The sequence below is a fragment of the Pedobacter nyackensis genome (assembly GCF_900176505.1).
GTDB classification, from domain to species: Bacteria; Bacteroidota; Bacteroidia; order Sphingobacteriales; family Sphingobacteriaceae; genus Pedobacter; species Pedobacter nyackensis.
Map to the genome: position 1 here is coordinate 288,358 of NZ_FWYB01000003.1, position 115,343 is coordinate 403,700.

General features: G+C 39.9%; 93 protein-coding genes and 2 tRNA genes (1 of these 95 running past the window's edge). 34 read left to right on the plus strand and 61 right to left on the minus strand.

Annotated elements, in window-relative coordinates:
* The 5 genes from B9A18_RS09225 to B9A18_RS09245 all read left to right on the plus strand — a co-directional run.
* Nucleotides 1-35, plus strand: partial view of a 3-hydroxyacyl-CoA dehydrogenase/enoyl-CoA hydratase family protein gene (locus B9A18_RS09225; RefSeq protein ID WP_200816340.1) — the end only. 2,326 nt of this gene lie to the left of the window's left edge; 35 of the gene's 2,361 nt are visible here — the last part of the coding sequence; its start codon lies off the left edge, out of view; the stop codon is at nt 33-35.
* Nucleotides 36-58: 23 nt separating this feature from the next.
* On the plus strand, nt 59-1,237 hold the full coding sequence (locus tag B9A18_RS09230; protein ID WP_084288984.1) for an acetyl-CoA C-acyltransferase: 1,179 nt from the start codon (nt 59-61) through the stop codon (nt 1,235-1,237).
* 13 nt (nt 1,238-1,250) lie between these two features.
* Complete coding sequence (locus B9A18_RS09235) at nt 1,251-3,041, plus strand: acyl-CoA dehydrogenase family protein (RefSeq protein WP_084288985.1); 1,791 nt, start codon at nt 1,251-1,253, stop codon at nt 3,039-3,041.
* A 125-nt stretch (nt 3,042-3,166) separates the two neighbouring features.
* On the plus strand, nt 3,167-3,658 hold the full coding sequence (locus B9A18_RS09240; RefSeq protein WP_084288986.1) for an FKBP-type peptidyl-prolyl cis-trans isomerase: 492 nt from the start codon (nt 3,167-3,169) through the stop codon (nt 3,656-3,658).
* A complete protein-coding gene (locus tag B9A18_RS09245) occupies nt 3,655-4,560 on the plus strand; it encodes an FKBP-type peptidyl-prolyl cis-trans isomerase (RefSeq protein WP_084288987.1) in 906 nt (301 codons plus the stop codon). Before B9A18_RS09240 ends, B9A18_RS09245 begins: the two co-directional genes overlap by 4 nt.
* 3 nt (nt 4,561-4,563) lie before the next feature.
* On the opposite strand, the gene B9A18_RS25610 is transcribed toward B9A18_RS09245, so the two are convergent.
* Genes B9A18_RS25610 through B9A18_RS09255 form a run of 3 tightly spaced genes read right to left on the minus strand, consistent with a single transcriptional unit; the run spans nt 4,564 to nt 6,785 of the window.
* Nucleotides 4,564-5,073, minus strand: coding sequence for an FAD-binding domain-containing protein (locus B9A18_RS25610; RefSeq protein ID WP_317048228.1), 510 nt, complete (start codon nt 5,071-5,073; stop codon nt 4,564-4,566).
* A 12-nt stretch (nt 5,074-5,085) separates the two neighbouring features.
* Nucleotides 5,086-5,868, minus strand: coding sequence for a deoxyribodipyrimidine photo-lyase (locus B9A18_RS25615; RefSeq protein WP_317048229.1), 783 nt, complete (start codon nt 5,866-5,868; stop codon nt 5,086-5,088).
* Between the two features lie 11 nt (nt 5,869-5,879).
* Entirely contained in the window at nt 5,880-6,785 is a 906-nt protein-coding gene (locus B9A18_RS09255; RefSeq protein ID WP_084288988.1) for a TIGR01777 family oxidoreductase, read from the minus strand.
* Between the two features lie 248 nt (nt 6,786-7,033).
* Between B9A18_RS09255 and B9A18_RS09260 the strand changes: the two genes are divergently transcribed.
* The 4 genes from B9A18_RS09260 (at nt 7,034) to odhB (ending at nt 13,347) form a co-directional block, all read left to right on the plus strand.
* Entirely contained in the window at nt 7,034-8,326 is a 1,293-nt protein-coding gene (locus tag B9A18_RS09260; protein ID WP_084288989.1) for a DASH family cryptochrome, read from the plus strand.
* Between the two features lie 34 nt (nt 8,327-8,360).
* Nucleotides 8,361-9,239, plus strand: coding sequence for a MerR family transcriptional regulator (locus tag B9A18_RS09265; protein WP_235005278.1), 879 nt, complete (start codon nt 8,361-8,363; stop codon nt 9,237-9,239).
* Between the two features lie 65 nt (nt 9,240-9,304).
* Entirely contained in the window at nt 9,305-12,100 is a 2,796-nt protein-coding gene (locus tag B9A18_RS09270; RefSeq protein ID WP_084288990.1) for a 2-oxoglutarate dehydrogenase E1 component, read from the plus strand.
* A gap of 20 nt (nt 12,101-12,120) precedes the next feature.
* On the plus strand, nt 12,121-13,347 hold the full coding sequence (odhB, locus tag B9A18_RS09275) for a 2-oxoglutarate dehydrogenase complex dihydrolipoyllysine-residue succinyltransferase (RefSeq protein ID WP_084288991.1): 1,227 nt from the start codon (nt 12,121-12,123) through the stop codon (nt 13,345-13,347).
* A gap of 139 nt (nt 13,348-13,486) precedes the next feature.
* On the opposite strand, the gene B9A18_RS09280 is transcribed toward odhB, so the two are convergent.
* On the minus strand, nt 13,487-15,145 hold the full coding sequence (locus B9A18_RS09280; RefSeq protein ID WP_084288992.1) for a M1 family metallopeptidase: 1,659 nt from the start codon (nt 15,143-15,145) through the stop codon (nt 13,487-13,489).
* Between the two features lie 2 nt (nt 15,146-15,147).
* Nucleotides 15,148-17,025 carry a CocE/NonD family hydrolase gene (locus B9A18_RS09285; RefSeq protein ID WP_084288993.1) on the minus strand — a complete coding sequence of 626 codons (1,878 nt, stop codon included), beginning with the start codon at nt 17,023-17,025 and terminating at the stop codon, nt 15,148-15,150.
* A 142-nt stretch (nt 17,026-17,167) separates the two neighbouring features.
* Between B9A18_RS09285 and lpdA the strand changes: the two genes are divergently transcribed.
* Nucleotides 17,168-18,571: a dihydrolipoyl dehydrogenase gene (gene lpdA / locus B9A18_RS09290; RefSeq protein ID WP_084288994.1), complete on the plus strand. Its 1,404-nt coding sequence runs from the start codon at nt 17,168-17,170 to the stop codon at nt 18,569-18,571.
* Nucleotides 18,572-18,691: 120 nt separating this feature from the next.
* Here the strand turns inward: lpdA and B9A18_RS09295 are convergent, their stop codons facing one another.
* The 5 genes from B9A18_RS09295 to B9A18_RS09315 form a co-directional block, all read right to left on the minus strand.
* Nucleotides 18,692-21,892 carry an efflux RND transporter permease subunit gene (locus B9A18_RS09295; RefSeq protein ID WP_084288995.1) on the minus strand — a complete coding sequence of 1,067 codons (3,201 nt, stop codon included), beginning with the start codon at nt 21,890-21,892 and terminating at the stop codon, nt 18,692-18,694.
* Nucleotides 21,893-21,952: 60 nt separating this feature from the next.
* Nucleotides 21,953-23,020, minus strand: coding sequence for an efflux RND transporter periplasmic adaptor subunit (locus tag B9A18_RS09300; protein WP_084288996.1), 1,068 nt, complete (start codon nt 23,018-23,020; stop codon nt 21,953-21,955).
* The gene (locus B9A18_RS09305; protein ID WP_084288997.1) at nt 23,020-24,360 is read right to left on the minus strand and encodes a TolC family protein; all 1,341 of its coding nucleotides are present in this window, start codon (nt 24,358-24,360) and stop codon (nt 23,020-23,022) included. The genes B9A18_RS09300 and B9A18_RS09305 overlap by 1 nt, the downstream gene beginning before the upstream one ends.
* Before the next feature lie 14 nt (nt 24,361-24,374).
* Nucleotides 24,375-24,980 (minus strand): TetR/AcrR family transcriptional regulator, encoded by a 606-nt coding sequence (locus tag B9A18_RS09310; protein ID WP_084288998.1) that lies wholly within the window; start codon nt 24,978-24,980, stop codon nt 24,375-24,377.
* Between the two features lie 111 nt (nt 24,981-25,091).
* On the minus strand, nt 25,092-25,706 hold the full coding sequence (locus B9A18_RS09315; RefSeq protein ID WP_084288999.1) for a TetR/AcrR family transcriptional regulator: 615 nt from the start codon (nt 25,704-25,706) through the stop codon (nt 25,092-25,094).
* Nucleotides 25,707-25,853: 147 nt separating this feature from the next.
* On the opposite strand from B9A18_RS09315, the gene murB reads away from it, so the two are divergent.
* The 4 genes from murB (at nt 25,854) to B9A18_RS09335 (ending at nt 30,430) form a co-directional block, all read left to right on the plus strand.
* Nucleotides 25,854-26,870: a UDP-N-acetylmuramate dehydrogenase gene (gene murB / locus B9A18_RS09320; protein ID WP_084289000.1), complete on the plus strand. Its 1,017-nt coding sequence runs from the start codon at nt 25,854-25,856 to the stop codon at nt 26,868-26,870.
* Nucleotides 26,871-27,036: 166 nt separating this feature from the next.
* Complete coding sequence (locus tag B9A18_RS09325) at nt 27,037-27,567, plus strand: RNA polymerase sigma factor (RefSeq protein ID WP_084289001.1); 531 nt, start codon at nt 27,037-27,039, stop codon at nt 27,565-27,567.
* 143 nt (nt 27,568-27,710) lie between these two features.
* Complete coding sequence (locus tag B9A18_RS09330) at nt 27,711-28,487, plus strand: phosphatase PAP2 family protein (RefSeq protein ID WP_084289002.1); 777 nt, start codon at nt 27,711-27,713, stop codon at nt 28,485-28,487.
* 11 nt (nt 28,488-28,498) lie between these two features.
* A complete protein-coding gene (locus tag B9A18_RS09335; protein ID WP_084289003.1) occupies nt 28,499-30,430 on the plus strand; it encodes an LTA synthase family protein in 1,932 nt (643 codons plus the stop codon).
* An 80-nt stretch (nt 30,431-30,510) separates the two neighbouring features.
* Here B9A18_RS09335 and B9A18_RS09340 read toward each other — a convergent pair whose 3' ends face one another.
* On the minus strand, nt 30,511-31,455 hold the full coding sequence (locus B9A18_RS09340; RefSeq protein WP_084289004.1) for an erythromycin esterase family protein: 945 nt from the start codon (nt 31,453-31,455) through the stop codon (nt 30,511-30,513).
* Between the two features lie 130 nt (nt 31,456-31,585).
* On the opposite strand from B9A18_RS09340, the gene msrA reads away from it, so the two are divergent.
* The gene (gene msrA, locus B9A18_RS09345) at nt 31,586-32,077 is read left to right on the plus strand and encodes a peptide-methionine (S)-S-oxide reductase MsrA (RefSeq protein WP_084289005.1); all 492 of its coding nucleotides are present in this window, start codon (nt 31,586-31,588) and stop codon (nt 32,075-32,077) included.
* A 7-nt stretch (nt 32,078-32,084) separates the two neighbouring features.
* On the opposite strand, the gene B9A18_RS09350 is transcribed toward msrA, so the two are convergent.
* Genes B9A18_RS09350 through B9A18_RS09360 form a run of 3 tightly spaced genes read right to left on the minus strand, consistent with a single transcriptional unit; the run spans nt 32,085 to nt 35,962 of the window.
* Entirely contained in the window at nt 32,085-33,419 is a 1,335-nt protein-coding gene (locus B9A18_RS09350; protein ID WP_084289006.1) for a hypothetical protein, read from the minus strand.
* Entirely contained in the window at nt 33,400-35,262 is a 1,863-nt protein-coding gene (locus B9A18_RS09355) for a hypothetical protein (RefSeq protein WP_144009442.1), read from the minus strand. The genes B9A18_RS09350 and B9A18_RS09355 overlap by 20 nt, the downstream gene beginning before the upstream one ends.
* A gap of 25 nt (nt 35,263-35,287) precedes the next feature.
* Complete coding sequence (locus B9A18_RS09360) at nt 35,288-35,962, minus strand: hypothetical protein (protein WP_084289008.1); 675 nt, start codon at nt 35,960-35,962, stop codon at nt 35,288-35,290.
* A gap of 270 nt (nt 35,963-36,232) precedes the next feature.
* Between B9A18_RS09360 and B9A18_RS09365 the strand changes: the two genes are divergently transcribed.
* The 4 genes from B9A18_RS09365 (at nt 36,233) to B9A18_RS09380 (ending at nt 43,314) form a co-directional block, all read left to right on the plus strand.
* A complete protein-coding gene (locus B9A18_RS09365) occupies nt 36,233-36,835 on the plus strand; it encodes an RNA polymerase sigma factor (RefSeq protein ID WP_159452620.1) in 603 nt (200 codons plus the stop codon).
* A 94-nt stretch (nt 36,836-36,929) separates the two neighbouring features.
* The gene (locus B9A18_RS09370; protein WP_159452621.1) at nt 36,930-38,114 is read left to right on the plus strand and encodes a FecR family protein; all 1,185 of its coding nucleotides are present in this window, start codon (nt 36,930-36,932) and stop codon (nt 38,112-38,114) included.
* Nucleotides 38,115-38,214: 100 nt separating this feature from the next.
* Nucleotides 38,215-41,577, plus strand: a complete 3,363-nt coding sequence (locus tag B9A18_RS09375) for a TonB-dependent receptor (RefSeq protein ID WP_144009443.1) — start codon at nt 38,215-38,217, stop codon at nt 41,575-41,577.
* Between the two features lie 12 nt (nt 41,578-41,589).
* The gene (locus B9A18_RS09380) at nt 41,590-43,314 is read left to right on the plus strand and encodes a RagB/SusD family nutrient uptake outer membrane protein (RefSeq protein ID WP_084289011.1); all 1,725 of its coding nucleotides are present in this window, start codon (nt 41,590-41,592) and stop codon (nt 43,312-43,314) included.
* An 84-nt stretch (nt 43,315-43,398) separates the two neighbouring features.
* Here B9A18_RS09380 and B9A18_RS09385 read toward each other — a convergent pair whose 3' ends face one another.
* The 3 genes from B9A18_RS09385 to B9A18_RS09395 all read right to left on the minus strand — a co-directional run bounded on the left by B9A18_RS09385 (nt 43,399) and on the right by B9A18_RS09395 (nt 45,435).
* Complete coding sequence (locus B9A18_RS09385) at nt 43,399-44,343, minus strand: nitrilase family protein (protein WP_084289012.1); 945 nt, start codon at nt 44,341-44,343, stop codon at nt 43,399-43,401.
* 230 nt (nt 44,344-44,573) lie between these two features.
* Nucleotides 44,574-44,647: transfer RNA gene (locus B9A18_RS09390), tRNA-Asn, on the minus strand.
* A 263-nt stretch (nt 44,648-44,910) separates the two neighbouring features.
* Nucleotides 44,911-45,435: a CHRD domain-containing protein gene (locus B9A18_RS09395; protein WP_159452622.1), complete on the minus strand. Its 525-nt coding sequence runs from the start codon at nt 45,433-45,435 to the stop codon at nt 44,911-44,913.
* Between the two features lie 138 nt (nt 45,436-45,573).
* Between B9A18_RS09395 and B9A18_RS09400 the strand changes: the two genes are divergently transcribed.
* On the plus strand, nt 45,574-46,224 hold the full coding sequence (locus tag B9A18_RS09400; RefSeq protein ID WP_084289014.1) for a sigma-70 family RNA polymerase sigma factor: 651 nt from the start codon (nt 45,574-45,576) through the stop codon (nt 46,222-46,224).
* A 44-nt stretch (nt 46,225-46,268) separates the two neighbouring features.
* Here the strand turns inward: B9A18_RS09400 and B9A18_RS09405 are convergent.
* Nucleotides 46,269-46,345, minus strand: a tRNA-Asn gene (locus B9A18_RS09405).
* Between the two features lie 141 nt (nt 46,346-46,486).
* On the opposite strand from B9A18_RS09405, the gene B9A18_RS09410 reads away from it, so the two are divergent.
* On the plus strand, nt 46,487-47,407 hold the full coding sequence (locus B9A18_RS09410) for a PfkB family carbohydrate kinase (protein ID WP_084289015.1): 921 nt from the start codon (nt 46,487-46,489) through the stop codon (nt 47,405-47,407).
* A 55-nt stretch (nt 47,408-47,462) separates the two neighbouring features.
* Here the strand turns inward: B9A18_RS09410 and B9A18_RS09415 are convergent, their stop codons facing one another.
* Together B9A18_RS09415 and B9A18_RS09420 are read right to left on the minus strand one after the other, a co-directional pair.
* Nucleotides 47,463-47,702, minus strand: a complete 240-nt coding sequence (locus B9A18_RS09415; protein WP_084289016.1) for a cytochrome b5 domain-containing protein — start codon at nt 47,700-47,702, stop codon at nt 47,463-47,465.
* Nucleotides 47,695-48,375, minus strand: coding sequence for a lycopene cyclase domain-containing protein (locus B9A18_RS09420; protein ID WP_084289017.1), 681 nt, complete (start codon nt 48,373-48,375; stop codon nt 47,695-47,697). The genes B9A18_RS09415 and B9A18_RS09420 overlap by 8 nt, the downstream gene beginning before the upstream one ends.
* A gap of 69 nt (nt 48,376-48,444) precedes the next feature.
* On the opposite strand from B9A18_RS09420, the gene B9A18_RS09425 reads away from it, so the two are divergent.
* Together B9A18_RS09425 and B9A18_RS09430 are read left to right on the plus strand one after the other, a co-directional pair.
* Complete coding sequence (locus B9A18_RS09425) at nt 48,445-49,347, plus strand: pirin family protein (protein ID WP_084289018.1); 903 nt, start codon at nt 48,445-48,447, stop codon at nt 49,345-49,347.
* A gap of 128 nt (nt 49,348-49,475) precedes the next feature.
* Nucleotides 49,476-50,489 carry a zinc-binding dehydrogenase gene (locus tag B9A18_RS09430; protein ID WP_084289019.1) on the plus strand — a complete coding sequence of 338 codons (1,014 nt, stop codon included), beginning with the start codon at nt 49,476-49,478 and terminating at the stop codon, nt 50,487-50,489.
* On the opposite strand, the gene B9A18_RS09435 is transcribed toward B9A18_RS09430, so the two are convergent.
* The 6 genes from B9A18_RS09435 to B9A18_RS09460 all read right to left on the minus strand — a co-directional run bounded on the left by B9A18_RS09435 (nt 50,486) and on the right by B9A18_RS09460 (nt 57,933).
* Nucleotides 50,486-51,376 carry a sterol desaturase family protein gene (locus B9A18_RS09435; RefSeq protein ID WP_084289020.1) on the minus strand — a complete coding sequence of 297 codons (891 nt, stop codon included), beginning with the start codon at nt 51,374-51,376 and terminating at the stop codon, nt 50,486-50,488. The genes B9A18_RS09430 and B9A18_RS09435 overlap by 4 nt on opposite strands.
* Before the next feature lie 9 nt (nt 51,377-51,385).
* Nucleotides 51,386-52,183 (minus strand): DUF4249 domain-containing protein, encoded by a 798-nt coding sequence (locus B9A18_RS09440; RefSeq protein ID WP_159452623.1) that lies wholly within the window; start codon nt 52,181-52,183, stop codon nt 51,386-51,388.
* Nucleotides 52,184-52,249: 66 nt separating this feature from the next.
* Nucleotides 52,250-54,895, minus strand: a complete 2,646-nt coding sequence (locus B9A18_RS09445; RefSeq protein ID WP_084289022.1) for a TonB-dependent receptor — start codon at nt 54,893-54,895, stop codon at nt 52,250-52,252.
* A 183-nt stretch (nt 54,896-55,078) separates the two neighbouring features.
* Nucleotides 55,079-56,068, minus strand: a complete 990-nt coding sequence (locus B9A18_RS09450; RefSeq protein WP_084289023.1) for a FecR family protein — start codon at nt 56,066-56,068, stop codon at nt 55,079-55,081.
* Between the two features lie 69 nt (nt 56,069-56,137).
* Nucleotides 56,138-56,746, minus strand: a complete 609-nt coding sequence (locus B9A18_RS09455) for an RNA polymerase sigma factor (RefSeq protein WP_084289024.1) — start codon at nt 56,744-56,746, stop codon at nt 56,138-56,140.
* A 71-nt stretch (nt 56,747-56,817) separates the two neighbouring features.
* Nucleotides 56,818-57,933 (minus strand): metallophosphoesterase family protein, encoded by a 1,116-nt coding sequence (locus B9A18_RS09460; RefSeq protein ID WP_235005279.1) that lies wholly within the window; start codon nt 57,931-57,933, stop codon nt 56,818-56,820.
* Nucleotides 57,934-58,092: 159 nt separating this feature from the next.
* On the opposite strand from B9A18_RS09460, the gene B9A18_RS09465 reads away from it, so the two are divergent.
* Nucleotides 58,093-58,560 (plus strand): GyrI-like domain-containing protein, encoded by a 468-nt coding sequence (locus tag B9A18_RS09465; RefSeq protein WP_084289026.1) that lies wholly within the window; start codon nt 58,093-58,095, stop codon nt 58,558-58,560.
* 44 nt (nt 58,561-58,604) lie between these two features.
* A complete protein-coding gene (locus B9A18_RS09470) occupies nt 58,605-60,650 on the plus strand; it encodes a M13 family metallopeptidase (protein ID WP_084289027.1) in 2,046 nt (681 codons plus the stop codon).
* 77 nt (nt 60,651-60,727) lie between these two features.
* Here B9A18_RS09470 and B9A18_RS09475 read toward each other — a convergent pair whose 3' ends face one another.
* From B9A18_RS09475 to recJ, 4 genes are all read right to left on the minus strand, one after another.
* Complete coding sequence (locus B9A18_RS09475) at nt 60,728-61,156, minus strand: CBS domain-containing protein (protein ID WP_084289028.1); 429 nt, start codon at nt 61,154-61,156, stop codon at nt 60,728-60,730.
* 112 nt (nt 61,157-61,268) lie between these two features.
* Entirely contained in the window at nt 61,269-62,777 is a 1,509-nt protein-coding gene (locus B9A18_RS09480) for a GH3 auxin-responsive promoter family protein (RefSeq protein WP_084289029.1), read from the minus strand.
* 21 nt (nt 62,778-62,798) lie between these two features.
* The gene (gene lptB / locus B9A18_RS09485; protein ID WP_084289030.1) at nt 62,799-63,533 is read right to left on the minus strand and encodes an LPS export ABC transporter ATP-binding protein; all 735 of its coding nucleotides are present in this window, start codon (nt 63,531-63,533) and stop codon (nt 62,799-62,801) included.
* 49 nt (nt 63,534-63,582) lie between these two features.
* On the minus strand, nt 63,583-65,286 hold the full coding sequence (recJ, locus tag B9A18_RS09490) for a single-stranded-DNA-specific exonuclease RecJ (RefSeq protein WP_084289031.1): 1,704 nt from the start codon (nt 65,284-65,286) through the stop codon (nt 63,583-63,585).
* A 144-nt stretch (nt 65,287-65,430) separates the two neighbouring features.
* On the opposite strand from recJ, the gene B9A18_RS09495 reads away from it, so the two are divergent.
* Nucleotides 65,431-66,195 carry an MBL fold metallo-hydrolase gene (locus tag B9A18_RS09495; RefSeq protein ID WP_084289032.1) on the plus strand — a complete coding sequence of 255 codons (765 nt, stop codon included), beginning with the start codon at nt 65,431-65,433 and terminating at the stop codon, nt 66,193-66,195.
* Here the strand turns inward: B9A18_RS09495 and B9A18_RS09500 are convergent.
* The 5 genes from B9A18_RS09500 to B9A18_RS09520 all read right to left on the minus strand — a co-directional run bounded on the left by B9A18_RS09500 (nt 66,192) and on the right by B9A18_RS09520 (nt 71,710).
* Entirely contained in the window at nt 66,192-66,596 is a 405-nt protein-coding gene (locus B9A18_RS09500) for a response regulator (RefSeq protein WP_084289033.1), read from the minus strand. The two genes, B9A18_RS09495 and B9A18_RS09500, sit on opposite strands and share 4 nt — an antisense overlap.
* A 157-nt stretch (nt 66,597-66,753) precedes the next feature.
* Complete coding sequence (locus tag B9A18_RS09505; RefSeq protein ID WP_084289034.1) at nt 66,754-67,347, minus strand: YceI family protein; 594 nt, start codon at nt 67,345-67,347, stop codon at nt 66,754-66,756.
* A 92-nt stretch (nt 67,348-67,439) separates the two neighbouring features.
* Nucleotides 67,440-70,316 (minus strand): aminomethyl-transferring glycine dehydrogenase, encoded by a 2,877-nt coding sequence (gene gcvP / locus B9A18_RS09510; RefSeq protein ID WP_084289035.1) that lies wholly within the window; start codon nt 70,314-70,316, stop codon nt 67,440-67,442.
* Between the two features lie 91 nt (nt 70,317-70,407).
* Complete coding sequence (locus B9A18_RS09515) at nt 70,408-70,971, minus strand: hypothetical protein (protein ID WP_084289036.1); 564 nt, start codon at nt 70,969-70,971, stop codon at nt 70,408-70,410.
* 19 nt (nt 70,972-70,990) lie between these two features.
* Complete coding sequence (locus B9A18_RS09520) at nt 70,991-71,710, minus strand: pyridoxine 5'-phosphate synthase (RefSeq protein WP_084289037.1); 720 nt, start codon at nt 71,708-71,710, stop codon at nt 70,991-70,993.
* A 24-nt stretch (nt 71,711-71,734) separates the two neighbouring features.
* Here B9A18_RS09520 and B9A18_RS09525 point away from each other — a divergent pair, with 24 nt between their 5' ends.
* The gene (locus B9A18_RS09525) at nt 71,735-73,330 is read left to right on the plus strand and encodes a mechanosensitive ion channel family protein (protein WP_084289038.1); all 1,596 of its coding nucleotides are present in this window, start codon (nt 71,735-71,737) and stop codon (nt 73,328-73,330) included.
* Between the two features lie 71 nt (nt 73,331-73,401).
* On the opposite strand, the gene ahcY is transcribed toward B9A18_RS09525, so the two are convergent.
* Nucleotides 73,402-74,718 carry an adenosylhomocysteinase gene (ahcY, locus tag B9A18_RS09530; protein WP_084289039.1) on the minus strand — a complete coding sequence of 439 codons (1,317 nt, stop codon included), beginning with the start codon at nt 74,716-74,718 and terminating at the stop codon, nt 73,402-73,404.
* A 231-nt stretch (nt 74,719-74,949) separates the two neighbouring features.
* Between ahcY and B9A18_RS09535 the strand changes: the two genes are divergently transcribed.
* Entirely contained in the window at nt 74,950-75,360 is a 411-nt protein-coding gene (locus B9A18_RS09535; protein WP_084289040.1) for a BrxA/BrxB family bacilliredoxin, read from the plus strand.
* A gap of 249 nt (nt 75,361-75,609) precedes the next feature.
* On the opposite strand, the gene B9A18_RS09540 is transcribed toward B9A18_RS09535, so the two are convergent.
* From B9A18_RS09540 to folP, 3 genes are all read right to left on the minus strand, one after another.
* Nucleotides 75,610-77,973, minus strand: coding sequence for an ATP-binding protein (locus B9A18_RS09540; protein ID WP_084289041.1), 2,364 nt, complete (start codon nt 77,971-77,973; stop codon nt 75,610-75,612).
* Between the two features lie 102 nt (nt 77,974-78,075).
* Entirely contained in the window at nt 78,076-78,867 is a 792-nt protein-coding gene (gene cdaA / locus B9A18_RS09545) for a diadenylate cyclase CdaA (protein WP_084289042.1), read from the minus strand.
* 71 nt (nt 78,868-78,938) lie between these two features.
* Nucleotides 78,939-79,796, minus strand: coding sequence for a dihydropteroate synthase (gene folP, locus B9A18_RS09550; RefSeq protein WP_084289043.1), 858 nt, complete (start codon nt 79,794-79,796; stop codon nt 78,939-78,941).
* A 70-nt stretch (nt 79,797-79,866) separates the two neighbouring features.
* Here folP and B9A18_RS09555 point away from each other — a divergent pair, with 70 nt between their 5' ends.
* Genes B9A18_RS09555 through B9A18_RS09570 form a run of 4 tightly spaced genes read left to right on the plus strand, consistent with a single transcriptional unit; the run spans nt 79,867 to nt 83,132 of the window.
* The gene (locus tag B9A18_RS09555; RefSeq protein ID WP_084289044.1) at nt 79,867-80,409 is read left to right on the plus strand and encodes a DUF1599 domain-containing protein; all 543 of its coding nucleotides are present in this window, start codon (nt 79,867-79,869) and stop codon (nt 80,407-80,409) included.
* Nucleotides 80,409-81,560: a BT_3928 family protein gene (locus B9A18_RS09560; protein WP_084289045.1), complete on the plus strand. Its 1,152-nt coding sequence runs from the start codon at nt 80,409-80,411 to the stop codon at nt 81,558-81,560. Before B9A18_RS09555 ends, B9A18_RS09560 begins: the two co-directional genes overlap by 1 nt.
* Nucleotides 81,561-81,566: 6 nt before the next feature.
* The gene (locus tag B9A18_RS09565) at nt 81,567-82,622 is read left to right on the plus strand and encodes an ABC transporter permease (RefSeq protein ID WP_084289046.1); all 1,056 of its coding nucleotides are present in this window, start codon (nt 81,567-81,569) and stop codon (nt 82,620-82,622) included.
* A 3-nt stretch (nt 82,623-82,625) separates the two neighbouring features.
* Nucleotides 82,626-83,132, plus strand: coding sequence for a shikimate kinase (locus B9A18_RS09570; protein ID WP_200816337.1), 507 nt, complete (start codon nt 82,626-82,628; stop codon nt 83,130-83,132).
* 21 nt (nt 83,133-83,153) lie between these two features.
* Here the strand turns inward: B9A18_RS09570 and B9A18_RS09575 are convergent, their stop codons facing one another.
* From B9A18_RS09575 to B9A18_RS09645, 15 genes are all read right to left on the minus strand, one after another.
* On the minus strand, nt 83,154-83,612 hold the full coding sequence (locus tag B9A18_RS09575; RefSeq protein ID WP_084289048.1) for a DoxX family protein: 459 nt from the start codon (nt 83,610-83,612) through the stop codon (nt 83,154-83,156).
* Between the two features lie 89 nt (nt 83,613-83,701).
* Complete coding sequence (gene truA, locus B9A18_RS09580) at nt 83,702-84,511, minus strand: tRNA pseudouridine(38-40) synthase TruA (protein ID WP_084289049.1); 810 nt, start codon at nt 84,509-84,511, stop codon at nt 83,702-83,704.
* 16 nt (nt 84,512-84,527) lie between these two features.
* The gene (locus B9A18_RS09585; protein WP_084289050.1) at nt 84,528-86,486 is read right to left on the minus strand and encodes a beta-N-acetylhexosaminidase; all 1,959 of its coding nucleotides are present in this window, start codon (nt 86,484-86,486) and stop codon (nt 84,528-84,530) included.
* 53 nt (nt 86,487-86,539) lie between these two features.
* A complete protein-coding gene (gene dacB, locus B9A18_RS09590; RefSeq protein WP_084289051.1) occupies nt 86,540-87,952 on the minus strand; it encodes a D-alanyl-D-alanine carboxypeptidase/D-alanyl-D-alanine endopeptidase in 1,413 nt (470 codons plus the stop codon).
* Nucleotides 87,953-88,033: 81 nt separating this feature from the next.
* Nucleotides 88,034-89,026, minus strand: a complete 993-nt coding sequence (locus B9A18_RS09595) for an aspartate-semialdehyde dehydrogenase (protein WP_084289052.1) — start codon at nt 89,024-89,026, stop codon at nt 88,034-88,036.
* A 153-nt stretch (nt 89,027-89,179) separates the two neighbouring features.
* Complete coding sequence (locus B9A18_RS09600) at nt 89,180-90,058, minus strand: sugar phosphate isomerase/epimerase family protein (protein WP_084289122.1); 879 nt, start codon at nt 90,056-90,058, stop codon at nt 89,180-89,182.
* Nucleotides 90,059-90,068: 10 nt separating this feature from the next.
* The gene (locus B9A18_RS09605; RefSeq protein ID WP_317048230.1) at nt 90,069-90,953 is read right to left on the minus strand and encodes a hydroxypyruvate isomerase family protein; all 885 of its coding nucleotides are present in this window, start codon (nt 90,951-90,953) and stop codon (nt 90,069-90,071) included.
* Between the two features lie 3 nt (nt 90,954-90,956).
* On the minus strand, nt 90,957-92,171 hold the full coding sequence (locus B9A18_RS09610; protein ID WP_084289054.1) for a nucleoside permease: 1,215 nt from the start codon (nt 92,169-92,171) through the stop codon (nt 90,957-90,959).
* Nucleotides 92,172-92,205: 34 nt separating this feature from the next.
* Nucleotides 92,206-92,898, minus strand: a complete 693-nt coding sequence (locus B9A18_RS09615; RefSeq protein WP_084289055.1) for a 3-keto-disaccharide hydrolase — start codon at nt 92,896-92,898, stop codon at nt 92,206-92,208.
* Between the two features lie 127 nt (nt 92,899-93,025).
* Nucleotides 93,026-94,483: a Gfo/Idh/MocA family protein gene (locus B9A18_RS09620; RefSeq protein WP_084289056.1), complete on the minus strand. Its 1,458-nt coding sequence runs from the start codon at nt 94,481-94,483 to the stop codon at nt 93,026-93,028.
* A gap of 28 nt (nt 94,484-94,511) precedes the next feature.
* Complete coding sequence (locus tag B9A18_RS09625; RefSeq protein WP_084289057.1) at nt 94,512-94,919, minus strand: c-type cytochrome; 408 nt, start codon at nt 94,917-94,919, stop codon at nt 94,512-94,514.
* A gap of 8 nt (nt 94,920-94,927) precedes the next feature.
* Nucleotides 94,928-95,986, minus strand: a complete 1,059-nt coding sequence (locus tag B9A18_RS09630) for a sugar phosphate isomerase/epimerase family protein (RefSeq protein WP_084289058.1) — start codon at nt 95,984-95,986, stop codon at nt 94,928-94,930.
* A 6-nt stretch (nt 95,987-95,992) separates the two neighbouring features.
* A complete protein-coding gene (locus B9A18_RS09635) occupies nt 95,993-97,153 on the minus strand; it encodes a Gfo/Idh/MocA family protein (protein ID WP_084289059.1) in 1,161 nt (386 codons plus the stop codon).
* Nucleotides 97,153-98,856: a GMC oxidoreductase gene (locus B9A18_RS09640; protein WP_084289060.1), complete on the minus strand. Its 1,704-nt coding sequence runs from the start codon at nt 98,854-98,856 to the stop codon at nt 97,153-97,155. The genes B9A18_RS09635 and B9A18_RS09640 overlap by 1 nt, the downstream gene beginning before the upstream one ends.
* Nucleotides 98,857-98,878: 22 nt before the next feature.
* Nucleotides 98,879-99,550: a gluconate 2-dehydrogenase subunit 3 family protein gene (locus B9A18_RS09645; protein WP_084289061.1), complete on the minus strand. Its 672-nt coding sequence runs from the start codon at nt 99,548-99,550 to the stop codon at nt 98,879-98,881.
* A 270-nt stretch (nt 99,551-99,820) separates the two neighbouring features.
* On the opposite strand from B9A18_RS09645, the gene B9A18_RS09650 reads away from it, so the two are divergent.
* Both B9A18_RS09650 and B9A18_RS09655 read left to right on the plus strand, forming a co-directional pair.
* On the plus strand, nt 99,821-100,765 hold the full coding sequence (locus B9A18_RS09650; RefSeq protein ID WP_084289062.1) for an NAD-dependent epimerase/dehydratase family protein: 945 nt from the start codon (nt 99,821-99,823) through the stop codon (nt 100,763-100,765).
* A gap of 38 nt (nt 100,766-100,803) precedes the next feature.
* A complete protein-coding gene (locus B9A18_RS09655) occupies nt 100,804-101,529 on the plus strand; it encodes a YebC/PmpR family DNA-binding transcriptional regulator (protein WP_084289063.1) in 726 nt (241 codons plus the stop codon).
* A 123-nt stretch (nt 101,530-101,652) separates the two neighbouring features.
* Here the strand turns inward: B9A18_RS09655 and B9A18_RS09660 are convergent, their stop codons facing one another.
* The 7 genes from B9A18_RS09660 to trhO form a co-directional block, all read right to left on the minus strand.
* Nucleotides 101,653-102,438, minus strand: coding sequence for a carboxylesterase family protein (locus B9A18_RS09660; protein WP_084289064.1), 786 nt, complete (start codon nt 102,436-102,438; stop codon nt 101,653-101,655).
* 305 nt (nt 102,439-102,743) lie between these two features.
* On the minus strand, nt 102,744-105,044 hold the full coding sequence (gene bglX, locus B9A18_RS09665; protein WP_084289065.1) for a beta-glucosidase BglX: 2,301 nt from the start codon (nt 105,042-105,044) through the stop codon (nt 102,744-102,746).
* A 32-nt stretch (nt 105,045-105,076) separates the two neighbouring features.
* Nucleotides 105,077-106,444 (minus strand): glucoamylase family protein, encoded by a 1,368-nt coding sequence (locus B9A18_RS09670; protein ID WP_235005280.1) that lies wholly within the window; start codon nt 106,442-106,444, stop codon nt 105,077-105,079.
* Between the two features lie 60 nt (nt 106,445-106,504).
* Nucleotides 106,505-107,992 (minus strand): RagB/SusD family nutrient uptake outer membrane protein, encoded by a 1,488-nt coding sequence (locus tag B9A18_RS09675; protein WP_084289066.1) that lies wholly within the window; start codon nt 107,990-107,992, stop codon nt 106,505-106,507.
* Nucleotides 107,993-108,003: 11 nt separating this feature from the next.
* The gene (locus B9A18_RS09680) at nt 108,004-111,069 is read right to left on the minus strand and encodes a SusC/RagA family TonB-linked outer membrane protein (RefSeq protein ID WP_084289067.1); all 3,066 of its coding nucleotides are present in this window, start codon (nt 111,067-111,069) and stop codon (nt 108,004-108,006) included.
* Nucleotides 111,070-111,325: 256 nt separating this feature from the next.
* Entirely contained in the window at nt 111,326-114,217 is a 2,892-nt protein-coding gene (locus B9A18_RS09685; protein WP_084289068.1) for a ligand-binding sensor domain-containing protein, read from the minus strand.
* Between the two features lie 15 nt (nt 114,218-114,232).
* Nucleotides 114,233-115,171, minus strand: coding sequence for an oxygen-dependent tRNA uridine(34) hydroxylase TrhO (gene trhO, locus B9A18_RS09690; protein WP_084289069.1), 939 nt, complete (start codon nt 115,169-115,171; stop codon nt 114,233-114,235).
* Between the last annotated feature and the right edge of the window lie 172 nt (nt 115,172-115,343).

Here is a 115,343-nt window from a genome sequence, read left to right on the forward strand (position 1 = left end):
GTATTGTAACCAAGGGTAAACCATTAAGAAACTAATTAGCTTAATAAAAAGATAAGACATGCAAGAAGCATATATTATAGCAGGATATCGTACCGCAGTGGGCAAGGCCCCTCGTGGTGTATTTCGTTTTACAAGAGCTGATGATTTGGCTGCAGAAGTAATCAGAGCACTGGTAGCTTCGGTACCTAACCTGGATAAAGAACAGATTGATGATGTAATTGTTGGGAATGCAACGCCTGAGGCTGAGCAGGGACTAAATATAGCCCGTATGATCTCGTTAATGGGATTGGATACGGATAAAGTACCGGGTGTTACTGTAAACAGGTATTGTGCATCGGGCCTGGAAACTATTGCTACTGCCGTTGCTAAGATTAAGAGCGGAATGGCAGATTGTATTATCGCCGGTGGTGTGGAAGTGATGTCGGGCATGCCTTTTGGTGGTTGGAAGATCGTTCCGAATGCAGATGTGGCCAGGACTAATCCGGATTGGTATTGGGGAATGGGCTTGACTGCTGAAGCTGTAGCAAAGGAATACAATGTGAACAGGGAAGACCAGGATTTATTTTCTTTTCAATCGCATCAGAAAGCAGTAGAAGCCATTAAAAATGGTCATTTGAAAGATGGGGTATTGCCGATTACAGTGAATGAAAATTACCTGGATGCGGATATGAAAAAGAAAACCCGCAGTTATGTAGTGGATACTGATGAGGGACCACGTGCTGATACTTCGGTTGAGAAGCTGGCTAAATTAAAGCCTGTTTTTGCTGCGGATGGTTGTGTTACGGCGGGTAATTCTTCGCAGACCTCAGATGGTGCCGCTTTTGTACTGGTGGTGTCTGAAAAGAAAATGAAAGAACTGGGTGTTGATCCTATTGCGCGTTTAGTGAGTTATGGAATTGCAGGTGTGCCACCACGTATTATGGGGATCGGACCGATCTATGCGATTCCTAAAGCATTAAAACAGGCAGGGATGACGCTTGATCAGATGGATTTGATTGAGCTTAATGAGGCTTTTGCTTCTCAATCACTGGCTATTGTAAGGGATTTGCACATCAATCCAGATATTTTAAATGTGAATGGTGGTGCGATTGCCTTAGGACATCCATTGGGATGTACCGGAGCAAAGTTATCAGTGCAAATATTTAATGAATTAAAAAGAAGGAAACAGAAATACGGGATGGTGACGATGTGCGTAGGTACAGGACAGGGCGCAGCCGGTATTTTTGAAATGCTTTAATATTATAGAAAACATGGAAGCTACAGACAAAAAAACAATTAAGGGTGGCGAGTTTTTGATCACAGAAACCACTTATCAGGATGTATTTATTCCTGAAGAATTTGATGAAGAGCAAAAGATGATTGCACAGACCTGTCGGGATTTTCTGGCAGCTGAAGTGTTCCCAAATCTTGACCGTATTGATGCGCAGGAAGAAGGATTGATGGTTTCATTGATGGATAAAGCGGGGGAGCTGGGTATTTTAGGGGTTTCTATCCCTGAAGTGTATGGTGGTTTCGGGAAGGATTTTAATACTTCTATGCTGGTTGCAGATGTAATTGGTGCCGGGCATTCATTTGCTGTAGCTTTGTCGGCGCATACAGGTATTGGTACTTTGCCTATTCTGTATTATGGATCAGAAGAACAGAAAAATAAATATATCCCTAAGCTGGGAACAGGTGAGTGGAAAGCTGCCTATTGCTTAACAGAACCTAATTCAGGGTCGGATGCCAATTCGGGTAAAACGAAGGCGAAGTTATCTGATGATGGTAAGCACTATGTGATTAATGGTCAGAAAATGTGGATCACCAATGGTGGTTTCGCAGATGTTTTTATCGTGTTTGCAAAAATTGATGATGATGCTAACTTGACTGCTTTCATCGTAGAGCGTGCTTTCGGCGGCATTACCATGAACCCGGAAGAGCATAAAATGGGTATTAAAGGATCTTCAACAAGACAGGTATTCTTTAACGACTGCCATGTGCCGGTTGAGAACATGCTTTCAGAGCGTCAGAACGGATTTAAGATTGCAGTTAACATTTTAAATATAGGTCGGATTAAACTGGCTGCAGCGGCAATTGGTGCCTCAAAGGCCGTAATTGATACAGCTGTAAATTATTCAAATGAAAGGGTACAGTTTGATCGCCAGATCTCTAAATACGGAGCAATCAGATACAAACTGGCAGAAATGGCCACTAAAGTATATGCTGTAGAATCGGCCAATTATCGTGCAGGTCAGAATATTGATGATGCTTATGCCTCATTGGTTGCAGGAGGGATGGATGCGAGTAAAGCAAAACTTAAATCTACAGAGCAATTTGCTGTGGAGTGCGCCATCTTGAAAGTATGGGGCTCGGAAGTGTTGGATTATGTGGTTGATGAGGGGGTACAGGTTTATGGCGGTATGGGCTTCTCAGCTGATGCACCAATGGACAGGGCTTATCGTGATGCACGCATAAACAGGATTTTTGAAGGTACCAATGAGATCAACAGATTGCTTACCGTTGATATGATGCTGAAACGCGCCATGAAAGGTGAACTGGATCTGATGACACCTGCTACTGCTGTTGCGGCCGAACTAATGTCTATCCCTGATTTCGGTGAAGAAGATAATACGTTGTTTGCGGCTGAAAAGAAGATCCTTAAGAATTTGAAAAAAGCAACACTGATGGTGGCTGGTGCTGCGGTTCAGAAGTTGATGATGAGCCTTTCAAAGGAGCAGGAAATATTGATGAACATTGCAGATATGGCCAGCTATGTGTATGTGGCTGAATCGGCGATGTTGAGAACCGAGAAACTGGTAAGTATGCGTGGTGAGGAAGCTTGCGAAGGCCAGTTGAATATGATGCGTATTTACTTCGTTGAAGCTGTTGATGCGGTTCAGAAAGCAGGTAAGGAAGCGTTATGGGCTTTTGCTGAAGGTGATGAGTTGCGCATGATGATGGTTGGTCTGAAAAGATTTACCAAAATGGAAGCCTTTAATGTGAAAGACGTTAGACAAAAGGTGGCGCAGCAATTGATTGCTGCTAATAAATATTGTTATTAAAGAAACGATTCATAATTAAAACTGGAAGGCCCGTAATCTGATTGCGGGCTTTTTTGTGGCATGGAAAATTGTTAAAATTGGTTAAAAATTGTGCCTTCAGCAATAAAAGACTATTTTTGTGAATTATGTTAAAAGCCAGTGTTTTGTTGGGCCTTGTTTTGATTGCAGTAGGATTTTTTGCCTGCGAGAAAGACGTGCCTTATGATGGACCAAAACAAATGGAAATTGACGCCGCAATAATTGATAAATATTTAGTGGATAGCAACGTTAGGGCAGATAAGCATAGCACCGGGTTGTATTACAATATCATCCGAGAGGGTTCAGGAAACCCTGTTGCTCTTGATGACACTGTTTATGGCAATTATACATTGAAAATTTTAAAAGACTCCGTTTTGTTAGCCAAAACCGTCGACAGCACTTTCATGTTTATCCCACGTGGTTATATGAAAGGATGGAATACGGGGGTAAGCTTAATAAAACCAGGTGGAGCAATCAGGATGATTATTCCGTCCCCCCTGGCCTATGAACAAAGGGTAGTTGAGTCACCAAAAATACCAGCAAATTCAATATTAGATATTACTTTAGAAATAGTTTCTGTAAATAAAAAACCCAAATGATTAAAAAGTTATCATTATATACCCTTGCCTTGTTAGGCGGTTTAGTTCTGTTCAATTCATGTAAAAAGGAGTATGAGACTATTGAAACACTTGACGATCGCACAATAGCGGAATACATTAAAAATAACAACCTTACGAATGTAAAGGATACACTGGGTTATCATTATCAGATTATTACCCCTGGTGCGGGAGCTCAGTTGCTCAATTCGGACTCGGTATATTATACTTACGATTTTAAACACACCGATGGTCGTTCGATCATTAAGAATGGTGATTATCAGATTCCTGGGACATTTTTAGGATATACTGATAGATTTGGGTTTTTAACTATACCGAGTGTTAGATTCACGCTTAGTAAACTGAAAAGAGGTGGTACAGCAAGAGTTATTGTTCCATCAAGATTGGCATTTGGAAAAAATGGCAATACTACTTTAGGCGTTGGATCCAATGAGGTTATTGTAATTGAATTGGCTTTATTGGCTGAAAGTAAGCAACATCAGATAGATAATCTTTTGATCAATAAATTCGTTGCTGCTAATAAATTGCAAACGACAGTAGATCCTGGTAAGCGGGTTCAGTATATTGTTTCAAATGTTGGAACGGGTAAAGAAGACTTAAAGACGACTTCAACTGTAAAAGTTAAATATACTGGAAGATTACTTAACGGAACCGTTTTTGATTCTTCTACTGATGGTGTTGAATTTAAACTGGATGAAGTAATTCGAGGTTGGACAGAGACATTACCTGGAAAAGTAGGTGTAGGAGGTAAGATCAGGTTGTTGATTCCTTCTGATCTGGCTTATGGTAGTAAGGCACAAACAGACATTAGCGGGAATGTTTCTATCCCTGCGAACTCATCTCTTGATTTCGATATTGAGATTGTAAGTATTACAAATAAATAGTCATTATTGAGCTAATGCGGTCTTAAATACTTTTAATACCCTTTCTCTTGCAAAAGCATGTTCAACTATAGGTTTAACATGCTTTTGTTGTTTTAACTCAGGTACCCAATAATGAATGTATTTATTTTTGGGGTCGAACTTTTTAGCTTGTAGCTCCGGGTTGAATACTCTGAAATAAGGAGCCGCATCATTGCCACATCCGCAAGCCCATTGCCAACCGCCAATATTACTGGCTTGTTCATAATCCAGCAATTTCTCTGCAAAATAGGCTTCGCCCCAGCGCCAGTCGATCAATAAGTGCTTGGTTAGAAAGCTGGCGACTACCATTCTTACGCGGTTGTGCATATATCCTGTTTCATTGAGCTGACGCATTCCGGCATCAACCAAGGGGTATCCGGTATTTCCTTTACACCATTTTTCAAAATCAGCCTCATTGTTAATCCATTGAATATTATCATATGCCGGTTTGAAGGAGCGGTTAACCGTATGAGGGAAATGCCATAAAATCATCATGTAGAAATCTCTTCAGGCAAGCTCAGATAACCATTTTTCTGCTTTTTGTACTATTGCCTGCCTGACTGCTTCGCGGATGCTGATGGTTCCGAATCGAAGGTGCAAGCCAATATGTGTAGTGGCGTCTTCTGCCGGAAAATCTCTCTTTTCTTCATAGACCTGGAGCTTTGTTTCAAAGTCCATATCAGGGAATTTTTGTTCAGCATGTTCAAAACCCATAGATTCAAGTGTAAGCGAGTCGTTTATTTGGATCGGAAGCAGATGTTCCAGGTATAGCGTTGAGGGGTAGGCCTTGGCATAAAAGGGGGTTAGTTTATGCAACCACTGGCGAAAATATGGGGTGAATACCGTATAAGGTTTGCCATTTGCTTTTATGACCTCATCCTTTTCAAAAATAACCTGGTCTTTATAGGTGTTGAAGCTAATGTTTTTGGAAGCTAAGTGTGTTGCCAACGCATGATCTCTTTCCTGTGCATAAGGTTCGTAATCGTGATTGGTATAAACTTCTTTGACGGTATAGGTCGCTAATGTTTCCGCCCAAACTTCTTCCGGCTTTCCGTATTTTATCAGTATGGATGAACCAAATTGATTTACTTTATCATTAAGGCGCGCCATGGTGTCGAATATAAAAGTAACCCGCGCATCTTTAGGGTCCGCTAATTTCGACAGGATATTTTGATCAAAGATGAACAGCAGTAAGACGGGATAATTAGATTTAAGCGCATGGTACAGTGCTGCATTGTCTTCTAATCTTAAATCTCTACGTAGCCAGCAGATGCTTATTTTTTGCTTCATGGGAAGAGTTCTCAGCCGTAAATATCGGATAAAGCATCTTCAAGTTGAGTATATTTAAAGCGGAAGTCGGTAGATAATAGTTTCTGTGCTGAAGTATTTGTACTCATGGTGACTACCTTACTCATTTCGCCAAGTATCATATTAAGTGCGATTTCTGGTACATTAAATGGCCACACCGGACGGTGTAGTTTTTTGGCTATATTTTTAGTTAGGGTAGCATTGGTGACAGGAAATGGTGCGCAGAGATTGTATGCGTCCGAGATGAAGTCATTTTCTACGGCCATAGTATAGGTCGCTACAACATCATCAATATGAATCCATGGAACCCATTGTTTTCCGGAACCCAAAGGAGCACCTGCAAAGAGTTTAATAGGTTTTTCCATGGACGCCAATGCGCCTTCTTCTTTGGCCAGTATAACGCCGGTTCTCAGTTTTACAACCCTTATTCCTAGTTGTAAACCCTGGTCTGCAGCAGCTTCCCACCGTTTGCAGCAATCGGCCATAAATCCGGCACCTGAAGGATCCTCTTCGGTAAGAATCTGATCACCGCAATCGCCATAGTAGCCAACTGCAGAAGCAGAGATGAATGTGCTGATGCTTGCGTTGGTTTCCTTTATCGTTTTGTAAAGTAAGTTAGCAGAAAGGACTCTGCTGTCTATAATCTGTTTTTTGCGTTCGTTTGTCCATGTATGTTCAGCAATGTTTTCTCCGGCAAGATGAATGATGGTGTCTATCCCTTTCATACATTCAGGGTCTATCTGATGATGATATACATCCCATAAATATGATTTGACAAGCGGTATATCTTTTTGCTTTCTGGAAAGTATGGCGACCGTATGACCTGATTTTTGTAAAGCAGGGATTAGTTTTTTGCCGATCATGCCAGTTGCTCCGGTAATTAAAATGTGCTTGTTCATTTTTTAGGTGTTTTGTATTTGAGATGAAGAGCAAAAAGATATTGAAACAATTGCTGCGTTATATTGGTAGTGTTATTTAACGCGAGAAGATAATGATATAACTCTTGATTACTGATTTGGTTTTTGTTAAATTATCTTTTTGTAGTAAATTTTTTGTTCTGCTTATGTAAAGATTGTCACAATATTAGCTTTAAGATAAAAAATGGCATATTTTTGAAATTTACCGTAAAAGTTTAGCTCAGGGATTAATGAAGAACAGGAAAATATTGGTTTGGTTTAGAAATGACCTTCGACTGCATGACAATGAAATGTTGGTTGAAGCTATCGCTAAATCGGATACTATTTTACCGGTTTACTTTTTTGACCCGAGGTATTTCGAATCTACCAGATTTAATACCGTTAAAACAGGCGCTTTAACCGCGCAGTTTCTTATAGAAAGTGTGTTGGCTTTAAGGGCTACTTTTCAAAAGATGGGCGGTGATATTTTACTGATCCACGGTAGGCCTGAAGATCACATTAAGGAATTGGTTGAGCAATTTGATATTGCCGAGGTGTATCATCACCGCGAAGTTGGACCTGAAGAGACTGTGATTTCTGGTCATGTTGAAGATCTGTTATGGACGCTTAAGATTAATCTAAGACATTTTATTGGGCATACCCTATACAATAAGGAAGACCTTCCTTTTCCAATTAAAGATATACCTGATGTTTTTGTTCAGTTTAAAAAGAAAACTGAAAGAGACGCGATTGTAAAATCATGTTTTCTATCTCCGGAGTATATATCGTTTGTAGAGAATGAGGATTGGGGGACTGCACCTTCATTAAATGAATTGGGTTTTTCAGTAGATGAGACTCGGGTTTCGGGCAAGTATGCTGTTGGTGGTGAAGACGCAGGTTTGAAGCACCTGGAATTGTTGCTGGCTTCGGGTTCTGATATTTACCAGAAAGCAAATACTAAAACTACTGTTGATAAACCTGGTTTCTCGTCGCGACTTTCTGCGTGGTTAACCTTTGGGTGTTTATCACCACGAAAAGTATACTGGGAAGTTAAGAAGGCTGAAAGCGAATTTGGGGGTAATCCTAATTTTAACCAGATTCTACTGGGTTTGTTGTGGCGTGATTATTTTAGATTTATGTTTAAAAAACATGGCATTGCTTTTTTCCAGGAAGATGATCTGGAAAGTGCTATTGCGGAGGCCACTGCAGTGCTTAATCCTGCGCTTGAAAAGTGGAAAGTCGGGCTTACAGGAAATTCGATAGTTGATAAGTATATGCACGATTTGAACGCGACAGGCTTTATCCCACATGCGGGTAGGCTATTGGTGGCTACCTATCTTGTGCATGTGTTAAAGGTTCACTGGGTATGTGGTGCAGCCTATTTTGAAGAAAAAATGATCGATTATGCTGCGGCAAGCAACTGGGGTAACTGGGCTAGTGTTGCCGGGGTTGGTAAAGACTCCAAATCAAAGAATGGATTCGATTTGAATAAACAGATTAAAATTCTTGACGATGCTATTCCCGATAGCACATCTTTAGTTTAAACAAAGTCGCCACTGGTTTGTTGTTTTCTTCAGCGTGAAGAAATATTCAATCAGTGATATAGAAAGCCTTATCGGTATTAAAGCCCACACCATTAGGGCCTGGGAAATAAGGTACAACCTGGTGCCGCCAAAAAGAACACCCACCAATATCAGGTATTACGATGACGAGGACCTAAAATCTCTGCTAAATATCGTTGCACTCAATGGAAATGGATATAAGATCAGCAGGATTGCAAAGTTGCATAAACAGCAGGTGGTGGATTTAGTTCATCAGCTTAACACGGATTGGGATAATGAATCAGTTCAGTTGTTGAGCCTTTCGGGAGCGGCAATGAAATACGATGAGACTGCATTTTCAAAGATTTTATTGGGTTGCATTGAAGAAATGGGTTTGATTAAAACCATGGATACGGTATTGTTTCCTTTCATGAAGCATGTGGGGATGTTATGGCAAACCGGAACAATTGATCCCTCACAGGAGCATTTTGCTTCTAATCTAATTAGAGATCGCCTTATTGTTGAAATAGATAAAGTAGTGAAGCCGGAGATTGAAAAGTGCATGCGTTTTCTGCTTTTTTTGCCTGAAGGGGAGATGCATGAAACGGGTTTACTTTTTGCCAGATATTTATTAAAAAAATGTGGTCATGAAACACTTTATCTGGGCTCTGAAATTCCTTATGCAGATATCGAAAAAGTAATTAGTGCTTATCAGCCTGATTACGCTTTTATTGTGTTGACGTCTTTAAACCTTGGAAAAGATGTCAACAGAATTATCACAAAGGTGATGCAGCATGTGGATGTTCCCTTGCTTGTTGCAGGCAGTTTAATCGCGGAATTCGACATTCTTGTAAAGGATAGATTGATACCTTTAAAGGATGTTTGCGGGATGGTTGGATTTCTTGAAGAATTATAAAGAAAGTTGACTGTTTTGTGCGGTAAAATCCTAATTTTGCAACACTTATAGCATATTTAAACATAATGGATAATTTATCTTATCTCAGCGGCGATAACGCCGATTACGTAGACTCCTTATACCAATCTTATAAAGAAGATGCAAATTCTGTAGAATTTGGATGGCAGAAGTTTTTTGAAGGTTTTGATTTTGGAAGAGATTCTTCAGGTACTACCGTTAGTGCTGAAGCTCCAGAACACTTTTTGAAGGAAATTAATGTCTTGAACATGATCAATGGTTACCGCCAGCGTGGTCATTTGTTTACGCATACCAATCCAGTAAGAGAGAGACGTCAGCATTTGCCGACGTTGGATCTGGAAAATTTTGGTCTTGCTGAATCTGATTTGAATACCGTTTTTAATGCAAGTGTTGAACTGGGTATCGGTGCGGCTAAATTAAGCGACATTGTTGCTTTTTTAAAGCAAACTTACTGCCGTTCGATAGGTGCTGAGTATAAATATGTACGTACGCCGGAAGTGCTTTCATGGATTGAGCAAAAAATGGAAAGCGTGCGCAATACACCAAACTTTTCTATCAATGAAAAGAAGCGGATATTGACAAAACTAAATGAGGCGGTAAGCTTTGAGAATTTCTTAGGTACTAAGTTCCTTGGTCAGAAAAGATTTTCATTAGAGGGTGCTGAAGCTTTGATCCCTGCGCTTGATTCAGTAATTGAAAAAGGTGCTGATCTGGGTATCGAAGAATTTGTGATAGGTATGGCGCACAGGGGACGTTTGAACGTTCTGGCTAATATCATGCAAAAATCCTATAAAGATATTTTTGCAGAGTTTGAAGGTAAAGGTTACAGCGCTGAGTCGCCGTTTGGAGGTGATGTGAAGTACCACCTTGGTTACTCTACAGATGTGACTACAAATGATGGTAAAAATGTTCACCTGAGCCTTTGCCCGAACCCTTCTCACCTGGAAACAGTAAACGGAGTGGTTGAAGGAATGACCAGGTCGAAGATTGACTTTAAATATGATGGCGACAATGCTCGCATTGCACCAATCCTGATCCATGGTGATGCCTCAGTTGCCGGACAAGGCATCGTTTATGAGGTAATCCAGATGGCTGGCTTGGATGGTTACAAAACAGGTGGTACCATTCACCTGATCATTAACAATCAGGTTGGTTTTACTACCAACTTTAAAGATGCACGGACCAGTACTTATTGTACTGATATTGCTAAAGTAACCTTGTCGCCGGTATTCCATGTAAATGGGGATGACGTGGAAGCTTTGGTATATGCCATTAACCTGGCTATGGAATATCGTCAGAAATATAAAAATGACGTATTCATTGATATCTTATGTTACCGCAGGTTTGGGCACAACGAATCTGATGAGCCTAAATTCACGCAACCATTACTTTATAAGGCGATAGAGAAGCATGCGAATTCAAGAGATATTTATATCGATCAGCTTGTAAAAGAGGGTTCACTTGAAGCGAGTACTGCAAAAGAAATGGAAAAAGGATTCCGTGCCCTTTTACAGGAACGTTTAAATGAAGCGAAAACGATAACTTCTACTTACCAGGATGTGAAGTTTGGTGGTGCATGGTCTGATATGCGTATTGCTACACCTAAGGATTTTGAAAATTCTCCTGCAACAGCGGTTAAGAAATCTACTTTACTTGAGATTGCAAAGAGAATAAGTTCATTGCCGGCAAATAAAAAGTTCTTTAAGAAAATTGAGAAACTTTTTGATGAGCGTAGCAAAATGGCCAATACCACACATGTGTTTGACTGGGCTATGGGCGAGCAATTGGCTTATGGTACTTTGCTTGCAGAAGGTAAAAGAGTACGTTTAAGCGGACAGGATGTTGAACGTGGTACTTTCTCACACCGTCATGCGGTGATTACATTAGAAGATTCGGAAGAAGAATATATCCCATTGGCAAATATTTCTGAACAACAGGCGCCATTTGATATTTACAACTCGCATTTATCTGAGTATGGTGTTTTAGGTTTTGAATATGGTTATGCGATGGCTAACCCTAACGCTTTAACGATCTGGGAAGCGCAGTTTGGTGATTTCTTTAATGGAGCACAAATTGTTGTGGATCAGTATATCGCAAGTGCGGAAACTAAATGGCAACGTGAAAATGGTTTGGTAATGTTATTGCCTCACGGTTATGAAGGACAAGGTCCGGAGCACTCATCTGCAAGGATTGAGCGTTTTATGGAGCTTTGTGCGGATTACAATATGCAGGTAACCAACTGTACCACTCCTGCTAACTTCTTCCATGCTTTACGCAGACAGTTTAAGCGTGACTTTAGAAAGCCTTTGGTTGTATTTACACCTAAGAGCTTGTTGCGCCATCCTCAGTGTGTTTCACCATTGGTAGATTTCACAGAGGGTAAATTCCAGGAAGTAATTGATGATGCTAATGTAAAAGCAGCTGATGTTAAAAGAGTGTTGTTCTGTAGCGGTAAGATTTATTATGAACTGTTAGAGAAACAGCAAAAAGATAAAACTAAAGATGTAGCGATTGTTCGTGTTGAGCAATTGTATCCTACACCATTAGAGCAAATGGAGGCTGTATATAGCAAATATAAAAATGCTAAAGAAGCCGTTTGGGTTCAGGAAGAGCCTGAGAACATGGGTGCATGGCCATATTTGTTGCGCAGATTAAGGAAAACTGTTTTCAATGATATCGAAGTGATTTCAAGAAAAGAGAGCAGCAGTACAGCAACAGGATTTGCAAAACAACACGCAGATCAGCAAGCATACATTCTGGCTAAATCTTTTGAAATGACGGTTAGTGAGCATGATGAAAAGATAGCTAAGAAATCTGTGAGTAAAGAGTTTAATGTAGATTAGAAAAAAATAATACAACTGTTATGAGTATAGAAATAAAAGTTCCGCCAGTAGGCGAGTCGATAACCGAAGTTGTTTTATCCCGTTGGGTGAAAAATGATGGTGATGTAGTAGAAATGGATGAGGTGATAGCAGAATTAGAGTCTGATAAAGCAACATTTGAATTAACTGCAGAACAAGCTGGAACTTTAAAAACAGTAGCTGCTGAAGGTGATACTTTAGCGATAGGTGCTGTAGTTTGTAAAATTGAAGATGGTGGTGCTGCACCAAAAGCTAAAGAAGAAGCTGCTCCGGCAGAAAAGCCAGCTGCAACTGCTGATAAAGCTGCTGCTCCCGTAGCTGAGAAATCAGGCGAGAGTTATGCTACCGGTACTCCATCGCCTTCGGCCGGTAAAATATTGGCTGAAAAAGGCGTTGATGCTGCGGCTGTTAAAGGAACCGGTGTTGATGGAAGAATCACTAAAGAGGATGCCATGAACGCCCAGAAAGCTGCTCCTGCTGCTAAGGCAGCGGCGCCTCAGGCTGCTGTTGCTGCTCCTGTTGCAGGTTCAAGAAACGAACGCAAAGAAAAAATGTCGCCATTGCGCAAAACAGTAGCAAAACGTTTGGTTGCTGTGAAAAGTGAAACGGCTATGTTAACTACCTTCAACGAGGTAAACATGAAGCCGATCATGGATCTGCGTGGAAAATATAAAGATCAGTTTAAAGAGAAATATGGTGTAGGTTTGGGTTTCATGAGTTTCTTTACCAAAGCGGTATGTGAGGCATTGAAAGATTTCCCTGCTGTAAATGCTCGTATTGATGGTGATTCAGTAGTATATAACGACTTTGCTGATATCTCAATCGCTGTTTCTGCTCCTAAAGGATTGGTTGTTCCAATCATTAGAAATGCAGAAAGCATGAGCCTTGCGCAGATTGAAAAAACTGTAATCGAACTGGCTACAAAAGCGCGTGATAGCAAATTGACGATTGAGGAAATGACGGGCGGTACGTTTACTATCACTAATGGTGGTGTATTCGGATCAATGATGTCTACTCCAATCATCAATGCGCCTCAGTCGGCTATTTTAGGCATGCACAACATCATTGAACGTCCGATTGCGGAAAAAGGTGAGGTTGTTGTTCGTCCAATGATGTATCTGGCTTTATCTTATGATCATAGAATCATTGATGGCAGAGAGTCTGTAGGCTTCCTGGTAAGAGTTAAGCAATTGCTTGAAGATCCGGCCAGATTGCTATTAGGCATATAAGCTTTAATCTATAAAAAGACCCGCAAATCATGCGGGTCTCTTAATTTCCAATAAAAAAGGAGGATTTCTTAATAGAAATCCTCCTTTTTTATTGGAAGCCATTAATGCTTCTCGTCATTCTAAATTTATTCCTGCTTGATTATTTCACACTTTTTAAATTGATGTAAAAGTTTGGATCTGCTTTAAAAGTTTTATCGGTAATACCTTTATCGATTTCAATAGTTTTCCAATCAGTTGAAGGTTGAATGAAAGTGAAACTACCCGGCTTTAAGCTTACTTTTACGGGCATATCAAAGTCTTTAACGCCAGCAACCCATCTGTATTTTAGCTTTCTATTGTCGATTTGGTATTCAAGCGTTGGAATATTAACCTTACGTAAGTACTGATCAAAAACCTTATCCAGTTTTAGTCCGCTTTGTTTGGCTATATAATCTTCTACCTGCTGTGTGGTGACTGTTTTGTGGTAAAAGGTTTTATTTAATCCGCGCAGTATACCTCTGAATTTTTCATCATTACCGATGAGTTGTCTGATCAGGTGTACAAGGTTAGCGCCTTTGTAATACATATCACCGGAACCTTCATGGTTTACATCATATACACCAATAACCGGCTTGTCGTTTTTGATGTTATTCCTTATCCCGATTACATAAGCTGAGCCAGCTTCTTTCCCATATCTGGATTCGGTAAATAAGGATTCCGAATAATTGGTGAAGGCTTCGTGCACCCACATATCGGCAATGTCTTTTGTGGTGATGTTGTTGCCAAACCACTCATGTCCGCTTTCATGAATGGTAATGAAGTCGAACTTTAATCCCCATCCTGAACCTGACAGATCGGAGCCTTTATAGCCCATTTTAAAGTCGTTTCCGTAAGCTACCGCACTTTGGTGCTCCATACCCAGGTGAGGGGCTTGTACCAATTTATATCCATCTTCATAAAATGGATAGGGACCAAACCAATGTTCAAATGATTTAAGCATCGGTTTAACATCTGCGTCCCAGTGTGGACGGGCAAGAGTACTGTCTTCTTTTAAGGCCCAGTAATCTAAAGTCAGCTTACCTTTTTCACCTGCAAACTTATCTGTCCAGTGCGCATATTTACCTATATATAGGGTTACATTGTAATTGTTAATGGGGTTGTCTACAAACCAGTTGTATTGGGCATAACCGTTAGGCTTTTGCACGATGCTACGCAACCTGCCGTTAGAAACGTCTTGCAGGTCTTTAGGGACACTAATGCTGATCATCATGCTGTCTACCTCATCACTTTGGTGATCTTTGTTTGGCCACCAGCTGCTGGCGCCAAAACCCTGACAGGCGACAGACACCCACGGGTTGCCGGATTTGTCTTTGTTAAACATGAAGCCACCGTCCCAGGGTGGGTTTCTGGCAATGACAGGGTTTCCTGAATAGAACACGGTAAAGCTTTCTTTTGTCCCCTTTTTAATGGCTTTTGGGAAGCTTACAAACACTGCATTAAATTCACGTTTAAATGGAAGCTCAGATCCATTGTATACTACTTTGTCGACTTTTAGATTGCTGAATAAGTCGAACTGCAGTTTGTTGAAGTCTTGCATTGCAGTGAACTTAAATTCATTGGTACCACTGATGAACTTATTTGGAATATCAACCTTAACATCGAGGTGATAGTAATTGATGTCATAGCAACTGCGCAATGGTGTGAGTGTGCCGCGGAGACTATCAGCTCGTGAGAAATTTTTCTTATTCTGTAAAAGCTGTGCATTTATACTGCCTGTTGTAGTTAGCAGTATAACCAGGCTATAGAGTAGTTTTTTCATGTTTATGGTTTTAACACAGTAAGGGTGAGTGCAGAACTGTTGTTTACATCGTGAAATATACGGTGTGTGGCTTTTTGAAAATCTGAGGGTTCTGCGGTGTAGATATCCATAAATTTCTGTGGGTTTCTATCGGCCAATGGGAACCATGAATTCTGCACTTGTACCATAATACGGTGACCTTTTTTAAAGGTGTGTGCTACGTCTGGAAGTGCGTAGTTTACTTTGGTAACCAGCCCGGGTATAAAAGGTTCTGGTTTTTCAAAGCTGTTGCGGTATTTACCGCGCATGATTTCGCCACGCACCATCATTTGATAACCACCCATAATGAGGTTGCGCGGGTTAGGTGTAGGGGCGGGGCTATCTTCCGGAAACACATCAATCAGTTTAATTACATAATCGGCATCTGTTCCTGTAGTAGAAACAACCAGATTGGCTAGCACCGGACCGGCCAGAGTAATGTCTTCGGTTAGCACTTCAGTCTGGTATACGACTACATCTGGTCTGCGGGCTGCAAAGCGCTGATCATCGACCATGTATTCGCGGGTTCTTCTGTCCTGAACGCCGTCCTGGTAAGGGACTGGCTTATTGGGGTCGCTTACATATTCATCCCAGCTATCGGTACGTTGAACTTTATCAAAGCTTAATTTTCCGTTGGGTTGCAGGTATAAGGTTTTAGTCTCCGTTTCCTGAGGTGGCCATGCATTAAATCCTTTCCATTGGTTGCTGCCGGTTATAAAGATGTTTGCTTCGGCAGGTTTGAAGTTACCTTCACCTTTGAGGTGGTATTTGAAGAAGGGAAGTTCAAAGTTTTCCTGATAATAGGTACTGGTCGGCTGCCCGAAGTCTAAGTCGCCGAAACTGCTGCCGTTGCTACGTACCCAACCTCCGTGGAACCATGGGCCTGCTACAAGGATATTATTGGCACCTGGATTATGTTTCTCGATGGTTTTGTAGGTTGCAAAGGTTCCATATGCATCTTCTGCATCAAAGAAACCGCCAACAACCATTACGGCCGGCTTAACCTGTTTCAGATGCTGCTCAATACTTCTTGCTCTCCAGAAGGTATCGAGGTTTGGATGGGCAAATAAATTGTTCCAGAATTTGATGCTGTCGGCAAAATATTTCTCCTTTAAATTTTTAACAGATCCTGCTTCCAGATAAAAACGGTAATTGTCCTGAATCGGGAATTTAAATCCTTTAGGGCCTTTGTCAGGAGTAATTGGTTTTGGTCTTGGTACACCGAAGGTGCTCATGAAACTAAAAGCATCATTCAGAAATAAGGTGCCATTGTGATGGAAATCATCACCAATAAACCAGTCGGTGACCGGGGCCTGTGGCGAAACAGCTTTTAATGCCGGATGTGCACCCGGTAAAGAAGTCGTCGCGTAAAATCCGGGATAGGAAATTCCATATATACCTACTTTGCCATTGTTGTTCTTAATGTTTTTTATCAGCCAGTCGATGGTGTCATAAGTATCTGAGCTCTCATCGATATCCTTTTTACTTTTCTTCTTTGCTACATGGGGTCTGATGTCGTCGAAATCACCTTCGCTCATCCACTTGCCGCGTACATCCTGATAGACGAAGATGAAGCCTTCACGCATTTCTGCAGGGAAATTACCCAGACTTGTTTTGTACTTGTCTTCGCCATAAGGACCTACAGTGTAGGGTGTGCGGTTGAGCAGGAACGGGTATTTTTTTTGATTATCCTTTGGGATATAAATGGAGGTGAAGAGCTTGATGCCATCCCGCATAGGAATAAGCTTTTCTATTTTTGTGTAGTTCTGTTTAACATAGGCAGAATCGGTTTGTTGTGCCGATGCCGTGGATGCTGCAAAAAACAGGAGCAAGGCAAGTCGTAGGGATTTAACAAGGAACATAAGTATAGGTTTTTGAAGGCTTAAATATATGGAATTGGTTAGGGAATAAGGTTTTGATGTTTTAAAAAAAGACTAAAGAAATAGGAGTATTATCTGATATTCACAATAGGATTACTAACTTTACGCAAAAAAAAACCTTAATATGCAATACGATGTAGTTGTAATTGGCTCGGGCCCGGGCGGTTATGTTGGAGCGATCAGATGCGCCCAATTAGGCTTAAAAACAGCGGTTATAGAAAAATACAAAACTTTTGGAGGAACTTGTTTAAATGTAGGTTGTATCCCTTCAAAAGCTCTATTAGATTCTTCAGAACATTTTCATAATGCTGCACATACTTTCCAAACGCATGGCATCAACTTAAAAGATTTAAAAGTTGATATGCCGCAAATGATTGCGCGTAAAAATGATGTGGTGTCTCAAAATACTGCCGGCATACAATATTTGTTTAAAAAGAACAAAATCGATTCATTTGAAGGTATTGGTTCATTTGTAGATAAAAATACCATTAAGATTACTAAAGATGGTAAATCTGAAACGATTACTGCCAAAAATGTAATCATTGCTTCGGGATCAAAACCAACTGCATTGCCATTTTTACCTATCGATAAAAAACGCATCATCACTTCTACTGAAGCCTTAAATATTACTGAGGTACCTAAGAAAATGATCGTGATCGGTGGTGGGGTAATTGGTTTGGAGTTAGGATCAGTGTATGCTCGTTTAGGTACTAAAGTTTCTGTTATCGAATTCATGCCATCTATTATTGGTACAATGGATGCTGGCTTGGGTAAAGAACTTCAGCGTGTATTGAAGAAATCTTTAGGTATGGAGTTCTTCATGGGACATAAGGTTACCGGAGCGACTGCTAAAGGTAAAACTGTTACTGTTACAGCAACTAATGCTAAAGGTGAAGAGCAAAGTTTTGAGGCTGACTATTGCATCGTTGCAGTTGGACGTACAGCTTATACTGAAGGATTAGGCTTAGAAAATATCGGTATCAAAACCGAAGAGAGAGGAAATAAAATTCCTGTAAACGATCATCTTGAAACAACTGTTCCTGGCGTTTATGCTATTGGTGACGTGGTAAAAGGTGCTATGCTTGCGCATAAAGCAGAAGATGAGGGTATTTATGTTGCAGAGAGACTTGCGGGACAAAAACCACATATCAATTACAACTTGATTCCTGGTGTTGTTTATACCTGGCCAGAGGTTGCTGCTGTTGGTTATACAGAGGAGCAATTGAAAGAAAAAGGTATTCAATACAAAGCAGGTTCATTCCCTTTCAAAGCAAGTGGACGTGCTAAAGCAAGTATGGATACTGATGGTTTCGTAAAGGTATTGGCTGATGCTAAAACTGACGAGATTTTAGGTGTACATATGATTGGGCCACGTGCTGCAGATATGATCGCTGAGGCGGTTGTAGCTATGGAATTCCGTGCATCGGCAGAAGATATCGCAAGAATTTGCCACGCACACCCAACTTATACAGAAGCAATAAAAGAAGCCGCTATGGCGGCTACAGAAAACAGAGCAATACATATTTAGTATTCTGTTTTTATAAAATTAGAAGAGGCCACAGCATTTGTTGTGGCCTCTTTGCGTATGGTATCAAAAAAAAGAGGAACCGTTTTAGGGTTCCTCTTTTTTTGTTAATCAACTTGAATACTAGTAAGCCTCAACCTCCTCAAGGTCATATTCTAAAACATCTTTATGATCGTATGGTTCCACCAATAGTTCATCTATTGTTTTTCCTTTTTTGTTGAAACCTAGTTTATCTAACATAATATCGAAGATTAAATAAACAACCGGTACAACAATAAGCGTTAAAAACAACGAACTGGTTAATCCACCTACAATAACCCATGCTAGACCATTTTTCCATTCTGCACCTGCACCACTTGCTAAGGCAATTGGTAGCATACCAAAGATCATGGCAATTGTTGTCATCAAAATTGGACGTAAACGTGCATGGTTAGCTAAAATCAAGGCTTCTGTTGTAGATTTTCCTTCTGCTTTCATGTGGTTGGTGAAATCGACCAGGATAATCGCATTCTTGGCCACCAAACCCATTAACATAATGAAACCTAAGATGGTAAAGATACCGATAGAGTTATTTGTTAAGGCCAGTGCTAAGAAGGCACCGATTAATGCCAGTGGCAACGAGAACATCACCACAAAAGGATAAACAAAACTATCATACAGCGCTACCATAATTAAGTAAACTAAGATAATAGAAGCCAATAGGGCAATACCTAAAGTTCCAAAACCCTCACTCTGGTTTTCCTGATCTCCAGCCCATGTATAACTTACACCGATAGGCGCTTTTAACTTTCCATTTTTCTGGAGTTCTTCCAGTTTCTTTTGAAAATCAGCAACCACGGTTCCTGTCGGTCTACCGATAGATTGTGCTTTAACAGATACTGATGTCGATTTATTTAAGCGTTCTAACTGACTTGGTCCTGAACCTTCAGTAATAGTTGCGAATTGCGAGAGTTTAACTTGTGCCCCTTTATCATTTATGAAAATCAGGTTGCGCACATCATCCACATTTTTTCTGTTGAAATCCTGGTACTGGATGTTAATATCATACTCGTATTCACCTTTTCTATATTTACCGTCGGTGTTACCGGCAAAAGCTGTTTGCATGGTCATACCTACAGTTTGTAAGGTTAAGCCCACAGCCGACATTTTATCACGATCAACCTGAACATTAATCTCCGGAGTTCCTTTTTCTACAGATAATTTAATCTCTGTGGCACCAGGAATTGTTGCAAGTACGCCTTGTGCAGCTTCTGCATATTTTAATGCGCTATCAAGACTAGACCCCATTACCACAAATTGTATCGGAGCGTTTTCTGCAATACCCAAAATACTAATTGGTACAGTTTTAACTTTTGCTCCTACCAATTCTTTGGCGAGTGCACGACTCATCCTGGTTGCGAAAATGTCTGAAGAAACACCTTGACGTTCCTTACGGTCAACCAGTTTTACGTTGATCTCAGATTTATAGGCTGTAGCCTGGGTTCCACCAAAATCCCCACTGGCCTGGCCAACTGTGGTAATCAATTGTGTAATCTCCGGTTGTTTGTCTAGGAACGCTTCAGCGCGTTGGGTATAAAAGTTGGTCTGTGATAAAGGCGCATCTTTCGGTAATTCAATTTGAACTAAAAATTCACCTTTATCAGACTTAGGGAAAAACTCTGAGCCAATAAAACCGGCAACGGCTAGCCATACTGATGCAACAAATAATACAACAACACCAGCGATGGTGCGTCTTTTATGGTTTAATGACCATGTTAAGATCTTAGTAACCCACAATGTGAATTTCTTCAATTGTTTTTCGAACCAAAGGATAAAGCGGCCGAACACATTTTTACCTTCAATATGCTCTAGTTTACCATATCTTGAGAAAAGTAATGGTACAATGGTAAATGAGGCAAGCAATGAAAGCATTGTTGCGATAATTACCACCACACAGAACTGACGTAGAATGTTAGACACCAAGCCTGAACTGATGGCGATAGGGAAGAACACAACTACAATTACCAAAGTAATGGATACAACAGTAAAACCAATTTCCCTGGTCGCATCAGAAGCGGCTCTCACTTTATTTTTACCCATTTCCATGTGTCGCTGGATATTCTCCAAAACTACGATGGCATCATCCACGAGAATACCAACCACGAGTGATAGACCTAATAAGGACATCAGGTTTAAGGTAAAGCCAAATAAGCTAATACCAATAAAGGTTGCGATTAATGATGCTGGAATGGATACCATTACAATTAATGCGTTTCTTAAACTATGCAGGAAGAACAGCATTACAAATGCTACCAAAACAACGGCAAGCATTAAATCGTGGATAACTGCATCGGCAGACTCTAACGTAAAGATAGAACTGTCGTTAACGATTTTAATATCCAGTTTGTTGGTCGCGTATTCTACTTTAAGCTTTTCGATAATGGCATGGACACCTTTACTAACCTCTACAGCGTTTGCATCACTTTGTTTAATAATTTGGATAGCGATAGCGCCTTTTCTATCGATACGGGCTATTTTTTCCGTTTCTTTTTGAGAATCCTGTACATCGGCAACATCACGTAAACGGATCTGCGCACCTGATTTTGATGTGGTTAAAACAAGGTTTCTTAATTCGTCAAGGTCTCTGTATTTACCTGATAAACGGATTAAAACATCTTGGTTTGCTGTTTTAACACTTCCTGTAGGGAAATCTAAATTTGAGGTTAAAATCATTTGTTGTACCTGAGGTACGGAAAGATTGTAGCCTTGTAATTTATCAGCATCTAATGAAACCTGGATTTCTCTTTCAGATCCACCAACAAGGTTAACCTGTGCGATACCATTAACCCTTGAAATTACCGGAGCAATTCGTTGATCAATTAAATCGTAAAAGGTAACGTCATCCATGTTTGCAGAGGCAGACATAGTGATTACTGGTAAATCATCTAGTGAGAATTTACTTAGCGACGGTGTTTTTACATCTTCCGGTAAGTCTGAAAGGATGGCATTTACCTTACGCTGAGCATCATTTAATGAAATATCAATATTGGCATCATTATTTAATGTAATGGTAACTGTTGATAAACTCTCAAATGAAACAGCGTTTATTTTCTTGATGTTTTCCATTGATGATACCGCATCTTCAATTTTCTTGGTTACGGTATTTTCTACCTCGGCTGGTGAAGCACCGGGGTAAATGGTTGAAATAGATACAACGTTGTTAGAGAATTTTGGTAATAACTCATAACCCAACGAAAAGTAACTCAATAGCCCCAGTAAGGTGAGTGCAGTAAAGACTACAATTACCAGAGAGGGCCTTTTAATAGATATATCTGTTATCTTCATTTTCTTTTTTTTTTGCGTACTGCGATTGGTGTATCGCGAAGTTAACTGCCTGAGATTGGATTATTTTACAATGCTAACCGCAGTGCCTTCAGCCAAGTTAATCTGTCCACTGGTAATTACAGTTTCTCCTTCATTAAGTCCTTCAAGAATTTCGACAGAATCACCTAAAATACGACCTGCAACTACTTTACGCAGTTTAGAGGTGTTAGTCGTTGTATCTAAAACAAATACCTGGTTACTGCTTACACTACCCACAAAAGAGGTACGTGGAACTAAGATGCTCGGTGCTTGTTTAGGGAAGTTAAATACTGCAGTTCCGTACATACCCGCTCTAAGACTATTGCTAGTGTTGTTGTCTACTTCAATCTCAATTGGGAAGTTTAAAGATGCATCAGCTTTTGCTGCAATAAATGAAACCTTGCCATTGAATTTTTCTGTTGGGAAAACAGATGATTTAATCTCTATTTTGTCGCCCACTTTAAGGTGCGCAACCTGAGATTCGTTAACGTTTACTCTTAACTTTAATTTAGAAACGTCTACGATTTCGAATAACTGGGTTCCTTGTGTATTTACGAATGCTCCAACTTCAATGTATCTTTTGTTGATGATACCGTTAATTGGTGATTTGATGTTAGCATCACTTACTTTTCTTGAAGCGCTTTGTAGTCTTAAACGTGCGTTTTCTACAGCAAGTTTAGCCTGATCTAATTGCTGTTGTGTAACACCACCGGTTTTAAAAGAGTTGCTATATCTTGCTTCGTCTTTAATTGCATTTTGTAGATTAGCCTGAGCTGTTTCTTTATCTGTATTGATAATTTCAGCATCAATACGAGCTAAGATTTGTCCTTTAGTTACGCGATCGCCTTCATCTACAAAAATTTTGCTAACTCTACCTGCATTTTCTGACAGGAAGTTTAATTCTTGTTTAGGTACAAAAGTACCGTTGACGCTAAAATCCAGGTCGGTCACTTTTTTCTCTACCGTTGCAACCCTAACAGCAACAGCGCCACCACCTTCTGCAATAAAGGCAGTTTTTGCTTCGTTTTTCTTCTTGTTATTGTCTAACACCATGGCAATTCCAGCCAGGGCAACGATGATTATTAAGGCAGTAATAATTCCTCTTTTCATTATAATAGCGATTTTATATTTCCGTTTGATTTGATTAATTGTATTTCGGCAATTTTGTAGTTTAATAATGCCTGGGTGTAGCTGTTTTGCGCTTCTGTGAGTGAGCTTTCTGTATCCAGCAGGTCAGTTAAAGAAGCCAAGCCATTGTTGTAATTGTTCTGTGTGCTTTTATAAATTTCCTCGGCCAGTTGAACGTTTTCTTTTTGTGCATTAATCGTAGTTAAACTATTGCGCAACTGAATTTTAGCATTCTCGTATGCTAAGTTCAAAGAGTTAGTCGATTCTTTTCTGTCTTCTTTTGCTTTTTGAATATCAATGTCAGCCTGACGGATTTTTGAACGGGTTAAGAAGCCGTTAAAGATGGGTACTTTTAAAGTCAGTCCAACTGCTGATGAACCAAAACCGATAGCCGTGTTGTTAGAGCTAAGGAAATCGAATCCGCCACTCTGGCTGGAATAGGTGTAATTTCCCGTTAAAGCTAAACTTGGATAATATTCTGAAACATAAGCTTTACGTTGCAGAGATAAAAGTTTGTCCTGGGTATTCAAAAGCTTGATTTCTGTTCTGTTATCCAAGGCCAGTGCCTCTGTGAACTGAGGTAATTGGGTAACTTCTGTCAGTTCTGTATTAGGTAAAGTAATTTGATTACTTACCGGCATCCCCATTGAGAACTTTAATTGGTTCTCTAATAACGTAATGGCATTTAATGTCTGCTCGCGTTGAGTCTGCAAATTGGTAAGGTTAACTTTAATCCGATCAACATCAATTTTTTTAGCTAAACCATTTTTATACTGGTTAGATATGATGTTTTCGACAACTTTCACATTTTTTATGTTATTGTCTACCACATTTAGTTGTTGTCTGTTTACCAATACCTGATAATAGTTATTAGCAACAAATTCGATGATTTGCTCTTCAGTTAATGTGGAAGTAAGCACGTAATATTCTTCACTGGATTTTGCTGCTTGTAATCCTGTAAAGACTGTTTGATTGAATAATTGTTGCGACAATTGAATTCCGGCGGATGAATTCCAATTTTGGCCCATCTTAAACGATTGTGTGGTTCCGCCTATATTGGCTACCAATTGACCAATAATAGGGTTGTAGGTTAAACCAGCATTACCGGTAATTTGAGGTAAGGCCTGGGCTCTAATTTCTTCTGTTTTGTATTTTCCTCCATCAATATCTAGCTTCGCTTTACGCACATTTGCGCTATTTTGTATCGCATAGTTGAGTGCTTCTTTAAGCGTCAGCGTTTGCTGGGCACTTGCTGTATTTGATAACAATAAGCCCAGCAATAATACCGGGATCATTTTTATCTGTTTAATTACTGTGTTCATATATATAGTTTACGTTATTTTAATCCTTTGATAAATATGGTAGACAGGCTAAGTTGTTTGTCCAGAATATTCTTCATTTCTTTTTTGCTTGGGAATAGCTCTTTGTTGCCATGCATGATACATAGTGAAGTGATACCGGCAAGGCTATCAAGATATAACTCGGCAACTTTATAGGCATCTGTTGGAGCGATTTCATTTTTGTCTATTGCAGCTTGAAAGATATCTGCATGAAGTTGTATGTTTTTAGCACGCATTTTCATGAAGTGTTCTTTCAGGATATCATTGTTTAGCGAGGCGTCTGGGGTGCCACTTGATAAATGCAGCATGTAATACTTTTGAAAGAAACGATGTTTGATCTCAACAAAAATGGCCATCCGCTCTTCAATACTCATGATTGTTGGCTGATGTTGTTCCAATATGCTGAAATAATCGTTAAAAATTTTGTCAATTACTCCTAATATTAAGCTGCTCTTATCAGGAAAATAATAATACAAAGACGGTTTGCTTACCGAAAGGTCTTCCGCAATCTCATTCATTGTGGTTTTGTTAATTCCATAATGAATAAAACGCTTGATCGCTCCTTCAATAATTGCCTCTCTTTTTTTATCTGTCTCTACCATTCTACTTTTTTACTTTCTGACTTTTTTATATTTAAGGTCAAAAATAAGGCCATAATCCGGCTTAGAGAATTTTCCTGAGAAAATCAGCGCAAACTTACAATTGCATGACTATTATTCTTGGGTCCGAGGCTTTAGGCCTTGCAGGAAGATCTCGGCGAAGACTTTTTCCTTTAGGAAAATTTGTTTGAATTGTTCTTTTTCCGGGAAAATGTTCTTGTCTTTAGACATAATGTTAAAATGAATGCCTGACAAAGCGTCAATAAATATTTCAGTTGTCAGTTTAGGGTCTTCCATTTCAAATTCCCCGTTTGTAATGCCACGGTTAAATAAGGAACCAATGATGATGGTTTCGAAAGCTCTGGCTTTATTGAATTTTTCACAGAGGTTTTCCGGCAATTCGCAGCCAATAATTTGGCTTGACTCGAGCAAATTGTAGTATTTCTGAATAAAGGATTGTCTTTTTTGTAGTAATTTGAACACTCCTTCAGTTGAACTGCTGGTTTTATCAATGGATTTAACCAGGTCTCTGCTGATGATTTGCATCAGGTGCTCAATTGCACTTACGTAAAGGCTGAGTTTATCAGGGAAGTAATAGTAAAGTAGTGCTTTAGAGAAAGATATGTCTTTGGCAATCTCCGTCATCGTGGTCTTTGATAAACCATAATGAGCAAATCTTTTTAGCGCTGCTTCAATAATTATATTCCTTTTTTTGTCTTGATTCTCCATAAAATTGCTACAATCCTCCTTCAATATATGCGTTAATTAGCATTTTATTATCCAGCCGAAAAATAGGCAAAATTTTTAAATATTGCTTTTAACATATTTATTACAACAGCTAACAATTACATTTGTGCTGTTATATCCAATACATTTATGTCGATTATACAAGAAAATATATCTCTGAAGCCTTTTAATACATTTGGTGTTGCTGTAAGTACAAGTTTCTTTGCCGAAATCTTTAATGAGTCGGATTTGAACGAGTTGTTAGGGGAGTCCATTGTTAAAACTCAGCCTTTGTTGGTTCTGGGTGGAGGTAGTAATCTTTTATTTACAAAGGATTTTGAAGGCTTGGTTATAAAAGTGAGTATACCCGGTATTTCTTTTGATGTTCAGGGTAACGATGTGATGGTAACGGCTGGTGCAGGTGTAGTATGGAATGATCTGGTAAATTATTGTGTGAACAATGGTTTTGCCGGTATTGAGAATCTGAGTTTGATTCCCGGTACGGTTGGTGCCTCTCCAATACAAAACATAGGTGCCTATGGAGTTGAACTGAAGGATGTTTTTCATTCCTGTACGGCGCGCGAGATTGCAACTGCAAATGAGCGCGTATTTAAATTTGAGGATTGCGGGTTTGGTTATCGCGACAGCATCTTTAAAAATGAGCTGAAAGGTCAGTATATCATTACTTCCGTTAGTTTCAAATTAAGTAAACAGGCAAAGCTTAATACGCAATATGGCGCTATTCAGGCCGAGCTTCAAAATAGAAAGATTGATCATCCAACCATTTCAGATATCTCTCGTGTGGTAGCTGATATCAGGGTAAGTAAGCTACCTGATCCCTCAACAATTGGTAATGCTGGCAGCTTTTTTAAGAACCCTGTAATCGAACAGGAGAGCTTTGAAGCTGTTTACACAAAGTTTCCTGAGCTGGTCCATTATCCCGCTCCTGGAGGTAAGGTTAAGCTCGCAGCAGGCTGGCTTATAGAGCAATGCGGTTTTAAGGGGAAGGTAGTAGGGCATACCGGGACATGGAAGAATCAAGCTTTAGTTCTGGTCAATCATGGCTCCGCAACAGGTCAGGAAGTGTATAGTTTTTCAGAAGAAATCATCAATACAGTGTACAATAAATTTGGCGTTGCATTGGAACGTGAAGTAAATATCCTGTAATATCCACCTGTTTGGTATTGTTAACCGCGATACGCAATTTCTTAACATTGAATCTTGTTTTTTGGTACATATCTTGTATAGACATTGTTATGTATTATTAAACAAATTTATACGCTCACTCAACATATCTATTTGTTTGTTTTTTTAACCCTAAAACTAAAAGACTATGACAAAAAATGAGTTCAATGTACAGCTGCACGATCATTCTGTTTCTTTACAATCCTTCGCCTTGAATTTTACCAAAGACATCGAAGATGCAAATGATCTTGTGCAAGATACGATGCTTAAGGCAGTTACGTATTACGGGAAGTTCAAAGACGGGACGAATTTAAAAGGTTGGCTGTTTACTATTATGAAGAACACCTTCATTAATAACTACAGACGTCTGGTTAAAACAAATGCATTAATTACCAAATCGGATGATATTTCTTCTGCAAATCTTCACTACAGCGCCACAAAAAATTCTAGTGAAAGCAAATTTGTATTAGGGGATATCAATAAAGCATTAGCAACATTACAGCCTGAATATTATATTCCATTTGTTAAATATTTTGAAGGTTATAAATACCATGAAATAGCGGAGATGCTGGAGATACCAATAGGAACAGTTAAAACCAGAATCCATGTAGCCCGTCAGATTCTTAAAAAGTACTTAAAAACCTATTCGAAAGATATTTTGGGTTCGGAAGTGATGTAAACCGAATTTTCAATTAAATATATATAAGGCCTGTCACGCATTGTGATTGGCCTTTTTTTGTGCGCAATTTTAAAGACATTAAATAAAATCAGAATTTCTATAGATTTTTCAATTAGTTTTGCTTTTTTTGCATTGTAGTTAAAATGAGTACAAAGTTTCAGTTAAAGATTAGTTTAATCCTGCTGGTGTTGGTTTCTGCAGTTAGGGTGCAGGGCCAGACTACAGACTCGGTACCTGTAAAAGCTGTTTATAGCGAGGTTAGGTATAAGCCAATCCAGTATAAAGCACTTATTGTGCCTGCTGCGTTTATGGCTTATGGCTTTAGTGCGCCTTATATAAAGCCCTTAAAAAAGCTTGATGATGATACTAATTATGAACTGCGGGAAGATCATCCAAGATTTGGGTTCCACGTAGATGATTACCTCCGTTATGCCCCCATTGCCGCTGTGTATGGACTGGATCTGACAGGTGTAAAAAGTAAACACAATTTTGTTGACAGAACGGCTATGTTACTTTTGTCGACCGCTATTGCGGGAGGTTCCACATTCATCACTAAAAATATAACCAGCAGAACGCGGCCAAATGGCCTGGATAACCATTCTTTTCCATCGGGGCATAGTTCCATGGCCTTTATGGCCGCAGAATTTATGCACCAGGAGTATAAGGACCAATCACCCTGGTATAGCATATTGGGGTATTCGATGGCGGTAACTACTGCTACTTTGCGCTTGTATAATGGCGCGCATTGGTTTAGCGATGTAGTTGCCGGTGCCGGATATGGCGTTCTCTCCACAAAAATTTCCTACTGGGCTTACCCATTTATAAAAGACAAGCTGTTCCATAATAAGGCGAACCATACGGTATTGGTTCCCTTTCATCAAGAAGGGCACACCGGGTTAACATTTGTACGTAAGCTCTAATCCACCACATCATGATTTATAAAAACAAACTCGAAAGATTATTCTTTCAACACAGGTTTAGTCCTGTTGTCATCGCTACATTGTTGTTGTGTGCTGTGTCGCTCATTACGCGTACTATCTTACTGATCAGTTCGAAACAGTATGTCGACTTCTCCATCCTGAATTTACTGGGCATTTATCTGATCGGACTTTTATTCGATTTAGCTGCAGCCTCCTTTGCCCTGATCCCATTGGTGCTTTACATCTGGCTTATGCCTGACAAGTTGTACAGGAAGAAGTTTAACCGTGTACTGTTGTCGATCTATTTCCTGGTTGTAATTGGCACTTTGTTATTCAACGCTGTTTCGGAGTGGTTCTTTTGGGAAGAATTCTCTGTGCGATATAATTTTATCGCTGTTGATTATCTGGTTTATACCACTGAGGTGATCGGTAACATCAGACAATCCTATCCAGTAAATACCATTCTGATCGTCTTGTTACTGGTTTCTTTAGGATTACTGTTGTTGTTGAACCGGTATGTGTGGAAACACAATGAGCAATCTTTTAGGTTTAAGCAGCGTACTGCCGTAGCACTCGTTTTACTTTGTATTCCTGTTTTTGTTTTCTTCTCATTCAATCATAAATGGAAATATTTCAGCACTAACCAGTATGTAAGTGAGCTTGCGGGTAATGGTATGTACGATTTTGGTAATGCCTTTTGGAACAATGAGCTTGATTACGATACCTTCTACAAAACGTTGCCGATTGAGAAAGCGGAGGTGATGATCAGGAAGCAAATGAATCCAGATAGCGTAGGAGTTTTAGCTGCTGATAAGTTTACCCTTAGACATATTGATAATCCAGGTGAAGAAAAGAGGATGAACGTAGTGTTGATTAGTGTAGAAAGCTTGAGTGCCGATTTTATGACACACTTTGGAAATACACAGGGCATTACTCCTCAGTTGGATTCTTTGGCTAAGCAAGGTGTTCTGTTTACCAATCTATATGCTTCAGGTACGCGTACAGTCAGGGGGCTTGAGGCTTTGGCGCTTTCTATTCCGCCAACACCGGGGCAGTCTATCGTAAAGCGTCCTGATAACAAAGGTCTTTTTTCTTTGGGCAGTATATTCAAATCAAAAGGATACCACAGCAGGTATGTTTATGGAGGTTATGGCTATTTTGATAACATGAATGCCTTCTTTTCTGAAAATGGGTATGACGTTACAGATCGTAAAGCGATAAAGGATTCTGAGGTTCACTACCAGAACATCTGGGGTGTTGCAGATGAGGATCTGTTTACGCTTTCGTTGCGTTTGGCAGATGAGGATTATCATAACAAAAAGAACTTCTTTGCGCACATCATGACGGTTTCTAACCACCGCCCATATACTTATCCCGAAGGTCGTATAGATATTCCTTCGCATACGGGTAGGGAAGGTGCAGTAAAGTATACCGACTATGCTATTGGCAGGTTTATAAAGGAAGCTTCTGCAAAGCCATGGTTCAAAAATACCATCTTTGTTATCGTAGCCGATCATTGTGCTTCAAGTGCCGGTGCGGTAGAGCTTCCGGTAAATAAATACCATATACCAATGATATTCTATTCGCCGGGTAACATTACGCCAGGTAATTTTGATAAGTTAACTGCTCAGATAGATGTTCCGCCGACCATACTTGGGTTCTTAAATATGGATTATACCAGTAAGTTTTTTGGACATGATGTGTTTAGAATGAAGCCGGGAGAGGAACGTGCATTTATCAGTACTTACCAAAGTCTGGGTTACATCAAAAATAATAAGCTGGTGATTCTTGAGCCAAATAAGAAGGCTAAAACGTATGCTCCTGATTTTATAACAGGTAGCTCAACATTGGTGGCCCCGGATGAATCATTGATTAATGAAGCCGTATCGAACTATCAGGTTGCTTCTTATTTGTATAGAAATCATTTGTATAATAAGCTGTAGATTTCAGTTTTATTTAAAGCTATAAAAGCCTATCGGTGAAAAACTGATAGGCTTTTTTGCTATGTGCAATCCTATAACTCTTATTTTAACTGTACTGATGCAGAAGTCTCTCTGATGAAAATTAACCCGTCAAAATCAAAACCTGGTTTTATGGGTAGTGATCTTGTTTCAGTCCAATTTGAAAAGATATTGGTGATGTGGCTTTTTATGCCCATAAATGGATTTGGTTTTTTATTAAAGGGGAGAAAGAATCTTTCATTTTTCGCTTTAGCAAACATGCTGGAGAATGTGTTTTCCTGTGCTAAAAAGTCATGCTTTTCAAATTCACCGTCTTTTATGATATTCACGGATCCTTGATAAGTGTCGAATCCTATAGCATAAAATTTTTGATCTAATTCTTGTTTCAAATAAGCCCCCATCGCTTTGAGTTGAGCCATGGTGGTATCTTTAGCTATATGTACATTGTGACTCCAAAGTATAGTCTTGGTGCCCATTGTTTTTTGAGTTTCTATTATTTTATCTGACATGAGCTTATCACGGGTAAATGGATCGGGCCAAAAATCTTCATTGTCAAATCCAAACAGTGTTACTCTATCGCTAGGTGATGTGGTTTTGTTATAGTTTCTTATCCAGGTTAGCATGTCATAAATTTCTATTGAGTTATATAGTCCCAAGTCTTTCATGAATGCTTTTAAATCGCCATTTCCATTGTGTAAGTACTGATTTATCAACTCCATTCGGGAGCCAGTGGATTCGAACCCTATAAGCTTATAATTAAGATTAGTAATCAGGTATTGGATTATTTGGTTTTTCTGAAGGAAAAATTCACACGTGCCGTGTGATGCTTCTCCTAATCCTAAAATGATATTGCCCTTTAATTCGTTGGATAAAAAGGAAAGATCTTTATTTTTTGAAGATGTATTGTGGATAGGATAAGCATTTTCATTAATCCACTTGAGGTGTTGAGAATGGCCTTCGGTGGTGAAGAAAGCGATTAAGAGGCAGATAATTAAGATTCTTGTCATATAGTTGAGTTTGTATGTCTATAGGATGCAAATTATAGGTAATTCCATAAACCTGCTGAGCGAATAATTACCTCCTGATTCCTTTACCATTTAAAGATAAGCAACGTATCTTTGTTAAAAAGAAAGCTATATGAATACTGAAAAATCCATTCTGGCCGGCGGTTGTTTTTGGGGAGTAGAAGAATTGATCAGACATTATCCGGGGGTTATTTCAACCGTAGTTGGATACACAGGAGGTGATGTCCCAAATGCAACTTACAAGAATCATGGTACACATGCTGAAGCCATAGAGATTGTATTTGATCCTACACAATTATCATATCGTGCACTCCTTGAGTATTTCTTTCAGATTCATGATCCAACGACGCGAAACAGACAGGGAAACGATGTCGGTACTTCTTACCGATCAGCTATTTTCTTTATGGATGAGCAACAGCGGGAAACTGCAGAGGCTTTAATCGCGAAAATGGATGCTTCAGGTGTATGGCCAGGAAAGATTGTAACGGAAGTTGTTCCTGCAACCGATTTTTGGAACGCCGAAGCCGAACATCAGGATTATTTGCAAAAAAATCCATATGGATATACCTGCCACTTTGAAAGGCCTGACTGGAAACTAGGATAACTGTAAATCAGAATAGTTGTCCCAGCGCGTTGATGTGCTTCAGCTTGAAATAAAGATCCATTTCAAAATGCGACTGACCTGGAATTCTATTCCAGGCTTTAACCTTTAAATTGGTTACCTGTTTGATGTAACTTTCCAATAAGAGGAATTGTCCCTGTGCTTTTAGTTTTTCGAAATCGGCCTCCAGGTAAAAAAAGTAGGGGCTGTTTTGTCTTGATGAGGAAAAAGCTGCATGCTTGTTGGTGCTGAGCATAACTGCGGATATGCTGGTTTTAGCGTAAACGGAGTAGAGTGGGAAGAGTTGTCTGTTTACTATACCGCTACTCACTATATCTTCTTTATTTAAATACGTTAACAAGCTTCCAGCATCGGCATTTATAATGCTGTTTATGCCTGGTACTTTAACCGTTCTGGGAGTAATGATTTCTTCCTTCTCAAAATCGTCATTGTATTCATAGGTAATCAAAGTATCGGTTTGGATAGCAGGACTGGTCAATTCCAAATCAATATATCCCTTGCAATACTTCAACAGGCTGTCCGGATAGATGGTATGGTCTTTAACCTGAAACGCAGCATATTTGTCATTTGAATTGATACTGGTATTCAGCCACATTTTAACGATGGCGTGTTTATCAAAAACCCGGTGGTTAAACACTTTTCCATCAACATTAAATCCTTTAAAGTTGAAATCGCCTTGTAGGTGCATCAATCCATCTTTAAAATCACCAGTCCCGGTATGTTCTTTGAATACATAGGCCAGGTGTGCGTTTATAGCCTTTAATTGCTTTAGTTTGGGATCTTTATCCTCAAGTAGGTTTTGCGCGTTTAGCAGATCCTCAAGGACGTCATTTGTGTTTTCTTTTGTAAGCGAATATCCTGCAGCAAATGTATGATTGTTGAAAGCAACTGTAGTTTGGCCATTCGCCGACGTGCCCCTTAGATATTTGCCTGTGTTTTTAAATTGAGATATGCCTAATTCTTTCTTTATAAATGATTTTAAAGTAGCGGTATCTGCTACTGGCAAACTACAGAAATAGGTTTGAAGGGATTTGGAGTGGACTGTGTAGATGAAAATGTTGGCGGGAATATTTAACCCGCTTTTAATAGCTCCGCCTTTTTTGCGCTTATAGTGGGATGAGTTTCGTAAATAATCTATAGCCAGCGTACGGTACAGTTTATCTGCATCGATTTTAACAATGAAGTCAGCATCGGCATGAACACGATTCCGGTAAGATTTGTACTTCCGTAATTCCAGATAGGCATAGGTAGCTACCAGCAGCAGTAAAATAACTGCTGCCAGCACTGTTGCTACACGTTTAAATTTATTTCGTTGCGTCTTCAATAAGTGAGAACAAATATTTTAAAGCATTCGGTTGATTTGCAGGAATATCCATGCTTACCTGTCCAGATACCACATTTCCTTTGATTGGGTTAGAATTCAGGTAAATATCACCCAGTGAATTCAGCACGCGGTTAGCCTTTTCCAGTTTTTTAGCACCTCCAAATTCTTCAGAAGGGATCTTTCCAGCAAGCTTTTTACCACTAAAGTATGCAGAATAATTACTGCTCAATAGTGTTTTTTTATGTTTGCCTGAGATTTTTGCCACATAGCTGTTGGCCGCTATGTCATCTATCTCAGTTATACTGGTGGTAAAGAAGATAATCTGGTCTTTAATTGTAAAATAAAGAGACAAAGGGCTTTTAGGGATGCTCAATTCATAATATCCAGCGCGTTTCTTTACCAGGTCTTTTTTTGCTCCATAAGCGATCAGCTTATCAATTAAGCGAGTGTCTTCAGATGAAATCATCAACAAAAAGTCGGGTAGGGTCTCCTTTTTGGTTTTCATCACCTCTTTGCTCTCAAAGTTGTCCTCGTTATATTCGTAGGATTTGTAGCTCACTTCATTTTGCATTAAGCCATTGAAAATAAACAGGGCATCTCCTTTAACAACTTTGCCTATCGCCTCTTCATCCAATAAAAGAGAGAGCAGGTCGGCCGCCATACCGATCTCCTCTGCGTATACAGAGCCATAGATCTTCGACATTAACTTTGGATACTCTTCCAGGTATGCCTTTGTGTCTAAAGCGTAACCCATATAGCCAATCATGCGGTCTTCATTCACATATTTTAAAAAACGTTTGTTCAGTTTTCTTTGGTGAACGCGTTTAAATACGGCAGCAATTTCATCACTGAAAGTCATGCTGGTTGTTAATCTGATAGACTTATCTTCCAGGTAGAATTTGGCATTTCCACTTCCATACCCGTTAAAAAAGCTCATCCCTTTTAGATATGGGATAGCAGGCATGTATGAATTAAATAGCTTATCAATTCCTGACACCCATATGGTAGCTTCGGCCTGTGCATCCTGGCTTTTCAAAAAGTCGTTGTTGTTCAGTATGGAAGTTTTATTTGTTCCTGCAAAAAACTCATCCACCATGTGTTGGGTCCAGGCAGCAATAATCGATTTCTTTTGTTGTTGATTCTTAAAAAATGAATTAGATGAGTCATCGTCTACCATCGTCGAATCTACTAGTGCTGTGTCTGTAACCACATCTTCTGACTCTACCACCGCTGACTCTACAGCAATTGAGTCTGCAGGTACATCTTCTGAAGCATCAACCGCTATTGCTGTGTCTGCAACCACCTCACTAGCCGGGTAATCCTCGGTTAAACCGAAACGCTCCATAACTTCGGGACGCGAAAAATAATCCTTTTTCTCAATAGCCACTACAAATAGAAACATTTCGTTGTTCCAGTGGGCCACTTCAGTGGAGTCGGAATTGTAGTAAGATCTTATGTTGCCCTTTTGATTGAACTTATAATCTCCCCAAGTATAAAGTGCATCCACCTGGGCCGCATTTTTAACAGGTGAAAGGAAGCAGTTATAAGTTACACTGTCGTTGCTCTGGTTGTAATAGTAAAATGATGATGCCAAATTAAAACCAAGGTCATCAACTGAAGAATAGGGCTTGTCGGCCTTTCTTGAGAATTTTGATAGGATCTTCTTCCCTGTAAAGGATTTATTAAACTCAGTCAGGGACATCAGTTCTGTTAAGTTTTTACCTTTAAACGTTGCAACTGCAAGTGCATCAGAAGGTATTTTATGCACAAGATCCTGTGCATAGGAAGTAAACGTCATGCCGGTTAGAAATACAGCAATTAAGCATTTGATAAGAGAATTCATAGATGAGGTAATTTAAATGGAGCTATTATTTTGCTAATGTAATGTTGTTGGATACATCGGTTTTCCCGTTAATCAAACCCAATACTCCGGTATTGAGCATAACTGCTTTTTTTGATTTAGATATTTTAGCAAGGGTATTTTCACTTGAAGCGATGTTTTGCTCAAAGCGGTAAATGCTGGTATAGGATGCATCTTTAAATATTTTCTTTACTTCAGGCTTTAGCTTGTTGTATTGGGCAACGGCATCTTTGGTATGTTGATAGCTGCGGCGAAAAGCCTGAATTTTGGGGTTGTAAGTATAAGAAGAGTTGCTAGCTCCTTTGATTTTTAGTTTTTTTAGTACATCCTGATTTACATTGTTAATGTTGGTTATGTCTTTAAATGCAAATGACACGCTTACGATGTAGTTCTCAAAGTCAACTTTCTTTTGAACATTGCTGATGCCGGGCGATTTCTTTAAATAAGCCACAACTTCGTCGAGCTCTTTTTGGATCTTCTGCTTTGACGGTACTTTGTACCCCTGAATGCTATCCATTAGCATAACCGAGGCTACTTTCGTTTTGCTGGCACTAAGGTTTAAGGTTAAGTTTACTGTTCCGGAACCGGCTTTGGTAAGGTTAATTTCTTCAATGATCTGAAAACAGGAAGAAAAGCACAGTAAAATGAATATAGAGAGCGGGTATTTAAACTTTGGAGGCATTATTTTGATGTTTTTATAGGTAGGAGCAAAGATATCATTTCGAAACTAAAAAAGCCGCTTAGTTTTCACTGAAAGGTGCGATCAGTGGGGAGGGAATAAGAATGGCTCTAAATATATTGCAAAACATCATGTCAACAAACCAGAGGGGAAACAAAAGACCTATATTTGCAGAACTTTAAGAATAGGATGGTTAATCAAATTTGTAATTCATTAGGCGGACGCTTATACCAGACAATTTATTTATCTTAGTAAAACAATCAGTGTAACTTGGTGATCAAAATAGAACCTAAAGAGGCAGATCTTATCCAGGCTATTGCCGATGGAGATGAAAAAGCGTTTAAAGCTTTATATGCACTATATTTTAAAAAGTTACATAAATTTCTTCTAAAAGTGACCCATAATAAAGAAGATGCCGCATCTGATATATTACAAGAGTCGTTTTTGAGAGTTTGGCTCAATAGAGACAGGCTTATGGAAATAGAAAATTTTCAGGCATGGATTTACAAAGTTGTTAACACCGAAGCTTTAACCTTAATCAGAAAAGAACTCCATATTAAGACAAAGGCGGACAGACTGCAATTGAACATAGAAAAAGAAGATTCAGCTTTTTCTGTGCAAGCATCTCTTGAGTTTACCGAAATAAGGTCGGTAATAAAAGGAGCTGTGCAGCAGCTACCGCAACAACGTCAAACCATATACTTACTAAGCAGAGAAGAAGGCTTAAGCCCAATAGAGATCGCAAAAAAATTAAACATCTCCATCAACACTGTTTACAACACGCTTACCACCGCGCTAAAACTGATTCGCCAGGCACTGGTTAACGCCGGTTACGGAGAATTCCTAAGCATCCTCTTGATTTTAGGTATTTTTTAAAAAAAATATCACATCCCAATAGTAGTCATCTATAAAAGTCTATTCATACTAATAATCTGGATGAAAATCCAAACTAGACCAAACGATGAACCATATGCGTAACGAACGAATCCGTTATTTACTCGAGCAATATTATAATAATGCGCTATCTCAAACCGAGACTGTAGAGTTGTCTCGATTACTCGACATAACCGATCCAGGAGAATTAGTCGATATACTCTCACTAACAATGGGGTCTTTTTCAGTACCAGAAAATTCCATTGTTGACGAAGCTGAAATAGATGCCAAAGTCAATGAAATATTAGCTCTGGATAAGGATCTTCAACTCAAAACAACTCGTAATAAGTCAATACTAAGACTGTTAAAATACAGTGCTGTAGCAGCAACCATAATGTTGATCGGATCGTATTGGTTGTTTTATCAAAACGGCCTTGCCAGCTTCGATCAAAAAATAACAACTGAAAAGGATATCCAACCGGGCCATGATGGCGCCATATTAGTGCTGTCAGATGGTACACAAGTTCCACTGGACAGTGCACTTGATCGTAAAGTGTTTGTTAAGCGCGATGGCTCAAAAATTCGAATCAGCAATGGGCAAGTGGTTTATTTGGATAGCAAAAATATCAAAGAGAATGATTTAAGTATCATTAAAACACCTGTTGGACGGAATTACAATATTACCCTGTCTGATGGCACTAAAGTCTGGCTGAATGCCTCTAGTAGCATTGAGTACCCTGTATCTTTTTCGAAAAAGGCCAGAAAAGTCAAGATTTCAGGAGAAGTTTATTTTGAAGTAGCAAAAAATCCCCAACGACCATTTGTCGTAAACATTCAAAATAGCCAGACAAACATTGAAGTTTTAGGAACACGTTTCAACATCAATACCTATGCTGATAACGGCAATTACAAAACTACCCTGTTACATGGTAGTATAAAATTAAATGCCGGTAAACGACATTATTTATTAACACCCAACCAACAGGCGGTTAGTCAACCAAATTCTGAACAGGTTCAGGTAATTAATAATATTAATCCGGAGGATATTTTGGCCTGGAAAGACGATTTACTGTGCTTTAATGAAGCAAGCATAGACGAGGTGATGTTGGAACTGGCCAGATGGTACAATATTGAAGTGGTATACGACGGAAGCAAACCCCAGGGCACTTTCACGGGGAAAATAGAAAAAAATCTAACCTTGAGACAGGCACTAAAAATATTAGGTGCAACACGTGTCACATATGAATTAACACACGACAATAAATTAATAATTAAAAACTAAAATCAAATGCTATGAGGAAACATTGACGTGCTATGAATGAAGCCATCTGCTTCGGTAAACTATCAATTAAAAACATTTAAACCTAAAATTTTTAGTTAAAATGAGTCAAAAAACTAACCAAAAACGAAACTATCATTTACAGAGCAGAAACGGCAAAAAACCTTTCAGTCTCTTTTTTGCCACCTTAAAGATTGTTACATTACTTACTGTATTTATTTCAACCTTTGCAAACGCAAAAACTTTTTCACAAACCATTAAGTTACACCTGAAATCTGCAAAAATTGCTGATGTTTTAATAGCGATTGAAAAACAGTCTGACTACACTTTTTTCTACAAAACTGAAGACTTAAAGGGAATTAAAAAAGTTGATGTAAATATCAACGAAAATTCAATTAACACTGTATTACAGCAGTTATTAGAAGGCTTACCTTTGGAATATAGCATCGAAGGTAAAACTATTGCTGTAAATAAAACCCTTGATAAACCTAGTGGTGTAAAAGTTGTGCTCGCAGAAAAAATAGGGATTCAGCAGTCTATTACGGGCACTGTCAAAGACGTAAGTGGTATGGGTATTCCCGGCGCATCGGTGACAGTAAAAGGTACCAGTCGCGTTACAAGTACCAACAGCTTAGGTCAGTTTAGCATAGAAGCAAATATCGGCGATATATTAATAATTAGCTCTATAGGCTTTACTTCTCAGGAAGTTAAAATAACTAGCCCATCTTTGGGAAATATTATTCTTAGCGAATCGCTTGAAACATTGAGCGAGTTAGTGGTGGTAGGTTATAGCGTTCAGAAAAAGGAAAGTCTTACTGGTGCCCTAAGCACTATTAGTGGAGATAAATTAAAAAATGTGACCTCTCCAAACGTACAAAATATGCTTGCTGGAAAGGCCCCTGGTCTATTTGTTGCACCTGGCTCCGGAAAACCCGGAACCGCAGGCTCTGTTGTTATCCGTGGGCAAGCAACTTTGAGTGGCACAACTAGCCCGCTCTGGGTTATAGATGGTGTAATTGTGGGTTCAAGTCCAGGAGAGATAAATCCGGAAGATATTGAATCAATGACCGTATTAAAAGATGCTGCGTCAACTGCAATTTATGGTTCTCAAGGTGCCAACGGTGTAATCGTTGTCACTACGAAAAGAGCAAAATCTGGAGAAATGACAGTGGATATCTCATCAAGAAGCGGTTTTACCCAGCTTACCAATGGTAACCTGCAAGTGATGAATGGAGCCGAGTTGTACGATTACTATGCTTCTTTTACAAATGCAAGTGCCATTAACTTTCCTCGTTGGAACCCGGAATTACGTAACAGTAATTTCGATTGGTGGAACCTCGCTACTAAAAGCGGCTTTAACCAAAACCACAATATCTCTTTGCAGGGTGGAACTGAAAAACTCCAGTCATACCTTTCGGTAGGCTATTATGATGAATCTGGAGCTATCAAAGGATATGATTATGAACGCTACAACTTCAGATTAAACACTGTTTACAAGCCTTTCGACTGGCTAACTGTTAAACCGTCTTTAGTTGGTTCTCGTCGTGCAGTTACCGATAGACAATATGATGTAACTTCAATGTATTCCAATCTTCCCTGGGATAGCCCGTACGATGCCGATGGCAATTTAGTACCTCACCGTTCAAGCTTATGGGTAAATAATGCAAGTACTAACTATCTTTATGACCTGCAATGGAATAAATCTGCGAATACCAACTACGAGTTTATGGGTAATTTAGATTTCGATATTAAATTAACGAAAAACTTTACCTTTTCTTCAGTTAATAACTACAGATTTAACACTTATGCTGCTAGTGGTTATATAGATCCTCGTTCAAATGGGGGTGAGAGTGTAAATGGACGTGTTACAGATTACAGATCTGAATACACCCGACGTTATACCAATCAACTCTTACGTTATAATAATACATGGGGAAAACATAGTTTAAGTGCATTGGCTGGTTATGAGTTTAATGATTATTATAGTAAAACATTGGATGTATATGGTACTGGTATAGTGCGTGATTTCGAGGTGCTTGATGTAGTAGCAAAACCTGAAAGAACAAGAGGAGCGATTAATGAATGGGCAGTACAATCTTTACTTTTCAATTCGAATTACTCATATGACGGCAAATACTTAGCGCAGGTGTCGCTTCGTAGAGATGGTGCTTCAAATTTCGGAAAAAAATACGGCAACTTCTTTTCTATCAGCGGTGGGTGGAATATCAATCGCGAAGAATGGTTTAAAGCAGATTACATTAATACGCTTAAACTTCGTGCAGCCTACGGTACCGTAGGTAACCGCCCTTCTTCCTTATATCCTCAGTATGATTTGTATGCTGTAAATCCAGCGGCAAGTTATGATGGAATTCCAGGTCTTTTGATTAGCCAAATTGGCAACAAAAACTTAACATGGGAAGAAACTTACACCAGTGGATTAGGATTAGATGCTACTGCTTTCGATAATAGGGTTAGATTAAACTTAGACTATTACATTAAAAGTACAGACAATATTTTGTTCAATGTGCCTATTTCTGGTTTAACAGGTGTAACGCGTTTATGGCAAAATGTGGGTAAAATGAAAAACAAAGGTATAGAAATAGCGCTTGGGGGCGATATAATCCGTACTAATGATTTAACATGGAGTTTGGATGTGAATATGGGACACAATGTAAATAAGCTGACCGACATTTACAAAACCAGAAATTCGGATGGGACTTATTCGGCTAAACAGGTAATAATAGGTGATGATTTGGGTATTGCAGGATCTGCAAGTAGAATTTTACAAATTGGACTGCCTGTTGACACTTATTATATGCCAGAATGGGCTGGTGTTAATCCCGATGATGGAAAACCGATGTGGTATAAAGTAACCAGAGATGCAAATGGTAACGAGATAGAAAGAACAAAAACTTCTACTTACGCACAAGCCAGCCAGGAAAAGCTTGATAAAGCCTCACCTGATGTATTTGGTGGTATTACAACTGCTTTAACATGGAAGAAATTTGATTTGAATGCCGTATTTGGCTACTCATTTGGTGGTAAGGTATATAACTATTCGCGTCAGGAATATGATGCGGATGGAACTTATACAGATAGAAACCAAATGAGATTACAGGATGGTTGGAGTAGATGGCAAAAGCCTGGCGATATTGCAACTCATCCCGTAGCACGATACAATAATCAAGATAAGGGGAATTCTGTGTCTTCGCGCTATATAGAAAGTAATGATTTTTTTAGGATGCGTTCATTGGCAATAGGATACAATTTCGATTTAAAAAAGTATAAAGTTAGGAATTTAAGAGCTTATTTATCTGGCGAGAATTTATTTGTGATAACAAAATACTCGGGAGTAGATCCAGAAATCCCTGTTAATGAGGAGAATCAAGCCATATTGTTTTCTGCAGGGCCAGCCGTTTACCCTATGGCCAGAAAATTCATGCTTGGACTTAATGTTTCATTCTAAAGCACATAAAAAATGAAAAAAATATTAGCTATAATTTTTGTTATAATATCCCTATCATCTTGCGAGATTGATAGAGAGCCTTTCGGATCAATGAAATCTGAAACGATAGACAATAACCCCGAAGCATATATAGATGCTTTACTGAACGGAGTGTATGGTCAACTTAAGGCTTGGTCTGATCCCATGCACCGTTTAGGCGAATATGCAGGAGATAATATGATGATCAGAGGGTCTTCAACAGATGCATTCTATGAATTTATTTCCTTTGCCAGAACGCCAAATAATGGGAGATTAGGCACTTTTTGGGATAACGGATACAAAGCAATCGCGCAAGCATCAAATATCATTAATAAGATTCCGCTAGGTAAAAGTCCTGAATTTGACAGCAAGCTAGGCGAATGTTACTATGTCCGTGGATTGATGTATTTCTATCTGGTTCGTGCATTTGGACGCCCATACTATCAAAGCCCTGAGACTAACTTAGGTGTCCCAATTGTTAACGGAACTCCAAATGATGTTATTAATGCAACTTTTCCAGATAGGGCCACTGTAAAAGCAACCTATGAACAGGCAATTTCTGATCTCAAAAAGGCCGAAGAGTTAATTAATGTAAATAAAGGGCCTATTTTTGCATCTAAAGAAGCAGCTCAGGCTATGCTTTCGAGAGTTTATCTTTACATGAGCGGAACTTATGAAAACCCTAATCCGACTTATGCTCAGCTTTCTGTAGATTATGCAACGAAAGTAATCAGTCAGGCGACAAGGTATAGCTTACTGCCGAGAGCTGAATTCATGAAATACAACACCCTTAAACCCGAAAATAATAGAGAAACCATTTTTGCAATTAAGCGTGTAGCGTCTGAGTTTTCTGGCGATGATCATTATTATGGTATTGGCGGTATGTATTCAAATATTGGTGGCATGGGCTGGGGAGAGATGTATGCAAGTGCAAAATATATTAGCCTGCTAAACGAAACTGGCAGAAATGACTGGAGACCGGATAAATATAAAATAGTAGATGCCAGAGCTGCTTTTATTGAGCCCACCTATTCTCAAAATGCTGCTGGTGCTTTTACCGAAGTTTTTAGGTTTATTAAACAAGATGCAGGAAACCTATTGAACTACGCACAATTAACTACCAGCCGTAACGGTAATGTAATTACCTGTGTAGAGGGGGTTAGTCCAAATCAGGTAACTTATACCCTTACTCCTGTTGATGCTGCACAAGAGATTTATTCCATCAATTATAAAGATGGAAAAACTTACACAGGTGTGATTGACAATTTTATCAGTTTAAATCGTGTTTACCCTCAGTTTTACATAGTTAAATGTTCTCGCGAAGGAGAAGATTCTCAATTACATTCTCCAGTAATTAGCCGACTAGGTGAAGTATATCTGAATAGAGCAGAAGCATATGCCAAACTGCAAAAATATTCAGAAGCACTTATTGATTTAAACATGATTAGAACACGTTCTATCGTTGGTGGAGGATATTCATCTTTAAACGCAGCAAATGCGGGCCAGCTAATTGATAAAGAAAGACAATTAGAACTGGCATACCAGGCAGAGCGTAGTTTTGATGTATTCCGTAATGGGAAACCTCTTACCAGACAATATCCTGGACCTCAAAATCAAACTACAGATATAGCGGCTACTGATTTTAGAGTTGTTTATTATATCCCTCAAAGTGCTATTAATTCATACCCAGGGAAATTAACACAAAATCCTACTAATTAATACTATTAACTACGAGCGGTTATTTTGCTGCTCGTAGTTTTTTTCTTCTTCTGGTGCCATTGACATAAGTTTCTAAATTTGGAATTATTTCAGCCATGAAACGTTCTGCTCACTTTTATGTTTTTCACCTATGATGCCCCCATATAGCTCCGGTCTTCTGGCCATGATGTATCTTGAGCCGCCGGCATCGGTAAGTTTTTCAGGATCTATTTCCGCGACTGAAATTTCATTATCTAAAGATCTGCATTCCGCTATGATCTCCCCAAAGGGATCCAAAATCATGGAACAACCATTTTTCAACTGGTCGTCGTCCATCCCAATAGGATTTGAAAATACGGCGTAAACAGCATTATCATACGCTCTTGCAGGCAACCACTTCATCAACCATTTCCTGCCTTTATCACCGTCAAATTCTTTCCTCAGTAACTCGGCGTTTGCATTTTTATCCCTCCACAGGCTAGCGTCAACAAATCCCGCCCCAGGTCTGCTTGATGGCGTACACATCGTTACATGCGGCATAAAAATTACCTTGGCTCCTAAAAGTCTTGTCGCTCTTACATTCTCAATAATGTTATTATCGTAGCAAATTAAAATCCCACATTTCCAGCCAAGCAATTCAAATACAGTATAGGCAGACCCTGGCTTGATATAAGGGTTAATAAACGGATGTAACTTGCGGTGACTAGCGATTAAGCCATTCCCATCTACACATACATATGCTTTATAGAGCTCATTGTTTTCATCCTTCTCAAATAAACCTGCAAGAATAACAATTCCATATTTCTTTGCAAATCCAATCAGAGCAGCTACGCTCGGCCCATCTGGTATGCTTTCACTAAGCGCCAACATTTGCTCATAGCTAAGGTTTCTTGCAAACGTATAACCTGTAATCGAACATTCATGAAAGCTGATAACATCAGCTCCAGTCTCCGCGGCTTGTCCGGAAAGCTGTTCAATCATTTTAAGATTATATTCTTTGTCGCCACTTTTGTTCTCAAACTGTGCAGTAGCTATTTTTATTTTTTTCATGACACAAAACTATCTCTCATCCTTCAACAATGATTGGAAAACTCCGACAACTGTAAACATATGATTAAAAAGCTATATTGTTGGAAATTAAGATTCAGCCCTAAAACCGCAAAAAAAATTAATTGCAAGCTTATTTTACTTTTGTACTTCCGTCATTGTCTTAAAACAATTATTGAGATGGGCCTTGAAAAGAAAAGGCAAGCGACCGTTTTACCGTGCTTGCCTTTTTGCTCCCTCTGCTGGGCTCGAACCAGCGACCCTCTGATTAACAGTCAGATGCTCTAACCAGCTGAGCTAAGAAGGAGTGCTGGTTGCCAAAACGTTGTTTGCTGTCCTTTAAGACAAAAACGTATGTTCGTTTTGGGACTGCAATATTAAGGATTTTTGATGAAAAGGGCGATAAGAAATGTAAAATAATATCAGTTTTTCTTTCCTATGCTTCTATTTGTTTGAAACTCAAGCCTTCTTCTGTTGGATTAATATAAAAAAAGCCCCTCGGTTTTTTGGAATGCCCCCATAAGTGTCTAACTTTTTGGGGCATTCCATTTTACGAAGAGGCTTTTCTGGTTAATATGGATTGCCTGGATTCGGACTGCTAAAAATGATATTGCCTCTTATTTCTCCGCTAGGAAAGGCCGCACTATGTACATTTATATACCATTTTCCTGCTAATAACTGATTGGCTTCTGCATCAGTGAGCACACGGGTAGTTCCATTTAAGGTACCTGTATTGCCTATGGCAAATCCGGTAATGGGAATGACCACAGGTGAGCTGATTGTTGCGCTTCCATTTTCAGCTCCATGAAAGTGCATGTCGGTGGTTACTGATACTGTACTGTTTAATATCCAGTTAATCTGATAGGTTATCATTTTGGTGTTAGTATTGTAAGAAACAGTGGCAGTTCCACTTCCAGCCGTTGTTATTGCCGGAACCTCAGCCCCACCGCTCAGTACAACATTTGCTGTCCGGATTGGGTCCTGAACGACCGGTTTCGATCTGTTTTTTTTGCAAGCTCCTAGAGCTAATACACTAATAAATACTATGAATAGTAATTGTTGCCATCCCCTTGGGGTTAAAAAAAACTTTTTCATAACTATAGATGTTTTTGTAATTGATTTACTGTTGCTATCCAGTTTAAGTATTTCTAACATTAATTAGATTAGCCAATTGTAAATCGGTTACTTCTTTTTATCCAAGAATTGCAATCTTTTCTCATTTCAAAATCATAAATGAACACATTTAAAGGACTTCGGTCCCAACAGTTTTCAGAGACAGAGTTGATTAGTCTCATCATTAGTGGACAAAAGAGGCTTTTTGAATATATCATGCGAGGGTATAATCAACGGCTGTATAGGATTGGTATGTCTATTCTTCATCGTGATATTGATGTGGAAGATATGATGCAGAACACTTATCTTAAAGCTTATGAACATTTGAATGAGTTTGAGCAAAAATCTTTATTGGGCACCTGGCTTACCCGGATCATGATCAATGAATGCTTATTGCAAAAGAAAAGAAGTCAGCATTTTGATACAGAAAGTGCTGAAAGCTATTTGGAGAGTAAGTCCGACCTTCAAACTCCAGAAAAGATTCTGATTAATAAGGAGTTGGGGCAGCAACTTGAAAATGCTATAAGAAAGTTGCCTGAACAGTATCGCTTGGTATTTGTGTTGCGTGAGATCGAAAATTTATCCGTGAAGGAAACAGGGAAGGCCTTGAATATTGGAGTCTCAAATGTAAAAGCCTCTCTTAGTCGTGCTAAAATAATGCTTCGTAAAGATTTAATTGGGTATTTAGGCGAAAATATATTTAAGCTTCATCGTTCCCGTTGCGACAAAGTCGTAAATCATGTCATAAATAAATTAGATATTTCTGCATAGAAACCAAAAAAGCCTTTCAGTTTGCACTGAAAGGCTTTGTAATTTGGCTCCCTCTGCTGGGCTCGAACCAGCGACCCTCTGATTAACAGTCAGATGCTCTAACCAGCTGAGCTAAGAAGGAGTGCTGGTTTGCCAAAACGTTGTTTTCGAACCGTTAAAGAATGAAAACGTTTGTTCGTTTTGGGAATGCAATATTAGGGGTTTTAATTTATTTATGCAATATTTGTAACGAAAAAAAATAAAAAAATAATAAATAATTCATATGAGCCTGATAATCATAGGTACTGTGGCGTTTGATGCCATTGAAACTCCCTTCGGGAAAACAGATAAAATAGTAGGTGGAGCCGCAACTTACGCTAGTTTGGCCGCTTCTTACTTCTATGATAAAGTAAAAATCGTTGGAGTTGTAGGTGATGACTTCCAAAAAAGTGACATTGATACTTTTAATGAACATGGTATCGACACGGAAGGATTGCAGATTAAAGACGGCGAGAAATCGTTCTTCTGGTCGGGTAAATATCACAATGATATGAACAGCAGAGATACTTTAGTTACAGAATTAAATGTATTGGCTGATTTTGATCCGATTATTCCGGAGAGTTATCAGGACTGCGAATTTTTAATGTTAGGTAACCTGACTCCAATTGTTCAGCAGACAGTAATCAACCGTTTGGATAAAAAACCTAAGCTGATTGTATTAGATACGATGAATTTCTGGATGGACATCATGATGCCTGATTTATTGGAAACCATTAAAATGGTAGACGTATTGACCATCAATGATGCAGAAGCTCGTCAGTTATCAGGAGAATACTCTTTAGTAAAAGCTGCAGAAAAAATCCTTCAGATGGGACCGGAATATCTGATCATTAAAAAAGGTGAGCACGGTGCTTTATTGTTCCATGAAGATAAAATCTTCTCGGCTCCTGCACTTCCATTAGCTGAAGTTTTTGATCCAACAGGAGCTGGTGATACTTTTGCAGGCGGTTTTATTGGTTATATGGCTAAAGTAGGAACCGTTAACTTCAATAACATGAAGAATGCGATTATTTTCGGTTCAGCATTAGCTTCTTTCTGTGTAGAGAAATTTGGAACAGAAAAAATTCTGAACCTTACTCAGGAAGAAGTTGCAGCACGCGTACAGGAATTTGTAAGCTTAAGCTCGTTTACCATCGAAGTGTAAGGAGTATCGATCATTACATAGAAAAGGCTACTCAGTGTTGATGAGTAGCCTTTTCTTATACAAACAGTTTTCCAACTGCCTCAAACTTCTCAAATACGGTTTCCGTATGCGGAGCGTCAAATAGCTCTTCCGTCAAATCCTGCCCGGCCCAATGTTCGTAGTGTTTGCCATTGCGCCACAACCTACTTTCGGTAACATCATAAATCACACCCTTAAGGGCTACCCATATTTCGGGCTTGTCCTGCCCGTTACGTAACGCAAGCTGTTGTTTGGTGTATAACGGCAGATTATCCATTAACTTTAGCCATTTTGCTTTTAAAAAACTCAAAAAGGTATACCGTCATCAAAAGCATTCCCATAAAGTAAAAGTAGGCCTCGATAGGGAGATGGACCACATATAATTTCAAACTCGCTTTTTCATTAAAAATCAGGATGGATTGATTTTTAATGATTATGCATACCAAATAAAAAGGGATCAGCAAAGCCACATAGGCTCTGTAAAAGCGATACATGAACCTCAATTTATTTTTATACTCAACGTACAGCAACAGCGTAAGTAAAACAAAGAAGGTAGTTGCAGTGTACCATTTCAGATAGCCGAAAAACAATAAGGCAATGCAAACACCCAGTAAGAGGTTGCTGATGGATAAACTGAATTTTTCAAAACGGTTATCCGGGAACCGGTTGTTCAAAAAGCTGTATAGGTATAAGCTGGCCGCAGGAGCAATAAAGCAAAGCAGTATGCCTTCAATAGGTAGTCCCGCTACATTGTAGCCACTTAATAGGTTAGCATTGGCAGACATGATTCCTAATGCTGTAAATAGCAATGCAAAGAGGGAAAATAGAATTCCCGTTAAACAAACTGCGGGAAATACTGTTTTCATATAATCGTTGTTCATAAATGAGGATAAATTCAGGCTCAAAAGTAACAATTTGTGTAACAGCTGCAATTTCTTTATGTTTATCATTATTCCTAAGGCAATAACCGTTTAATTTTCTGACTAGGAATAAATCAATATTTTTATAAGTTTTAAATCATGTCAAACATCAATCTGATAATTGAAGAGCGCCCCGCCAGTATAGGTAGCTTTATGGTGGGTCGTTTGCTGCCTTTTCGGGAGAAAAGAATGGTAGGTCCTTTTGCATTCATCGACCATATGGGGCCGGTGTGTCTGAGTGATAGTGAAAATGTCGATGTTCCCCCACACCCGCATATTGGGTTGTCAACGCTAACCTATTTATTTGAAGGGAGTATCATGCATCGCGATAGCATGGGCAATGAAGTGGAAATAAAACCCGGTCAGGTAAACTGGATGACTGCAGGGAAAGGTATTGTACATTCGGAAAGAACACCGGGCTACCTTCGTAACTCTGATAAAATGCTACATGGCTTGCAGATCTGGGTGGCATTGCCTAAAGAACTGGAAGAAATGGAACCTGAATTTTTCCATGTGGAGGAAGCGGGTATGCCGGAATGGACAGAGCAAGGTGTGCATTTTAAACTGATAGCAGGTGAAGTATTTGGAAGGAAATCAGCGGTTCCTGTTTATAGTCCGCTTTATTTTATAGAGCTAAAATCAACCGGCCGGCAGTCGGTTAAAATAGGGGAGCATTTATTTGGCGAGAGTGCACTATATATCCTTGATGGAGGCATAGAGGCCGAAGGCAACACTTTTAGTCCTAAGCAACTTCTTGTAGCAAAAGACAGCAAGCTTTGTGCATTTGATATGCTGGAAAATACCACCATTTATATTTTTGGTGGTGAACCCTTGCCTGAAGAACGGATCATTTATTGGAATTTTGTAGCTACAACGCCTGAGCGGATTGAAGAGGCTAAAACAATGTGGCTCGAGCAAACCTTCCCTCCGGTGCCCGGAGAGACGGAGTTTGTTCCACTTCCTCTACAAAATAAAAATATAAAACCTCAACATCCTAATTAGAAAATATACTACCTATTTTTACCCTAATGAACCCGACATGCTTAGAATATTTTAATCATGCCGGGGTCCATCTGACAATTAAACCGCAGGAGGCAGCTTGAAGGCAAAAAAAAACAATAAATAAATAGATGAAAGCAGCATACTTAGAAGGAAACACCCAGCCATATATCGTAAAAGAAATTCCAACTCCTGTTCCCACTGATCAGGAAGTTTTAATAAAGCTGGAGTATTCTGCTTTTAATCAAAGAGACATCAGGGTACAAAAGGGTATTTACGCCGGGGCTCCCTTGCCGGAAGGTGGATTGGCAATTGGCTCTGATGGCTATGGTAAAGTTGTAGAACTCGGTAAAAATGCAGATCCATCCTGGTTAGGGAAATCGGTTGTGATTAACCCGGGACGTAATTGGGGAGATAACCCTGATGCTTTTGGTCCTGATTTTACAATAATGGGGTCTCCTGATCAGGGAACTTTTGCCGAGTATATTGCGGTTGATCAGCAATATATCCAGGTAAAACCAGCGCATTTAACAGAAGAGGAGGCTGGTGCTTTGCCTTTGGCCGGATTAACCACTTATCGTGCGGTGTTTACCAAAGCCAGACTGAGGGCCGGTGAAAAGGTTTTAGTAACGGGTATAGGTGCGGGGACAGCGTTGCTGGCACTAGAGTTTGCCATTGCAGCAGGTGCCGAAGTTTATGTAACATCTGGTACCGAAAGTAAGTTGCAAAGGGCTATTGCTATGGGCGCAAAAGGCGGATTTAATTATAAAGATGAAGATTGGGCTACACAAGCCAATGCGAAGACGGGGGGCTTCGATGTCGTACTAGATAGTGCTTCGGGTAAGGGTTTTGCTAAGTTGATAACTGTGCTAAAACCAGGTGGCCGACTGGTATTTTGGGGTGGCACAGACGGGCCCATCGAGAATATTGTTCCTGCCAGTATCTATTGGAAAAACCTGTCTATTTTGGGAACTACATTGGGCAACAACCAGGAGTTTGCTGACATGCTCGCTTTTTCGGAAAAACACAACATAAAGCCGGTTATTGATAAGGTATTCCCATCCCTGGCTCATGCGCAGGAGGCTGCGGAGTATTTGGCTTCAGGTGCACAGTTTGGGAAGGTCGTGCTACGGAATATAGTTTAACTTTGTTCCAGCAGCTGTCGCTGCATTACTTTTGCAGTTTGTGTACTGCCATCATGGCTCCATCCGGGAGGGTAAATAAAATATTTAATCTTATCTATTAACCTGGATGCCTTTTTAACATCGGCCATTAATGCTTTGAATTCATGAAAAATGATGTTCACTGCACCGGTGTCTTTGGGTTGCTTGGTTAGCCCATATATCACATCTTCCTCGGGTAGTTCCTCTTGGAATGTGCCGAAAATCCGGTCCCATATAATAAGTACCATACCCATATTTTTATCCAGATAACGCAAGTTTCTGGCATGGTGTACGCGATGGTGGGAGGGGGTTACAAAGATGTATTCGAATACAGGATGTAATTTGCCAATGGTTTGCGTATGTACCAGGTTGCCATAAATCTGGGTAATGAGGTAGGCAAAAAGGATGTCGAACGCATTGAAACCCATAAAGGCTAAGGGAAGATAAAAGAATACCCGATATAAGGGCTCAAAAACGGTAGATCTGAAGCCCGTTGTGAGGTTGAAATACTCAGATGAATGATGGGTAACATGCATGGCCCAAAAGAACCGTACGTAATGTCCTGTATAGTGTAGCACCCAATAGAGGAAGTCCTGTACAAGGATTAACATAATCCAATACAGGTAAAGGTTCGGGATTTGAAACAACCGGTAGTGCCTGTATACATATTCCAATAGCATAAATGTGCCTGCCTTAGTGCTCATATTTACTAAAAAGGCAGCCGTCATCAGGTATATGTTGGTCAGCGTATCACGCCCACGATAGTGTTTTCTATCGTGAGCGTAACTGAAATACATTTCAATTAAACTGAGTAAAGCAACAAAGCCGAATAAAGTAATTATAGCTATGTTTTTATCTAATTCAGTCATCTTTTTAGATTAAGGTATTGTTATTGTTTTTCGTTGTACGGTATGCGCACTAAAAAAGCCAATTGCACCACCACTGATGTTGGTTAAGGGATTACTTGGAGCGGCACCATTATCAGATCCGTTTGCATCAAACAGGCTAAACAGATAAGTATAAACGGCTGGATCTATACAATGCAGCTCTGCAGTTAATTTATCTCCCTTTTTAAAGTTTAACGCCTTGTTTTTTGTATTATTTTCAAACGGCAGGTAGTCGTTAATTTCCCGACCGTTACTAAAATCATCATTTATCACTCTATATTCTTTCTGGATTTTGTCGTTAACGAACTGTTGAAACCAGTAAAAGTTTTTAGTCTCTAAAGGGTCCTTAAATTTCACCATTGGCGTTACTCTTATTGTGTCGTAATCATTTGGCTTGAGGGTGAAATCAATAAAAGGAACAACTTGTGGCATGGTACTGCTAGCTTTGAATAACTCATCTTTGATGCTAACGGTTAAATTATAGGTTTCGCCAGGCGTACCATTAATAGCGGCAGTTTCGTAAATACCCTTTCCTGTTTCAGTTAACACAATAGTAATGCCTTTGTTTTCAATTTTTACCAGGGCACCACTGATTCCATTAAATTGATTATCATCACTAAATGCTTTGGTTTCGCTGATCTGTATTTTGGAGATGCCCGGCTCGTTCGTAATGATACCTTCAATAACATATTTTGGCTCGTTTTCCTTGAGCTTAAGGTCTATGGCTTTTTCGCATGACCATTGTATCGAAATCATCAGCAAAATTATAATGGGAAGTATTTTTTTCATTAACATGTAATTTGATTTTTAATGGTGATGAAGCGATCATGTGCTGTACATGATGATTTCATATTGTTAAAATTTAAAATTATAGGAAACTGATGGAACGAACCTAAATAGGGTTGTTTTTATGGCTTCCGTTCTATTGGGGTCTGTTTCTTTATCTTTAAAGACAATGCGGAAGGCGTTTTCTCTGCCATAGGCATTGTAAAGACTAAAGTTAAGTTCCGATGAGTATTTTTTGGTCTGCTTTAATAAGCGTGTAGCCCCCAGGTCGAGGCGATGATAGCTCGGCATCCGATCGGCATTACGCTCCGAAAAATAGAAATAACTATGACCAAGTAGCTTGTACTTTCCAGTAGGGAAGGTTACTGCATTTCCGGTTGCAAATACCCAGTTGGCAGAGAGCGACCATTTTTTACTGAGTTGGTACATACTCACCAATGAAATGTCGTGTGTTCTGTCTTGCCTTGCATTGTACCAGTTGTTATCGTTAATGCCATCAATTTTTCTTTCTGTTTTAGATAGAGTATAAGCAATCCAGCCGGTTAGCTTCCCATTTTTCTTTTTCAATAAAAATTCTGCACCATAGGCTCTTCCTTTTCCATAAAGCAATTGGCTCTCTATAGGTTTATTGGTGTAAATATCTGCTCCATTTCTATAATCGATCTGGTTTTGCAGGGTCTTATAATAGGTTTCAACTGTTAGTTCGTAATTGTCATTAGCGAGGTTTTTATAGTAACCTAAGGATACCTGATCGCTCAGTTCGGGCTTAATGATGTTGGTGCTGGCCACCCATCTATCCGTTGGGGAAGAAGCATTGGAGTTAGAGATGAGATGCAGGTTTTGTGCATTCCTCACATAAGAGGCCTTAATGGAGGTTGAGCTGTTTAACTGTAAGGCTGCAGCTAGCCTTGGTTCAAGGTTTACATAGGTTTTTACAATCTCACCACTTTCATAGCTGGTAGTTCCGGTTACATTGCCAGCTGGATCAAGTGTAAAGTATTCGCCTTTTCCAAGGATACTGAAGGCCGAAACGCGCAATCCATAAGTGAAACTCAAAGTATTGTTTGCTTTCCAGGTATTGCTGGCATAAACGGCATTTTCGAGTGAGTATCGGTTTTGAAGATCCTGTGATATAAGGCCTGAGTTGCCTGAGGCCCGGACTTCACCAGGTTTAATGGTATGGTAGATGGAGTTCAGTCCAAAACTTAATGTGTTCTTATCATTGGCATACCATTGCAAATCTTCCTTAAAGTTCCAGTCTCTGATCTGAGAAAACAGGCTTAAAGAGCTTTCATCATCGGTCGACTGGATTTTATAGTTGTAGTTGCTGAATATTAAGGAGGTGTTTGAGAACAGCTTGCTGCTAAAAACATGGTTCCATCTTAAGGTTGATGTTGCATTTCCCCAATCTATACCTGCTACCTTGTCTGCACCCAGCACATCCTTGCCAAAATAGCCCGAAACAAACAAGCGGTCTTTATTGCCTAGTATATAGTTCGCCTTCAGGTTAACATCGTAAAAATAAAGCTTGGTATCTTTGGTAGCTGAGTCGCCGGAAAACTTGAGAAGCATATCGGCATAGGTTCTTCGTGCAGAGATCAGGAAGGATGATTTTTCCTTTTGTATCGGTCCTTCAATATTTATTCTGGCTGCAATTAATCCCACACCACCATTTACGCCAAACTTCTGGTTATTCCCATCGTTCATTTTTACGTCGAGTACTGAAGATAAACCACCTCCATATTGTGCCGGCATTCCGCTTTTGTAAAGTGTAACGTTTTTAATGGCGTCGGAATTAAAAGTAGAGAAAAATCCAAGCAGGTGAGAAGCATTGTAAACGGGAGCTTCATCTAAAAGGATCATATTTTGATCGGCACTACCTCCGCGCACAAAGAAACCGCCGGTTCCTTCGCCCGAAGTTTTAACGCCCGGTAAAAGCTGAAGGGTTTTAATCACATCGCGTTCTCCAAGTAGCACGGGTACGTTTTTGGTTTCGCTGATGCTTAGACGCTCCATTCCCATCTGTGGGTTTTCAATGTTTCTTTTAGACGGGTTTGAGGTAATCGTTACTGTTTCCAACTCATTCATATCATCCTCAAGGGGTATGTTTAAACTGGTGTTTTTAGTCAGTTCTATGGTGTTTTTATAGTTTTTTGAGCCAATAGCATTTACAGTGATGGTATAACTACCTACAGGCAGACTGAGGGAGTAAAAACCATACTCATTGCTTGATGTAGCATAGTTGGTTCCGGCTATGCGGACAGTGGCAGCAATAAGGGTTTCGCCAGTACTCGCCGATTTAATAATACCACTTAAAGTCCGTTTGCTCTGATGTTGTGCCGGATTTGCCGCCGGTTCGGCATCCGGCTTTTTTTCTTTACTGGTATTAAATCGTATAAAAACATCCTTACCCAAAGGGCTAAATTGTATGGGATGCCCTTCAAATGCAGCATCCAATGCTTCAGAAAGGGTTTGGTTTTTAGCATCAACATTGATTTTTATTTTACTTTCGGCTATCTGTTCGTTGTAGGTGAATTTAACTTTACTTATCGCACTGATCTTATCCAGAGCCGCTTTTAAGGGCTCCTCTTTCAGTGTAATGGTGATTTTCCTGGTAAGCGGGCTTTGCGCCATAACCTGGATTTGTACAATGAGAAGCAGTAGCAATATTATAGCAATGCCTGTCAGGAACCTGATTGGTCCATTTGATTTCATATAGATGTTGGTGTGTTAGTGTTATTAAGCCTGGTAATTTATTTCTACTACTGCATCATAAATTCATGCAGGATTCATAACTTTATAATTGAATATTGATTTATCTGCCCTTTAGTTCTCAAGGCTTGGGCATTTTAAATTGATTTAGATACTTGCCTGGTTGTGTAATTCATTGCCAGGCATTTATTTTATAATAACATAGTGCCCTCCATTTTTCTTCCATTTAGCTTCCATTACTATACATAGTTTACTTAAAGTCTCTTCTAGCGGATCTGTCATGTTCAGATTTCCATAAAATGTTTTTTCAGAGAAATCTGCGTCAAGCTGAATTTTAATGTTGTACTGGTTTTCGAGGTCTCTTGCAACTTCTTCGAGGGTTGTTCCATTATATTCGTACAGGCCTAATCGCTTATTTAGGAATGTTGCAGCATCAGGAAAGTCTACTTTTGTGATACTCGATGTGGCTTTATCAATAATAATTCGTTGATTGGCAGTTATGGTATCCCTGCTGGTATTGTTTTGGTCATTTAGCGTCACAGCTACTTTACCGGTAACAAGGGTTATATTTATCGTATGTTGTTGCGTAAATGCAGTAACATTAAAGCTGGTGCCCAGAACGGTTGTGCTAACGTCCCCACTTTTAATGATAAAGGGATGTTTTGCATCATGGCTTACTTCAAAAAAGGCCTCGCCATCAAGGGACACAAGCCTTTCAGTACCTGAAAATTTATCGGGATAACCAAGTTTACTGTTCGGACTTAGCCATACTTTTGTGCCGTCGGCCAGTTGTAATTGCATGCGTTTGCCGGAAGCATTTGCAAATTGATACTTAGGATTGGGATTGAGTAATCCTGTAATAGCTGATTTGTAAAAATAGATTCCTGTAAAGATTAAAAGCGTGGCAGCAACACCAATCCACTGCTTTAAACCAAAAGAAGATCTTCTGGTTGGAGCGATTCTGATTTCTTTAGCTGCTGTTTGAAGGAAAGGAGGAATCAGACCTGTTTCAGGTAGGGCGTTGGTTTGATCCCAGGTGTTTGACATTAGCGCCATCATTTCCTCATCGCTATGGCCCTTGTCTAACAGCGCAAAGAACGCTTTAAGTTCTGCAGCGTCACACTGATTGTTTAAGTACAGGTTGTATAAGTGTTTAAATTGCTCTTTTTCTTCCACGATTTAATAATTAGGCGGCTGCGGTTAGGCTGCCCGTTTATTACAATACAATTGAAAAAGGAGGGGGGACTAGTTGGAATGAAAATAATTTGAAGACGCAATGATAAAACACACTATACTTCCATGCTTGCCTACATAACTGCGAATAAATTTTGTAGCTTCTACCATGTGGTTTTTTACGGTGTTTTTAGAAATGTTCAGTTGCTCAGCAATCTGATCATGCGTCATTTCTTCATTCCGGCTCATATGATAGATGATTTTCTTTTGAGGAGGCAAGAGGGCAATAGCTTCATTATAGGTTTTTAACAGCTCTTTTTGCAGTAAGTTGTCCTCGGTAGTATTGCGGATAGCTTCGATGTACTGGAATACCTCATCTTGCAGACTTTTTTCACGTGCTACTTTTTTAAGGTGATTCAGTACGTGATTCAGTGTGATCTTTTTAATGTAAGCACTGAAATTTAAATCCGTATTGATTTGTTCTTTTTTTTGCCAAAGCCTAATGAAAACCTCCTGAACAATCTCTTCTGCGGTTTCGGGGGATTTGCATAAGTTGGAGGCATAAGCATACATTTTGCTCCTGTATTGGTTATAGATTTGCGCAAACGCCAATTGATCGCCGTTTCTGACTTTGGTCAGCAGCTCAATATCTTCAGCGGTATCTGATGGTTCTGTATACATTAAAATCTATTGCACTCAATGTTAAATAAATTTTTCTACACAAAAAAATCAGGAACCGTATGCTTTGCCTTTTACCTGCCTGTGAGGTCGACTGTGAAGCTGTCAAATAAGCTTGGCTGTTGCGATCCTTCCAGTCGATTTTGACGGGATAGGGTATAATAATCTCCTTTTATGGTAAAGCTGAATGGATTCTTTTCAATGGCTATTTTTAGGAAGCCATGCTTGTTGTCGCAATAATTATCTAATTGTACATGGTTTAGTATTGGGCTTTGCGTATCATATGCCGGATCAGTAGGATCAGCTAAAGTGTGCAATTCATCAAATCCACCAGCTCCGGCAACTACAAATGGAACCGTTTTTCCATCAATGTAATGTTTGCTAAACCTTTGGTAATTGTGTACATGTCCGCTAAAAACGATATCGGGTTTTACACCTGCTTCTTTAAATGCGGATTCAAGGAACTCAATCATATTTAAACTGGAGCCATGGTTGGTGTCGGCAGAGTAAGGGGCATGGTGCAGACTTACAATAATGGCTTTTTCGGCACTGAGCTTTGCCGCGTTTTGCAATTCTTTAATAAACCAGCTGCGTTGTTCTTTTCTGATACTGCCATACTTAGGTACATTGGTGTATAACCCTATAATAGTGGCCAATGGGGCTTCCATCGTCCAATAAACATTGGGTTGTACCTGGCTCTTGCGTTGTGCGTCTTTACCAAAGTAAATGGTTTTCGGACAGATGTTGCAAAAAGCAGTATAGAAGGCTTCAAGACTATCGTAATGGTCCTCACTATCTGGGTTTATGTCGCTATCGTGGTTCCCTGCAATAGCATATATAGGTCCCGGATAGTTTTCAAAAGGAGATAAAAACTGTGCATCATAGTGCTCCGCTTCGCCGTAATGGTATACAATGTCGCCCAGGTGATATAAAAATGATGGCTGATCTTCGATAGCCTCTGCATACTGAGCTGCCATTTGGGTAACCACCTGATGTTGAGTGCTGGGAGTCCCTAATCCGCCGGTATCGCCGATCATATGGAAAACCATTTTCCTTTTATTTCCGGCATTAGGTACGTTTAGCCGGTAAGGGTAACTACCCGAAGGTTGCGGTAAAGACTGGAATTTATGAGCGTCATCAATCTGTTCTGTTTTTAAAACAGCGCTGTACAAGGTTTTAGTACTGATCATAACCATATGCTTTGATTACAATAAAATTAAAACATCAATATTAAACCATTGTTAAGAAACTGATAAGAAGTAGCATTAAAAATATACACAATTATTTTAGGCTGCCATAAGGTTGTCACAGGCCTGGCTATATTTGGCGCTATAATAAAGTAAACACTAATGAAGACAGAAAAAGAAACACTCAGTGCATTTCCTCTTATTGGAATTACAGTTAGAACAAGTAATGCTGAAGGGCATGCAGCTAAAGATATTCCTGAGCTATGGACGCGTTTCTGGGCAAGTAATGTTGCTGCGCAACTAGCAGGTAGGGTAGGCGATGACATTTATAGCGTGTATACGGAGTATGAAGGTGATTATACACAGCCCTATACAACGTTGATAGGTTATCGGGTAGAAAACCTGGATCATATACCTGATGGTTTTACAGGTTTAATGATTGAAGGGGGACCCTATTTAAAATATACAGTGAAAGGGAATTTGTTACAAGGTGCGGTATTTAATGCCTGGCAGGAAATATGGAATACCGACATTCCAAGGGCATATACAGCTGATTTTGAAATATATGGACCAGGTTCTCAAAATCCTCTGGATGCCGAAGTTGATATTTATCTGGCTGTTAAGTCTTAACAGGTTTTTTTTTTGCTAAGTTTGGATGTACTAACTCATAACTTATGGTAAAATTGAACAGATCAATAGGTATTCCGGCACTTGCAGGAACTATCTTATTCCTGGCTGCGTGCAGTAATTCGGACGTTAAGACGACTGAACTTCATTCGGGTATTATCCTTAAAAACATGGATACTACTGTTGCACCGGGTAATAACTTTACAGAATATGTAAATGGTACCTGGATGAAGAACACCAAGGTTCCTTCGGATAAAGCTTCTTTTGGTGCAATGGCTATTTTAGCTGATAAGACGCAGGATGATGTTAAGGCAATTATAGAAACTGCTGCAAAAAGTAATGCAAAAGACGGTTCTGAAGAACAAAAGATAGGTGATTTTTTCGATTCTTATATGGATATGAAGACTCGTGATGCTGTTGGTTTAGCACCATTAGCTTCGGAGTTTAAGAAAATCGACGCGCTTACAGCCAATAAGGATCTTGCCGCTTATTTCGCTTATGCCAACAAGGTAGGCTTTAAAATCCCTTTCGGTCTTGGAGTAATGGAAGATTTCAAGGATCCAAAAAAATACATGTTGTATAGCTGGCAGGGAGGCCTAGGCTTACCTGATCGCGATTATTATTTGCTTACTGATGCTAAATCAAAAGACATTCGCGATAAGTATGTTTTGCATATTGAAAATATGTTAAAGATTGCCGGAATACCTGAAGCAGGTGCAAAAGCAAAGAGGATTATGGCTTTGGAAACCTTATTGGCTTCCAAGCATATGAAAAAGGAAGACACCAGGGATATGGCTGCTTTGTACAATAAGTATGCTATAAAAGATTTGAATAAGCTTCTTGCTGATTTTGACTGGAACATTTTACTTGCTGAGGGCGGTATTAAAGGTGTAGATAGTTTGGTGGTTACACAAGTAGCTTACACAAAGGATCTGACTTCAATTTTGAAAAATACACCAATTGATACCTGGAAAGAGTATTTGAAATGGGGGGTGATTAATGGTTCTGCAACTTCATTAAATACAGCGCTGGATCAGGAGAACTTTAACTTTTATAGTAAAACGCTAAGGGGTGTTAAAGAAATGAAACCACAATGGCGCAGAGCTGTAGATGTTGTAAATAGTAATCTTGGCGAAATGGTTGGTAAATTATATGTTGAGAAACATTTCCCCCCTGCTGCTAAAGAACGTATGTTGAATTTGGTGGAGAACCTTTTAAAAGCATATGAGTCGAGCATTAAAGAGCTTGACTGGATGAGCCCGGAGACTAAAAAACAGGCTTTAGTAAAGATCAGCAAGTTCACGCCAAAAATTGGTTATCCGGATAAATGGAGAGATTATAGCACTTTGAAAGTGGTTAAAGGTGATCTTTATGGAAACCAGGTGCGTGCTACTGAATATGAATACAACAGGACTATCAATAAATTGGGTAAACCGGTTGATCGCGCTGAGTGGGGTATGACTCCGCAGACAGTAAATGCTTATTATAACCCGCCAATGAACGAGATTGTATTCCCAGCAGCAATTTTACAACCTCCATTCTTTGATATGAATGCTGATGATGCTGTGAATTACGGTGGTATTGGTGCAGTAATCGGACATGAGATTGGTCATGGTTTTGATGATCAGGGCAGTACTTTTGACGGCGATGGTGTGATGCGTAACTGGTGGACAAAGACAGATACTGAAGAGTTTAAGAAAAGAACGAGTGCATTGGTAGCTCAATACAGTTCCTTTAAAGTTTTTCCTGACCTGAATGTGAATGGCGATTTTACCCTGGGGGAAAATATTGGTGACCTTGGTGGTTTGAGCATTGCATTAAGAGCTTATAATACAAGTTTAAATGCTAAGCCTGCACCGGTTCTGGATGGCTTTACAGGTGTGCAAAGAGTGTTTATTGGTTGGGGACAAGCCTGGTTAAATAAATCAACTGAAGAAAACCTGAGAACTCAGGTTGGAACAGATCCTCATTCACCTGCTCAATTTAGAGTAAATGGTGTGGTAAGGAATATACCTGAATTTTATACCGCATTTAATGTGAAACCTACGGATTCATTATATCTTGCTCCGGATAAAAGAGTGAAAATCTGGTAAGAGATCAGATAATTGCACAAAAAAGGTCTATTCAGCTATGCTGAACAGACCTTTTTTGTTGTTTGGTAAAGTATATTTTAACTACTGATGTAGTGTTCCAGCTGAGAAATGGTTTGTTGCTGATCTTCAATGATGAATTTCACTACGTCACCAATAGATACCATGCCATGTAGTTTGTCGGCCTCCAATACAGGTAAGTGCCTGATGTGTTTATCGGTCATAAGGCCCATGCAGAAATCAATGGTGTCTGATGGCAATACAGTAATGGGATTTGCAGTCATTACTTCTTGTACAGCAGTATCAGCGGAAGACTTACCATGCAGGACGATCTTTCGGGCATAATCTCTTTCCGTAAAAATTCCTTTCAATTGCTGCCCTTCCATAACAAGGAGAGCACTAATGTTTTTTTCCATCATTACCTTCAACGCGTCTAAAACAGAAGTATGTTCGGATACCGAGAAAATCTGTGCCGATTTGGTGCTGAGAAGTTGTTTTACAGTCTTCATAAGAGATTCATTTTATTTAAAACCACTAATTCTATCGACCTCACCTCTTTCTTTAACAGGAAGAGAAATATATAGGAAATTTAACTAAAAAAACACAGAATTGCAATAGACGCTATAAAAACATTAAAATTTCCTCTACGTATTGCCTGTCGTTGGCCAATCTTGGAACCTTATGCTGTCCACCCAGCTTACCTTTCGATTTTAACCAGTTGTAAAAAGTGTTGGCTGGGGCAATATGTACTTTTGGTCTGCGTAACGCAAGATCTTTAAAGCGTTTTGCATCATAATCTGAGTTTACCTCCCTTAGGGTCTGGTCGAGCACATCTACAAATCTTTCAAAATTATTTGGCTGCTGGTCAAATTCAATGATCCACTCGTGTCCACCCACTTCTTCTCCTTTAAAATAAATCGGACAAGCGGTATAATCTTTAAATACAGCATTAGTCTCCGTGCATGCTTTGCAAATGGCTTGCTCGGCATTGTCGATAATCACTTCTTCACCAAAAGCATTGATGAAATGCTTGGTTCGGCCTGTAATTTTAATGCGGTAAGGTGAAAGACTGGTAAACTGTACCGTATCGCCAATCATATAGCGCCACAAACCACCATTGGTAGAGATAATAATGGCGTAGTTTTTATTCAATTGTACTTCATCGAGCGATAGCGTGCGTGGATGCTCGTCTTCAATGTGTTCTAGTGGCAGGAATTCATAATAAATGCCGTAATCCAACATCAATAGCATCTCGTCAGAATTTGCTTCATCCTGGATGCCAAAGAAGCCTTCAGATGCATTATAAGTCTCGAGATAATACATGTTGTTACATGGGATCAGTTCTTTAAACTGCTCCTTGTATGGCTTGAAATTCACGGCGCCATGGATATAAAGTTCAAGGTTTGGCCATACTTCCAGCAAATGCTTTTTGCCGGTCATTTCCAATACCTTTTTGGCCAGTACGATGGTCCATGTAGGAACCCCGGCAATGTTGGTTACATTCTCTTTGATGGTTGCTTCAGCCATTTTTTCCATCTTCTCCTCGTAATTGTCCATCAGGGCAATAGAGATGTTTGGCGTACGGTAATACTCGGCCCATACCGGCAGGTTTTTTATCAATACTGCCGAAAGATCGCCATAAAAGGAATCTTCATTGAGTTGGTTAATCTGGTGACTGCCACCCAGTACCAAACCTTTTCCGGTAAGGATTTGGTTATCAGGTCTGTTGTTGCAAAATATGGAAAGCATGTCTTTCCCTCCCTTAAAGTGACATTCCTGCAAAGATTCTTCCGATACCGGAATAAATTTACTTCTGTCACTCGTGGTCCCTGATGATTTGGCAAACCATTTAATTTCTGATGGCCAGAGGATATTTTGTTCCCCTTTAAGCATCCGTTCGATGTAAGGCTTTAGGGTATCGTAATTTTGTATAGGTACTCTTTCTTTAAATTGTTGCGGGGTAAGGATAGAACGATAATCGTATTTCTGTCCCCATTCCGTATATGCTCCACTGGATATCAGTTTATGAAACCATTCTTCCTGCACATCATGTGGATATTTTATAAAAAGCTCAATCTGGTGGACCCGCTTTTTCATATACCACGTAAAAATTGAATTTACAATTGCCATGTGTTGGGTTTTGAATAAGGATTATAGGTTTTTTTTGCGGAGCACGAAATTTGATCCCAGGTATACTCTTCTTACCATTTCATTAGAAGCAAGGACTTCTGGCGTGCCCGATTCGAGGATTTTACCTTCAAAAAGGAGGTAAGCCCTGTCGGTAATTGATAATGTTTCCTGAACATTATGGTCTGTAATCAATATCCCTATATTTCTTTGTTTCAGCTTTGCTACAATGGTCTGAATTTCCTCCACAGCAATTGGGTCTACCCCGGCAAAAGGTTCATCCAGTAATATGAAATTAGGATTTGCCGCAAGTGCCCTGGCTATTTCAGTTCTTCTTCTCTCGCCTCCTGAAAGTAGATCGCCTCTGTTTTTACGTACTTTATGTAAGCTAAACTCAGTAAGGAGCTCTTCCAGTTGGGCATGACGTTCTTCCTTGTTCATTGGAGTCATCTCCAGGATGGCCATGATGTTATCTTCAACAGATAGCTTCCTGAATACGGAGGCTTCCTGAGCAAGGTAACCAATGCCCTTTTGCGCCCTGCGATACATCGGATCTTTGGTGATGTCTTGGTCATCTAAATAAATAGTGCCCTCATTGGGCTTAATTAAACCAACAATCATATAAAATGAAGTTGTTTTACCAGCCCCGTTTGGTCCCAGCAGACCCACAATTTCGCCCTGGCCTACACTAAATGAAACGTTGTTAACAACAGTGCGTTGTTTGTATTTTTTTATTAGGTGCTCAGCTCTTAATATCATTTATAATTATAGTTTTAGAATGCTGATTTTAGATTTCAGTATCCAATTCTTAATCTAGTTTAATTCCTTTAATGTTCAACTGTAAGCGCTTTTGCTCTTTCCATACATTCTCTTCAATTGTATAACAAATAGAAAAAGGCTGGTTTGGTTGCAGCAACTGTTCGTACTCTTCTGCCATTCCAAATCCTATGCATTCAAAAATAGGGGAATTTTGTTGTTTTATGGTTAATTTTAAATGTTTTGTACCTACAACAAAGGGACGCCCTACAAAAGTTACGTTATGACTTACAAATATAGGAGCATTATTATGTGGACCAAAAGGTGCCATTTGTGCAATAATCCGCTGGAATTTTCCATCTATTTGTGAGAGTGCAATCTCATTGTCTATCTTTATTTCAGGACAGAGTAAGTCGTCGGTAATTGAAGCACCAACAACCTCCTCAAAGCGGTCTGCGAAAATATCGATGTTCTCTGGCATCATGGTTAAACCTGCCGCAAACTTATGCCCGCCAAACTGCACCAGTAAATCTTCACAGCCCAATAAAGCCTCGTACAAATCAAAACCGGCAACTGAACGGGCCGAGCCGGTAAGTAAACCATTCGATTTAGTAAGCACAATTGTAGGGCGGTAATATTTCTCTGTTAATCTGGATGCCACAATACCAATAACGCCTTTATTCCAGCTTTCGTGATAAACTACTGTAGTTTTTTTATTGATCAGGATTTCGCATTCGCCGATTAAAGCCAGGGCTTCGGCAGTGATGGTCTGATCTGAGGTTTTACGTTCGGTATTTTGCAGATTGATGAATAAGCTCTGTTCTTGTGCCAGGTCATCTTCGGTGCAAAGCAACATTTTGACCGCCTGGTTGGCATGGTCCATTCTGCCGGCGGCATTGATGCGCGGAGCAAGCGAGAAAACTACATCCGTAAGCGTGTAATCTTTGTTTTTGCCGGATATGTCCATCAATGCTTTTAAGCCCATGCAGGGATTAGTATTCAACTTTATCAATCCATGGTAGGCCAGGATCCGATTCTCATCTTCTACAGGTACGATATCAGCGGCAACGCTTACCATAACCAGATCTATATACCTTTCATATTGCTCGGCCGGTAACTGGTGCGTTATACAATATGCCTGGGCTAATTTAAAGCCAATACCACAGCCCGCCAGTTCTTTAAAAGGGTAGGGGCAATCTGAACGTTTAGGATCCAGTATGGCTACTGCTTCGGGAAGTTCATCACCTGGCAAGTGGTGGTCGCAGATAATGAAATCTATACCTAAAGAATTCGCGTAAGCAATCTTATCGGTTGATTTGATGCCACAATCCAGTGCAATAATTAAGCTGAATCCCTCTGCTTTGGCATAGTCAATACCTGTTGTTGAGATTCCATACCCCTCCTTATGTCTGTCGGGAATGTAATAAGCAATATCAGTGGTGAATTGTCTGAAGAAGCTAAATGCTAAGGCTACAGAAGTGGTTCCATCTACGTCATAATCGCCATATACCAGGATTTTTTCCTTATTGATTAGTGCGGTATCAATGCGTTCGATGGCCTTGTCCATATCCTTCATCAAGAAAGGATCATGCAATTTAGCCATCTCTGGTCTGAAGAATGCGCGGGCCTCATCAAATGAAGAAATGCCTCTTTGAACTAAAATCTGCGCTAAACTGCTATCTATATTTAATTTTTGTGCAAGCAAGTCTGTTGTTTCGGGATTGCCCCGCATGGCTTGCACCCATCTTTTCTTCATTCTTATCTGTTTGTTTGTCAACGGTTATGAATTTAGCATGACCTTTTTGGTGTCAATTGTCAGCCGGAAGTTCATGCAGGTTCCATATCTTTGCATCGATTCGTAAATATATCATTTAATTTCTTCTTACTAATAACTACGCCAGTGCAAGTTTTCACTTTATACGAAGGTTCTTATTCTGTAGATGCAAGCAAAAAGTTTGTACCCTTTAATCCGGCGACAGATGATCCGAAAAGCCGTCCGGCTTCATTGTTTATCCATATTCAACCTTTCCTGGTAAAATTGAAAAATTCGCTGGTCTTGTTTGATACCGGACTTGGCTATAGTAACGATAAAGGGCAGTTGATTTTGCACGAGAATATAAAAAAGGCAGGTTTTGATCCGGAAGATGTAGATATGATATTGATGTCCCATTTACACTTTGATCATTCAGGTGGAATGGTTCATCATGTTGGAGATAAGATGGAACTAAGCTTTCCACATGCCAACTATGTGATTCAGCGTGGAGAGTGGGAGAGTGCATTTACCAATTCGTCTTCATCTTACAGAACTGAAATATTTGACTTTTTGCAGCGTAACGCGCAGTTGACTTTTATAGAAGGTTCGGGACAGTTAACAGATGAAATCAGTTATGAGTTAACTGGTGCGCACACACCGTTTCATCAGGTATATTTACTGGATGATGGAGCCGATAAGGTGTTTTTTGGGGGGGATGTTTTACCCGAGCCTGAAGAATTGCTGCGGAAGTTTATTGCCAAGTACGACTTTGATGGAAGAAAAGCAATGGAACTGAGGGAAGAATTTGGAAAAAGAGCAGCAGCCGAAAATTGGAACTGTTTGTTTTATCATGCAAAAACCAGAGCTACAGGTTATGTCAGCTTAACAGACGGACAGTTTAAAATCACTTAGTTTTGCAGCTCCAGTTGTTTAAAAAGCTCTATTAATCTTTCTATGGACAGGGGTTTAGAAATAAACCCTCTCACTTTTAAGTAGGTTTTTGCCTTTTCTATATCATTCTCATAAACTGAAGAAGAGAGCATGTACATGTCTACTCTTTTGTTTATGTTTAGTTCTGCATAAGCATCCAGAAACTCCCAGCCATTTAATACCGGCATATTGATGTCAATAAGAACCAGATGCGGGAAGTTTTCCTCATCCATAGTTGTTTTTAAATAGTCAATAGCCATTAAACCATTGGCTTTGGCCACCATATTAACATTATAACCCGTTTTTTCTACAATTTTTTTGATGATAAAGATGTTAATGTCATCGTCGTCAATAACGAGAAGGTTAATTTTATTAGCCATCATATAGTCAATTGGTCCCCAGCCTTGAAATAGGTATTCATATAAAGTTATGAAATATGTGTGTAAATTGTTTTAACTAATAAACTTTTTTTTTTCGAATAAAAAAAGAGGGTGTCCGATCTTTTTTGGAACACCCTCTTCTAAGTCATTGAAACATATCTTATTTCTTAGCAACCAACTTGATTGCAAGTTCAAAATCATCATAGATCATTTTATCACCTACATCAGGGAACATACCTTTAGATCTGTATTTGATGCCGTATTTAGTACGGTCAACTAATACTTTATCAGCGGTAGCGGTTACAGAACCATCAGCATTCCATGCAATAGCAGCCGGGAAAGTGATTGAATTTGTAACACCCTTGATGGTTAAATCACCTGTTACGTTTACTGTGTTACCTGATCCGGCAGCAACCTTTTTAATTGCAAACGTAGAGGTTGCAAACTTATCAGTGCCAAAAAAATCATCAGCTTTTAAGTGTCCTTCTAGTCTTGCACTTTTATCGGCGTCTTTAATAGAAGTCATGTTGATTGCAAAATCACCTCCTGCCAGTTTTTTGCCATTGAATTGCAGGCTTCCTGATTGAAGGTCAATTGTTCCATTATGGCTGCCGGTTAATTTTTTACCAACCCAGGTTAATGTAGATTTCTCTACATCTACTTTATAGGTTACAGGTTTTAAAACAGGGGCTATAAAAGCCGATGAAGTGATTACTAAGAGAAGTAATACTACTGAAGTAAGTTTTAATTTCATTGTTTTTTTAAGTTTTTTTAAGCGTGATAAAGAACCTTTTGATATACTTAGAAGATAAATATATCAAAAGGTTTAGTTGAAAAAAAAACTATTTATGCTGGTTCTTCCATGTAGCTTTCAATTGGCGGACAAGCACAAACTAATGATCTGTCACCAAATGAATCGTTAACACGACCTACAGAAGGCCAAAATTTATAAGCCGCTACATATGGTAAAGGGAACGCAGCAGTTTGTCTGCTATAAGTATGGTTCCATTCATCACCTGTAACTACAGTAGCAGTATGCGGCGCATTTCTTAAAGGATTGTCTGTTTTGTCAAGCTCGCCGCTTTCAACCGCTGCAACCTCTTTTCTGATGGCGATTAACGCATCACAGAAACGGTCAAGCTCATGTTTAGGCTCACTCTCAGTTGGTTCAATCATTAAAGTACCAGCAACAGGGAAAGATACCGTTGGTGCGTGGAAACCATAATCCATTAAACGCTTAGCGATATCAACTACTTCAATTCCGTAGTTTTTAAAGCCTCTGCAATCCAGGATCATTTCGTGCGCACAACGTCCGTTAGCACCTGAGTACAATACCGGATAATGTTGCTCTAAACGCGCTTTCATGTAGTTAGCGTTTGTTATTGCATATCTGGTTGCGTTGGTTAATCCCTCTGTGCCCATCATAGCGATGTAAGCGTGTGAGATGATTAAGATAGATGCTGAACCCCATGGTGCAGAAGATACTGCATGAATTGATTTTCCTTTATCGATGTCTACTACAGCATGACCTGGTAAGTAAGGCACAAGGTGTTTTGCAACACCGATCGGGCCCATACCAGGACCACCACCACCGTGAGGAATACAGAAGGTTTTATGTAAGTTTAAGTGGCAAACGTCAGCACCAATATTACCTGGGCTGGTTAAACCAACTTGTGCGTTCATGTTAGCACCATCCATATAAACTTGTCCGCCATTTTCATGGATGATGTTACAGATGTCGATAATGCTTTCCTCAAATACACCATGTGTAGATGGGTAAGTAACCATTAGGCAAGAAAGATTTGCTGCGTGCTCTTCAGCTTTAGCTTTTAAGTCAGCAACATCAATATTTCCATTTTCTAATGATTTAACAATGATGATCTTCATCCCGGCCATTGCAGCAGAAGCTGGGTTGGTACCGTGAGCAGAAGAAGGAATTAAGGCGATGTTACGGTGTGAATCACCACGGTCATTATGGTAAGCTCTGATTACCATCAGACCTGCATATTCACCTTGTGCACCTGAATTTGGTTGTAAGCTCATTGCCGCAAAACCGGTAATTTCACTCAACCATTTATCTAGCTCGTTAAATACAGTGTAAAAACCCAATACCTGATCAGCAGGCGCAAATGGGTGGATTTTACCAAACTCTGGCCATGTTACAGGAATCATTTCAGTCGTTGCGTTTAGTTTCATGGTACATGAACCTAAGGCAATCATAGAATGACAAAGTGAAAGATCTTTAGCTTCTAACGACTTGATGTAACGCAACATTTCATGCTCCGAATGGTGAGCATTAAATATTGGGTGAGTCAGGTAGTCTGATTTACGTTGTAAAGCTGCAGGAATTACAGTCTCTACATTTTTATCTTCGATTTCAACCGCGTCTGCTGCTATGGCTTTTACCTTAGCAAAGATTTTGGTTAACAATTTAATGTCTTCAATAGAAGTAGTTTCGTCCAATGCAATGGTAACAATGCTGCCGTTGTAATGCAGGTTAATTTCATTGTTTAAGCACTCGCTGTGGATAGAGCCGGCAAGATCGCCCAGATCCAATTGGATGGTGTCAAAATAAGCTTTGTTTAATTGCTTGTAGCCTAATTTTTCTAATGATTTAGCAAGGCTAACTGCTAAACCGTGTGTGCGTTCAGCAATTAGTTTTAAGCCTTTAGGACCATGGTAGACGGCATAGAAACCGGCCATGATAGCCAATAAAGCCTGTGCAGTACAGATGTTAGAAGTAGCTTTATCTCTACGGATATGCTGCTCTCTGGTCTGTAAAGCCATACGTAAAGCATAGTTATTATTGCTATCTATCGTTACACCAATAATACGACCTGGGATAGAACGTTTGTATTCTTCTTTAGTTGCAAAGAAAGCTGCGTGAGGACCACCAAAGCCCATTGGTACACCAAAGCGTTGTGAAGTACCTACTACAACATCTGCTCCCCATTCTCCCGGAGGAGTTAATAAGGTAAGGCTCAATAGATCCGCAACAACTGTTACTTTAACATTTTTTTCATGTGCTTTTTGCGCAAAACCAGTATAGTCAAATACCTCTCCGTTACCAGCAGGATATTGAATGATTGCACCAAAGAACTCTTCGCTAAGCTCAAACGACTGGTGATCACCAATTACCAACTCAATGCCGTAAGGATTTGCGCGGGTTTTTAAGATGTCAATAGTTTGAGGGAATAACAATTCAGAAACAAAGAATTTTGTGGCTTGTGCGTTTTTACGCAAGCTGTATTGCATAAACATCGCTTCTGCAGCTGCAGTGCCTTCGTCAAGTAACGAAGCATTCGCTATTTCCATACCGGTAAGGTCGATAACCGTGGTTTGGAAATTTAATAGCGCCTGTAAACGGCCTTGTGCAATTTCAGCCTGGTATGGCGTATATTGAGTATACCATCCCGGGTTTTCCATTACGTTACGTAAAATAACGCCTGGTGTAATGGTGTCATAATAACCCTGGCCGATATAAGATTTAAAAACTTTATTTAAAGAGGCTGTTTGTTTTAACGCAGCAAGATAATCTACCTCAGATTTAGCCTTTGGTAAATTTAATGGTTGCTTTAACCTGATTGATTGAGGAACAGTTTGTTCGATCAGTTCGTCAACAGAACCTACCCCAATGGTTTTTAACATTGCATTGGTGTCCTGTGTATTAGGTGCAATGTGACGGTCTTTAAAGGCCTCTTTGTAATGAATATTTAAGCTCATGAAGTCTATGAAATAAAAGTTGCGCAAAGGTAATAAAAAATACGCTTAGCTTCAGTCACAAAGAGTTCATAAACTTATAAGAATATATTGGCTACTCGCCCGTTACTGCCCAACCGGCTTCTTTATTGTATTTTAATTTATAGGTTTTGGTGATAAAATTGCTGCCTGTATTTTTATCCTTGTAGAAAACAGTAAAAGCATTTTTTACCTTTTTTAGCATGATGGTTACCTTTGCTGTTTTGTTTCCTGCCTTATCCAGGGTGGCAGGCTTGTCCTCGTCAAGGGTATATTCCATTACTTTTAGTGTAGCTTTATTCTGTTGCTGCTTCAATACATAGGGTTTTGATTTATCGGTAAGCGTGACGTTATAAACATAAACACTATCCTTCGACAGGAATTTCTTCTTTTGTTTCTGTAGCTGCATTTCTACATACCCCTTGTTCATGAGGTCTTTAAATTTTGAGAGCGCTTCTTTATCCGCGCTGCTTTTAAATTTAATTTCTCCAAGCTCTATCTTTTCTGTCTCATATAAAGGGTTCGATTTTAAATAGTTTGCAACCAGATCTGAGGCTGTCGACTGCTCTAAAACCGCGTTGTTGCCACAGCCTGTTATAAAAATAAGGAACAAAAAGTATAATGGGATATGGACTTTCATGGCAGGACCTTTTAGCTGTTTAATGTTTTAACTGTTGTAAATACATCTGTATAGTATTTTCCAAACCTAAATATAAGGCATCGCTAATTAAAGCATGTCCAATACTAACCTCCAGAAGTCCAGGTATGCTTTGTGCAAAATATTTCAGATTATGGAGGTCAAGGTCATGGCCTGCGTTTATACCTAGCCCTAATTCATTTGCTTTGTGGGCTGCAGCAACATATGGCAGAACGGCTTTTTCCCTATTGTCATAGTAGTTATGGGCATAAACCTCCGTATATAATTCAATTCTATCCGTACCTGTCAGTGCAGCAGCTTCAATCATTTCGACCACCGGATCTACAAAAATAGAAACCCTGATACCTGCCGATTTAAATAAGGCGACCATTTCTTTTAGATATGAAGCATGTTTTATAGTATCCCAGCCGTGATTGGAAGTTAGCTGGCCATCTGCATCCGGTACTAAAGTAACCTGTGCAGGTTTATTCGCTAAAACCAGTTCTACAAATTTCTCTTCCCTGCAATTCCCTTCGATATTAAATTCTGTAGCAATTACCGCCTTTAAATCATAAACATCCTGGTAACGGATATGCCTTTCATCGGGACGCGGATGTACGGTTATTCCTTCAGCACCAAAGCGTTCACAATCTAAAGCTACTTTAACAAGGTCAGGATTATTACCGCCACGGCTATTGCGAAGCGTAGCTATTTTATTGATATTTACAGATAGATGTGCCATGCACAAATATAAAAGAAATAACCTATGTCGATACGATCTCTATTTGTTTTTATAGTTCTGAACACTATTTGCAGCTTTACTTATGCCCAGACTGAAACAAGTTTTTTTAAAGGGTATCCCGTTGTTGCTCACTCCGATACATTGTTTTTTGTTAAAAATAAACTGGGTTCTTTATCTGCTGCTGAAAGGGCTGAAAGAACCTCGGCCAAAGTTGAAGCACTGGCCGAAGACCTGCTATTTGTACCTGATTCCTTGATCACAGAACGTGATTCGAGCCTGATCGCAATCGCCTATAAAGGAAATGTGCTATTGAGCTTGTCGCAGGCAGATGCAGATTCCGTAAAGATGGACCGGGAAGTGATGGCCAAAGCTTATCAGGAAATTATTCTGAATAACATTGATAAGTATAAAAAGGAGACTGATTTAACGAAACTGTTACAACGTGGAGCCCTTGGCGTTTTGATCATTGCTATATTGGGGATGTGCATATTTTTTCTGAATAAATATTCAAACCGTTTTAATGCCTGGCTTCGGGTTAAGCTACATGAAAAGATCTCAGGGTTTAAAATCAAAAATTACGAGCTGATTAACCGTAAAAATGAAATGCTTCTGATTCGCAAAGTGCTTAACCTGGTTAAAGTATTTGTGATATTTATTCTTGTTTATCTGACGCTGCCTATTGTGTTTCGTCTTTTTCCATGGACAAAACCATGGAGTGATAGTTTGATCGGTTTTGTGCTTAACCCACTAAAAAACATATTTAGTGCGATCATCGCCTTTGTACCTGATTTGATTACAATAACCGTCATTGTGTTTGTATTTCATTATATTAAAAAGGCAATCAAATTCCTGGCAGATGAAATTGAAGGAGGAAGGTTAAAAATTAACGGTTTTTATCCCGATTGGGCAAAGCCTACCTATAATATTGTCAAACTGGTATTGAATGCTTTTATGCTGGTGGTCATATGGCCATTTATACCTGGCTCAGATTCAGGAATATTTAAAGGGGTTTCTGTGTTTTTGGGGTTGCTCATCTCTTTTGGCTCTTCATCTGCAATTAGTAATGGTGTGGCGGGAATGGTGATCACTTATATGCGTCCTTTTAAAATAGGAGATATTGTGAAGATTGGCGATACAACAGGAGCTGTTCAGGAGAAGTCGTTGTTGGTAACACGGGTGCTAACCTTTAAAAATGAGGTAATCACGATTCCTAATAGCGCTATACTAAGCGGCAATACAGTGAATTATAGCAGTATGGCAAATCAGAATGAGTTGATCATTCATACCACGGTTACATTGGGGTACGATCTCCCATGGAATCAGATTCATGAGCTATTAATCGGAGCTGCCTTGGCTTCTGAAGGAGTAATTAAAGAGAAGCAACCTTTTGTGTTGCAAACTGGATTGGAAGACTGGTATGTTTCTTACCAGTTAAATGCTTATATCAACAATCCTAAAAGGATGCCCGCTATTTATTCGGAGGTTCATAAGAATATTCATATAGCTTTTGATGCAGCAGGGGTGGAGATTATGTCGCCACATTACCAGGCCATCAGAGATGGAAATGCAAGTACAGTGCCGGGTGCTTCTGTTATTACTAAAGAGGGAGCATCGCTTTAATTACGGTTAAAGTTCCTGATAAAAAAAGAGGCCCGCATTTGCGGGCCTCTTTTAAGTTATTATGGTAGCTATTAGTATCTGTAAGCTTCAGGTTTAAACGGACCTTCAACAGGAACACCAATGTAATCAGCCTGGTGCTGATCTAAAACATCAAGTTCTACACCGATTTTAGCTAAGTGTAAACGTGCTACTTTTTCATCTAAATATTTAGGAAGAACATATACTTTGTTCTCATATTTATCTGTGTTAGTCCACAATTCTAATTGAGCTAATGTTTGGTTGGTGAAAGAGTTAGACATTACAAAACTAGGGTGACCAGTTGCGCAACCTAAGTTTACCAAACGACCTTCAGCTAATAAGATGATGTCTTTTCCATCGATAGTATATTTATCAACCTGAGGTTTGATTTCTATTTTAGTATCGCCATAGTTTTTGTTTAACCAGGCAACATCGATTTCGTTATCGAAGTGACCAATGTTACAAACGATAGCTTTATCTTTCATTGATTTGAAGTGCTCAGCACGAACGATATCACAGTTACCTGTAGTCGTTACAATGATGTCAGCCTCTTTAACAGCAGTAGCAAATTTCTTTACTTCATACCCTTCCATTGCAGCTTGTAATGCACAGATCGGATCAATTTCAGAAACGATTACACGTACACCTTGTGAACTTAAAGATTCAGCAGAACCTTTACCCACATCACCGTAACCGGCAACAACAGCAACTTTACCAGCCATCATTACATCGGTAGCGCGACGGATCGCATCAACCAACGACTCGCGGCAGCCGTATTTATTATCGAATTTAGATTTAGTTACTGAATCGTTTACGTTGATTGCAGGTAAGTGCAATGTGCCATTTTTCATGCGCTCATATAAACGGTGTACACCTGTAGTAGTCTCTTCAGATAAACCTTTAATTGCTGGAATTAGCTCAGGGAATTTATCGAATACCATGTTCGTCAAATCACCACCATCATCTAAGATCATGTTTAGTGGCTGACGCTCAGGGCCGAAATGTAAAGTTTGCTCAATACACCAGTCAAAGCTCTCTTCATCTAAACCTTTCCAGGCATATACCTGGATACCAGCAGCAGCAATAGCAGCAGCAGCATGATCTTGTGTTGAGAAGATGTTACATGATGACCAGGTAACTTCTGCACCAAGTTCTACTAAAGTTTCAATTAAAACCGCAGTCTGGATAGTCATGTGTAAGCATCCTGCAATGCGGGCACCTTTTAAAGGTTTTGATGGTCCGAATTCTTCGCGCAATGACATTAATCCAGGCATTTCTGCCTCTGCCAGTCCGATTTCTTTGCGGCCCCATTCTGCCAGTGAAATGTCCTTAACTTTGTAAGGAACGTAAGTTGTCTCTACTGATGACATATTTTTTTATTTAAATGAGCTGCAAATTTACACCATTCCTGTATCAATAACAAAAAAGCATTCCGATAATGTATGATGTTGACATTGAGGCTATACTTCCAGGTTGGAATTGACATATAAAGGGTTTGGCCAAAGTAATTTAAAGGTAAAAACTAATATGGCCTTTAGGTATTGTTTTGATACTAAAGCGGGTTGCTGTACATTTGCATATAGATTTTTAAAATAGAAAACATGTATCCAGAATATTTAGTTGAGCCAATGCGTGCAGAACTTACTAAAGTAGGTTTTGAAGAGTTAAAAACTGCTGAGGAAGTTGATAACGCCATCAGCGGTGAAGGTACCGTATTTGTAGTAGTGAACTCTGTATGTGGTTGTGCGGCTGCAAATGCACGCCCTGCTGCAAGATTAGCTGCAGCTAATGAAAAACACCCTGATAAATTGGTGACAGTTTTTGCAGGTATGGAAAAAGAAGCGGTTGACAGAGCAAGAGGTTATATGATGCCTTTCCCGCCATCATCACCAGCTATGGCTTTATTTAAAGATGGTAAATTGGTTCACATGATTGAGCGTCACCAGATTGAAGGTCGTCCGGCACAAATGATTGCTGATAGCCTGATTGGTGCATTTGATCAGTACTGCTAGTTAACTGAAAAAGATTGGTAAAGGGGCGTCTGAAAAGATTGCCCCTTTTTCTTTGAGCCTGGTTTTGTGTCGGCGTCTGTTGTTCCACTGAATTTTTCCAATTCTTCAGGCTCCATACATAAAAGCCTCTGATCTTTTGAATTGAGAATTATCTCTTTTGTGAATAGCAAAATTAGGTTCTTCGATGAGGCTTTGCGTTCTTTCGGCCCTTCTTCAGGGACGAATTAATGCCGACTCAGAGAAGAATCCTTATTTTGCCGAAATATGATGTAAAACCTTAGTATACAATTCATCCGGTAAAAAAGGCTTGATCACAATGTCATTGATGCCAGCCTGTTTTACTCTCCCCGCTATTTCTTCAGGCAGGTTAGCAGTAAGCGCGATAATAGGTGTAGTGACGCCGTTTTTCCGCATCTGAGCGCTAGCTTTATAGCCGTCCATAACCGGCATATGTAAATCCATTAATATCAGCCGATGAATACTTACATCTAATTTATCCAGCGCCTCCAGTCCATTTAGTGCAACATCTATCGTTGCACCCCAGCGTTCAAGATAGCGTTGGGCTACAAGTACATTCATCAGGTTGTCTTCTACCAGCAAAATGTGAACCCCGGTAAGTAATTGCTCGCTTTCATGTGGCTTTTGATCCAGTATGTTATGCTCCAGCGTTTTATTGCTTTTTTCAAAGGTTTGTATAAAATAAAAAATAGACCCTTTGCCCTCAGCGCTGATTAGGTTTAATGAGGAGTTTTGTAGTTCTAATATTCGTTTACAGATGGAAAGGCCTAAGCCCGTTCCTCCGAAACCCCTGGACGTAGAAGAGTCGGCCTGGGTAAACCTTTCAAAAATCACCTTTTGCTTCTCTTTCGAGATTCCGATACCTGTATCTTTCACTTCGATATTCAGTGTAGTCGTAGTGTCTGTATGTGAAATAACCGTTACACCTACCTGTACGGAGCCGTTGTTGGTAAATTTAATGGCATTGTGCACCAGGTTGGTGATTACCTGAGAGAGACGGGTCGGATCACCCAAAAGTTTGTTATTTATTGATTTGTCTATATTGAGTGTTAAGTCAATCCCCTTATCATGCGCTGCACTCTGTAATCCCGAAACAATATTTCCAACGATAGAGGCTACGTCCATCTCGATGTGTTCAAAAGAAACTTTGCCGGCTTCGATTTTATTAAGGTCGAGAATATCATTTACAATAGATAAAAGGTTATTGGCCGAAAAAAGCATAACATCTAACTGCTCTTTCTGGTCATCTCTTGGGTCGTTTTTTAACAACAGGTGACTCATCCCGATGACAGCATTAAGCGGAGTCCTGATTTCATGACTCATGGTGCTCAGAAACTCGCTTTTCGCTTTTAAGCCTTCTTCTGCCTCGATCCTTGCTTTTTTAAGTTGAAAAGAAACCCTGTGTGAAAGTATGAGTGACTGCAGGAAGAAAAAACTGATGTAAAATATAAAACTAAAAAGCTGATAAGGTGGAATAAGTGCCCAATAGTGCAATAATGATATGGCAAAAACAGGCATCAGTGCAAAGCAACTCAACAAGGTGTAAATGGCTCCCGGTCTTTTTCTGATAAAAGCCAATGTGTAAACATAAGGCACATAAACAAGGCAAAAGAGCATTACTGCCAGAAAAGGATTCATTAATTTCGTGAAATATATTGGTGCCAGGCACAGGGTTGCCAATGTAAAACCAAAGCAAAGTATGCAAATTGCCGCTATAACCCCCTTCTTGACTTCAGTGGGGTAGAGGTAGCGTGTATATAGTGCAAACATCCCGATTGCCAAGAATAGACTGATATACTCCAGGCGAACTGTGAAATACCAATTTGTATCAGGCCAGATTGTATGCAGTACATAGTTGTCTATCCCCATGATTCTGTAGCTGTAAATAAGAGAGAAGAGGGCAAATAATAAAACCGCTTTATCTCTGTTTCCCATCAGATAGAGACCCAGAAAAAATAAGCCACCCATAATCAGACAGCCGGTTAATAATAAGTCAATGGCTTCTGCCTGCTTTCTCGCTAAGGCGATTGTTTCTTTATTTGCGATCCATAATGGCTTTTTTACACCCGCCTTGCTGTGGGTAAAATTGGCTACCTGTAATAATAAATGGAGGGTATCGGTATGATGAGGTATGTCTATTGCTTTGTATTCCCAATGGGGGATGAAATCTTTTGCGGTAGTGCTAACCTGTCCATTGGATGAGACCTGCCGCCCATTAATAAACAGCCGGTAAGCACTGTAAACATCAGGCATTGCTATCCTTAACAAGTTCTTCGTTTTGGGAAGTAAAATCGTTAGCTTGTAAGTAGCGTAGCCTTGTGCCGGGTAACTTTTTCCATTTATTTTGTCAGTCCACCTATAAGGAAAGTTAACAAGTGTGCCTGGTCCAGAAGCCGGGGTGTCGGGGCTTACGAGTTGGTTCCAATAGAAAATCCATTCGCCGTTAAGTGCAATTTTTTCAACTAAGGATTGTCCGCGAAGATCTATCACGCCATTTTTTGCAGCGGGAATTGAGCTGTTGGCATTAACAGGATTATAAATTGTTAAACAACAAAGTATAAATGAAATGTAGTATAAATATTTTTTTATCTTCATTAAGCACTATTAAAACAGTTAATTAACTGCTTGAAATCAATTAATTAACGATTTTAATTTTTGCGCTAATATATGCTAAATCAGAAGTTAATAATAATGAAATTAAAAATCCTTATTAAGTAGCTTTTCCAGCTCCCCAAAGGAAACATTCATCCTAACCCTTCCTTGTTTAGCATAGGCGATTTCTCCGGTTTCTTCGGATATGATAACCGCAACAGCATCAGTGGTTTCAGATACGCCAATGCCAGCCCGGTGACGTAACCCAAATTGAGGAGGTAGCTTGTCATTGTCTGTCAATGGTAGAATACAGCTCGCACTTTTTATTTTGTTTTCGGCAATCACAACAGCGCCATCGTGTAGCGGACTGTATTTTTGAAAAATACTTTCCAGAAGACGTTTTGAAATTTTGGAATCGATAACCTCGCAGCTGTTGGCAAAAAGCTGGTCGTCGTAAAATTTAACAAATACAATAAGTGCACCTGTCCTCGACTTTTTCATGCTTTTGCAGGCATCAATTATCGGCTTTATCCTGATCAGGTTGTTCTGTTCAATATTCTTACTCCCAAATAGATAACCCCACCAAGCCTTGTTTTGCTGTAAAAAAGTGTTTTTACCAATTAATAATAGGAAACGCCTGATCTCCGGTTGAAAGATTACAATCAACGCAATAATCCCCACGCTCATGAACTGGTTGAGTATGCTCGACAATAAATTCATGTTCAAAGCATCAACTATCCAATGTATAACCAGTATAATGACCATCCCCAGTAAAAGATTTACGGCCAGGGTATTTTTGATGAGGTTGTAGATGTAATAGATGATTAGGGCGACAAGGATGATATCTACCGCATCTGTAATCGTTAATTTTAAGAAATCGAATTCTATTGTTTTCACCTTCGTTTAGTTATTGTAATTGTGAAGCTTGAAAAAACTTTACAATTGCCAAGTTAGGGATTTTAACCATATTATTGTTGCTGTGTCTTGCCAACTAAAGCGATACATTCTGCAGCGGCTTTCACATCGTGAACGCGTAAGATGTTAGCGCCTTTTAATAAGGCAATAGTGTTTAATGCGGTGGTGCCATTTAATGCATCTTCAGGGCCGCCGCCTAAAAATTTATAAATCATAGATTTTCTGGAAACCCCGACAAGAACAGGTAATTCAAAAATATTGAAGTCTTCCATGTGCCGCAATACCTCATAATTCTGGTCCAGTGTTTTCGCAAAGCCAAAGCCCGGGTCAAGAATGATATCTTTCACACCCATCTTTTGTAGGGTTGTTACTTTATCAGAGAAGTAATTTGCCATTTCCAGCATGATATGTTGATATGTAGTGTGTTGCTGCATGGTTTGTGGTGTTCCCTTCATGTGCATCATGATATATGGAACGTTTAAATCGGCCACGGTTTGAAACATCGCCTCGTCCATATCTCCAGCGGATATATCGTTGATCAAATGAGCGCCGGCTTCAATTGCTCCACGTGCAACTTTAGCCCGAAAAGTATCTATAGAAAGTAAAGCTTCTGGAAATGCTTCGCTGATGGCCTCAACTGCCGTAACCATCCTGTCTGTTTCCTCCTGTTCACTAACATCTTTGGCTCCAGGCCTGGATGAATAAGCCCCGATATCAATAAAACGGCCGCCCTCATTTAAAATCTTTTCCGCACGTTGCAAAGCCTGTTCAATTGTGCTGGTGCGGCTATTGCTGTAAAACGAATCGTTAGTAAGGTTTAAGATTCCCATTACGCAGGGACTGCTTAAATCAACCAGCTTACCATTCAGGTTTAGTGTGGTCTTTCGGTTTAAAAATGTATCTTTAGCCATTGTTTTGATACAAACTTAGATAAAAAAGGTATGGTATTAAAACCGGTTTGAACTTATTATTTTAATTGTTTTGGCAACAAATACATCTCAGGAATTCGACGCTGTAATAGCGGTTTGCAAATCGCTATTTTTAAAGAAAACAAAAGACTACGGAACAGCATGGCGGATATTAAGGCCGGCATCTATTACCGATCAGATTTTTATTAAAGCCCAGCGCATCCGCACACTAGAAGAAAAAAAGGTCTCTAAAGTAGGCGAAGACATCAATTCTGAATACATCGGTATCATTAATTATTGTGTAATTGCCATGATGCAGCTCGAGCTAAATGAGCAGGATCCGTTAGAAATGGAATTGGCAACTGTGCAGGCTCGTTATGAGGAAAAGGTGCAGGAGACCAAAGAACTGATGTTCAATAAAAACCATGATTACGGTGAGGCATGGCGCGATATGCGTATCAGTTCCTTAACCGACTTGATCCTGATGAAAATCCTGCGGGTAAAACAGATAGAGGACAATGAAGGACAAACCCTGGCTTCGGAAGGTGTGAATGCCAATTACCAGGATATGTTAAATTATTCTGTTTTTGCATTGATTAAATTGGGCGTTCAGTAATGAAGAAGATTGCATTAAATTTTTCGAGGATATTTGTTGGTGTCCTTTTTATATTTTCAGGATTAATTAAAGCCAACGATCCACTTGGCTTTGGTTATAAACTACAGGAATATTTTGAAGTATTCCATATGCCATTTTTAAGTGGCATGGCTACCGGAATTGCCATATTACTCTGTGTATTTGAAATTGTATTGGGTGCATTATTGCTGTTCGGCTTCTGGAGCAAAAAGGTTACAGGCGGTTTACTTGCTGTGATTATCTTCTTTACTTTCCTAACCTTTGTTTCTGCCGCTTTTAAAGTGGTTACTTCCTGCGGGTGCTTTGGCGACGCTATCCCTTTAACGCCATGGCAATCTTTCTCTAAAGACCTGGTTTTATTGGTGCTGATTGTTTACCTGTTTATTCATCACGACCTGATTAAGCCTGTTACACAAAACCCAAAAGTACAGCAAGGACTATTTGCTTTTGTAACCCTGGCTTCTACCTTATTTGGTATTTTTACCTATTGCACGTTGCCTGTCTTGGATTTCCTACCTTATAAAGTAGGCGCAAACCTGCCGGAATTGATGAAGATCCCTGAAGGAGAAAAGGGTGATGAGTACGCCATCATGTACAAAATGCAAAACAAGAAGACGGGGGAGAAGAAGACAATGAGCGATAAGGATTACCTGAAAACAGAAATCTGGAAGGATGATAGCTGGGAAATTGTTGGTGATCCGGATAAGGTATTGGTGAAGAAAGGTTACGAACCTAAAATCAAGGACTTGCTTATTGCTGATGCTTCAGGTACTGATTACACAAAAGAACTGATAGAAAACCCTTATTATAACCTGATTATTGTAGCTTATAACCTGAAAGATGTAAACGAGAAGGCTATTGCTGAGCTGAATGCATTGGCCCTGAACGCAGCACAACAGTTTAACATCAGAACGGTATTGCTTACTTCGAACTCTGCCAGTGATGCAGATTTATTTAGCAAGCGCATGAAGTTGTTTGCAGAGGTTTTTTACGGCGATGCTGTACCTTTAAAGAGCATGGTCAGATCAAACCCAGGTGTGTTGTTACTTAAAAACGGGGTAGTGGTTAACAAATGGCATTACAACACGGTGCCATCTTTTGATAAATTGGCCGATCAATATTTTAGCAAATAAATAAATATGCTGCAATACGCCATCAAAAAGATCTTATATGGATGTGCTGTTATGGCAGGCGTAATTGTAGTGGTGTTTGTTTTGTTCAACATCCTTCCGGGAGATCCGGCAAGGATGACAATGGGACAGCGTGCTGATGTATCCTCTCTTGAGGCAGTACGTAAAGAGTTTGGACTGGACAGATCTAAACCTGTCCAGTTTTTTTTATATCTGAATGATCTTTCTCCTCTTGGTCTTCATGAAAATACAACTGTAACCAAAGAAAAGTATCAATATGTAAAACTGATCAGCTTTGGTGATGAAGTGCTGGCACTTAAATGGCCGTATTTAAGGCGCTCTTATCAAACCAAAAGGGATGTAACCACCATTTTGTCGGAAACCGTTCCCAATACCTTTATTCTAGCCTCAACGGCCATGATATTCGCTACGCTAATCGGTGTATTCCTTGGCGTGTTGTCTGCAGTGCATAAGGATACCTGGATTGATAAGGTGGCGAATTCTTTTGCTATCCTGGGTATTTCAGCACCTTCATTTTTTGCAGGAATTATTATCGCCTGGCTTTTTGGCTTTGTGTTAAGTGATTATACCGGGCTCAACATGTCGGGTAGCTTGTATAGTTACGATCCTTTTAAAGGTGAAATTATGACCTGGAAAAACCTATGGCTCCCAATGGTCACACTGGGGTTAAGGCCGCTCGCAATTATTGTGCAACTCACCAGAAGTGCCATGTTGGATGTGCTGGCACAGGATTATATCCGCACAGCACGTGCAAAAGGATTGAGTCGCAATGCGATCATTTATAAACATGCATTAAAAAATGCACTGAACCCTGTTATTACAGCCATATCGGGATGGTTTGCTTCCTTACTGGCAGGTTCTTTTTTTGTAGAGTATATATTTGGTTATAACGGATTAGGCCGTGCAACGGTAAATGCTTTAGAGATGTCGGACTTCCCGGTAGTGATGGGATCGATTCTTTTTATTGCATTTGTATTCGTAATAATTAATATTTTGGTAGACGTATTATATGCCTTTGTTGATCCAAGGGTAAAACTGGTATAAATAATGAAGATATTTTTAATAGGTTTTATGGGCTGTGGTAAAAGCACAATGGGGAAGAAGCTCGCTGTAAAACTGGGCTACGATTTTATTGATCTTGATCATCAGATTGAGAAAAACCTTGGGACAACTATTACTGCTTATTTTGCTGAAAATGGAGAGGAAGCTTTCAGGAAGCTGGAAAGTGAAACTTTAAAAAACTTTGATTATCCTTCGAATGCTATTATAGCAACAGGAGGAGGTGCTCCTTGTTTTTTCGATAACATGGACTGGATGAATGCTAACGGGCTGTCGATATATATTGAAATGTCTGCTGCTGCATTGGCTAAGCGTCTGGAAAGCGGTAAAGAAAAAAGACCCTTGCTTAAGGATCTTAGTGAAGCCGAAATGGTCCGGTTTATTGAGGATAAATTAACCGAGCGCGAAAGGTTTTACAAACGCGCCGGTGTAACTGTTAATGGAATTAGCCTCAGCGCCGATGCGATGAGGGCTATGATATTAAGCCGGCAATAAATATTGACATGCCCTATGTTCTTATGGTCTGTACATATTAGGCCTTTTCTTCATGGCATGATCCACGGAGTATGGCCCTGAGCCCACAATCCAAAATAGTATCAGTAACAGCAATACAATGATGGATAGCCATAACTCATTGTTCAGGGGTGAAAATCCGCGCGACAGGTTGACAAAGAATACAGCACATACCAGTATCGGAATCTGAAGTACCGCCGCAAAGCGGGTAAGCAGTCCAATGGCTATAAAAAGGCCACCTACCAGATGCACAAAGCCAACAATATGTAATGCGAAGCTCGACATGAATCCCGCGAAACCAAAAGTGTTGTTTTGCAAAACCAATTCTTGAAGTGCGGCCGTATTGCTTACAATAGCAATACCTTTGCTAAAGATCAGTACGCCCAATACAATACGGATAACGTCCAGCCATTTGGCATGATGAACGTCGCCCCAATGTTCAATTTTTTGAATAACTGTCATACAGAATGCCTTCTTTTTAGTGAAGTCCTCTATTAAAGTTAACAAAAACTAGCGAGAGAAACAATAGTAAGATATTAACAATAAGAGGTTTATAAACGTTGCCAGGATAGGTCGGCCTGGATCTGTAAAATAGAAGAGAACTGTTGCCTCGGCGGCAGATTCAAATATGGATAAGTAACCTTAGATAAATAAAGCCCCTCAGGGTGCGCAGGAGTGATCAATTCCGGCGTTTTATTATTGATCAGGTAACTTTCAAATTCCTCGACACTCAATACGCCTTTGCCGATTTTTAACAACTGTCCCATAATGATCCTGATCATTTTACTCAGGAAACGATTGGAAGAAATCTGGAAACGAAGGTGGTCGCCATTTTCGTCAACCGATAGACTGGCCGATTTGACATAACACAGCGTATGTTCGTATTTATCCGGACTGGTGCAAAAGGCCCTGTAGTCTTTATAATTTGGCAATATGGCTGCCGCTTGTTTCATCTTGTCGAAATCCAGCTTGTCGAGCAAATAAAACGAGCTCAGGCCATTTAAAAATGGATTCTTGTAAGTATGGATGAAATAGTCATACGACCGCTGCACTGCATCAAAACGGGCGTGCTGCATCCCTTCCATTGGGATAATGTCAAAAATGGCAATGTTGGCCGGCAATACCTTGTTCATCCTGAATATCAGGTCGAAATCCCAAGGCTGCTCCACATCCATGTGAAAGAAAAACTGACTCGCATGTACGCGGGCATCTGTACGGCCACAGCCATTAATAAAAATAGGTGTTTTTAATACCTGGGTAAGCGCCTGTTCTAAAACACCCTGGACGTTCATTACCCCCGGCTGCTTTTGCCAGCCATTGTATTTTAATCCGTTATAACCTATATGAACAAAATATCTCACATTCTTCCTGTTAGTACTATTTTCTTCCTGCTCTTTTGTTCAATTCCTCAATCGGCATATTCATCATCCTGCCAACTGGCGTCTTTCCTCTGTAGGTAATCACCTTTAACATAGTTGCATCCTTTGGAGGTGTAAGTTTCTCTGTATATTTCGGGTAAAAACTATCCGGGAAAGAGTTGTCGAAACTGTAATAGATATCCAATCCAGCTACTTCAGTACTCAAATCGATCAATAGCTGCTTATCAGCTGATCTGCTTACTTTAAATATAGGATCGTAAACACTTGGTGCATATTTAGTCTCCGCAACATCCAGTCGCTTAAAATGCTGCTCAACCCTGTTAAAAAAGTTGGGCCAGTTTTTTTTCTCCTTTGGCGACCAAACGGATTCTGCAATGGCCATTCCCCTTGGCCAGGTCATGTACTCAGCCTGACGGATGTTGTATACCTGTTCTGTCCATAAGTTAGCCTGGCCTCCTTTGATGTATTTAGGGTCAACATCCGCCGGAACCGGCTCAAATTCGTAAGCTTTACTTAAACGAAGCGAAGCATATACCCTTGGTTCCGTTATTGCATCGGCCTGCATATAATCCAGGTAAGCATAAGTGCTAGGGCTCATTACTACCTCATGGCCCTTTTTAGCGGCCTCAATGCCATATTTCATCCCACGCCAGCTCATTACTGCTGCGCTCGGTGATAAGCCACCATCAAGAATCTCATCCCAGCCTATAAATTTCTTTCCTTTTGACGCTACAATCTTTTGTACTCGTTTTTCAAAATAACCCTGTACCTGGTGCATATCTTTTAGCCCTTCCTTTTGCATTAATGCTTTGATGGCTTCATTTTTCTCCCAGAAATTGAAAGGAGCTTCATCGCCACCCATATGAATGTATTCGAATGGGAAAAGCGCAGCAACCTGAGTAATCACCGTATCCAGAAAAGAGTAGACTTTTTCATTCGCAGGACAAAGCGTATTGTCTACCAAAGCCGTAGGAGGGGCTCCCCTCGACCAGTCCATAATGCGTTCACCAGAGCGGACGTGGTAGTTTTCGGCACCTGGAGTACATGACAGTTCAGGGTAAGAACTGATTGTGGCAAGGCTATGCCCCGGTACGTCAATCTCGGGCATAATGTTCACAAATCTGTCCTTTGCATATTGTACCAGTTCTTTAATGTCTTCCTGTGTGTAAAAACCGCCGTAGTTGCGAGGCTCATCTGCAGTAGGAGGAATGAAATTTCCAAATTCGCCTACTTTCTTTACACTCCATGCACCTATCTCTGTTAATTTCGGTAAGCCTTTAATCTCTATTCTCCAGCCTTCATCATCCGTTAGGTGTAAATGAAGCAGGTTGTATTTATAGCGTACCATGGCGTTGATGTATTGTTTTACTTCTTCTTTTGTGAAGAAATGGCGCGCAACATCGAACATTAATCCTCTCCAGCCTAAGCGGGGGTAATCGGTTACCTCAACACATGGAGCTTTCCATGTTATACCATCAACAGCCTCCTTGCTTTCAATAGCAGCAGGGAATAATTGAAGTAGACTCTGGATACCGTAAAATAATCCTGCAGGTTGATTCGCTTTTATGGTGATGTGATGTGGAGTAACTGTTAACTGGTAACCTTCTGCTCCGATGGTATGGTTTGCTTTTTCATTCAGCGAAAGACTAATTGTTGCTGATTTATTATTTACTACGGATACATACCTACCGGTAGGTACCGAAATTCTTTCTTGTAAAAAAGCCAGGAGTTGCTTGGTCTCGGGCATTGCCGGACATTGTATGGTTACATTTTCCGGTAATATAAAATGGCCTTGGTTTTTAACAATCGCTACAGGTTCCGGTATAATGGCTATTTCAGTAGGAGTGTTTAACGGGGTTACGGCCTCGATAGCAGTTGTGTTTTTTAAAACAGAGGTCTGACCAAAAGCAGCACCACTCAGAAGGGAAAAACACAATACAGAAAGGATATTCTTCATTTAACAGATGTTTATCGGATTATAAATTCGGGGAAACGGACGCAATTTACCAATTACTTTAAAGCATTCAATACGGTAAATAGTTTGTTGTTAATCCCTGAACCCGAATAGTTGTTGATATTAATAACGATGATGTATTTATTGCCGGCTGTACTGGTATGGTAGCCTGCAAAAGCGGAGACACTATTTATGGTGCCGCTTTTTATTTTCATGCCATTATATTCGGGAAAACTTTTGTAGTAATCGCCAAACCAGCTTTCTTTTTGAGCCTGAAATAAAACATTGGCAATAGCCATAGAAGTGACCCTGTTGGAAGGGGATAAGCCACTTCCATCAATGATATTCATAGCATTTTTATCAATGCCTTTATCTGCCCAGAAGTTAATAACGGTTTCGGCTCCTTTATTCGTATTAGCTACTTTTCCTGATTTTATGGCGATTGTTTTCAATAGGTTTTCGCCATATAGATTAATACTCTTTTTTAAAAACCAATAGGAGATCTCAGCCAGCGTTGGGGAAGTTATAGTGCTGATTTTTTGCGTAATAGCTGCAATTGGTTGATTATTTAAAGCCATGATCCGTGTAGTTGTTGCAGGCTGGGTAGCGATGATGCCTACTTGTTTTAAGGTATCCTGTAAGCGGTATGCACAATCATACGCCGGATCGGGGAGCGACCCAGAAATAGCTGATTTATTAATTCCAATTCCCCAGGTTCCTCTTAAATAGCCGGTAGTGCCATAAGGTGCTAAGAAAAGATAAGCATTGTCGCCCGTGCCCGATGCACCTGTTTTAAGCTCATTGACAATTTTTAAGTAAGACGTTTCGGGAACTGTTTTTAATATTCTTACCTCATCATCCGCTTTGGCTCCCGGTTTTAAATGGATATCAAACTGATTCTCACGCCAGGATAAGCCAGATGTGCCCGCACCATAGTAATTTCCCAAATCTTGCCAGATCCAACCCTCAGGCGTGGTTTGTGTGCCAAAAATTCGGTCATCACCAACAATGGCTCCTTCAATTTTTTTAATGCCGGCCTTTTTTACTGCTGCGGCCCATTCGCTAAGCACCACATTTTCTTTATTCAGATAACGATCAGAACCTAAGGTTGGATCACCGCCCCCTATAATTACCAGATCTCCTTTCAAAATTCCGTCTGCCGTAATATTACCGGTATAGGCCAATGTCGTTTGAAATTGAAAATCACTACCCAGCATGCTAAATGCTGTTGCAGCAGTAATGACTTTTAATGTTGATGCTGTAGCCAAACCAACCTGTTCATTATGTGTAAAAAGTGGTTTGCCTGTATTGGCGTCTAAAACGCAAAGTGAGGTAATGGCATATTTGGTTTGAGGGTCTGCTTGAAAAGCGCGATAAGCCTTTTCCAGTTTCTGTATTGGCGTTTGTGCAATTGAAAAACTGATGATGAACATCAGGAAGAAAAAAGGCAATAATGATCTTTTAGGCATATGCTTTAAAATTAAAACGGCCGTCATCCTGAACTGATGTCAGAATGATGGCCGTAGTGTTATTAGATTGCTTGGAATAAATTATACCAATTGTTTTTTTACAAGGTATTCGGCAATCTGAACAGCATTTGTTGCAGCACCTTTACGTAGGTTATCTGCCACGATCCACATGTTCAATGTATTTGGTAATGACTCATCACGTCTGATTCTACCAACAAATACCTCATCTTTTTCATGCGCATCTTTAGGCATAGGGTATTTAAGGTTTGCCGGATCATCAACTAAAATGATACCTTCAGTGTTTGCTAAAAGGTTTTTCACTTCAGTTACGTCAAAATCGTTTTCAAACTCAATGTTTACTGATTCAGAGTGACCACCCATTACCGGGATACGTACTGTAGTAGCCGTAACCTTAATGTTGTTGTCGCCCATAATCTTCTGAGTTTCCAATATCATTTTCATCTCCTCTTTAGTGTATCCGTTATCCTGGAAAACATCAATCTGAGGGATTACGTTTAAATCGATAGGGTAAGCATAAGCCATAGGACCATCAGTAATACCTTTACGCTCATTCATCAACTGCTCAACAGCCTTTACACCTGTTCCGGTTACCGACTGGTAAGTTGAAACTACTACACGTTTGATTTTATACTTATCATGAAGTGGTTTTAAAGCCACTACCATCTGGATAGTAGAACAGTTCGGATTGGCAATGATTTTATCATCAGCTGATAATTCACTTGCATTTACCTCAGGTACTACCAGCTTTTTCGACGGATCCATGCGCCATGCAGATGAATTGTCGATCACTGTAGTGCCAACTTCAGCGAAACGAGGAGCTTCGGCCAAAGAAGTGCTACCACCTGCAGAAAACAACGCAATATCAGGTCTCATCGAAATCGCAGTATCCATGCTTACAACAGCGTACTTCTTACCCTTGAATGTGATTTCCTTACCAACACTCTTCTCAGAGGCTACAGGGATCAATTCAGTTAACGGGAAGTTACGCTCTTCTAATACTTTTAACATTACGGTGCCTACCAGACCGGTGGCTCCAACTACTGCAATTTTCATCTTTTAATTTGTTGTTTTACTTGTATTTAATTATTTATCAATTGTATTTATGGTGAAATAATAAGTTCCCAAATATGGGTATTTTTTCAATCATAAAAAAGGGGAGTGGCTTTTCACGACCACTCCCCAATATCTTGTTAAGAATATTTCTTATTAGATCAGTTCACGGTTTACATAATCGAAGCTTTGCTTAATGCTTACAAAAGGATCCTTTGAAAAGTTCTCCTGCTCAACAATTAAGTGTTCAAGCCCGGCCTGCTTGGCATGTTTATAAATGTTCTTGAAATCAATAGTTCCCGCACCCACTTCAGTATTGATACCGTGGTTGGCTTTATCCATATCCTTTACATGCCACATCACAAAACGTCCCGGATATTTATTAAACAGGGCAACAGGATCATTTCCTGAACGCACTACCCAATACAGATCCATTTCAAATCTGAGCAGATTTTTGTCGGCCTCATTTAATAAAATTTCATAGCCTGTAGTACCGCCATCAAACTGTTGGAATTCAAAAGCGTGGTTATGATAAGCTAATGTTAATCCTGATTGTTTAACCAACTCAGCAGCTTCATTTAAGCGCTGTGCAACTTTTTTGTAATCATCAAGTGTTTTTCTGATTGGCTCACCTAAATAAGCAATGGTGAAATAATGATTATCAATAGCCGCTGCACCTTCAATTAAAGGTTTTAAAAGTTCTTTGTTACCCGTTGTTACGAAATCATCAAAACCAAAATGACTGCTTGGTGATGTTAAACCATTTGACTTGAGTAAACTTTTAAAGGATTTCGCGTCCAAACCCCAGAAACCACCGGCTTTTGAATAGCCATAGGTTTCGACCTCTTTGTAGCCTGCTTTGGCTACTTTTTCTATTACCCCTTTTACATCATGAGGGATCTGTTCCCTTAATGTGTATAGTTGGATACCTACATTTTTTCCTTTTCCAGCAGCGCTGCAGGCAAAGGATGGTAATAAAATCGTACCTGCCGCTGCAAGGCTCGCTTGTTTGATAAAAGTTCTTCTTGAGTTCATATGATTTGTATTAAACATCGCAAATATTTACGGCATCTCGTAATGATTTCAATTTATCTGCATATTTAGGCATAAATTCCTGTGCTACAAAACCTTTAAATCCGGTAGCAATAATAGCTTTCATAATAGCAGGGTAGTTCAGTTCCTGTGTCTCGTCAATCTCATTCCGTCCCGGTACTCCGGCAGTATGGTAATGAGAAATGTACTGGTGATAGGTTTTAATATTGCTGATTACATTCCCCTCATCAATTTGCATGTGATAAATGTCGTATAAAAGTTTGAAGTTTTCAGAACCTAGTCTTTTAGCTAGTTCAGCTCCCCAGGCAGTATGGTCACATTGATAATCTTTATGATCTACTTTGCTATTCAGAAGCTCCATTACCAATACTACCCCATGCTTTTTAGCTAATGGAAGCACTTGTTTTAAGCCCTCAACACAGTTTGTTAGCCCTGTTTCATCATCTTTACCACGTCTGTTGCCACTAAAGCAAATCAGTTGAGTATAACCTGCCTCAGCAACTTTAGGGATCATCTCCGAATAGTTCTTAATCAGTGTAGCATGAAACTTTGGATCATTCCATCCATCCACTAAATTAATTTCAGCACCATTACATAAAGAAGAATGCAGTCCGTGTTTTTTTAAAATTGGCCAGTCCTTAGGACCAACAAGATCAATGGCTTTGATGCCTATTTTTTTTGCCTCAATACACAGGTCATCTAACTCCATTTTTCCAAAACACCATCTGCATACTGAGTGGTTTATGTTTCCTTTTAACATAGTCGTTGTAGGTGCTTCGAAAGCAAAAGCAGGTATTGCTGCCGAAACGCCTAAAGCGGCGGTTCCGGCAACGATGTTTTTAAGTGCAGTTCTTCTGCTTAATTCTGACTTCATCATCAATTATTTAACAGTTTCGCTGGCTGGTTTATTGCTGTCTTTAAAGAAGATTAAAAACAATACCATAACTACAGTCGCAATAGCCGCAGGGATAACCCATATGCCATGCCAGTCGTGGCCGCCATCAATTACATATTTATCAACCACCATTCCCGAAATGATAGAGCCAAATAGCATACCTACGCCATAAGTAGCTAAGGTGATAAAACCTTGAGCTGCACTTTTAAAGCGTTCGCCTGCCAGTCTGTCCGTATAAATTTGACCTGTAACAAAGAAGAAATCGTAGCAAATACCGTGTAATACAATTCCGCCAATTAACATCCAGTAGTTAGCTTCGGCATTACCAAAGGCAAAGAATAAATAACGTACTACCCAGGCAAACATTCCGATGGCCAGCATTTTTTTAACCCCTAAGCGAACGAAAAATAAAGGCATCAATAACATGAATAAGGTTTCAGAAACCTGACCCAAGGACTGCACTCCGGCTGCTGATTTCATCCCAACTTCATTGAGGAAGGGGTTGGTGAAATTATAATAGAAAGCCAATGGTATGCAAATCGCTACTGATGCAAGGAAAAACATTAAGTACGATTTGTTCTTTAACAATCCAATCGCATCTAACCCGATGATATCTCCGAAAGAAGTTTTTTCTCCTTTTTTAACCGGAGGTGTATGTGGCAATATAAAACTAAAAAGTCCTAATATGATGGAAGCCACTGATGCCATTTTAAAGGTCATCACCAGACTGCCTTCCTGCTCCCAGTTTAACCAGCCTATCGCCAATCCGGCAATAATCCAACCAATCGTACCAAATACTCTGATGGAAGGGAATTCTTTGCCCGGATCTTTCATTTGTTTGAACGAAATGGAATTAACCAGGGCGAGGGTAGGCATGTAGGCGATCATATACCCTAGTATAAATGGAAAGAAACTCTCAAAGTTTAACGATGTTGAGGCAAACCATAATAATATACCGCCGGCAAGGTGTAAAAAGCCCAGAATTTTCTGTGCTGCAAAAAAGCGATCGGCAATTAAACCGATAATAAACGGAGCTATAATGGCTCCCAATGATTGTGTACTGTAAGCTGATCCGATTTGTACGCCGTCTGATAATAGATTTTTACCCAGGTAAGTTCCCATGGTAACAAACCATGAGCCCCAGATAAAAAATTCCAGGAACATCATCGTTGATAATTTGATGCGGTTGTTTAAATTCATATTTGGTTGATTGTTTCTTTATATCTGTTGGTTATTATAGCTTCTTAATCATGATGTTACGGTACCAAACTTCATTTCCATGATCCTGAAGTGCTATTTTTCCCGATTTAAAGGTACCCCAATCGGCCCAGTTTGCAAATTTACTTCCTGCAACAAGGCTTTTCCACTCTTCATTCCATAGAGTAGTAGATACCACTTTTACACCGTTCAGGTAATGCTCCAGTTTGCCATCTTTGCAGATAATCTCTGCAGTGTTCCATTCGCCTACAGGTTTTACAGGCTCAGAACTGCTTTTAATGATGTCATACAGATCTGCAGCACGGTGTTTAGTGATTTTTCCATCATTGTGACCTTCGTTATCTAATACCTGCATCTCCAAACCGGTACTATAGGTTTGACTGTACTTAGCCGGTTCTTCTTTTACGTAATAAATGATTCCACTGTTACCTTTAGGCGCGATTTTCCAGTCAATTTTTAAATGGAAATTGCTGTACTCATTGTCGGTTACCAAATCACCGCCTCCATTTTTATCACCTTTAGGGTTAAAGTGGAGGGCTCCATCTTGTACTATCCATTTCGATCCTGCAGTAGTTTTACCGTAAGTATGCCAGCCTTTGGTGGTTTTACCATCAAATATTTTAGTAAAGCCTTTCTTGCTCGATTGCGCATTTGCAACACCGCCGGTCATCACTGCGGCTAATATGATTACTGAAATATATTGCTTCATGTTTTTTATGATTAAGGATTAAGGAGCAAGGATTAAAGACCCGGGTGTCTAATTTTCGTCCGTATTTTGTCTTTTATCCTTGTTTCCTAATCCATGCTGTTTGTTCCTTTATTTTGTTTCTCTAATTCTATACCCCAAGCGACCAGCCCTTGCGGTACTCGCGTTTTACAAATTGATTTACATCATCAAAATTGGTAATCCTCATATTGGCATTGTCCCAAAGTAATTTGATGTTTCTGCCTGGATATTTGATCTTACCTTCAGCATTTTTACGCTGAATATCTGTGCCTCTAATGGCCAGGTTTGCCATCAATAAAGATTCTGTAAGCGGACCTGCGATTGAGAATGGTGAGCTTAGTTCTTTTTTACCATAGCCTTCAATACAAGCTTCAACCCATTGGGTGTAGTGGCCATCAGCGCCACCAGTTACACGAGCAAATTTTTGTGCTACTTTAATGTTTTCATTCTTGCTCAAAGGAAGTAAACGTGGATTTGCACCGTAAGTGCTGGCCATCATTTTGCCTTTAGTTCCAACAAACAAAGTACCATTGCCACCGTCACCAAATGTATCATTAGCACCTAATTCTTCAGGTCTTTCAGGCTGTATACCACCATCCATCCAATGAACTGTAATGTCGCCCTTAGTTTTATTCGTTTTAGGGAATTTTAAAGTTACATGGCTTGAAGGTGGGCAACTCTCGGGGAAATACCCTCTTTTAAACTCATCTACATACACAGAACCAACGCTGGCCTGAACCTCAGTAGCATACTTTAGATTTAAGACACTGAAAGGAGCTTCTAACAGGTGACAACCCATATCTCCCAATGCACCGGTTCCGTAATCCCACCAACCGCGCCAGTTAAACGGGACAAGCTTGTTCACAAAATCTTTGTAAGGAGCAGTACCTAACCATAAGTCCCAGTCAAGATCAGGAGGTATCGGAGCTTTGTTGGCCGACCATGGAATACCTTGCGGCCATACCGGTCTGTCGGTCCATGCATAAACAGTATGTACATCACCAATTAACCCGGCATCATACCATTCTTTCATTATTCGTGGGCCATCATTTGAAGCTCCCTGGTTACCCATTTGTGTTACCACCTTATACTTGTCTGCAGCTGCAGTTAAAGCACGGGCTTCATAAATGTCATGGGTTAATGGCTTCTGCACATATACATGCTTGCCTAATTGCATCGCTGCAATGGCTTGTATAGCGTGACTATGATCAGGTGTAGAAATAGAAACTGCATCAAAGTTTTTAGCTTCTTTATCAAACATTTCACGGTAATCCCTGTAATATTTTGCTTTAGGGAATGCTTTTACACTATTAGCAGCTCTGCTGTCGTGCACGTCGCAAAGGAACCCGATATCAGCCTTGCCGCTTTTGTAAAAGCTTGCGATATCCGATTGGCCCTTACCACCGGCACCTATACCGGCAATAATTAGCCTGTCACTAGGCGCTAAAAATCCTCTTCCGCCCAAAACATGGCGAGGAACTATCATAAACGCAGAAGCTGCAATGGCAGTCGTCTTTAGAAAATTACGTCTCGACGTAGCATCCTGCTCTTTTTTTGGTTCTTTCATTTGGTTGGTTTTGGTTTGTGTGTACAGGTTATTTCTTGAGACCTAAAATATAGGTCACCATCTGCTTTGCATCATCTTTACTTAAAGATGCATGCGGCGTCATTGGTATTTCACCCCAAACTCCTTTTCCACCTTCAATGACCTTACTTGCCAGATGATTTACATTTTCGTCATTTAATGGATATTTGGCCGCAATGTCTACATATGCAGGACCAATCACTTTCTGTACCTTGTTGTGGCAACCGATACAGTCGGATTTTGCAATTAATTTTTCTCCTTCTGTTTTTGCAGCCGGAGCTGGGGTCTCAGTTTTAGCAGGGGCATCTGCAGTAGATTCTGTTGTAGTAGTTGTTGCAGATGAAGCGCGGTCTTCAGGACTTGAACATGAGGCCATCGCCAATACGAAGCAGCCAAGGATAAATAGTGTGTGTTTCATTATAATTTTTATTGATTTAGACCTAGAATCTTATTGTTGAAATCGTCATTTCCACCCGAAGCGGCGAAATCATCAAAAGCTCTGTCTGTTACTTTAATAATATTTTTTGTGATAAATTCAGCGCCCTCTTTGGCACCAACCTGAGCGTCTTTTATGCAGCATTCCCATTCCATTACTGCCCATCCGGTATAATCATATTGTGCCAGTTTACTGAATATGGTTTTGAAGTCTACCTGACCGTCGCCCGGAGAACGATATCTTCCGGCACGGTTTGCCCAGCTTTGGTAACCGCCAAAAGTACCCTGCTTACCGGTTGCATTAAACTCCGAATCCTTAACATGAAATGCTTTAATCCGCTCATGATAAAAATCGATATACTGGATGTAATCCAGTTGCTGCAATACAAAATGTGATGGATCGTACAGCAGGCAGGCACGGGGATGGTTGTTTACCTTTTCCAGGAACATCTCGTAGGTGATGCCATCAAATAAATCTTCTCCCGGATGGATTTCATAACAAACATCTACCCCGCAGGTATCAAATTCGTTCAGGATCGGCATCCATCTTTTTGCTAATTCGGTAAAACCAGCATCAACCAGCCCTTCAGGGCGTTGTGGCCATGGATGGAACATATGCCATAACAAAGAACCGCTAAAAGTAGCGTGGGCATTTAAACCCAGGTTTTGTGAGGCCTTTGCTGCATATTTCAGTTGCTGTACAGCCCATTCTGTCCTTGCCTTTGGGTTGTTTTTATAAGCATCCGGTGCAAAAGCATCAAATGCAAGATCGTATGCCGGGTTTACAGCGACCAGCTGGCCCTGTAAATGCGTAGATAGTTCAGTGATTTCTAATCCGTAAGACTGAACTTTTCCTTTCAGCTCATCTGCATAGGTTTTACTTTCTGCAGCTTTCTGCAAATCGATGAAGCGTGCATCCAGAGTAGGAATTTGTATTCCTTTAAACCCAAGGCCGGCAGCCCATTCGCAAATTGCATCTAAAGAGTTAAACGGTGCTTCGTCTCCAATAAATTGGGCTAAAAAAACTCCTGGTCCTTTAATCGTTGTCATGATGTATTATATTTTAAAATCAAACCATTTCTGATCTGATTGGCTCGAAGCCACTGCGTTTTCAATAAAAGCCATTCCTCTTACGCCATCTTCAACGTTCGGAAAGTCTAACATCGCCTCTGTTGGCGTACCTCCTTGCAACTTCGTTCTTAAAGTCAGTACAAAGTTTCTGTAAATGTTAGCGAACGCCTCCAGGTAACCTTCCGGATGGCCTCCCGGTACGCGGGTATTGTGTTTGGCGATGTCTGATAAATATGGCTGTCCGGCACGGTACACCTGTGCAGGTTCGTTCAACCATTTAACGATCAGTGTATTTGGTTCCATCTGATGCCATTCCAGACCACCTTTTTCACCATATACTCTGATTTTTAATGCGTTTTCTTCACCGGCAGCAATTTGAGAGGCTACTAAAACCCCATTTGCACCGTTGTCAAATTTAAGGAGCATATTTCCATCATCATCCAAACCCCTTCCTGGAACAACAATGTTCAGGTCGGCACAAAGTTTAGTAATCTTTAATCCGGAAATGTATTCTGCCAGTTGTGCAGCATGCGTACCGATATCACCCATTGCGCCACTTTTTCCGCTTTTTGTGGGGTCCGTGCGCCAGGCAGCGCCGGCATTGCCTTCACGCTCGGTAAGTGTGCTCAGCCATCCCTGAGGATATTCAACCATGATCTTTCTGATGGCACCAAGTTCGCCTGCAGCAACCATATGTCTGGCTTGCTTTACCATCGGATAACCGGAATAAGTATGCGTTAAGCATAGTGTTAATCCTGTTTCCTTAACTTTTTGTTGTAATTGCTTAGCTTCATCAAGTGATAGGGTGATCGGTTTTTCAATAACCACATTAAAACCATGATCTAATGCCATCATTGCCGGAGCGAAATGCGCAAAGTTAGGCGTAACAATAGTTACAAAATCTATGCGTTTATCTGCAGGTAATTTGCTTTCCTGCACAATCATTTCTTCATAATTTAAGTATGTCCTGTCTTCAGGAAGGAACAGCATTGTTCCTGATTCCTTAGCTGTTTCCGGATTTATACTCAATGCACCACAGCAGAATTCAACCTGCCCGTCAATATTTGCAGCAATACGATGAACGGCTCCGATAAAAGCATCTTTACCACCGCCGATCATCCCCATTCTAATCTTTCTATTTTCCATTAAAGGTTTCCTTTTTTTAATTCGCTAACTGCAAAATCACATGCTCTGGCAGTTAAAGCCATATAAGTTAATGACGGATTCTGACATGCAGCAGAGCCCATGCAAGATCCATCGGTTACAAAAACATTTTTCACTTCGTGCATCTGGTTCCATTTATTCAGAACAGATGTTTTTGGGTCGTGACCCATTCGGGCAGTTCCCATTTCATGAATAGCCATACCTGGAGCAGAACCGTTATCAAAGGTTTTAACATCCTTGGCTCCTGAAGCTTCCAGCATTTCGGCAGCATCATTCATCATGTCAATACGCATTTTACGCTCATTATCTTTAAACTCGCAATCAATAGCCAATACAGGTTGTCCCCATTTGTCTTTCTTGCTTTTATCGATAAATACTTTGTTTTCAAAATAAGGGAGTGATTCTCCAAATCCGCCTAAGCCCATTGTCCAGGCGCCCGGAACAGTCATCTGATCCTTAAAATCTCCACCAAAGGCCAATTCTGCAACATCAGCATGCCAGTTACCTCTGCTTCCGCCGCCCTGGTATCCGAAGCCCCTTAGATAGTCGCGCTTATCGTTGCCCATATTCCTGTATCTGGGAATATAAATACCGTTTGCTCTTTTTCCGTAGGTGTATTTATCCTCAAAACCTTCTATTCTGCCATTTGCACCTGCACGGAAATGGTGATCCATCAAATTGTGTCCAAGCTGCCCACTTCCATTACCTAACCCATCAGGGAATTCATCAGAAGTAGAATTTAATAAAATGAAGGTTGTACCCAGCGTTGATCCGTTTACGAATACAATCTTTGCAAAGTATTCGGTAGTTTCCATTGTTTCAGAATCAATAACCACTACACCTTTTGCTTTTTGGGTCTCTTTATCATATATGATAGAGTTTACCAAGGAGAAGGGACGTAAGGTTAAGTTACCTGTAGCTACGGCTGCGGGAAGGGTAGAAGACTGAGTACTGAAATATGCTCCAAAAGGACAACCCCTGCTACATAAGTTGCGGTATTGACATTTACCTCTGCCGCCGTGCTCAACGGTTAAGTTGGCGGTACGGCCAATGGTCATAATCCTTGATTTATTCCATTTAGCTTCAATACGTTTCTTAACTTCTTTCTCTACGCAATTCATTTCCATTGGAGGAAGGAACTGACCATCCGGGCATGCCGGCCAATTTTCAGCCTGTCCGCTAATACCTGCAAATTTCTCTACATAATCGTACCAGGGGGCAATATCTTTATATCTGATAGGCCAGTCTACACCATGCCCATCTTTAAGGTTGTCTTCGAAGTTCAGGTCACTGAAGCGGTAGCTTTGTCTGCCCCACATTAACGATTTACCGCCAACATGAAAGCCACGGTACCAATCGAAACGTTTAACTTCAGTATAAGGGCAATCCTCGTCGTTAACCCAAAAGCTCTCATTAAATTCACTATAAGGATAATCCCTTTTCTGTACCGGATGGGTTGCTTTTTGTGCTTCGGTTAGTTTACCTCTATGTTCAAACTCCCATGGCTTTTTCATGGCCGTGGTATAGTCTTTTATATGTTCAACGTTCCTGCCTCTTTCCAGCAGTAAAACTTTCAAACCCTTTTCTGTTAATTCTTTTGCTGCCCAACCGCCGCTAATTCCTGATCCTACAACAATTGCATCATAAGTGTTTTGTGCAGTTGCTTTAACATTTAAATTGCTCATTATTTAATATTATATAAAGGGTTTATGACCAAACTTTCTGACCGGGTTTTAAATCTACACAGCCATCGTAGCGGCCCGGAATTTCAACAAATGAATAAGCCTGAGTGGCGCCAACTTCTGAAGTAAAATAACCGAGTAGGGTAAGATCTCTGATGATAGAGAAGAACCGTGGTTCCATTTTCGGTTTATCCTTAGGGAGTATCGAAATTGTGCCGGTGTTCTCGGTTTGAGATTTTGCTTTTTCAGGATCTGTTTTTTGTTTGTCCAGCTCTTCAAGCTTTTCTTTCTCTACTTTGGTTGCGGCAACGGTTGCATCTCTAAGTTTTCCTAGTAACTCCTGACGTTGTGGTACAGTTAGCTCAATGAAAGTTTTTTTATATCCATCCTGGGCTTGTTGTTCCAAATCCTCAAGTCCTTTTACAAAGGCTTTTTGCGCTTCCTCGGGATAGCAATCTTTCAGCATCATCGCAATGAATGGTCCAACGCCTGCTGCCTTAGCTCCCGGAGAACTGGTTGTCGGGATAATAATGTCCGCAACTTCAGTGATCAACTTTTGTTGATCTTCGGTAAATAAACTGCCTGTTGATTTGGTGGATGTTGAATTGCAACTTTCCAGAAATACGCCGATTGTAGTTGCCGATAATGCACCGCCCATTAAAAAGGCAACACTTCTCACTGCTTCTCTTCTGTTCATATTCGGTTTTTAAGGTTGTTTTCGTGTGTTTTAACTACGCTTTGTTTTGTAATATTAAGCAAAAAAAAATAGTTAGTGTCATAAATACACTGTAAAGTAAATATATAATGTTTTTGTTACTAAAGCAATTTTATCACTTATCCGTATGTATCCGATCAAAAATAAAATGGCTAAAAGCTTCAAATAAGGGGCTGTAAATTTTGGTTGCTATGAACATTTTTGAATAGGTTTGTTCATTTATTTATCTTTGCCAAAATCCATAAATTATTTATGAGTGAAAAAATATTAGTATTAGGTTCTAATGGCCAGATTGGCACAGAACTGGTTACCGCTTTACGTAAAAGTTACGGTGAAAATAATGTAGTTGCCTGCGATATCCGCAGACCTGATTATGACATTAAGGAATCGGGACCTTTTGAGTTTGTTAATGTACTTGAAAAGGATACTCTGAACACCATCTTTGCAAAATACAAACCGACACAAGTATATTTACTTGCAGCGTTGTTATCCGCTACAGGCGAACAAAACCCTAAACTGGCATGGGATTTAAACATGAATGGTTTATTGAATATTTTAGACCTGGCCATTAGCTACAAAACAGCTAAGGTTTACTGGCCAAGTTCTATTGCGGTATTCGGACCAAACTCCCCTAAGGACAATACGCCTCAGTATTGCGTAATGGATCCGAATACGGTTTATGGAATAAGTAAACTTGCCGGCGAACGCTGGTGTGAATATTACTTCCAGAAGTATGGTTTGGATGTACGTAGTATCCGTTATCCGGGATTGATCAGCTGGAAGGCTGCTCCAGGAGGTGGAACTACTGATTATGCCATTCACATTTTCCATGATGCCCTTTTGAAGGGAAGCTATGCGTCCTTCTTAAATGCTTCAACGGAATTGCCGATGATGTATATGGATGATGCCATCAGAGGTACAATCGAATTGATGGATGCTGAAGCCAGTAAAATCTCTATTCGTTCAAGTTATAATTTTACAGGTGTGAGCTTTACTCCAGAGATTCTTGCTGCTGAAATCAGAAAACATATTCCAGAATTTAAGCTAACTTACACCGAAAATGATCCACGTCAGCATATTGCTAACAGCTGGCCGCGTTCTATCGACGATAGTTATGCAATGAAAGACTGGGGTTGGAAGCCTGAGTTCAACTTGTCTAAATTGACGGAGGATATGTTAAAGAACTTAAAGAAATAAACTCGGGTTGACGACCGACAAAAAAATAAAAGAATAAAATGGGAAGAGCATTTGAATTTAGAAAAGAAAGAAAATTTAAGCGTTGGGCCAAAATGGCCGTGCAGTTTACCAGGATAGGTAAAGAGATTGTTATGGCTGTTAAGGACGGAGGTCCGAGTCCTGACACGAATTCGCGTTTACGTACTGCTATTCAGAATGCTAAGGCAGTAAACATGCCTAAGGATAGGGTGGATGCTGCTATTAAGCGTGCTTCAAATAAAGATGAGAATGGTTACGAAGAGTACGTATACGAAGGTTATGGTCAACATGGGGTAGCTGTACTGATCGAAACTGCTACTGATAATACCAACCGTACCGTAGCTAACGTACGTAGTTATTTCAACAAAACCGGTGGTACTTTGGGTAAAACAGGTTCTTTGGATTTCATCTTTAACCGTAAATCTATCTTTAGATTTTTACCGGGAGAAAGAGATTTGGAAGAGTTGGAGTTTGAATTGATCGATGCTGGTCTTGAAGAATTATACCTGGAGGCTGATGAAGAAGGAAATGATATCGCTGTAGTTCAAACTGCATTTGAGGACTTCGGAAAGATGCAAAAAGCATTGGAAGATCTGGGTGTTGAAATGAAGAGCGCAAAATTGGAGCGTATTGCTTTATCAACAACTGCAGTTACAGAAGAGCAGGCTGCTGATGTATTTAAACTAATTGATAAATTGGAAGAGGACGATGACGTTCAGGCTGTTTATCACAACATGGCAGAGTAAGTAGCTCAGCTATTTATAATTATAAAATAAAACAACATGAGTTGGGTTCTGCGGAGGTAGATCCCAACTCTTGTCATTTCTGCCTGTTACTGTCCAGGTAAAAGGGATACTTTAGATGGTAAATTATTTATGATGAGAAAATAACCAGGGCAGTAATTGAGGTTCTGCAAAGGCAGCGTCCCAGCTGTTGTGGTTTGCATTGGGGTATAAGGTGAGCTTAACAGGTTTATCTAACACCTTTAGCTGATCCGCAATATTTGTAGAACAAACAACCGGAACTATATCGTCTTTTTCTCCATGGAAGAGCCAGAGCGGTACGTTCTTATACTTCTGTACATTTGCTACATTGTCTCCTCCACAAATGGAAAAAGCGGCAGCAAATACTTTTGGTTTACGTCTTAGCAATTCAAGCGTGCCCATTCCGCCCATCGATAACCCCGCAGCATATACACGATTATGATCTGTATAGGGCTTCGCCAGAAAAAAGTCTATCAAGCGCAGCAGTGCAGCCATGGCCTTACTGGGATCACCTTTTTCCTGAAATACGAACACCCTTTTGCCATTCGCATCGGGCTTAATGTTAACATTTGACCAGTAACTGTCTGATCCACATTGTGGAAACACAACAATTGCAGGGAATTTTTTTCTTATATCTTCCTGTAGGAATAGCTTACCACCATGTGTCAGTTGTTTTACGTTGTCGCCGCCTCTTTCACCAGCTCCATGGAGGAAAAATAGTATCGGGTATTTTTTTGCAGCATCAAAATTTTCGGGAAACAGAACTCTATAGGAAATGGTATCCTTATTGTTCATAAAATTACCACTGTCATACTTTGTGAGATCTTGCGCTGTACTGTTCAAACCAAAAAGCATTAAGAGTATGGTGTATGTTAAAATGAGCCTGTTCATACTACTAAAATAATCAATAAAATCTGTTGTTGTAAGGGTGTTTTTTATATGGTAAATCTTTGTTAGGGAAGCGGCCGGTTTGGTGCTGATTACCGTTCGAGTTAAGCTATATCTAAACAGGGTGTAAACAGGGTCTAAACAGGGTGCAAACAGGGTCAGCGATATAGTTTGCACCGAGTAATCACATGACTTAGATCGAGTGTTAATTGGAGATGTCTGGAACACTAACCGAAACGTTACAAAGCCCTTATCGGACAGCGTAAAAAAAGCGTTAAATGAGCGCGCTAATTTGTGCTAAAAATGTATTATTTGCTCAAAGAAAAACCGGCTTCCACCACATCTCTAGAGTTTCCTCCGATGTAGATTTTGAAGTCACCCGGTTCAGCAACAAACTTTAAGTCTGTATTGTAGAACTTCAAATCTTCTTCAGTGATTTTAAAGTTTACTGTTTTGCTTTCACCTGGCTTCAGACTGATTTTTTCAAAACCTTTTAACTCTTTCACCGGACGAGTAGAGCTACCTACAAGGTCGCGGATATACAATTGTACCACTTCTTTACCTTCAAATGCACCAGTGTTTTTTACTTCGATGCTGGCAGTAATAGATTCGCCTGGTTTAAAACTGTTTTTACTTAATTTTAAATTACTATAGGCAAAAGTAGTATAGCTTAAGCCATAACCAAATGGGTACAACGGGGCATTGCTTACATCAAGATAGTTGGAGCGGAATTTACTGAACCATTTACCTTCTTCCAATGGTCTTCCAGTATTTTTGTGCGCATAGTACAAGGGAACCTGACCTACATTTTGAGGGAAGGTAGTCGTTAATTTACCCGATGGGTTCACTGCGCCAAATAGTACATCTGGAATAGCATTTGCCGTTTCAGTACCACCGAACCAAACGTTTAAAATTGCCGGTACATTTTCATTTTCCCAGTTCAAGGCTAATGGACGGCCGGTAAATAATACCAATACGACAGGTTTACCTGTTTTAAGCAAGGCTTGTAATAAACGTTTTTGTACTGCAGGGATCTCGATATCCGTTCTGCTTGACGCTTCACCGCTCATTTCAGAGCTTTCACCTAATGCCGCAACTACAACATCTGATTGTGATGCAAGTTTTACTGCCTCATTAATGATTTCTTGCTCTGGTCGGTTATCACGAGGAATGGTGCGACCAAACATGGTAGCTCTTTCCTGGTATTGTGCATCAGCAAGCAGGTTAGCACCCAGACTGTGCAGGATCTTAACATCAGTTCCTGCTGCAGCCTGCATTCCTTGTAATAGGGATTTAGTATTAGCCAGGTCACTGTTTACGCTCCATGTTCCAGGCATGTTGGAACCGGTATTAGCTAAAGGACCTATTAAAGCGATAGTACCTGATTTTTTTAATGGCAGGATTTGACGATCATTTTTTAAAAGTACAAACGATTCAGTAGCAGCTTTGCGTGCATAGACGAGGTGCTCTGGTTTCAGAATCTCAGTTTTTGCACGCTCTTCGTTGCAATAACGGAAAGGATCTTCAAATAAGCCAAGTTTATATTTAGCTTCTAAAATAAGATGGCATGCATCATCAATACGTTGCTGTTTTACTTTGCCTTCTTTTACAGATTTCTTAAGTGTAGTTAAAAAGCCTTCACCAACCATATCCATATCTACACCTGCATTTAAAGATAGGGCAGAAACAGTTTGCAGATCTCCCAAGCCATGGTCGATCAATTCATTTACAGCAGTATAATCGGTAACAACCATGCCTTTAAAGCCCCATTGCTTACGCAACAGGTCAGTCATCAGCCATTTGTTTGCCGTTGCCGGAACACCATTAATATCGTTAAAAGAAGTCATCACACTACCTGCACCTGCGTCTAATGCAGCTTTATAGGGTGGAAGATATTCATTGTACATACGATCCAGACTCATGTCAGTCGTATTGTAATCGCGTCCTGCTTCTGAGGCACCATATAATGCGAAATGTTTTACACAGGCCATCATGGTGTTGTACTTGGTAAGATCATCGCCCTGGTAGCCTCTAACCATTGCTGCGGCTATTTTTGAACCCAGATAGGTGTCTTCTCCGGAACCTTCAGAGATACGACCCCAGCGTGCGTCTCTTGAGATATCCACCATTGGAGAAAAAGTCCAGTTTATCCCATCTGCTGTAGCTTCGATAGCTGCAATACGGGCTGTTTTTTGTATCAATTCCATATCCCATGTAGCGGATAGTGCCAGTGGAATAGGGAAGGTGGTTTTGTAACCATGGATAACATCCTGACCAAAAATAATAGGTATTTTTAGTCGGGTTTGCGTAACTGCAATTTCCTGTGCCTTGCGGATACGGGCAGGCGTAGTTAAACTAAATATCCCTCCAACTTGTCCGGCTTTAATTTTTTGTTCTACACCTGTACTTACTACTGATCCTGTGGTTGCTTCACCACCAGTAAGTAAATTGAGCTGTCCTATCTTTTCATCTAATGTCATTTTCGACATCAGCTTGTTGATAAAGGTGTTCATTTTTTGAACAACTGGTGGAACTGCTTTTTTCTGTTGCGCCAAACCAGTATTAAAGACTAGGAGCAGGGATAGGGAAAGTAAAAATAAGGATTTCATTATGTGTGTTTATTTCTTGTGTGTCGTTTTGATCAGGGGGTTAGAGCGGGACTATTGAACCCCAGTTTATGTAAGCCTTTTTGTATTTCCGGACTGCTCATAAACAATTTCCACAGCAGTCCACTACGATGGTTTTCTATCATCACAATAATGGGTCCCTGATCTATTGCCAGGTGTGATTTTGCATACCAATTGTGGTGTTCGCTAAAGGCATCTACAAAACCATATTCACTCCAGATTTTGTGTCCCAGATCTTCATAAAAATACCTTAGCGCTTGCATAGAATATTCAGGAGTGTAAGGAAAGGAAGATAAAGCAGCAGTGGGGGTAACCACTCCCTGGTCTTCGTTTGGTGAATGTGCTGCATAACCCTGCCAGCTATCACTGGCGGTTAATCCCCAACAATTCGTTCCATAACCTTTGTAGTTTTTAGGATTTGCCAGACAGTAAGCTCTGTTTACCAGGGTGTGATTTTTATTTTGCTCCCAGTAATCGGCATATCGGTCTTTAAGTCCTCTTGGATCTAATCCTAAAAAGGAATAATGGGAGAAAAATAATGGGCCACCATTATCAAAGCCAAGTGGTAATTTGTGGCCATAAAATTCCTTACCATTCAAAAAGAAATTGCTTTGCGCCCAACCTCTGTGATAAACTGCCGCTGGTACTGAATATCTTGTTGCCGAGGCTGCCAGCACATAAGTAATCAGGCATTCATTGTACCCTCTTAATGGGAAATTCATAGCCCAGCCATTGTTTGGACTCCAGTGCCAGTACAATACTTCTTCTCCACCTTTAGTAAACCAATCCCATTCTATTTCGTCCCATAGCCAGGTTATGCGATTCCTCAACTCATTCTCTACCTGGTTATTGGCATTAAAATATTGCTTGGCGGTTAGTAAGCCTTGAAATAGAAAGGATGTTTCTACAAGATCAGCACCATCATCTTTACGGCCAAATGGAATAGTTTTACCTGTTGCGCCGTTAAGCCAGTGTGGAAATACACCATGATAGGCATCAGCCTTAGCTAAAAACTTAACCATTTTTAAGAGGTTGGCAGATGCACTGTCACGACTGATCCAATTACGTTCTGTGGCTACTATCGTTGCCATAATTCCAAAGCCGGTCCCTCCGGTAGTTACTACCTCATCTCCATAACCAAAGGCTGCATTACTACGCTCCCGGGCCATGCCACTTACGGGGTGACCGAAGTCCCAGAAGTATCTGAAGGTCTGTTTTTGCACCAGGTCTAATAGCTGGTCGTCACTCAGGTTTTTCTGGATCTTTAATTGTACAGGAATATTTTTTGTTTTGTTTTTTTGTGCTTCTGCAGATAGGGGGATTACTGTTGAGCAGGCCATTAGTGCCAAAAAAAGCATTGTAAGAAGTCTGTTTTTTGCCATAATCATTATTGCTAAAAAAGGCTGCTGACCAAATATCAGCAGCCTCTTAATTCTTGTTTTTTAGTATCCCGGGTTTTGAACAAGTACTCCTCCACTCAGGTCAATTTCAGTTTGGGGAATTGGCCAGACCTCGTTTCGGCCTGCTTTCCATTCTTTAGAACCAAAAACTTCTGTTCCGCGGCCCTGACGAATAACATCAAAATAACGGTCGAACTCCATTGCAAATTCAACGCGTCTCTCTCTGTAGATTGCTTTTCTCAGTTCGGCCTGATCGGTAGTGGTAACCTTAGGAAGAATAGTCGCATTCCCTTGACGAGCTCTATTTCTTACCTCTTCCAGAGAAGAGATCGCCTTTGTGGGATTATTCAGCTCGTTAGCGGCTTCAGCATTCATCAGCAGTACATCCGAGTAACGAAGCATACGTACGTTTTGCTGTGCGCCTTCGTTAAAATTAGGGACAAACAGTGAAAAAGGAACATATGACTTCTGGTTGTACATAGGATTGTCTCCGGTTGCCGGAATTAAATCGCCGGAAGGAGTGGTTTCACCTCTGAAAATGATCGTTGCATCTCTTCTGGGATCTCCGGTCTCATACGCTGCGGCAAGGTTAGCTGAAGGGACATTAAAGCCCCATCCACCACCTGTGATTCCACGTACACCTTGTACCTGAGAATATTGAGAATTAGATGCATCCTTGTTATTGGGCAATAATGCGCACTGGATCTCAAATATCGATTCGATACTATTTTCATTCTCTATTCTGAATACCTTTTCGTAGTTGGGAAGCAGTCCATAACCCATGCCCATTACCGTATTGGTGTAAGCCAATACGTCGCTCCATTTTTTCTGGTACATGGCAACTTTAGCGTGCAAGGTTAAAGCTGCACCTTTTGTTGCACGGCCAATATCTGCGGCACTATAAGTTGGAGGTAATACGGCAGCGGCCTCTGTCAGGTCTTTTTCAATCTGTGCATAAACTTCGGTAACTGATGCCCTTGGTAGATTAAAATCTGTATTTGCGTCTTTAGGAACATGTAAACGCAACGGAACTCCTCCAAAGGCACGTACTAGTCTGAAATATGAAAAGGCACGTACAAATTTGGCCTCTGCCAAATACCTGGCCTTCAGGTTTTCATCCATAGCTATTCCTGGAACATTATCCAGAACCTGGTTGGTGTAATTGATGTTACGGTATTGGCCATTCCAGAAGCCGCCAATGTTTCCCTGATCAGGGTCGATGGTAAACTGGTCAAATTGCAAGAAGAAACTGGCATCAGATGCAGTACTTCCTTTATCTGCATCATCAGAGCCCATGCTTTCAATGGCAATAGCAGGAAATGCTGTGTTTTCCCATGAACGAAGGTTACCATAAATGGCATTCACACCTGCTGTCGCATCATCGGCAGTTTTCCAGAATACTGTACTTTGCTGTTTCCCTTGTTCAGGTACATCCAAAAAGCTTTTTGTACAGGAAGCAACGGTACCTATGCTAAGGGCTAAACTGATGCCCAAAGCTGCTTTTTTATATAGATTGTTATATTGTTTCATGATGTCGCAGATTAAAAAGTAAGGTTGATACCAAAATTGTAGGTTGCAAACAAAGGATAAACATTGGCATCCAAACCTGCATTTAAGCTGTTTGGTATAGTTGTTTTAATCTTTTCTGCATTGTCTGTAGGCACCGGTCCTACTTCAGGACTGAATCCTTTATACCCAAAAATGTTGATTGCATTTTGTGCATTTGCATAAATTCTAACCTTTTTGATCTTCCATTTATTTAAGATACCATCAGGTAGTGTATATCCTAGTTGTGCATTTCTTACTCTGAAATACGATCCACTGGATACATAGAAGGAGTTGGGGGCAGCGTTGGCTGAAGCACCGATATTGGCTGAAGGGTAGGTGTTTGAAGTGCCTTCGCCGTGCCATCTGTTGTCAAAAAAGTCTTTGGTGATGTTCTCGTTTCCAAAACGATAGGCCAGGTTGGCGTTGTATATATCTACTCCTGCTACTCCCTGGAAATCCAGTGCAAGGTCGAAGTTTTTGTAAGCAAAATTGGTGTTTACACCATAAGTATACTTAGGGTTGGGGTTACCTATCACTGTTCTGTCAGCAGAAGTGATTTTTCCATCCCCATTCAAATCTACATATTTAAAACCTCCGGGAGCGGCACTTGCCTGTGTAGGTGAATTTGCAATTTCAGCTGCATTTTGGAAAATTCCGGCAACTTTATATCCATAGAACATTCCTATAGGGTCTCCAGCTACAGTCCTCGTGGCCAGAGAGCCGTTGGTGATACCTGTACTACCCGAGTAAATAGGTGTTTCACCAGAAAGTACATTTAGCACTTTATTGGCATTGTAGCTAATGTTACCGCCAATACTGTAGTTTAAACCACCTTCAGTTGTATTGGTCCATGCTGCTGATAATTCTACACCTCTGTTCTGGATGTCGGCCTGGTTTCCAAGTAAATCGTTGTCTTTTGTTCCCAACGACCCAAGTACAGGAATTTTAAAGATGGCCCTTGAAGTTTTTCTACTATAGACATCTGCTTCTACAGTTAACCTGTTGCTTAGGAAAGCTGCTTCAATACCGATATCTGTACCAATTCCTTTTTCCCAAACGATTGCAGGGGGAATAAGGGTGTTCACACTTTTACCGGTAAAGGGTGTATTGTTGAATATTGCAACCAGATTGCCTGTTTGATCTAATAATTGTTGCGAAGGGTTAATCGGAACACTCGCATTTCCAATCATACCCCAGCTACCCCTTAATTTCAGGGAGCTGAACACAGTTTGGTTTTTCATGAAATCTTCGTTGGTGATTACCCATCCGGTACCTACAGAAGGAAAATATCCCCAGGTCTCGTTGCCGCCAAAAAATTGGGAAGCACCATCAGCACGGATAGATGCATTCAGCATGTACTTATTTTTGAATGAATAGTTGGCTCTGGCAAAGTAAGAAGCAAATTTGATCAGTGAGCCCTGATCTGCTACACTTCTGGTGGCTGCATCGCCTAGACTTAAATATAAATCTGCGTCACTATTGAAGGGGACATTTTGCGCGGACGCATTTAAGGTATAAGCTTTATTGCTTTGCGCAGACTGACCAAGCAATACTGTCAGGTTATGATTTTCGCTGAAAGTGTTGTCATAAGTCAAGGTATTTTCAATTATCCAGTTCCTGGTTTCCACACGTTTTATATCCAGAATGCTGGCATCGCTTTTCTGCGCATAGGTAGCATAGTATTTTGGATTATATTTCCTGTTCTCCATTTGACCGAACTCTCCACCAAAGCTCGTTTTAAAGGCGAAGTGTTTTGCAAATTTAAGTTCGGCAAAAATATTACCGGTAACACTGTTTTGTTTGGTTTGCTGATTAAAAAAATCAAGGCTGGCCTGAGGGTTGAAGTTAGCGCCATCTCCAAGAAGCTGATCATTTGGGTCGCCATAAGATCCGTCTGATTTGAATACTGGTACAGAGGGTGCTGCCGAATATAGCTGGTGATAGATCGTTGCAGGAACATCTTTCGATTTACCTGAAACGCCGGTAATGTTGTAACCTACTTTAAGGTTTTTTAACAGCTGTATATCATTTGATACACGAGCAGTATATCTTTTATAGTTGTTGGTCTGGATAATTCCGTCCTGATCAAGGTAGCCCAATGAGATGTTATAGGTAGATTTCTCTGTTCCTCCTGCTACTGAAACATTATGGTTAGTTACAAATGCATTGCGAAGGATCTGATCGTACCAGTCAGTTCCGGCACCTAAATTAGAGGTATTGTTGAATACTGGGTTTCCGCCATTCAATACAGCAAGCTCGTTTGTAAAGGTAGCATACTCTTCGGCATTTGCCATTTTAACCTTATTGGTGACCTTCTGGAAACCTGCATAAGCATCGTAGCTGATTGTGGTTGGTGTGCCTGATTTTCCTTTTTTTGTAGTAATCAGCACAACTCCGTTTGCAGCGCGTATACCATAAATAGACTGAGCAGAAGCGTCTTTTAAAACGCTCATGTTTTCAATGTCTCCGGGATTTAAAAAGTTAATGTCATTGTACCATACTCCATCTACCACATATAATGGAGCCTGGTTGCCAAATATCGTTCCCAAGCCACGAATTCGGATCTGAGGCGAAGAACCAGGAGCTCCGGTATTTGTGATTGATACACCGGCAATTTTGCCTTGTAATGCTCCTACAGGATTGGTAGATGCCTGTTTTGATATTTCAGATCCCTTTAAACTGGCTACTGCCCCTGTTACGTCTATTTTACGCTGGGTTCCATAACCAATCACGACAACCTGCTCTAGTTGTTGCGAAGAGGGCGTCAGTACCACATTGATTGTTCCCTGTCCGTTAACGGGAATTTCCTGGGTTACGTAACCCACATAAGTAAAGACTAGGGTGCTGTTAGCTGTTGTATTAATGGAATACCTTCCGTTAGCATCTGTTTGTACTCCTGTAGTACTCCCTTTTACCATAATACTTACTGATGGAATGGTTGTCTTATCCAGGCCGTCGGTAACAACGCCTTTAACAGTAATATTCTGTGCAAAGGCTGTGTTGGTAAAAAGTAAACAAAGAATACTTAAAACAGAAAATCTTGTAAAAAATCTTTTCATACTCGTTTAAGTTTTTGGTTAATAATGATGGTTAAAGCTGCGGTAGATTTTTGGCTATAACAAGTTTGACAACCTCAACATTAATACATCATTGGGTGGAAATGGGCTATCTCATGGCATTGTATAATCGTGTTTTTTAGTTCAAAAACATGGTTTTAATGAATTGGAACCAATTTTTTATACTACATCAAATAGATTAAAAAGGTTTGGTGCTGATGTGATAGTTTTTGAGGTATGAGAGGTAATGATGTAGTGTTTAAAGCTCCATTAGGAACTCTACAAGGTTCTTATCATGGGGTACATTCAGCTTTTTTCTTAACCTGTATCTCCGGATTTCGACTCCGCGAAGGGAAATGTTTAGTAGAGAAGCAAGTTCTTTGCTACTCATATTCATATGTAAATAGGCGCATAACTTCAGGTCGTTTGGCACCAGGTCAGGATGATTGGTTTTGAGTTTTTTAAAGAAACTCTCGTGCGCTTCATTAAAACTGCTTTCAAATAAATTCCAGTCGCGTTCATCATTCATGCCTTCCTCAATTACTTTCTGGATTCTTTTAAGCTGATCATCGGAAAGTTTTTTCCCATGCTCATCCTTAAGCTTCAAAATTTCTTCACTAATCTTTTTAAGCAGTTCATTTTTATAAACGAGGCTCATCGCCGAATTAGCCAATTCCCTACTCTTACCGGCCAACTCTGCATGTAGCTTTTCAGTTTGCAGTTTGATGATTTGTTTTTCCGTTGCTTCTGCTTCCTTCTTCAGAAAGATCTCTTTTTCTTCTTGAAGTTTTACCGTGATCGAAAGCTGATCTTTAAGTAACTTTTTCTTATAAAGTTTCTTGCCAATAAATAGCAACACAGTCAGTAAGAGCAGATAAAATGCTAATGCCCAGTTGCTGGCGTAAAAAGGTGGGAGTATTGTAAACTCAAAAGAAGTAACTTCACTTAAGTTCTGGTCGTTAATTTTTGCGCGTACAAGGAATTTGTAGTTTCCATGTCCGAGATTTGTAAAGTCTTTCTGAGAAGCCAAACTCCAGTCTGACCATTGTTTGGAATATCCTTCGAGGTAATACTGGAATTTAATTTTGGCCTCTCTGTAATAAGGAAGGGCATAAGAAATTCGGATGTTATTCCGAACGAAAGGGATCTCTATTTCAGATTCGCTGTTCCCAATTTCGCTTATTATTGAATAAGTGTCTGTAATATCTTCTACCTTTCGGATGAGCACGGAAGGTAAAATGGGTTTTTCCTTATTTTGAGATTGCATGGCGTTGTAGATTACAAAGCCATCATCTACACTGATGAGGTAAATCTGATTGCTGATTTTGCTAATGTTCTCGTAATACTGGACCATACGGCCATCAAGGGCACTGAAGCGGTTAGAGTCTATTTTAATTATTCCGGGCTGACCAAAATCAATGAGTGCCATTTTACCATGATTGATAAACCAATATCTTTTGTCACCAGCGCTAATTACTTTATTTGAATTGGCAAAAGAGCCTATAACTTTATTTAGGGTCTCGTACCTGGTGAAGCGATTGCTGATCTCATCAAAAGTTAAAAAGCCTTCGTCCGAAGAATAAAGTAATTTATTTTCCAGCGTAAACAGGTTAACATTATAGCTGCTTGGTAAACCATTACGCTCATCGTAATATTTAATATGTGTTACTTTTTTAAAATCAGGGCTAAGACTAAGTTTGTACAAACCTCGATAAGCATGGCTTACCCAAATATCGCCCTTAACATCTATTTCTACATACCTCGAAGGTTCAGCGAAATTTTCAATCTTATAGAAATACTTCCATAATCCCGATGCATCTTTTTTATAAAGTACAAGGCCTGTATAAGTACCCTGAATTAGGTAGTCGTCATTTAATTTTTTTATGGTCCAGCCACCACTTGTGCCGGATATCTTTTCTAAGGTGTTGTCATTTATTCTGTACGTGCCATCATTATGACCACAAAAAAGTTGGCCATCAATCAAACTGAGGTCCCATATCTGGCCTTGAGAATGTGGTACCAGCTTAAAGTTAAAGGTTTTGAAAGACCGTTCATTTTCAGCTATCCAGGGGCTTGAGAATAGGCCCTGGTTCGTGCCCAGATAGATCTTGTTCTTATAGATCCTGCTGGAATAAACAGTTCCAAATAAGCCGGTTTTATCAAAGTAAAAGTAAAGCGGAGAATTAAGCTCTATCCGATCTATCCCATTGTCTAACCCAGCCCATAAATTCTCTTCATTATCAGCATAAATGCTTAGTATGGTATTGTTTTGTAATCCGCTTGATTTATTAATGTGCTGTATAATATTGCCTTCTTCATCAATAATGATTAAACCATTTAATATGGTTCCGTAGGCGTAGTATTTTCCCAATACACGGACACCGTTATTGAGCTGATAAGTCTGCAAAAAAGCATTGGCAGCTGTGATAAAGGGACTATATCGTTGTCCATCATATAAGAATAAGCCACCTTTACTGGTTCCTATCAATAATTTGCCATTTTTATAAGGTAATATAGATAGTACACTCTCTGGGAGTGCAGGGCCGTTGTTGCTTAAAGGAACCAGACGGTTCTTACTTAATTCAAATAATCCCTTGCCGAGTTCTTCTACGATAAAGCGCTTGTCTACTTTGTGGAGAAACAGAAATGAGCCCTTGCTTTTTACTATACTGATTTTTTTATCCTCGTAAATGTAAATGCTTGTAAATGATTGGAAGATGATTTTTTTACCATCAATATAGATTTTCCAGATCTCATCAGTCATTTTATGATCTTTAGGGATCAAGGAAGTTAAGGAGTAATATTTTAACCGCTTATTTGCCACCTTCCAGTAGCCGAATTCGCCAAATCCACCCGCATAGATTCTCCCTTGAGGATCTGTTGCAACAGCCCGAACAATTTGCCGGTTTGGCATTTCATATTGTTGCCAGTACCTACCGTCGTAACTAAGAAGACCTTGTGCATTTCCAAAATACATGATGCCAGACTTATCCTTGGCTATCGACCAGTTTTGGTTGCCGGATAGGTAAACAGATTTGGAATAATTTTGTATGTAAGGAACCCCAATACTATTTATATTAGCTGCTGTTGTGCAAAGAGGCAAAAGTAATGCAATATAAAATAGATAGTATTTTAGGTTCCTGAGTTTCATGAATAGCCGGGTTAATTATTTGGTGGCTACGTTTACAGGCTGAGGTACTTTTACATAATATCCTGTTCCATCGTATTTGCGTTTGCGTGGGTTTGTTGTGCAGGCAACTGAGCAGCAGCCTTGCAGTTCATCACCACATTCATCACATTGCGTAACATGCTCATTGCATTCCGGATTGGCACAATTGATCATTTTAGGCGTTGTTTTACCGCAATTATAGCATTTGGATACGATTGTAGGATTTACTGTATTTACATCAACGGCAATACGGCTGTCGAAAACATAGCATTTACCTTCAAAGTCTTCCCCACCAGCTTCTTTACCATATTTAATGATACCGCCGTGAAGCTGGTACACATCGTTAAAGCCATGATGAAGTAATAAGGCAGATGCTTTTTCGCATTTTATGCCACCAGTACAATAGGTTAATACTTTTTTGTCTTTGTATTGAGCAAGCTCGTTGATCTTTTCCGGGAAATCCCTGAAGTTCTCTATGTCAAGGGTAATGGCATTTTTGAAGCGACCAAGGTTATGTTCGTAATTTGAGCGAACATCAAGGATGATTACATCCTCCTGATCGATCATTTTCTGAAATTCTGCAGGCTCAAGGTGTTTACCTGTTTGTCTGTTCGGATCGATAATGTTTGGATCTCTTAAGCCTGAGTGTACAATCTCGGACTTATACCTGCAATGCATTTTAATGAAAGAAGGTTCTTCTACATCGTCGATTTTGAAGTCTGTTTTTGCAAAACGTTCATCAGCTTTGATAGCAGCCATATAGGCTTCGCAGGCTTCTTTGGTGCCCGAAACGGTGCCGTTTAAACCTTCATCAGCTACGATGATCCGGCCTACAAGACCTAAGGATTTACAGAATTTAAGATGATCGTCGGCAAATTGTTCTGCCTCTGCTATATGACTATAGCAATAGTAAAGTAATGTCTGGAATTTTGTCATAATTCATTGATACCGGTGCAAATGGCGTTTAATGCTTTGCAAAGGTGCAAAAAAAACCGTTCTCCTCCAAGGCTGGAACCGCTTGTCTAAAGAAGACAAAAAATCCCAGATCTTGTCTGAGAAGGTGTTTTTTGTTTTAGACAGTGCGCTTAGAATTGTAACAAATTAAGTG

What these genes read in the sequence shown, in the direction of transcription:
- B9A18_RS09260 (WP_084288989.1), top strand. Translation starts at nt 7,034, where the DNA reads ATGAAGAACAGGAAAATATTGGTTTGGTTTAGAAATGACCTTCGACTG.
- B9A18_RS09520 (WP_084289037.1), bottom strand. Translation starts at nt 71,710, where the DNA reads ATGGCACATCTATCTGTAAATATCAATAAAATAGCTACGCTTCGCAAT.
- B9A18_RS09605 (WP_317048230.1), bottom strand. Translation starts at nt 90,953, where the DNA reads ATGATGAAGTCAGAATTAAGCAGAAGAACTGCACTTAAAAACATCGTT.
- B9A18_RS09655 (WP_084289063.1), top strand. Translation starts at nt 100,804, where the DNA reads ATGGGAAGAGCATTTGAATTTAGAAAAGAAAGAAAATTTAAGCGTTGG.
- B9A18_RS09445 (WP_084289022.1), bottom strand. Translation starts at nt 54,895, where the DNA reads ATGAAATCAAATGGACCAATCAGGTTCCTGACAGGCATTGCTATAATA.
- B9A18_RS09325 (WP_084289001.1), top strand. Translation starts at nt 27,037, where the DNA reads ATGACAAAAAATGAGTTCAATGTACAGCTGCACGATCATTCTGTTTCT.
- B9A18_RS09500 (WP_084289033.1), bottom strand. Translation starts at nt 66,596, where the DNA reads ATGATGGCTAATAAAATTAACCTTCTCGTTATTGACGACGATGACATT.
- B9A18_RS09440 (WP_159452623.1), bottom strand. Translation starts at nt 52,183, where the DNA reads ATGAAAAAAATACTTCCCATTATAATTTTGCTGATGATTTCGATACAA.
- B9A18_RS09255 (WP_084288988.1), bottom strand. Translation starts at nt 6,785, where the DNA reads ATGAACAAGCACATTTTAATTACCGGAGCAACTGGCATGATCGGCAAA.
- B9A18_RS25615 (WP_317048229.1), bottom strand. Translation starts at nt 5,868, where the DNA reads ATGAAGCAAAAAATAAGCATCTGCTGGCTACGTAGAGATTTAAGATTA.
- B9A18_RS09575 (WP_084289048.1), bottom strand. Translation starts at nt 83,612, where the DNA reads ATGACAGTTATTCAAAAAATTGAACATTGGGGCGACGTTCATCATGCC.
- B9A18_RS09395 (WP_159452622.1), bottom strand. Translation starts at nt 45,435, where the DNA reads ATGAAAAAGTTTTTTTTAACCCCAAGGGGATGGCAACAATTACTATTC.
- B9A18_RS09630 (WP_084289058.1), bottom strand. Translation starts at nt 95,986, where the DNA reads ATGACAACGATTAAAGGACCAGGAGTTTTTTTAGCCCAATTTATTGGA.
- B9A18_RS09280 (WP_084288992.1), bottom strand. Translation starts at nt 15,145, where the DNA reads ATGAAAAAACTACTCTATAGCCTGGTTATACTGCTAACTACAACAGGC.
- B9A18_RS09685 (WP_084289068.1), bottom strand. Translation starts at nt 114,217, where the DNA reads ATGAAACTCAGGAACCTAAAATACTATCTATTTTATATTGCATTACTT.
- B9A18_RS09475 (WP_084289028.1), bottom strand. Translation starts at nt 61,156, where the DNA reads ATGAAGACTGTAAAACAACTTCTCAGCACCAAATCGGCACAGATTTTC.
- B9A18_RS09505 (WP_084289034.1), bottom strand. Translation starts at nt 67,347, where the DNA reads ATGAAATTAAAACTTACTTCAGTAGTATTACTTCTCTTAGTAATCACT.
- B9A18_RS09615 (WP_084289055.1), bottom strand. Translation starts at nt 92,898, where the DNA reads ATGAAGCAATATATTTCAGTAATCATATTAGCCGCAGTGATGACCGGC.
- B9A18_RS25610 (WP_317048228.1), bottom strand. Translation starts at nt 5,073, where the DNA reads ATGATGATTTTATGGCATTTCCCTCATACGGTTAACCGCTCCTTCAAA.
- B9A18_RS09295 (WP_084288995.1), bottom strand. Translation starts at nt 21,892, where the DNA reads ATGAAGATAACAGATATATCTATTAAAAGGCCCTCTCTGGTAATTGTA.
- B9A18_RS09245 (WP_084288987.1), top strand. Translation starts at nt 3,655, where the DNA reads ATGATTAAAAAGTTATCATTATATACCCTTGCCTTGTTAGGCGGTTTA.
- B9A18_RS09340 (WP_084289004.1), bottom strand. Translation starts at nt 31,455, where the DNA reads ATGACAAGAATCTTAATTATCTGCCTCTTAATCGCTTTCTTCACCACC.
- B9A18_RS09610 (WP_084289054.1), bottom strand. Translation starts at nt 92,171, where the DNA reads ATGAATTTAAACAACCGCATCAAATTATCAACGATGATGTTCCTGGAA.
- B9A18_RS09670 (WP_235005280.1), bottom strand. Translation starts at nt 106,444, where the DNA reads ATGGCAAAAAACAGACTTCTTACAATGCTTTTTTTGGCACTAATGGCC.
- lptB (WP_084289030.1), bottom strand. Translation starts at nt 63,533, where the DNA reads ATGATATTAAGAGCTGAGCACCTAATAAAAAAATACAAACAACGCACT.
- B9A18_RS09335 (WP_084289003.1), top strand. Translation starts at nt 28,499, where the DNA reads ATGATTTATAAAAACAAACTCGAAAGATTATTCTTTCAACACAGGTTT.
- B9A18_RS09540 (WP_084289041.1), bottom strand. Translation starts at nt 77,973, where the DNA reads ATGAAGATAAAAAAATATTTATACTACATTTCATTTATACTTTGTTGT.
- B9A18_RS09410 (WP_084289015.1), top strand. Translation starts at nt 46,487, where the DNA reads ATGAGCCTGATAATCATAGGTACTGTGGCGTTTGATGCCATTGAAACT.
- B9A18_RS09600 (WP_084289122.1), bottom strand. Translation starts at nt 90,058, where the DNA reads ATGAACTCAAGAAGAACTTTTATCAAACAAGCGAGCCTTGCAGCGGCA.
- B9A18_RS09515 (WP_084289036.1), bottom strand. Translation starts at nt 70,971, where the DNA reads ATGAAAGTCCATATCCCATTATACTTTTTGTTCCTTATTTTTATAACA.
- trhO (WP_084289069.1), bottom strand. Translation starts at nt 115,171, where the DNA reads ATGACAAAATTCCAGACATTACTTTACTATTGCTATAGTCATATAGCA.
- B9A18_RS09560 (WP_084289045.1), top strand. Translation starts at nt 80,409, where the DNA reads ATGAAGAAGATTGCATTAAATTTTTCGAGGATATTTGTTGGTGTCCTT.
- msrA (WP_084289005.1), top strand. Translation starts at nt 31,586, where the DNA reads ATGAATACTGAAAAATCCATTCTGGCCGGCGGTTGTTTTTGGGGAGTA.
- B9A18_RS09375 (WP_144009443.1), top strand. Translation starts at nt 38,215, where the DNA reads ATGAGTCAAAAAACTAACCAAAAACGAAACTATCATTTACAGAGCAGA.
- B9A18_RS09240 (WP_084288986.1), top strand. Translation starts at nt 3,167, where the DNA reads ATGTTAAAAGCCAGTGTTTTGTTGGGCCTTGTTTTGATTGCAGTAGGA.
- B9A18_RS09285 (WP_084288993.1), bottom strand. Translation starts at nt 17,025, where the DNA reads ATGTTCCTTGTTAAATCCCTACGACTTGCCTTGCTCCTGTTTTTTGCA.
- B9A18_RS09525 (WP_084289038.1), top strand. Translation starts at nt 71,735, where the DNA reads ATGTCGATACGATCTCTATTTGTTTTTATAGTTCTGAACACTATTTGC.
- gcvP (WP_084289035.1), bottom strand. Translation starts at nt 70,316, where the DNA reads ATGAGCTTAAATATTCATTACAAAGAGGCCTTTAAAGACCGTCACATT.
- B9A18_RS09235 (WP_084288985.1), top strand. Translation starts at nt 1,251, where the DNA reads ATGGAAGCTACAGACAAAAAAACAATTAAGGGTGGCGAGTTTTTGATC.
- lpdA (WP_084288994.1), top strand. Translation starts at nt 17,168, where the DNA reads ATGCAATACGATGTAGTTGTAATTGGCTCGGGCCCGGGCGGTTATGTT.
- B9A18_RS09680 (WP_084289067.1), bottom strand. Translation starts at nt 111,069, where the DNA reads ATGAAAAGATTTTTTACAAGATTTTCTGTTTTAAGTATTCTTTGTTTA.
- B9A18_RS09535 (WP_084289040.1), top strand. Translation starts at nt 74,950, where the DNA reads ATGTATCCAGAATATTTAGTTGAGCCAATGCGTGCAGAACTTACTAAA.
- murB (WP_084289000.1), top strand. Translation starts at nt 25,854, where the DNA reads ATGTCGATTATACAAGAAAATATATCTCTGAAGCCTTTTAATACATTT.
- B9A18_RS09460 (WP_235005279.1), bottom strand. Translation starts at nt 57,933, where the DNA reads ATGATCAGTACTAAAACCTTGTACAGCGCTGTTTTAAAAACAGAACAG.
- B9A18_RS09230 (WP_084288984.1), top strand. Translation starts at nt 59, where the DNA reads ATGCAAGAAGCATATATTATAGCAGGATATCGTACCGCAGTGGGCAAG.
- B9A18_RS09430 (WP_084289019.1), top strand. Translation starts at nt 49,476, where the DNA reads ATGAAAGCAGCATACTTAGAAGGAAACACCCAGCCATATATCGTAAAA.
- B9A18_RS09310 (WP_084288998.1), bottom strand. Translation starts at nt 24,980, where the DNA reads ATGGTAGAGACAGATAAAAAAAGAGAGGCAATTATTGAAGGAGCGATC.
- B9A18_RS09625 (WP_084289057.1), bottom strand. Translation starts at nt 94,919, where the DNA reads ATGAAACACACACTATTTATCCTTGGCTGCTTCGTATTGGCGATGGCC.
- bglX (WP_084289065.1), bottom strand. Translation starts at nt 105,044, where the DNA reads ATGAAATCCTTATTTTTACTTTCCCTATCCCTGCTCCTAGTCTTTAAT.
- B9A18_RS09595 (WP_084289052.1), bottom strand. Translation starts at nt 89,026, where the DNA reads ATGAAAATTGCAGTAGTTGGAGCCACCGGTCTGGTAGGCACCGTAATG.
- B9A18_RS09330 (WP_084289002.1), top strand. Translation starts at nt 27,711, where the DNA reads ATGAGTACAAAGTTTCAGTTAAAGATTAGTTTAATCCTGCTGGTGTTG.
- B9A18_RS09650 (WP_084289062.1), top strand. Translation starts at nt 99,821, where the DNA reads ATGAGTGAAAAAATATTAGTATTAGGTTCTAATGGCCAGATTGGCACA.
- B9A18_RS09435 (WP_084289020.1), bottom strand. Translation starts at nt 51,376, where the DNA reads ATGACTGAATTAGATAAAAACATAGCTATAATTACTTTATTCGGCTTT.
- folP (WP_084289043.1), bottom strand. Translation starts at nt 79,796, where the DNA reads ATGGCTAAAGATACATTTTTAAACCGAAAGACCACACTAAACCTGAAT.
- ahcY (WP_084289039.1), bottom strand. Translation starts at nt 74,718, where the DNA reads ATGTCATCAGTAGAGACAACTTACGTTCCTTACAAAGTTAAGGACATT.
- dacB (WP_084289051.1), bottom strand. Translation starts at nt 87,952, where the DNA reads ATGCCTAAAAGATCATTATTGCCTTTTTTCTTCCTGATGTTCATCATC.
- B9A18_RS09425 (WP_084289018.1), top strand. Translation starts at nt 48,445, where the DNA reads ATGTCAAACATCAATCTGATAATTGAAGAGCGCCCCGCCAGTATAGGT.
- B9A18_RS09355 (WP_144009442.1), bottom strand. Translation starts at nt 35,262, where the DNA reads ATGAATTCTCTTATCAAATGCTTAATTGCTGTATTTCTAACCGGCATG.
- B9A18_RS09480 (WP_084289029.1), bottom strand. Translation starts at nt 62,777, where the DNA reads ATGGCAATTGTAAATTCAATTTTTACGTGGTATATGAAAAAGCGGGTC.
- recJ (WP_084289031.1), bottom strand. Translation starts at nt 65,286, where the DNA reads ATGAAGAAAAGATGGGTGCAAGCCATGCGGGGCAATCCCGAAACAACA.
- B9A18_RS09570 (WP_200816337.1), top strand. Translation starts at nt 82,626, where the DNA reads ATGAAGATATTTTTAATAGGTTTTATGGGCTGTGGTAAAAGCACAATG.
- B9A18_RS09400 (WP_084289014.1), top strand. Translation starts at nt 45,574, where the DNA reads ATGAACACATTTAAAGGACTTCGGTCCCAACAGTTTTCAGAGACAGAG.
- B9A18_RS09585 (WP_084289050.1), bottom strand. Translation starts at nt 86,486, where the DNA reads ATGAAGAATATCCTTTCTGTATTGTGTTTTTCCCTTCTGAGTGGTGCT.
- B9A18_RS09640 (WP_084289060.1), bottom strand. Translation starts at nt 98,856, where the DNA reads ATGAGCAATTTAAATGTTAAAGCAACTGCACAAAACACTTATGATGCA.
- B9A18_RS09565 (WP_084289046.1), top strand. Translation starts at nt 81,567, where the DNA reads ATGCTGCAATACGCCATCAAAAAGATCTTATATGGATGTGCTGTTATG.
- B9A18_RS09675 (WP_084289066.1), bottom strand. Translation starts at nt 107,992, where the DNA reads ATGAAACAATATAACAATCTATATAAAAAAGCAGCTTTGGGCATCAGT.
- B9A18_RS09270 (WP_084288990.1), top strand. Translation starts at nt 9,305, where the DNA reads ATGGATAATTTATCTTATCTCAGCGGCGATAACGCCGATTACGTAGAC.
- B9A18_RS09300 (WP_084288996.1), bottom strand. Translation starts at nt 23,020, where the DNA reads ATGAAAAGAGGAATTATTACTGCCTTAATAATCATCGTTGCCCTGGCT.
- B9A18_RS09660 (WP_084289064.1), bottom strand. Translation starts at nt 102,438, where the DNA reads ATGAACAGGCTCATTTTAACATACACCATACTCTTAATGCTTTTTGGT.
- B9A18_RS09645 (WP_084289061.1), bottom strand. Translation starts at nt 99,550, where the DNA reads ATGAACAGAAGAGAAGCAGTGAGAAGTGTTGCCTTTTTAATGGGCGGT.
- B9A18_RS09305 (WP_084288997.1), bottom strand. Translation starts at nt 24,360, where the DNA reads ATGAACACAGTAATTAAACAGATAAAAATGATCCCGGTATTATTGCTG.
- B9A18_RS09415 (WP_084289016.1), bottom strand. Translation starts at nt 47,702, where the DNA reads ATGGATAATCTGCCGTTATACACCAAACAACAGCTTGCGTTACGTAAC.
- odhB (WP_084288991.1), top strand. Translation starts at nt 12,121, where the DNA reads ATGAGTATAGAAATAAAAGTTCCGCCAGTAGGCGAGTCGATAACCGAA.
- B9A18_RS09315 (WP_084288999.1), bottom strand. Translation starts at nt 25,706, where the DNA reads ATGGAGAATCAAGACAAAAAAAGGAATATAATTATTGAAGCAGCGCTA.
- B9A18_RS09360 (WP_084289008.1), bottom strand. Translation starts at nt 35,962, where the DNA reads ATGCCTCCAAAGTTTAAATACCCGCTCTCTATATTCATTTTACTGTGC.
- B9A18_RS09420 (WP_084289017.1), bottom strand. Translation starts at nt 48,375, where the DNA reads ATGATAAACATAAAGAAATTGCAGCTGTTACACAAATTGTTACTTTTG.
- B9A18_RS09635 (WP_084289059.1), bottom strand. Translation starts at nt 97,153, where the DNA reads ATGGAAAATAGAAAGATTAGAATGGGGATGATCGGCGGTGGTAAAGAT.
- B9A18_RS09385 (WP_084289012.1), bottom strand. Translation starts at nt 44,343, where the DNA reads ATGAAAAAAATAAAAATAGCTACTGCACAGTTTGAGAACAAAAGTGGC.
- B9A18_RS09620 (WP_084289056.1), bottom strand. Translation starts at nt 94,483, where the DNA reads ATGAAAGAACCAAAAAAAGAGCAGGATGCTACGTCGAGACGTAATTTT.
- B9A18_RS09380 (WP_084289011.1), top strand. Translation starts at nt 41,590, where the DNA reads ATGAAAAAAATATTAGCTATAATTTTTGTTATAATATCCCTATCATCT.
- B9A18_RS09370 (WP_159452621.1), top strand. Translation starts at nt 36,930, where the DNA reads ATGCGTAACGAACGAATCCGTTATTTACTCGAGCAATATTATAATAAT.
- B9A18_RS09465 (WP_084289026.1), top strand. Translation starts at nt 58,093, where the DNA reads ATGAAGACAGAAAAAGAAACACTCAGTGCATTTCCTCTTATTGGAATT.
- B9A18_RS09470 (WP_084289027.1), top strand. Translation starts at nt 58,605, where the DNA reads ATGGTAAAATTGAACAGATCAATAGGTATTCCGGCACTTGCAGGAACT.
- B9A18_RS09455 (WP_084289024.1), bottom strand. Translation starts at nt 56,746, where the DNA reads ATGTATACAGAACCATCAGATACCGCTGAAGATATTGAGCTGCTGACC.